This is a genomic window from Bradyrhizobium sp. WYCCWR 12699, assembly GCF_032144035.1.
GTDB lineage: Bacteria > Pseudomonadota > Alphaproteobacteria > Rhizobiales > Xanthobacteraceae > Bradyrhizobium.
Genome location: NZ_JAVTJN010000039.1, coordinates 441,351 through 553,500, shown reverse-complemented (window position 1 = coordinate 553,500; position 112,150 = coordinate 441,351). Strand labels below are relative to the sequence as shown.

The window sequence follows — 112,150 nt, the reverse complement described above, 5'->3', positions numbered from 1 at the left end:
GCCGGCCACTACGCCAACAACTACATGATGGCGCGCTACGACACCGCCAACCCGCTGGCACTGAAGAAGCTGCTGGCGGGCGGCACCAAGCTGCACCCGTTCTCGCCGTCCATCATGGATGCCTGCCACAAGGCCGCCAAGGAGCTGCACGCCGAGGTCGCTGCGACCAACCCCAACTTCAAGAAGGTGCACGACTCGCTCGCCAAGTTCACGAGCGACGGCTACGCCTGGTTCCAGGTCGCCGAGGTCGGCTACGACATCTTCATGGCGCGGCGCTCGCAGAGCTGATCACGCCACCTGTTGCAGGCAACGCCCCGGCGTGAAAGCTCCGGGGCGTTGTCGTGTCTGGAGGGCCAGACTCAAAAAGACGAAAAACAACCCCATGCACAGTAGCCAAGGGCTTGATAAGTCATCGGAAAAAATAGGCCGTTCGAGCGGCATTCGCGGAGTCGGAGCAGTGCTGCACTTGATCTGTCGGGCAAAACAATCGCACAAGACAAATATCGAATAATCCGAAATTTAATTCGTCGATGCCAAGCCGGAGACGACGATGAGCTTCGATCCCGACGACGTTCACAGAGCGCTGCGCAAGGCATGGTCGCCATCGACAGCGAGCCAATGGACTGCGAGCAATCCGGCGGCCGGACAGTGCAATGTCACCTCGCTGCTCATTCACGACATGTTCGGCGGCGAGCTTTTGAAGACGCCGCTGCCGGCCGGCGATCATTTCTACAACAGGATCGAAGGCAAGAGGTACGACTTCACAGCAAGCCAGTTCGACGCGTCGATCGATTATCTGGACTTGCCCGCGAGTCGGGCCGACGCTGAGCGGGGCGCAACGGGGCCTCAATTAGCCGAACTCAAGAGCGCTTTTCGGCTGCATTGTCCGAAGTCACGCTAGATCGAAACGCCGCCGCCGACGACGCGAACGGCTTCAGCTCGCATTGGGCTCGCCGAACCATCGCGCCGCGGCCCGAGATACGTCCTCGTTGTCGGCAGCCTGTTCGCTGGCCCAGCCCACGACGCCGTCGGGGCGCACGAGCAACGCGCTCAAGCCCAATCGATCCCTAGCCTCACTTGCAACATAGGCAATCCGGCCGCGCCAGCGGCTCGCGAGCGCTTGAAGCGATGGTTGCGCGCCGAAATCCAGCAACAGCCCTTTCCCTGTTCTGAGCAACTCGCTGAGTCTTGTCCCATCGCCGAGCTCGAAGTCGGGCGCACTTCGCCCCACCAGCGGATGGTCCCCGCCGAGGTCATAGCGGAGGGATAGGCCCCATACGCGCGCGGCGAAGTAGGTCGCGCCGTCGCGCGTGTCGATGAGATCACGGACAATGGCGTCGAGCGCGCGCGAGCTTCTGCTCGGGCGCATCAGCCCGACCTGGGCGCGCGACCAGTCGAGGATCTGTGCTCCCACCGGATGTCGCTCGGTTGAATAGCTGTCCAGCAGCCCGGCCGGCGCATCGCCACGAATGGTTGCCGCGAGCTTCCATCCGAGGTTCATGGCATCGCCGAGGCCGAGGTTCAGGCCTTGGCCGCCCAGCGGCGAATGGATGTGCGCGGCATCACCGGCCAGCAACACGCGGCCGGCGCGATAGTTCGTTGCCTGAGAGGCGCGGTCGGTCCAGGTGGTGGCGAGCAGCAGGGCGGTGACCGTCAGGTCGATGCCCGAAACCCTGCGCAACACCGCCTCGACATGGTCGCGCTCCAGTTCGCTGCGGTGCGCGGCGCCGCCGTCGAAATCGACCATCGCGATCGTCCCCGGCGCCGCATAGGTGTACATCCCCGAAGGCGTGTAATGGCGACCCGGCGCGAGCGCGGCCGGATCGGCCAGCTCGACCTGCACGGAATAGCCGGTGAATTCCGGATCGGTCCCGGTGAAGCCAATGCCAGCCGCCTTTCGCACGCTGCTGCGCCCGCCGTCGCAACCAACGAGCCAGCGGCCGTGGACGGCTCCGCCGGCCGACACCACCGTCACGCCATCCGTGGATTGCCTGAGAGCCTCGACGGCGCAGCCGCGCCGGATCTCCGCACCCAGCGTCTCGGCGCGGATCGCAAGCACGGCCTCGATGCTCGCCATCTCGGCCGCGATGGCTCCGATCGGGCCGGGCAGGCGGTATGGCCATTGCGTTGCGTCGATCTGATCGTGGAAGAATTGGATGCCGGCGAAATGACCGGCAGGGCGACGCTGCTGCTGCATCCAGTGCGCACCCGCTGGTGTTTCCCGGCTCGCCGTGCGAGCTGTCAGATGCTCCAGCAGGCCACGGCGCTCGAAGCTCTCGATCGTCGGCACCGAAAGACCACGCAACCCGAAAGGCAGGCTCTTGAGCGGCGCGTGCGGGTCTTCTGTCTTTTCCAGGACCAGCACCGAACAGCCGGCCATCCGCAACTCGCAAGCCAGAAACAGGCCGACGGGACCGGCGCCCGCAATGATGACGTCATACAGGGGAGTGTCGGGGATCTGCATAAACCGCTCCGTTGTCGATGTTCGACCGGAGCGTTTCCCAGACCTGAGACCTCACGGACGAACCCTTGATCGCCCAAACGGCGATCGTGTTCGTCGCGGGGATCTCAGGCACGAGGCCAAAGACCAGAGCTTTCGTTACCGAAAGGACTTGGGCTTACCAGACCAAGTCTGCCTTTTCCGACATGGCCAATTTAGCCGTCTGGTCGCAGCCTCGTCAATGGAATGACTATGACGACGGTCCTGCGAGCCGGCCAATCCTGTCACGAATGTAGGTCTCCGCCCGTTCCAGCAGATCGTCAAGCGAACCATCGGCGGTGTCGAGCACGAGGCGTTCACGATCCCACGGTTCATACGCTCTGCTCACGACATCACTCCAGGGTGGGAGTCGAAAACCTTCAATGTCGGGGGTGCGGCTTTCCACGCGTTGCCGGTGCAGCGCCGGCTCGCTGCAAAGCGTCTCGATCTCAACCAGGCGTGCCGAGGTCTTCACGGCACATCGCCGCCAGGCAGCGCGGCTTGCCAGTATCGGATTGACGCAGTCAGCGATAACGATGCGCCCGAGCTTGAGATTTTCGGCAGCCAGCGCATTGGCGATCGCATAACCCTCTGCGCCGGCGGCAAAGCCAGCGTCGCGCAACGCCTGCTCGATCGAATCGATACGAAGATATGTGGCCGAGAGCCGAACGGTCAGCTCGCGGGCAATCGTCGTCTTGCCGGTGCCGGGAAGGCCGCCGAACACAATGAGTACAGGTGAGAGGCTCATGATGTCGATGATGCGGCATCGGGCCGAGGCCCGCAACGGAGCCGGAGCCGGCGCTGCCGAGGGTTGCTGACGCGAACCTGACGACAGGCTGAGCTGCCTTCCGGTCACTTTTTCGCTGGCCGAGGCGGCCGGAATGGTGGAAGAGAGCAAAGATGCCGCGCGCGGGCCGTGCGGCGACTTTGAGTATCTTGCGGACATGCGATGCGTCTTCTGATCGTCGAGGACAATGCCGAGTTGTCGCGGCTCGTCGCGGGCGGGCTGGCGGCGGCCGGCTACCAGAGCGACATCGTGGGCAGCGCGGCCGAGGCACGCGAGGCGGTGAGCAGCGTCAGCTATGCCGCGATGATCCTCGACCTCGGGCTGCCCGATGGCGACGGTCTGTCGGTGCTGCGCGAGCTGCGCCTCAAGATGGAACCGCTCCCCGTGCTGGTGCTGACTGCCCGAGGCGGCCTGCAGGACCGCGTCAGCGGCCTGCGCAGCGGCGCCGACGATTATCTCGCAAAGCCGTTCGCGATGGAGGAGCTGGTGGCGCGGCTGGAGGCGATCCTGCGCCGGCCCGGCCAGCTGCTCGGCCGCTCGCTCAGTCTCGCCAACCTCGTCTACGACACCGAGAGCCGCCAGATCTTCGTCGACGACCAGCCGCGGATCATCTCTGCGCGCGAGACCTCGGTGCTCGAGATCCTGCTGCGCCGGCAAGGGCGGGTGGTGCCGAAGAAGAACGTCGAGGACCATATTTTCGGGCTGGACGGCGAGGTCGCCTCCAACGCGGTCGAGGTCTATGTCTCGCGGCTGCGCAAGCAGCTTGCCGAACACGGCGCCAAGGTCGTGATCCACACCATCCGCGGCGTCGGCTATCTCATGGACGTGGAGAAATAGCGTGGCCCGGATCGGGTCCCATTCCGGCTCCCTTGCCGGCTCCTATGGCAGGTCGCCGACGTTCAAATCGCTGATCTGGCGCATCGTCTTCCTGCACATCCTGGCGGTCGCGGTGGTCGCGGTCTTCCTGCCGCTGGTGCTGTTCTGGCTGCTCAATTCGGAGATCGACCAGCTGCATCGCGATGCCATGCGCGCCCAGGCCGAAGTGCTGGCGGAGCGCATCGTTGCCCAGCCGGGTGGCTCGTTGACGTTCAATCTGCCCGACAGTCTCAAGGGCCTCTATTCGGAAGCGTATGGCCGCTATCAGTACGACATTCGCGATGCCGAGGGCCGCTTGCTGTTCTCCTCGCACCGGCGTTCCGCCGCCGCAGTGCGCTCGTCGGAGAGCATTTCCGGCGCCACCGTCACCCGCGATATCGACGGCAAGACGGTGCGCATCCAGGTCGCCGAGGACCTCGCGCACCGCGACGTCATCATCGACGACATCGTCTCGAACTTCTTCCGGCGCGTGGGATGGATTACCATTCCGATCCTCCTGATCCTGCTCGCCACTGACATCATCATCTTTCGCCGGGCGATCGCGCCGCTGTGGAGGGCCTCCGAGAAGGCCAGCAATATCGGTCCGGCGCGCACCGACATTCGCCTGCCGACGGAGCAGATCCCGCGCGAGATCCTGCCGCTGGTCACCGCCGTCAACGAGGCGCTCGACCGGCTCGAAGGCGGCTTTCGGGTGCAACGGCAGTTCACGGCGGACGCCGCGCATCAATTGCGCACGCCGCTCGCGATCCTGCGCACGCGGATCGAGACGCTCGACGATCGCGCGGCGCGGCAGGCGCTGCATGCCGATATCGAAACCATGAGCCGCCTCGTTGCCCAGCTCCTGGAGATCGCCGAGCTCGACACCCTGGTGCTCGATCCCGCAGAGACCGCGGATCTGCGCGCGGTCAGCGCCGAGGTGGTGGCCTCGATCGCTCCGTTCGCGATCGCGCAGCACAAGGACATCGCGCTGAAGGGCGCCGACGGGCCGGTGCTGATCCACGGCAATGCGGAGATGTTGCAGCGCGCGATCTTCAACCTCGCCGAAAACGCCATCAAGTTCACGGCAAAGGACACCACCGTCGACGTCGAGGTGGGCGAGGACGGTTCGGTGCGCGTGCGCGATTCCGGCCCGGGGATCGCGGAGGCCGAGCGCGAGCTGATCTTCCAGCGCTTCTGGCGCGCCGACCGCCGGCGCAGCGACGGTGCGGGCCTCGGACTCTCGATCGTGCGCGCGGTGGCGGACGATCACGCGGCCACGGTCGCGGTGGAGAATCTTCCGGAAGGCGGAGCCGAGTTCACGCTGCGGTTTCGGCTGGCGGAAGAGGCGGAGATCGAGGCGGACGTCGCGCGGCACTGACACGAGACAGGGGAGCGGGAAGGGAGCCCTCCCGTTTCATGCAACCTGCGGATTCGCTCGCTTCACCGCTGACCCTCGAGCCCAGCTATGTTCGCCTTCACCTTCTTTGACAGATCCGGAAAAGGCAGGCACGCACCGACATAGGGATCGTTGGATTTTGGCTTGTCCGGTTGCTCGGCGATCAGCTCCTTGAGCTGACTGAGATTCTTTCCATCGATGCGATCCAGGCAAGCGGCGGCGTGAATCGCCCGGTCGCATTTCTCGACATCATCGGGCAATCGAAGCGATATATATATTTGATCCTCGATTGCTGGAATTTCCTGAGCGCTGTCTTGTAGTCATTGGCCCTGTAGGCGTCGTGCCCCTCGTCGAAGAGAACCCTGCCTTCGCGATGAACAACGCGCTCGGCCTCTGATTCCGAGCGGGCCGGCGAGGCGTGCTGAAGGACAAGGACAATGGTCAGGAAAAGCAATGATCTCATATCGCCTCCACTTATAATGCGACGATACTATTGGAAACGTGGCTGGAATGTCCACGGATCTGCCCGGAGTCGCGGTGATGGGGATCGAGCGATTTCCTGAAGGCGCTGCGGCCTTGACGGGAGTGTCCGCTGCCCTGAAGGGAGTGGACAAAAACCGTCCGCCAACCCCCTTTAGTCTACGATCAGGACGAGCGTATTTCGCTTGTCGTCAAGCTTGATGCTGAAGTCCAGATTGCGATAGCGTTGCGAGGCGTCTCCGTACATATTTTTTCTCGCCTGGACCAATGCATTCATGAGGGCGTTCAGCTCGGCATCCGGGACGTCGGGCACGAACGCCATTGCGAGAAGAGCGGTTGTCTTGAACAATTTCGAAGCCGCCTCCTTGCCGCCGGGAAGCTCGACATCAATGCTCTTGATCGGCCCTTTTTCCTCGCGCGCGAGCGCCTTGACCGACACGCCGTTCGACAGCTGATATGTGCAAATCGTGCGCGCAAGCTCGTCCTTCTTGCAGCCGGCCGGGGTCGTGCGGATGTCACCGTCAGCTGCGGCAACGGCGGCATTGATGGCAAGATGAAGTCCATCGACTGGAGGGGATTTCACGGCGGTCTGCTGGACCACAATGACCGATGTCGCCAGCGCCAGGGCCTTGATCAGCATTTGAGCGCGTTCTCCCCCAACCTACGCCCGCAAGGTATAGACTCGACGGGATTGGATCAACCGACCGTCCGGCTACGGCAAGGGGCCGCTATTTCAGCTTGCCGCTCGACAGGTCCATGATCATCCGCGTCGCCAGATACAGCCGCGGCACGATGCTGCCGAGCTGCACATATTCGGCGTCGTTGGAGTGTGCGCCGAAGCCTGACAGGCCCATGCCTTCGACCACGGCTCCGCTGGTCTTCAACGCGGCGAACGCGGCGTCGGTGCCGCCGCCGGTCGCCTTTTCGTCGACCTTGAGGGATAGTCCGATCTCGCCATAGATCGTCTTGCCGTGGGCTGCCACGCGGCGCGAGGCCTCGTTGGCCTCGAGCGGCGGGCGACGCACCTCGAACTTCAGGTCGACCTTGGAATCGGGCAGCAGGCGATTCTTGATCTTGTCCTGCAGCTCCTTTTGCAACGCGTCGAAATCCGACACCTTGAGCGCACGCGCATCGGCCTGCGCCGTGGCGTTCGCAGGGATCACGTTGCGGTTGGTGCCGGATTGGGCGACCGTCCAGTTCAGCTTCAGGCCCTGCTCGGGCTTGGACAGGTCCTTCATCTGCAGCAGCTGGTGCGAGAGCTCGTACAGCGCATTCACGCCGCCCTCGGGCCGTGCGCCCGCATGTGACGACTTGCCCTGCACGGTGAGATAGGCCGAGCCGATGCCGCTGGTGGCGAGGCGCAGCGTGCCGTCGGTGCCGCCGCCCTCGAACGAGAACACCGCGTCCTGATCCGCAGCGAATTTGGTGATGGTGCTGCGCCAGCCGGGCGAGGAGATCTCCTCGTCGCCGTTCGTGAGAACCGTGAGCGTGCCGTAATCCCTGAAATTCAACTTCTGCAGCAACGCCACGGTATGGAGAATGAGCGCGACGCCCTGCTTGTCGTCGGCGATGCCGAGGCCGTAGGCCTTGTCGCCGTCGATGCGGAACGGCTGGTCCTTCAGCATGCCCTTCAGGTACACGGTGTCCATATGGGCGATCAGCATGATCTTCCTGGTTCCCGTGCCCTTGAACACGGCGTGCACGGCCGGCCCGATTTTTTCAGGGCTGTCGTCGAGGCGATGGATGTCGGTGGGTTGCAGGATTTCCACCGTGCCGCCGAGCTGCTTGAGCTGACCGGCAACGCGCTCGGCGATCTGGTTCAGACCCTCGATGTCCTTGCTGCCGGATTCGATGTTGACGAGATCGCGCAGCGTGTCGAGCAGCGGTTGCTGCTCCTTTTGCGCCAGCACGTGGAGGTCGGCGGCCGGCTCGGCGTGCACCGTCGCTGCGGCACATGTCAGCCAGAGCGAGGTGAGCAACAGGCCGAGGGCGGAGGGAGCAGGGTGCGAGCGGGGCATGAGCGGCCATCCCTAGGGCTGAGGATGGCCCGGTATGCCCGCGTTTCCCGTGCTTGTCACGCGCGCCGTCGCGCGTCATGCGCCGCTTGCGCGGAACACGACGGCGGGTGTGGTTCCCACTATTTCGACGGCGGTCCGAGATCCAGCGGCGGCAGCTCGATCTGCGGCACCTCGATCTTGATCGTGGAGGGATCGATATTCGACTGCACGCCCTTGTAATGCATGACCATCGAGGGGAATGCGATCACCAGGCCGACCATGATCATCTGGATGACGACGAACGGCACCGCACCCCAATAGATCTGGCCCGTGGTGACCGGCTCCATCCGCTTGCCGGTGACGCGATCGGTGTAGCGATCCTTCGGCGCGACCGAGCGGAGATAGAACAGGGCGAAGCCGAATGGCGGATGCATGAACGAGGTCTGCATGTTGACGCCGAGGATGACGCCGAACCAGATCAGGTCGATGCCGAGATGCTCGGCCGCAGGTCCGAGCAACGGAATCACGATGAAGGCCAGCTCGAAGAAGTCGAGGAAGAAGGCCAGCACGAACACGAAGACGTTGACGAAGATCAGGAAGCCGACCTGGCCGCCGGGCAGCGAGGTCAAGAGGTGTTCGACCCAGACGTGGCCGTTGACGCCGTAGAAGGTGAGCGAGAACACGCGCGCGCCGACCAGGATGAACACCACGAAAGCCGACAGCTTCGCGGTCGATTCCGTGGCCTGCCGGATCAGGTCCCAGCTCAGCCGCCGCTTCGCGGCACCGAGGATGAGGGCGCCGGCGGCGCCCATCGCGCCGCCTTCGGTCGGCGTGGCGATGCCGATGAAGATCGTGCCGAGCACGAGGAAGATCAGGAACAGCGGCGGCACCATGACGAAGGTGGTCTGTTGCGCCATCTTAGACAGGAACCGGAAGCCGGTGAGCTTGTCGATGACCCAGTTCACCACGGCGACGACGAAGGCGAAGATGATGCCGTAGAACATGCTGAGCACGACGTAGTCGGCGCCATGTACGCTCGAATTGCGCATCATGAACCAGCCGAAGACGCAGCTCGCCAGGAACAGCATGCCGAGAGAGAGGAGGCCGCGGTCGCCATTGTCCTCGCGGAAGCCGATGGCTTCCTTCGGCAGGCCGGGCGTCGCCTTCGGGAAGATCATGCTGACGAGGAAGGCGTAGCCGGCGTAGAGGCCGGCGAGCACCAGGCCGGGAATGAAGGCGCCCTCGTACATGTCGCCGACGGACTTGCCGAGCTGGTCGGCCATCACGATCAGGACGAGCGAGGGCGGAATGATCTGCGCGAGCGTACCGGACGCGGCGATGACGCCGGCGGCAACGCGGCGGTCGTAGCCGTAGCGCAGCATGATCGGGAGCGAGATCAGGCCCATCGAGATCACGGACGCCGCGACCACGCCCGTCGTCGCCGCGAGCAGCGCGCCGACGAAGATCACGGCATAGGCAAGGCCGCCCCGGATGGTGCCAAACAATTGGCCGATGGTGTCGAGCAGGTCCTCAGCCATGCCGGACCGTTCCAGCACCAGTCCCATGAAGGTGAAGAACGGAATGGCCAGCAGCGTGTCGTTGTTCATCACGCCGTAGACCCGCTCCGGCAGCGCCTGGAGGAAGTCCGGGTGGAATTGGCCGAGCTCGACGCCGATGATGGCGTAGAACAGGCCAACGGCGCCGAGCGAGAATGCCGCGGGATAGCCGAGCAGCAGCACGACGACCAGCGACGCGAACATGATGGGCGCCATATTGGCGATAATAAAAGCGGTCATGATTTCCCCTACACCGTCGCCAACGGCTACTTCTTCTCGATCGCTTCGACGAGATGCTCGACTTCCGCTTCCAGCGCGGACACCTGGGATTCATGCGGGTCCGGAATCATTCCGCGCATCACCGCAATCCGCTTGATCAGCTCGGAGATGCCTTGAACGAGCAGGAAAGCGAACCCGATCATGATCAGGGCTTTGGCGGGCCATTGCGGCAGGCCGCCGGCATTGCCGGATTGCTCGTTGATGTGGAACGAGCGCTGGAAGAACGGCACGCCGGTGACGATCATCACGATGCAGAGCGGAATGAGGAAGAACAGGTGACCGATCACGTCGATGACGTTGCGGAGCGTCTTCGGCAGCGCGTTGTTCACGATGTCGATGCGGATGTGCTCGTTGTCGAGCAGCGTCCAGGGCGAGCACAGCAGGAATACGATGCTGAACAGCACCCATTGCAGCTCGAGCCACGAATTGGAGGATGTGTCGAAGGTCTTGCGGATGATCGCATTGACCGCCGAGATGATGACGGCGGCGACGATCAGCCACGCCAGGCGTTTGCCCGTCCAGCGTGTGAACGCGTCGATCCCCTGGCTCAGCTTTAGGAGCGCTTGCAACGATAGGTCCTCCCCCGATGGTATGCCCCGGCCGTCTTGACTGCGCCGAACGGGCGCGTGGCTTGTCTCGCCGCGCAGGCATGAGGCCGCCGCACCAAACCAGCGGGCGTGCCGTCAGTCAATTGGAAGTTTGTTGAAAGTTAAGGGGAATAAGGCCGTAGTCCGACGGTGTCAGCCGCCGGTGACGCTCATGTGCCTGGAGACGCTGGGCCGGTCGTGGCGGCGGTCGATGATGAAATCATGGCCCTTCGGCTTCAGGCCGATGGCGCGGTCGATCGCATCCGCAAGCAGCACGTCGTCGTCAGATGCACGCAAGGGTTTGCGCAGATCCGAGGCATCCTCGTGGCCGAGGCAGGTGTGCAGCGTTCCCGTGCAGGTAATCCGAACCCGGTTGCAGGATTCGCAGAAATTGTGCGTCATCGGCGTGATGAAGCCGAGCTTGCCGCCGGTCTCGGCGACGCTGACATAGCGGGCCGGCCCTCCAGTGCTCTCAGCGAGGTCCGTCAGCGTGAATTGCTGGGCGAGGCGTGCGCGCACCAGCGAGAGCGGCAGATACTGGTCGATGCGGCCGGAGCCGATCTCGCCCATCGGCATCACCTCGATCAGCGTCAGGCCCATGCCCTTGCCGTGGGCCCAGCGCATCAGCTCGGGAAGCTCGTCCTCGTTGAGGTTCTTCAGCGCCACCGCGTTGATCTTGATGGCAAGGCCTGCGGCGCGCGCGGCCTCGATACCTTCCAGCACCTTGTCGATCTCGCCCCAGCGGGTGATCTCTCGAAACTTCTTGGGATCGAGCGTGTCGAGCGAGACGTTGATACGGCGGACGCCACAATCGGCGAGCTCGCTTGCGTGTTTCGCCAGCTGGGTGCCGTTGGTGGTCAGCGTCAGCTCGTTGAGGGCGCCGCTGGAAAGATGCCGCGATAGCGAGCGCACCAGCGTCATCACGTTGCGCCGGACCAGCGGCTCGCCCCCAGTGAGCCGCAGCTTCTTGACGCCCTTGGCGATGAAGGCCGAGCAGAGCCTGTCGAGTTCCTCCAGCGTCAGCAGGTTCGCCTTGGGCAGGAACGTCATGTCTTCGGACATGCAGTAGAAGCAGCGCAGGTCGCAGCGGTCGGTGACGGACACGCGCAAATAGCTGATGGTCCGCCCGAACGGATCGGTCATCGGGGTCGACAGCGCGGCAGGTCCGTTCATGGAAAAGGCCTTGTCACTTACGGCGACGGGTGCACCTTTGCTTCAGCGGTGCTCTGGATGCAATCTAAGCATCGGACGCGACGAGGACAATCGGGTGGTATACGTAGGTTAGCGCCTGCCGGCGTTCGGATCAGGGAACGGCGAGGCGGCGGCCGGAGCCGCCTCAGCAGGGGCTGCAGCCGGCGCCGCTGCGGCGGATTTGGGCTTCCTGGGCCGGTGAGGCTTGCGAACCGGTTTCGGCGGGGTGGCGGGCTGGAGTTCCGCAAAGACCGGATTCGGGTCCGTGGTCACCGAAGCGGGCGTGGTGAAATCCCCGGGATTCTTGATCACGTTCACCGGCACGCTTGCCGGTTGGTACTTTGCAAGCGCGAAAGCCACCGTGAAGGGGGCGTCGGGCGCGGGAACCGAGACGGAGCAGGGCGTCTTGCAGCCCGGACCGAGCGAGGTCGTGGCGTCCGCACCCGGCGGATTGGATTCGAGCCGGACCTGGACGGTCGGCGGCGCCGATTTGAACATGTCCCAAGACATCGAAGAGCAGCCGCCGAGACCCGCCGCTCCCAACAGACCCGCTCCCGCTAACGCAACCGCGATGACACGACGCATGACCCATCCACTTCAACTGCGACAAACCGCCACATAACTCCGCGCGGACCTTAGGAGCGTCGTTTGGGGCAGGCAACCGGCGGGCGGCGCATGGTTGATGAATGGTTAATGCCGGATCTCGCAGAATAGCAATGTGATTTCAGTGGCTTGACGGCGCTAGGCGGTCATCAGGCTGCTGGCTGCTTCCGGCAGGTCGCGCATGTGATGGATCAGCCGGTCCGGCTTCAGCTCGGCGATCGGCACGTCCGTATAGCCGAAGCTGACCCCGATGACCGGCACTCCGGCCCGGCGGGCCACCCCGACATCGGTTCCGGCATCGCCGACCATGAGGCTGGCTTTGACCGCGCCGCCGGCGCGCGCCACCGTTTCCCGGAAGATGGTCGGGTCGGGCTTCTGGACGCCAAAGGTGTCCGCGCCGCAGATCGCGGCAAAGCGGCGGCTGAGGTCGAGCTGGTCCAGCAGCCGCTTCGACAGCCATTCCAGCTTGTTGGTGCAGACCGCGAGGCGATGGCCCTGGGCCGCAAAATGATCGAGCGCGGCCTCGAGCCCCTCGAAGGGGCGGGATTCGACCGCGATATGGTCGGCGTAATAGGCGATGAAATCCGCGGTCATCCGGTCCATGTCGGCCGGGGTGACGCTGCGGCCCTCCGCTTCCAGCCCCCGCTCGATCAGCTTGCGGGCGCCGGCGCCGATCATGTTGCGCGCCGAGGCCATCGGCACCGGCGGCAGGCCTTCGCGGTCGAGCACGTGGTTCAGCGCGGTGATCAGGTCGGGCGCCGTATCCACAAGCGTGCCGTCGAGATCGAAGACGATGGTGTGAGGGGTCATGACCCCAGCGCTACCGGCCCCCCCGTGTCCGCGCAAGGGGCGGGCCCATAAGATCACCTTATAGGCCTGTTCCCAGACCCTGTTCTCCGGGGGAAAACGAGGCTACATAGGCCGCCGAAAGCGGCCATGATCGGCGGCAGATCTCCCGGATTTCAGAAGGCGGGCCCAGACGTGAACATGGACCAGTTGAAGCGACAGGCTGCTGCCCGCGCGCTCGAAGAGGTGCGGGACGGCATGCAGCTCGGGCTCGGCACCGGCTCGACCGCCAAGCATTTCGTCGAGCTGCTCGGCGAGCGCGTCGCCGCCGGGCTGAAAGTGATCGGCGTGCCGACCTCCGAGGCGACGCGCCTCGACGCGACGCGCTGCGGCGTGCCGCTGACCACGCTCGACGAGATCGACCATCTCGACATCACGGTCGACGGCGCCGACGAGATCGATGCCGAGCTCAACCTGATCAAGGGCGGCGGCGGCGCGCTGCTGCGCGAGAAGATCGTGGCGGCCGCTTCGGATCGTATGATCGTGATTGCCGATGACACCAAATGGGTGTCGACGCTCGGCAAATTTCCGCTGCCGGTCGAAGTCATCCCGTTCGGCCTCGGCGCGACGCGGCGGGCGATCGAGAAGGCATTTGCGCAATGCGGCGTTTCCGGGCAAATGGCGGTCCGCAAGGGCAAGGACGGCCACGTTTTCGTCACTGACGGCGGCCACTGGATCGTCGATGCCCAGCTCGGACGTATTGTGGATCCACCCGGCCTCGCCAGGGCGTTGAGCACGATCCCCGGCGTGGTCGAGCATGGATTGTTCATCGGCTTGGCCAGCTCTGCCGTTCTGGCGGGTGGCGAGGGAATTCGCGTGATTGAACGGCGCAAGCCGAAAGGAGACCAGGAATGAAGAGCGTTTTGAAATTCTTGCCGGCCGCGACGCTCGTCGTGGGATTGGCCCTTACGGCCGCCCCGGCCGTGGCGCAGCAGCCCGCCCAGCCGAAGGCTGGCGCCGCACCTGCCCAGCCGAAGGCCTCGCCCGCGGCGATCGCGGCGGCCAAGGAGATTTTGCAGATCAAGAACGCCAATGCGATGTATGCCGGCGCCGTGCCCGGCCTCGTCGAGAAGACCAAGATCGCGCTGACCCAGCAGAATCTGAACTATCAGAAGGACCTCAACGAGGTCGCTCCGATCGTGGCGCAGCAGCTCCAGGGCCGCCAGAACGAGATCGGCGAGGGCATGGCGCAGATCTATGCCAGCGAGTTCACCGAGCAGGAGCTGAAGGATCTCGTCACCTTCTACAAGTCGCCGCTCGGCAAGAAGCTGATCGACGCCGAACCGCGCGCCATCGGGCTCAGCATGGCCTTCATGAATTCCTGGGCCCAGAACTTCTCCGAGACCGTGATGGGCGCCTTCCGCGCCGAGATGCGCAAGCGTGGCAAGGAGATCTGAGCGCACCTATCTGAAGGGTGATTGCTGAAAGAGGTCGGAGTGGACAATGGCTGAATTCGACGTCGACCTCTTCGTCATCGGTGGCGGTTCGGGCGGCGTGCGTGCCGCCCGCATCGCGGCCGGTTACGGTGCGCGCGTGATGATCGCGGAAGAGTACCGCATGGGCGGGACTTGCGTGATCCGCGGCTGCGTGCCGAAGAAGCTGTTCGTGATCGGCTCGCATTTCCGTCACGAGCTCGAGGACGCCGCGGGCTTCGGCTGGACCGTTCCGCCCGCCACCTTCGACTGGGCGACGCTGATCGCCAACAAGGACAAGGAGATCGCGCGGCTGGAGGCGGCCTACACCGCCAATGTCGAGAAGTCGGGCGCGCAGATCGTCAAGAGCCGCGCGGTGATCGAGGACAAGCACACGGTCCGCCTGCTCGAGAACGACCGCAAGATCACCGCAAGATACATCCTGATCGCCACCGGCGGCGCGCCCAACCACGGCGCCTCCATTCCCGGCATCGAGCACGTGATCTCCTCCAACGAGGCGTTTCATCTCAAGAAGCTGCCGAAGCGGATCGTGATCCAGGGCGGCGGCTACATCGCGCTGGAATTCGCCGGCATCTTCGCCGGCTTCGGCTCCGACGTCACCGTGATCTATCGCGGCGACAACATCCTGCGCGGCTTCGACGAGGACGTTCGCGCCCATGTCCGGAGCGAAATGGAGAAGCAGGGCATCACCATCCTCACCGGCTGCACGGTCGCCAAGGTCGATCGCCACGGCGAGGAGTTCACCACGCATCTGTCGAACGGATCGAGCCTCGCTTCCGACCAGGTGATGTTCGCGATCGGCCGCCATCCGGCGGTGGCCAATCTCGGCCTGGAGAAGGCCGGCGTGGCCATCAATCCTGCGAATGGCGGCATCGCGGTCGACCATTTCTCGAAGAGCTCGGTCGACAGCATCTACGCGATCGGCGATGTCACCCATCGATTCAACCTGACTCCCGTCGCGATCCGCGAGGGCCATGCCTTCGCCGACACCGTGTTCGGCAAGCGCGAGGTGCAGGTGGACCACGCCAACATCCCGACCGCGGTATTCTCGCAGCCGGAAGTCGGCACTGTCGGCCTGACAGAGACCGAGGCGCGCGCGCAGTTCAGCCACGTCGACATCTACAAGACGACGTTCCGCCCGATCAAGGCGACGATGTCGGGCCGCGATACCCGCGTGCTGATGAAGCTCGTGGTCGACGGTGCGACCGATCGCGTGCTCGGCTGCCACATCGTCGGCGATGCCGCAGCCGAGATTACGCAGGCCGTCGCGATCGCGGTGAAGATGAAGGCGACCAAGGCCGATTTCGACGCGACGATCGCACTGCATCCGACCGCGGCCGAGGAGCTCGTTACCATGCGCACGCCGAGTGCGCGCCACGTGCGACAGGCGGCGGAGTAGCCCCGGCGCTCAGCCGTAGAGATATCCGACCGGCTTGCCTTCCGTGCGCAGCGGACGAACGTCCCTTTGCGTGATGATCCGGCCGGCGAGGCCGTCGATCTCGTCGCGCTGCGTCGGCGTCCAGCTGCGCAGCTCGTTCATGCCCTTGAGCAGGCCGAGCCGGAGCACCTGCGTGTTCTCGCCGACGCCGACAAGGCTGATCGAAGCCTTGCCCGCCGTCACGACATCCCCGGCTGAGAGTTCAAGGCTCTCGCCAGACGCCTTCTTGAATTCCGCCCTGCCGCGAATGACGCGATAGATCACGACCTCGCCCCTGGCGAGCGAGGTGGCGTCCGCAGCGGCCGACGTGCTCTTCGGCAGCAGCGACTGGCCGCGCGGGTCGGTTGCGATGATGTGGCCGGTGACGAGATGACCGCTCGGCACCTCGATGCCGATATCGCGTATGTAAACCGGCAGCGCCGATTTGATCGCGCCGTCCGCGAGCGGCTTGAACAGCGCATCCAGCGCCAGGGGATCCTGCAGCCAGAAGCCGGCATCGGCCGGCCGGTTGTGCAGCTTGTGGCTCCAAGCCACGCGCGGTGTCTCGGCCTCGTCGATCTGGTCGGGACCGACGATGGTCGGATTCGGAAAGCTGGTGGGATCGGTGATGAAGGCTTCGAGGAATTTGCCGGAATAGCCCATCGAGATCGGGTCGGGCACGACCGTCTGGGGCGTCTTCAAATTCTGTTCGGTTGGCAAGCCCGACCAGGTGTAGAACAGTTGGCGATGCACGATCGCGCTTTGCAGCATCACCGCGCCAGGGCCGACATTGTAGAAGCGCCCGTCATAGTCGAATGTGAAAGCGCCCGAGGTGACCAGCACGAGCTGGAAGCCGCCGGGTGGAAGATGCAGATGAAAGTCGGTGGGGCCGGTGTCGGGACGGTAGATCGGCAGGTTGGTCGCGACTTCGTGCGGCAGGAAGGTCTCATTGTTGGCGTGAAAGCCTTCATTGGCGCGATTGTAGAGCGCTTGCGGGCGATAAGTCGCCTCGAACGTCGCATTCCGGTCGCGGTCGATCGCGACGAAGTCCTGCATGTTGAGGCGGAGCGGCGCGCCATTCGGACGGGTGAGGCCGGTCGTCTCGAGATCAACCACGGCATGCACGTTCATGACGTTCTCCGCTCCGCGCCGTTGCTTCGCTGACGACGTCATTGCGAATTCCGGGCCAGTTGATTTGCGGAGCGGCGAGCGCGCCTACGCCGTGATGCGCGCGTGCCGTTCGGGATAAAATCCGGTGGTTGCACGGGACGTTAGACGATGACCTGCTCTGATCGTTCGATGCCGTGCGAGCCGCGCCCGCTTTCGGGGCAGCGGCGGGACCTGTCTAATTTGTCAGCAAGCCTCATCAGGACGCGTGCAGCGGTGTTGCCGGAGATCGGCGCGATGCCGCCCTTGCGATCGGCGATAACATCGCGACCGCCAGGGCGGCGATTGACAAATTGTTCATGTTTTGTTCTTATGCTGAGACCGAGATGGAGGCAGCCATGGACAACCGCATCAGCGAGATTCGAAAGACCATCAGAGCACTCCGCGTCAGCATGCGCGAAGCTGAGGCGATCATGCACGAGCAGATCAACCGCGACGAGGACTGCAGCTTCGTGGCGCATGAGGTCATCAAGATGCGCCAGGTCATGGGCCTGCTCGCGAAGGAACGGATCGCGCTCGGCGATCACGACCCCATCCTCGTGAACAATTTCTTCATCCCGCGGCGCCGGCCGACGCGAAAGCCGGTCGCGGCGTTGTCCCTCACCGCCGAGTCCGTATTCCGTCCGCGCGTGGTGGCGCGGGTTTGACGCGGCAGGACGCTCACTCAAAAGCGCGAGGCGCGGCCCGATCCGGCTTGCCGGCCGGGCTGTCCGCCCACTTCGCCATCTCCATGGCCTGGGCGTCGACGCCCTCGCACCAGAAACAGCTTGGCCGCGCGCGGCCGTTCTCTGACAGGATCGGAACCAGGCTGTGGCCGCAACCGGCGCAGCAGGCGATGTCAGTCATGCGTTCCCCCAAGGCGTAAAAATTCAGAAATGACGTTCTCGTTCGCGAAGCTTGCGCGGGCGCTATGACGGCGCCGGCGTAGAGCGTCCGATGGGCGCGCTCGTCCCTGAGATCGTCGATGTAGCGATCCATCGTGACACGGCTGCGATGTCCTCGCCGTTCTCGCGATAGGCGCGAAGCTGGAATTCGGCCGAGCTGCCGCGGTCCACAATGACGCGGCAATGCTCGATCTCGGCGGCACAGCCCAATGCGTCCGCGTCCCCGGCGGTGTCGTCGATGATTCGCGACAGCATCTCCGAGATCGTGACCGGTCCGTCTCGGGAGGCGAAGATGCAATCGGTTCCGTAGCGCTGGGCGCGCCATTTGTTCTCCACCGCGATCGCGCGCTCGACCACCGTGACCTCCCTCGACAAATGAGGCCGCAGATAGAGGTGGCGCGTCAGGCAGCGATACAGCGAGGCGATGGCAACGGCATCGTCGACGAAGGTGCAGGTGTCGGGCGCACGAAGCTCGAGCGTCGGGTGCCGCATCGAAGGACGCATCGCCCACCAGATGTGGCTCTCGTCGGGTATCACGCCGGAGCGCTGCAGGGCGCCGACATATTCGTCGTAATCCCGCCTGGTCTCGAACAGCTCGGGCAGGCCGGTGCGCGGCAGCTCGGAATAGGCGGCGAGCCGGTAGCCCTTCAGTCCGGTCTTGTGCGAATTCCAGAACGGGGAGGAGGCCGACAGCGCGATGAACAGCGGCAGATGCGGCAGCATCGCCCGCATCACCGCCATGCGCTTCTCGGGATCCGGCAACTGGACGTGCACATGCATGCCGCACATCATGTTGCGATGGCCGATGCTGCGCAGATCCTCGATCATCTCCTCATAGCGCGGCTTCGGACTCGGCTGCGACATGCGCCAGACCGCCGTAGGATGCGTGCCGCAGGCCATGATCACGAAGCCATATTGCGCGGCGACGTTCGCGACTTCGCGCCGCAGGAAGCGGAGCTCTTCGCGGGCGTCGTTGACGTCGACGTGAACGTTGGTGGCGACCTCGAGCTGGGATTGCAGCATCTCGCGCATGGCCTGGCCACCGGTCGACCAGTTCGCCGATTCGAACAGCTCGTTGGGAGTCTGGATCGCGACCTCGAAGCTGCGCCGATCGGCGAGGAAGTATTCCTCCTCGATGCCGAATGAATATTCGGCCGCCTTGCCACCGGCGCCGGCCGAGCGAATGACGAGGTGCTGCTTGTCGTCAGAAGGATCCAGCCGAAGGAGTTTCAGAACGTCTGAAGCAAAAGTCATGTCCCACCCGGCAAAGGTCACCTGCCGGCACTAATCCTTCTAACAGGGACGGGTTCCCGCCCGCTGCCACTGCAAATTGTCGCGTCGAACGGAACAATCTTCACGCTTTCTGACTCGCGCGCGATCAACGCGTGATTGGGCGGCACTTCGGTCCAATTCTCTTCCTTATCGAACGGCTCGGACACGACGATGACCTGGCCGCCGTCCTCGCGGAAATAGAGTGTGTTCGCGGCGTCGTTGACCGCGACGCGGAAGGCGTAGAGATCCTTGCCGTTGGCGATCGCACTGGTGAAGCGCAGCCGTTCGCGCAAGTGGCCTTCGTTGACGAGGCCGACGAGGGCCTGCAGCACGCGCTGCGTCGCCTGAAGCGGATCGCTGTCGAGACCGGCGCCCATCATCGCCAGGAACACGGCTTCCGAATCGGTCGTGCCCAGTCGCGACGGATAATAGGCATCGGGAATCAGCGCCTCGACCTTGCGCCGCAGCCGATTCCAGCTTCCGACGAATCCGTTGTGCATGAACATCCAGTGGCCGCAGGCGAAAGGATGGCAATTCTGCCGCGTCACCGCCGTGCCGGTAGCGGCGCGCACATGGGCAAAGAACAGATGCGAGCGCAGATGCCGGCAGAGGTAGCGCAAATTTTCGTCCGACCAGGCCGGCCGCGTCTCGCGATACAGGCCGGGTTCCGGATGCTCGCCGTACCAGCCGAGACCAAAGCCGTCGCCATTCGAGCCCGCCGTCGATTGCAGAGAGCGGATGCTCTGCGCGATCAGCGAATGCTCGGGTTCGGTGACATAGGGCTCGAAAGAGGTCGTCTCGCCCCGGTATGCGATCCAGCGGCACATGGAAGTCCCTGTCGGTGGCGGATGGGTCGTGAGTTGCACTAACCGACGTGCCGGCACGGTGGTTCCCGGCGCGAAGCGGTTATCCCGACCGAAAGCCTTCGGTGTTAGGATGCAGGTGTCGAGATCGGAGACCGAAATGAACGATCAAGCCATATTGGCGGCGCTTCAGCGCCATTGGGAGGCTTCGGACGCCAATGATTTCGATGCCGAGCACGACATCTATCGCGACGACGCTGTGCTCGACTATCCGCAGTCGGGCGAGCGCATCAGCGGTCGCGGGAACATTCAGGAGAGCCGGTTCGTACAGCCGAACCGGAAACGCTTCACGGTTCGACGGATCGTTGGCGGTGGCAATCTTTGGGTGAGCGAATTCGTGCTGAGCTATGACGGGGTGCCGTCGTATGTCGTGAGCATCATGGAATTTCGCGACGGCTTGGTGGCGCACGAGACGCAATATTTCGGCGATCGCTTCGATCCTGCGCCGTCGCGGGCACATCTAGTCGAGCGTCGCACGAACGTTTGACCAAACCCGCCACACGGAACCCGATGCGGCGGCTGGTCGCAGTCATCTCGCCTTGATTCCGACAGGCCCACCTTTATCTCTGACACGAACAAGAATCCGGGCCCCTCTGGCGAGGACGCCGACGATGTCGGCAAACCTCGTGATGTCGGATGACCTGTCCCGCGCGAATGCGATGGATTGGCCGATCGTCGGGCCTTGGACGTTCCTTTCCGACCATTCGTCCCCATCGCAGCTCCGTGCGGTCATTTCGCAAGATAAGGGAGCAACGATGACTGACGCCAAGCATTCAAATCCTGTCGAGATCGAGATCGCCGAGCCGTCCAGCCTGAACGAGCAGGCTGCAGCCGCGCTGGTGATTGCCGGCGCGCTCGTCGCCGTGGCCGACCGGCAGGTTTCGCCGGTCGAGCGCGACGAGGTGATCCGGTTCATCAGGGATCGCGGATTGGCGCCGCATATCGACGACGAGCGGCTGTTTGCGATGTTCGACGCACTCGCCGAACGGCTGGAGGAGCCGGATTTTGCCAATGTCGTGATCGACACGCTTCGGCCGGTCTCGAACATGCCGTTGTCGTCACATCTGATGGAACTGTCGGAGCGAGTCGCGGCCGCCGACGAAGACGTCCATCCCCACGAAGTGCAGGCGATCAAATTGCTGCGCTTGCTGACGCTGGCGCTGCCGCGCGCCAAGCCGGTCAACTCGGGTGAGGGGCGCATCAAGCAGCAGATGGCCACAAAGGAGTAAGCATGAGCGCAGCATCGAACGAGCGTACAAATGAGGCCGCAGGCCCCGCCAGCGAATTGGCGGGCGGTGACCCGCGCTTTGAGAGGCTCGTCGATCGCCTGCCGCCGCGCATGGGTGACACGGTCACCTATCTGCTTAAACCGTCGAGCCGTTGGGTCAGAATCCCCTCCGGCGCGCTGCTCATTGTCGGCGGCGTGCTGTCCTTCCTGCCGATTCTCGGCGTCTGGATGCTGCCCCTCGGTCTCGCGCTGCTCGCCGAGGACGTGCCTGCGCTGCGCTCCTCACGTTCGAAGGTCCTGGATTGGGTCGAGCGGAAGAGGCCGCATTGGCTCGAGCCGTCTGCACCGAAAAATGACCAGACATGATTGAATTCATCACGCCCGATGCGCTGACCGCGCTCCTTCAAGTCGTCCTGATCGACCTCGTGCTCGCCGGCGACAATGCCGTCGTCATCGGCCTCGCTGCGGCGGGCCTGCCGGCCGAGCAGCGCCGCCGCGCCATCATCGTCGGCATTGCGGCCGCCACTGTGCTGCGCATCGTATTTGCCGGCGTCGCGACCCAGCTGTTGCAGGTCATCGGCCTGCTGCTTGCCGGCGGCGTGCTGCTGCTCTGGGTGTGCTGGAAGATGTGGCGCGAGCTGCGCGAGCAGTCGCATACGGGACAACTCGCGTTCAGCCATGGCGGCGGCGCGGAGGCCGCCCCGGCGCAGCGGAAGACCTTCGGCCAGGCCGCGGTCCAGATCGTTGCCGCCGACGTCTCGATGTCGCTCGACAACGTGCTCGCTGTTGCGGGGGCCGCGCGCGAGCATCCCTACATCCTCGCCTTCGGCCTGTTGCTGTCGGTCGCGATGATGGGCGTCGCCGCCGATCTGCTCGGCCGCGTGCTCCAGAAGCATCGCTGGGTCGCCTATGTCGGCCTCGCGATCATCATTTACGTCGCGTTCGAGATGATCTATCGGGGCTCGCTCGAGCTCGCCCCCGTCATCGCGAGTCTCTGAGGCGAGGCTTCCTGTCTGCATTCCGGAGTGATCAATGACGTCTGAACCCAAAGCACCTTCGGCGCAGGCCGTGCCGCCGCGCCTCGGCCTGTTCGCCCAGCTCATCTTCGGCTCGCGCTGGCTGCAATTCCCGCTCTATATCGGTCTCATCGTCGCGCAGGCCGTCTATGTGCTGCTGTTCCTGAAAGAGCTCTGGCATCTGGTTGCGCACTCGTTCGACGCCAGCGAGCAGCAGATCATGCTGGTCGTGCTCGGGCTGATCGACGTCGTCATGATCTCGAACCTCCTGATCATGGTGATCGTCGGCGGCTACGAGACTTTCGTCTCCCGGCTGAACCTGACCGGCCATCCCGACGAGCCCGAATGGCTCAGTCACGTCAATGCCAGTGTGCTGAAGATCAAGCTTGCGATGGCGATCATCGGCATTTCCTCGATCTCGTTGCTCAGGACCTTCATCGAAGCCGGCAATCTCGGCACCACGCGCAGCAATTTCACCGAGACCGGCGTGATGTGGCAGGTGCTGATCCACCTGACCTTCATCATCTCGGCGGTCGGCATCGCCTGGGTCGACCGGCTCAGCGAGAGCGCCCATCGCGAGAAGGCCGCCCACGACTGATCAACCTGGCCGCCTCAATTACCTCCCGAGCGGCCAATCCTGAGCCCGCCTGATCCTCAGATCCGGCGGGCTCCTTTTCGAGATAGATAAAATTGTCTGCAATCCGCTCAGCGGCGGCAAACCGTGCGGACAAGAAGCGTGGTGCCTTAAACCAGGTCTTTGGAACCGATCTGCATCCTGCTCGGAAAAGGGCAGGGCTATCGGCATGTCAATTCTCAGGGAGATCGTCGCAGCGGTTGCGGGAGTCTACGCACTCCTGCTGGTTTGCGACGCATTGTTCGGGGTCGGCGAGGTGCGCTTCGACGACAATTATTACCGCGCCAGCTTCTATGCGCCGCGGCCGAAGGAGTTTCGGTTTGCGACAGACACGCCGCCGGCGGTCCGCGTCAGCGAAGCGTTCGCTCTATTCTCGGCAGGCGAGGCCAAGCCGACCCGGCGCTACTCATCGCTGACGACCATCATTCGCTGACGCGGTCTCACTCGCCCTGGACCCATTCCGCCAACCCGCGCCACAGCGTGTCGCGGTGGTCGGGGCGGAAGAAGCCGAAATGGCCTATTCCCTTGGCGCCGATATCGGATGGCGTCACCGTCAGCACCTCGGGCTTGATCGCAGTGAATCCGCTCGCGAGCAGTTCGACCGCCGGCCGCGTCGCCCAGGGATCGTCGGAGAAGCACAGCGCGCGCAGCTCGCCCTTGAACTTTGCAAAGTTGTCCAGCGCTGGCAGCTTGGAATCGAAGAGATAGCGCGGGTTCGAAACCCACTTGGCCCATTGCAGGAAGACGCCCTTGGGCAGATCCTCGCCGACGCCGGCCCAGCCCGGCGCATAGCCGAGCGCGTAGGTGAGCGGCACACCGACAAAATTCATGAAGGCGAAGACGCGGTATTTTTCCGGCGACGTCATCAGCCGCCAGGTCGCGGCCTGCGAGGCCACGAACGCCGCGCGTGAGATGTCGGTGTTGTTCGCGATCAGCCCGAGCGCCTGGCCGCCGAAGGAATGACCGATATAGGCGAGCGGCAGCGTGTTGTAGCGCTCGCGCATCCAGCGCACCGCGGCGGTGACGTCGAGCGCGGCCCAGTCCGACATCGAGGCCTTGAAGCCGACCAGCGATTTCGGCTGGTTGTAGCCGACCATCGCCGGCAGGCGGGAATCGCCGATGCCGCGGTAGTCGTAAGTCAGCACCGCGCAGCCGCGATGGGCGAGGTAGGACGCAAAGCCGCGATAGATCTTGCGCGGGACGGCGGTCGCGGAGTTGATCAGCACGGCATGGCGCTTGGCGCCCCGCGGCAGGAACAGGGTGCCGGTCAGCCCATACCCGTCGGTCGCCGGGAAGCTGATCTCGTCGATGAAAACGTCGTCCAGTGCCACGTCCATGGGTGCAAGGTTATCCTGCCAGTTTCCTCGCCCGCCCAGCAAATGCGAATTTGGCTTTCCCTGCAAGGGTTTGCCATGCGAAACGGATTTACAACTGGCGGGGCGGAGCCAGCCTGTGTATAAGGCGGCCCTCGCAACCCCTAGATCAGGTTGCACTTTTTTGCTTCACGGAGAGATTGTGATGTCCGAGCGGTGGACGCCCGAGTCCTGGCGCAGCAAGCCGGTGCTACAGGTGCCCGACTATCCCGACGCCAAGGCCCTGGCCGACGTCGAGGCGCAGCTTGCGACCTTTCCGCCGCTGGTGTTCGCGGGCGAGGCGCGCAATCTGAAGAAGGCGCTGGGGCGCGTTGCGGCCGGCGAGGCCTTCCTGCTGCAGGGAGGCGACTGCGCCGAGAGCTTTGCCGAGCACGGCGCCAACAATATCCGCGATTTCTTCCGCGTGCTGCTCCAGATGGCGGTCGTGCTGACTTATGCCGGCGCGGTGCCTGTGGTGAAGGTCGGCCGCGTCGCCGGCCAGTTCGCCAAGCCCCGGTCATCGCCGACCGAGAAGATTGATGGCGTCGAGCTGCCGAGCTATCGCGGCGACATCGTCAACGACATCGCCTTCACCAAGGAAGCGCGCGTCCCCGATCCGCAGCGCCAGCTGATGGCCTATCGCCAGTCGGCCGCGACGCTGAACCTGCTCCGCGCGTTCGCGACCGGCGGCTATGCCAATCTCGGCAGCGTGCATCAATGGATGCTCGGCTTCCTAAAGGACTCTCCGCAGTCGCGCCGCTACAAGGAATTGGCCGACCGCATCTCGGACGCGCTGAATTTCATGCGCGCCTGCGGCCTCGATCTCGAGGCTCATCCGGAGCTGCGCGCCACCGATTTCTACACCAGCCACGAGGCCCTGCTGCTCGGCTACGAGCAGGCCATGACCCGCGTCGATTCCACCACCGGCGACTGGTACGCGACCTCGGGCCACATGATCTGGATCGGCGACCGCACCCGCCAGCTCGATCACGGCCATATCGAATATTTCCGCGGCATCAAGAATCCGATCGGGCTGAAATGCGGCCCGTCGCTGAAGCCTGACGAGCTCCTGAAGCTGATCGACGTGCTCAATCCCGACAACGAGCCGGGCCGGTTGACGCTGATCGGCCGCTTCGGCTCGGACAAGGTCGGCGAGCACCTGCCGAACATGATCCGCGCCGTGAAGCGCGAGGGCAAGGTGGTGGTCTGGTCCTGCGACCCCATGCACGGCAACACGATCACCTCGACGTCGGGCTACAAGACGCGCCCGTTCGACCGCATCCTGTCCGAGGTGAAGTCGTTCTTCGCCATCCATGCCGCCGAAGGCACCCATGCTGGCGGCGTGCATCTGGAGATGACGGGCCAGGACGTCACCGAGTGCCTCGGCGGCGCCCGCGCGATCACGGACGAGGACCTCAACGACCGCTATCACACGGTCTGCGATCCCCGCCTCAACGCCGAGCAATCCATCGACATGGCCTTCCTGGTCGCAGAGCTCCTCAAGCAGGAGCGCGCCGGCAAGGCTCAGCCGATGCCGGTCGCAGCGGGGCTCTAAAACCTTGTTGCGGATCTGGAAGGCCACGATCAATTCCCGTAACGGTCTGGCCTTTGCGATTGGATCGGAGCAGGCTGTCCGCGAGGAGATCTTTGCGCTCCTGCTGTCGGTGCCGCTCGCCTGGTTGATCGGCGCCACCGCGATGCGGGCCGTCGAACTGGTCTGTGCCGTTGCCTTCGTGCTGGTCGTCGAGCTGCTCAACACCGCGATCGAAAAGCTCGCCGACCGCCTGACCATGGACCACGACAAGCAGATCGGCCGGGTCAAGGACATGGGCTCGGCCGCGGTTGGCGTCGCGCTGCTGATGGCCGGCGCGTTCTGGATCTTCGCCGTCGTCGAGCGGTTGGGTTTCGTCTAACGCGGATCGAATAAGGGCGCCCGATGACCGAACGTCTCAACGCATTCGCGGTCACGCTCGCCCAGCTCAATCCGACCATGGGCGACATCGAGGGCAATGCTGCCAAGGCACGTTCGGCACGCGCGCGCGCGATCGGCGACGGCGCCGATCTCGTGCTGTTTCCGGAATTGTTCATCGCCGGCTATCCGCCGGAAGACCTCGTGCAGAAGCCGTCTTTCCAGGCGGCCTGCCGCGCCGCGGTCGAGGCTCTCGCCCGCGACACCGCCGATGGCGGGCCCGCCATGCTGGTCGGCACGCCCTGGGTCGAGGACGGCAAGCTGTACAATGCCTGTGCGCTGCTCGACGGCGGCCGCATCGCGAGCCTGCGTTTCAAATGCAATCTGCCGAATTACGGCGTGTTCGACGAGAAGCGGCTGTTTTCGCGCGGGCCCGCCGCGGGCCCGGTGACGGTGCGCGGCGTACGCATCGGCGTGCCGATCTGCGAGGACATCTGGCTGGAAGAGTCCGAGGACTACGAGAACGTCGTCGAGACGCTGGCCGAGACCGGCGCCGAGATCATCCTGGTGCCGAACGGTTCGCCTTACGCCCGCGACAAGAACGACGTGCGCCTGTCGGTCGCGGTGGCGCGCGTCACCGAGAGCGGGCTGCCGCTGGTCTATCTCAACCAGGTCGGCGGCCAGGACGAGCTGGTGTTCGACGGCGCGTCCTTTGCGCTCAACGGTGATCTCTCGCTCGCGGCGCAACTGCCGGCATTTGAAGAAGGCATCGTCACGCTGCGCTTCACCCGCAACGGCGACGACTGGCGCTGCGCAGGGCCGATCGCTACGCTGCTCGAGGGCGACAAGGCCGATTACGCCGCATGCGTGCTGGGTCTGCGCGACTATGTCGGCAAGAACGGTTTTCCCGGTGTACTGCTCGGCATCTCCGGCGGCATCGATTCAGCGCTGTGCGCCGCGATCGCGGTCGACGCGCTCGGTGCCGATCAGGTGCACGGCGTGATGCTGCCGTATCGCTACACGGCGGCACACTCGATTGCGGATGCCGGCGAGCTCGCCGGCCATCTCGGCATCCGCTACGAGGTCTTGCCGATCGCGGAAGCCGTCGGCGGGTTCGAGACGATCCTCTCGGGCCTCTTCAAGAATCTCCCGCCAGATATCACCGAGGAGAATCTCCAGGCCCGCACCCGCGGCACGCTCTTGATGGCGATCTCCAACAAGACCGGCCTGATGGTGGTGACGACAGGCAACAAGTCCGAGATGTCGGTCGGCTACGCCACGCTCTATGGCGACATGAACGGCGGCTTCAATCCGATCAAGGACATCTACAAGACGCAGGTGTTACGGCTGGCAAGCTTGCGCAATAGCTGGAAGCCGGACGACGCGCTCGGGCCTTCAGGCGAGGTGATCCCGCCCGACATCATCACGCGCCCGCCGAGCGCCGAGCTGCGCGAGAACCAGACCGATCAGGATTCTCTGCCGCCTTACGAGGTGCTCGATGCCATCCTGGAGCGTCTTGTCGAGCGCGAAGAGCCGCTGGATCAGATCATCGCCGCCGGCTTCGATCGCGAGATCGTCACCCGGATCGACCATCTGCTCAACGTCGCCGAATACAAGCGCCGCCAGGCCGCGCCCGGCGTGAAGGTCACACCCAGGAATTTCGGCCGCGATCGCCGCTATCCCATCACCAACCGCTTTCGCGACAAGGGCGAGAAGCTGCCGGCGGCGGACGAGACGCTGGTGTCACGCGGCAGCAAGGCCTCGATCGACGCGTTCGAGGGGTGAGTTGATCGGAGCAGGGTGGGAGGCGGCGGCTCGCCGCTACACCTATTTCTGCTGCTGCGGCAGGAAGGTCGGCCCGACCGAGCGGATCGGCTTGTTCTCGGAGTTTGCAGCGGTGCCCGTATCCGCGGGCGGCGTTGCGGCCGGTGCAGTTGCCGTCGTCGGCGCGGTAGCTGCGCCCTTTTTGGCATTCGCAGGCGTGCCCTTGTTGAGCCGCTGCTGCTGCATTTTCTTGGCGCTTTCCTCGGTGACGATGATGTCGCCCTGCTGCTCGGCTGTTGCCTTGTCGTCGGCCGATTTCAGCGCGTCCGCCCAGGTCTGGCCCGCGGCCTTGCAGGAGCAGGACGGGTTGAACTCGCTGCGGAATTTGAAGGCGGTCGGCAGTGCCGTGTAGGGCTGGCCGCTGATCGAGACCGCCGAGTTCATGTCTTCGCCGGGATTGCGATGGGTGTAGAGCACGGCTTCCGCGGCTGGGCAGAGCGCCTTGCAGGTCTTCTCGTCGTCGGGGAAGCGCGCCGGCACGGTCGCGAACGAGACCGGGAAATAGGCGCCGTCGCAGGTGCGCACGCACACGGTGCGGTAGGTGCCGGATTGCGATTGCGGTCCGAGATCGGAGGGCGGCACGCCTTGCGGATTGCCCGCGTTGTTGCCGCCGAACAGATTGCTCAGGAAGTTGCCGCCGCCTTGCTGCTGCGCCGCCGCGGCGTATTGCGGGCCGCAATTGTTCTGCGCCAGCGCCGCCAGCACCGAGCGGCGCTGGTTGTCGCGCTCCGGGCTGAAGCCGCCTTGGCCGCCGCCGCGCAGGCGCTCGAGATTGCCGGTGATCTGGTCCAGATTGGCGCGCATCTGCTGGATCTGGGTGTTGACCGGGCCGCATTGCGCCGACTGGCCGTTGAACAGCGAGAAGAAGCCGGAGGAATCGCAGCCCATGCGCTTGGCCTGCATGGTGACGCGGTCGAGCTCGGCCTGCTGCTTGGCCTGGGAATCCTGGTAACGGCGGATCTGCTCCTCACGCGCGGGGTCGCCCCCGCCGCCGCGGTCCAGTGCCGCGAGCTGGCCCTCCAGCCGCACACACATCGGATTCGGCCCAAGGCCGTTTTGCCCCGTCTGAGGCGGCGGGCCGGGCGGACCGGCTTGAGCGAAAGCGCCGGTGGCGAGCACGGCCGTGCTCAAGAGCACGGTGCAGGCAAGGAGGAAGCGGGCACGGGACAGGAGCAAAAATTCAGGCATATCCGCCATTCTAGCGAGGTCACGGCCCGGCATGACTTTGAAGGGCCGAAGCGCGCCCTCCCATAGCCGCTTCCTGCGGCATCGTCACGTCGTTTCGGGGCCGAAGCACCGGGCCTAAGCTACGCCAGCTCCGAGCGAATTCAGCGCTGGCAGGTGATTGCGACATATTCGTCGCAATGGCCATGGGAGCAATTTGTGCCGGATTTGGGGACAGAGCCGGTAATTTCGTCGGGATCGACCCGCCGATAGGCCGAAGCCTGGGCAAAATCTCGTGACTGGCAGTAGGTGCGGGCGGCGGAGGCGCCGCATTTGTCGCCTTTGGCCAGGCACGGGTCATAGCCGTTGGCCTGGTTGGCGATGATGAAGACGCGGCTCTCGGCGAGGGCGCTGGAGGCCGCAAAGACGAAGGCGCTGGAAATGAGCGCAGGCAAAAATCGCATGAAAAAGCACCGGGGGCAAAAAGGGGAACCGCCGGTTCCAAAATGGGCTCAAATGGTTAGGGGATTATGAACCATCGTGGCGGGCAGCGCGCCTTGCGGAGATAAAACGGCGTTTGGGGGCTCTCTTGACGCCGGGGCGTCTGATAGCCCATATGTTCCGCATGAACGGTCTCCTCGCCATTTGCGCCATTTGCCGCGAGATTACGAGCTAGCGATTCGCTGGCTGGAGCCGTCTTTTCTCAAAACATTGAGAGCCTCGGACGCCCGGCCGCAAGGGATGGGTTTGTCATGGAATTGCGCCTTCACGATACGCTGACCCGGGAAAAGCGCACCTTCGTGCCGCTCGATGCCAGCAATGTCCGCATGTATGTCTGCGGACCGACGGTCTATGATTTCGCCCATATCGGCAATGCCAGGCCGGTGATCGTGTTCGACGTGCTGTTTCGGTTGCTGCGCCATCTCTATGGCGAGGCGCATGTCAAATATGTCCGCAACATCACCGACGTCGACGACAAGATCAACGACCGCGCCGCGCGCGATTTCCCCGGCCTGCCGCTGAACGAAGCCATTCGCAAGGTGACCGAGCAGACCGGCAAGCAGTTTCACGCCGACGTCGACGCCCTTGGTGCGCTGCGGCCGAGCGTCGAGCCGCGCGCGACCGAGCACATCGCCGAGATGCGCGAGATCATCGAGCGGCTGGTCAAGGACGGCTTTGCCTATGTCGCCGAGGACCACGTGCTGTTCTCGCCGCAGGCGATGAACGCGGCCAACTCCTCGCTGCCGCGCTATGGCGCGCTATCCAACCGCTCGCTCGACGAGATGGTTGCCGGTGCCCGCGTCGATGTCGCGCCCTACAAAAAGGGCAACACCGACTTCGTGCTGTGGAAGCCGTCGAAGCCCGGCGAGCCGTCATGGCCGTCGCCGGCCGGCATCAAGGCCGAGGGGCGGCCGGGCTGGCACATCGAGTGCTCGGCCATGGCCTGGAAGCATCTCGGCGAGCATTTCGACATCCATGGCGGCGGCATCGATCTCGTGTTTCCGCATCACGAGAACGAGGTCGCACAGACCTGCTGCGCCTTCCATCAGGAGCGCATGGCGAACTATTGGATGCACAACGGCTTCCTGCAGGTCGAGAGCGAAAAGATGTCGAAGAGCCTCGGCAACTTCATCACGATCCATGAGCTGCTGAAGGATTGGCCGGGCGAGGTGCTGCGTCTGAACATGCTCAAGACGCATTACCGTTCGCCCATCGACTGGACCATGAAGTCCCTGGAGGAGAGCGCCAGGACGCTCGACGACTGGTATCGTGTCGCGGCGGACGTCGAACCCGGCAAGCCGGCCGCGTCCGTCGTCGAGCCGCTGCTCGACGATCTCAACACGTCGCTGGCGATCGCGGCGCTGCACAGCCTGCGCGGCAGCGATGTGCCCGCCCTGGCGGGGTCGTTGCGGCTACTCGGCTTCCTGTCCGAGAGCGCTGCGCAGTGGGAAGGCCGCAAGCAACAGGCGAGCGGCGTCGATGCCGGGGAGGTCGAGCGCCTGATCACGGAGCGGACGGCCGCGCGCGCTCGCAAGGACTTCAAAGAGTCCGACCGCATCCGTGATCTGCTCGCTGCGATGGGCGTCGCGATCAAGGATTCCAAGGAAGGAACGACGTGGGAGGTCGCGCGATGAAGCGTCCCGACACGCCTTTCCCGCGGCACTGGCTCTATTACATCGCGCTGAAGATCGCGCTGCTCGTGGGCGCCGTAGCGATCGTGCTCAAGCTGTATGGGATGTGGTGAGGACGATGGGACAGACTTTGCCAAAGCCCGGATTGCGGCCGTTCCTGCCGGATGACGTTCCCGTGCTCGCCGCGATCTTCACCGCCAGCATCGAAGAGCTGACCGGTGACGATTACAGCGAGGCGCAGCAGCAGGCCTGGATGGAGGCGGCGGAAACCGAAGAGTTCGGCAAGCGGCTTGCGGCTGACCTGACGCTGATCGCGACGCTGGAGGGCTCGCCGGTCGGCTTTGCGTCACTCCGCGGTGCCGATCACATCCGCATGCTCTATGTGCATCCGGCCGTCAGCGGGCAGGGCATCGCCGCCATGCTGGTCGATGCGCTGGAGAAGCTTGCCGGCGGCCGCGGCGCGCAAAGCCTCACCGTCGATGCCAGCGACACCGCGCAGGGCTTTTTCGCCAAGCGCGGCTACATCGCCCAGCAGCGCAACAGCGTCACCATCAACGACGAATGGCTCGCCAACACCACCATGAAGAAGACGCTCGGAGCCGCGGCATGAGCAAGGAGCGCCTTTTTCTGTTCGACACCACGCTGCGCGATGGCGCGCAGACCAATGGCGTCGATTTCACGCTTCAAGACAAGCAGGTCATCGCCGCGATGCTCGACGACCTCGGCATCGACTATGTGGAAGGCGGCTATCCCGGCGCCAATCCGACCGATACCGAATTTTTCGGCACAAAGCCGGAGTTCAAGCACGCGCGCTTCACCGCCTTCGGCATGACGCGCCGGGCAGGGCGCTCGGTCTCGAACGACCCAGGCGTCGCCGGGCTGTTGGAAGCGCAAGCGGATGCGATCTGCTTCGTGGCGAAAGCGTCGGCCTATCAGGTGCGTGTAGCGCTGGAAACGACGAAGGAAGAAAACCTTGCGTCCATCCGCGACAGCGTTGCGGCCGCGAAGGCCGTCGGTCGCGAGGTCATGCTCGACTGCGAGCATTTCTTCGACGGCTACAAGGAAGATTCGGGCTTCGCGCTCGCCTGCGCCAAGGCTGCCTATGATGCCGGCGCGCGTTGGGTGGTGCTGTGCGACACCAATGGCGGCACCATGCCAGATGAGGTCGAGGCCATCGTCACCGAGGTGACGAAGCACATCCCCGGCGATCACGTCGGCATCCACGCCCATAACGACACCGAGCAGGCGGTGGCCAATTCGCTCGCCGCCGTGCGGGCCGGCGCGCGCCAGATCCAGGGCACGTTGAACGGCCTTGGGGAGCGCTGCGGCAACGCCAATCTCTGTTCGCTGGTCCCGACGCTGAAGTTGAAGCAGGGGTTCGCCGATGCCTTCGAGATCGGCGTCACGACGGAGAAGCTGGCGACCCTTGTCAAGGTCTCGCGTACGCTCGACGACATGCTCAACCGCGTGCCGAACCGGCACGCGGCTTATGTCGGCGAGAGCGCTTTCGTCACCAAGACCGGCATCCATGCGTCCGCGGTGCTCAAGGATCCGCAGACCTATGAGCATGTGCTGCCTGAGCTGGTCGGCAATCACCGCAAGGTGCTGGTGTCCGATCAGGCCGGCCGGTCCAACGTCATCGCCGAACTCGACCGCGCCGGCATTCCCTACGAGAAGAGCGATCCGAAGCTGACGCGCCTCGTCGAGGAGCTGAAGGAGCGCGAGGCGCAAGGCTACGCCTACGAATCCGCCAACGCCTCGTTCGAGTTGCTGGCGCGCCGCACGCTCGGCAAGGTGCCGCATTATTTCGAGGTCGAGCAGTTCGACGTCAATGTCGAGCAGCGCTACAACGCGCTCGGCGAGCGCGTCACCGTGGCGCTCGCGGTGGTGAAGGTCGACGTGGCCGGCGAGCACCTGATCTCGGCCGCCGAAGGCAACGGCCCCGTCAACGCGCTCGACGTCGCCATGCGCAAGGACCTTGGCAAATACCAGAAATACATCGAGGGCTTGAAGCTGATTGACTACCGGGTCCGTATCCTCAACGGCGGCACCGGCGCGGTCACGCGCGTCCTGATCGAGAGCGAGGACGAGAACGGCGACAGCTGGACCACGGTCGGCGTGTCCCCGAACATCATCGACGCCTCGTTCCAGGCGCTGATGGATTCGGTGATCTACAAGCTCGTGAAGTCGGGGGCGCCGGCGTAGGACTTTGCTTCGCCCCGGGATGACAGCGGAGGGGAGAGTAACCAATGATCGACCACATTTCCGTCGGCGTCAGCGATCTCGACCGCGCCGCAAGATTTTACGAGGCGACGCTCGCAGCGCTCGGCCTCACGCGCCTCGTCACGCGGCCGCGGACGGTGGGCTTCGGCAAGGCCTATCCGGAGTTCTGGATCAATCTGCGCGAGACCATGCCGCCAGTAGTCCGGGAAAGCGGCGTACACATCTGCCTGCGGGCGAAGACGACGGACGAGGTCGATGCGTTTCATGCCGCAGCTCTCGCGGCGGGCGGGGCCTCCGACGGCGCGCCCGGCATCCGCCCGCACGATCGCGTGCGCTATTACGCAGCCTTCGTCACCGATCCCGACGGCAATCGGATCGAGGCGGTGACGTTTCCGAGCGCGTAGCGAAGCTCACCGTCGCGCGCGCTTTGCCTGCTTCACCAAATGCCGGCGCAGGAAATCAATCGTTCGACGCACCTTGACTGGCAGGAATGCCCGGTTTGGGTAGAGCACGTAGGCCGCGGTATCGAACGTCGTCGCCGTCACCTGCCAATCGGGAAACAGATCGACGAGCCGCTTGCCGACGATATCCTCGTCGATCAGCCAGTCCGGCAGGAGCGCCGGACCGAGCCCCGCCCGCGCGCAATCGCGCAGTGCGAGCGCGTTTGAAAGCAGAAGGTCTCCCTGGACGGCGACCTCGGTGATTTCGCCGCGTCGGTCGCGGAACAGCCAGCGGGATCGGAAATCGGGAAACGTGAACAGAAGGCAGGACATCGCGGACAGATCGGCGGGCCGTCTTGGCCGGGGTTTCCCGCGCAGAAAAGCCGAGCTTGCACAGACCCGGTAACGGGTATCGAACAGCTTGGCGCCGACGAGGTCGCCGCTGAATCCGGGACCGAGACGGATCGCGAGGTCGATTCCCTCGCTGACCAGATCGAGATTGCTGTCCGTCAGGATGAGTTCGAGCTGGAGCTGGGGAAATTCCGCCCTGAATTCGGGCAGCAGCGGCACCAGGCAGCGATTGCCGAATGCGACTGAAGCGGTCGCGCGAAGCCGGCCGCGGGGAATGGTGCCAAGGGCGGTCGCCTCCTCGGCGGCGGCATCGAGCTCCTGCAGAACGAGCTCGGCCCTGCGCACATAGCGTTCGCCAGCCTCGGTCAGCGACATGCTGCGTGTGGTGCGCTGGAAGATGCGAAAGCCAAGCTCCGCTTCGACCTGGGCGATCATCCTTGAGACCGAGGAGGGGTCGACGTCGCGTTGCCGCGCGGCGCCGGCAAAGCTCGCCTGGCGATCGACCTCGATCACCAATCGAATTGAATTGATGTCCATTCGTGCAAAATAAGCATGAGCGTGGTGCGACGCCAGCCGTTTTTGCCGTGCGGCCCCGCGAATAGCGTCCGGGTGTCAATTCGACATTCCGGAGAGCCCAATGCCTGTCTTGCTTCGTATCGATTCCAGTGCCCGCCTTCAGGGCTCCGTTTCCCGCGATCTCGGCGATGGATTCGAGGCGGCATGGCGTGCGCGCGGGTCGGACTTTCGGGTGACGCGGCGAGATCTCGCCGCCGATCCGGTCCCGCAGATCACGCAGACCACGATCGCCGGTTTCTACACCGCCGCACCGGAGATGACCGCCGAGCTGCGCGCCGCGACCGCTCTGTCGGACATGCTGATTGCCGAGCTCAAATCGGCCGATGAGGTCCTGATCACCGCGCCGATGTACAATTTCACGATTCCGGCGGCGCTGAAGGCCTGGATCGACCAGATCGTCCGCATCAACCAGACGTTCTCCTATGACGGCACGAACTTCAAGGGACTGCTGACTGCGCGCCGTGCGACCGTGGCCAGCGCTTACGGCGCCGGCGGCTATCTCGCGGGCGGGCCGTTGGGCGGCGCGGACTTCTGCTTCAACTATCTGAAGTTCGTGCTGGGCTTCCTGGGCGTCGCCGAGATCCAGCAGATCGGTGTCGAGGCCACGACGGGCGATCCTGCCGACCTTGCCCGGCAGGTCGAGCAGGCGAAAGCCGGTATTGCCGCCAAGGCGGCATGACACGCCAAAGCCCGGGCCGCGCGTGATGGACCGCGACGTCGGCGTGAGCCACGTCGCGGGCATCGTCCAGACCGGTCCGGATCGATAGGGTCGCAGCTCTCTAGAGCTTGCGCGCCACTTCCGGCGCGAGATCGCGCTGGCTGTCGGGAATCTGCGCGGCCGCGGCGCGCAGCCGTGGGACGATTTCCTCGACCTTGTCCGCCTTCAGGATATCGACCGAAAGACCGGCGCGGATGAACTCGGTTTGGCGCATGTGGGACACCAGGGAGAACAGCGGCTCCCAGAAATTGTCGATATTGGCGAGCAGCACCGGCTTGGCGTGACGGCCGAGCTGCTGCCAGGTCAGCTGCTCGACCAGCTCCTCCAGCGTGCCGAGCCCACCGGGCAGGGCGACGAAGGCATCAGAGCGCTCGAACATCAGCCGCTTGCGTTCGTGCATGTCTGGTGTGACGACCATCTCCTGCACGCGCGTCAGCGCGTTCTCGCGCATCCGCAGGAAGTCAGGGATGATGCCGGTGACCATGCCGCCGTGATCGAGCACTGAGGTTGCGACCGCCCCCATCAGTCCGAGCGAGCCGCCGCCATAAACGAGGCGGATCTTGTTGTCCGCCAACGATTTGCCGAGCGCCTTCGCCGCCTCGATGAAGTTGGGATTGGTTCCAGGGCCGGAGCCGCAATAGACACAGACGGTTTTGATCGTGCTCATTGATGCCATGATGCATTGCAGCGAAGAGACGTCAAGCCCTTCAGGTGATTCGGATCGCCCGGAAATCTACCGGTAAATGGCGACAAACAATCGAAGATTCGCCATCTGGCGGGGTGCGCTGACACGGGGAAGCCTCTATATGACAGGCGAAAATCGTAAATCGTGGTGACGCCCGCATCCGGCGGGCTTTCAGGCTTCTTGATGGACCAACCTCAATCGTTCGACGGCGCCGACGTTCCCAATCCTGTCGGCGGCCCGCCTGAGCGGGCCACGCTGATGGGCACGTTGGCCCATCTGTGGCCCTATATCTGGCCGGGCGACCGCTTCGACCTGAAAATGCGCGTAGTGTGGTCGCTGGTGCTGCTGCTCGCCGCCAAGCTGATCACGCTCTCGGTGCCGTTCAGCTTCAAATGGGCGACGGACGCGCTGACCGGGGCCAATTCGGCGCCGGTGCAGGCCGACAATTGGCAGCTCTGGGTGCTCGCCTCGCCGTTGTTGCTGACGGCGAGCTACGGGGTGATGCGCATCCTGATGGCGCTGCTGACGCAATGGCGCGACGGCATCTTCGCCCGCGTCGCCATGCACGCGGTGCGCAAGCTCGCCACCATCACTTTTGTTCATATGCACGAGCTGTCGTTGCGCTTTCATCTCGAACGCAAGACCGGCGGCCTGACGCGCGTGCTCGAGCGCGGCCGCGAGGGCATCGAGGTCATCGTGCGCATGGTGATTCTGCAGCTGATCCCGACCATCGTCGAGGTCTCGCTGCTGATGGCCGTGCTGCTCTGGCAGTTCGACTGGCGCTACGTGGTCGCAACGCTGATCACGGTCACGCTCTACATGTACTACACCTACATCGCGACCGAGTGGCGGATCGGCATCCGCCGCAAGATGAACGATTCCGACACCGAGGCGAACACCAAGGCGATCGACTCGCTGCTCAACTACGAGACCGTGAAATATTTCGGCGCCGAGGCCCGCGAGGCGCAACGCTACGACAAATCGGTCGCGCGCTACGAGGAAGCGAGCATCCAGACGTACACCTCGCTCGCGGTGCTCAACACGGGACAGGCCGTGATCTTCACGCTGGGCCTGACCGCGACCATGCTGATGTGCGCGATCGGCGTGCGCAACGGCACCAACACGGTCGGCGATTTCGTGCTGGTCAACGCCATGATGATCCAGCTCTACCAGCCGCTGAACTTCATGGGCATGGTCTATCGCGAGATCAAGCAGGCGATCATCGACATCGAGAAGATGTTCGGCGTGCTCGGCCGCGAGGCCGAGATCAAGGACGCGCCCGATGCCAGGCCGCTGGTCATCTCCGCCGGCACCGTGCGCTTCGAGGACGTGCGCTTTGCCTATGAGCCGACGCGTCCGATCCTGAAGGGTCTCAGCTTCGAGGTGCCGGCCGGCAAGACGGTCGCCATCGTCGGCCCTTCGGGTGCAGGCAAGTCGACCATCTCGCGCCTGCTGTTCCGCCTCTATGACGTCTCCGGCGGCAAGATCCTGATCGACGGGCAGGACATCCGCAGCGTGACGCAGGATTCGCTGCGCGCCTCGATCGGCATGGTGCCGCAGGACACCGTGCTGTTCAACGACACCATCCGCTACAACATCCGCTACGGCCGTTGGGACGCCAGCGATGCCGAAGTCGAGGAGGCCGCGAGCCTCGCGCAGATCGATCATTTCATCCGCATGTCGCCCAAGGGCTACGAGACCCAGGTGGGCGAGCGCGGCCTGAAACTGTCCGGCGGCGAGAAGCAGCGTGTCGCGATCGCGCGCACCGTCTTGAAGGCACCGCCGATCCTGGTGCTGGACGAAGCGACCTCGGCGCTCGACACCCATACCGAGCACGAGATCCAGGGCGCGCTTGAGCGCGTGGCGAAGAACCGCACCTCGCTGGTGATCGCGCACCGGCTCTCGACCATCGTCGGGGCCGACGAGATCATCGTGCTGGATCAGGGCCGCATTGCCGAGCGGGGCACCCACGCCAAGCTGCTCGCGCATGGCGGCCTCTATGCCAGCATGTGGAACAGGCAGCGCGAGGCCGAGGAGGCACGCGAGAAACTGGCCAAGATGGCGGATACCGGCGAGGCGCCCAACCGGGAGCCGCCGCCGGTCAACGATGCCCTGACGGCGCCCGCGGCGGCGGAGTGAGCTTGTCTCCGGTCCCAACTCTGGCCTAAACAGGCCCGCGCGACGATCCGCGCCATTAACCCCGAGCGGCAGATAACGATGTCCATTCTCGATTCGATCCAGCGTCAGATCCCGCCGATCCACAAGGAGGGCTACCCCTTCATCGGCGGCTTTGCGCTGGCAAGCCTGATCCTGTTCTGGCTGTGGTCGCCTCTGGGCTGGATCGGCACGATCCTGACCGTGTGGTGCGCGCTGTTCTTCCGCGATCCCGTGCGCGTGACGCCGGTGCGCGAGGGGCTGGTGGTGTCGCCGGCCGACGGCCGCGTCTCGATGATCACCATGGCGCTGCCGCCGGCCGAGCTGGGCCTCGGCGACCGGCCGCTGCCGCGCATCTCGGTGTTCATGAGCGTATTCAATTGCCACGTGAACCGCGCGCCCGTCGCGGGCAGGGTGGACCGCATCGCTTACCGGCCCGGCCTCTTCATCAATGCCGAGCTCGACAAGGCCAGCGAGGACAACGAGCGCAACTCGCTGGTCATCTCGACGCCGACGGCGCGGATCGGCGTGGTGCAGATCGCAGGTCTCGTCGCCAAGCGCATCGTCTGCTTCGTCAGGGAAGGCCAGGCGATCGGCGCCGGCGAGCGCTTCGGTCTGATCCGCTTCGGCTCGCGGCTTGACGTCTATCTGCCCGTGGGGACCAGGGCGCTGGTCTCGGAAGGGCAGACCGCCATCGCCGGCGAGACGATCTTGGCCGATCTCGCGGGCGAGGACCCCAACCGCGCCTTCCGCGCCAATTAACCAATAGTCGGTCCACGAGGGCCTTCCGCCGCAATGGCGGAGGGGGACGCGGCTTGCTATATCTCGCCTCAAGGTGAGGACGAGCCATGACGCCCTATGACTTCAAATATCCCGATACGCGCCGGCGGCGGTTCCGTCCGATTCCGGTGCGGATGCTGGTGCCGAACGTCATCACGCTGCTGGCGATCTGCGCCGGCCTGACCTCGATCCGCCTGTCGATCGAAGGGCGGATGTCGCTCGCCGTCTACGCCATCGTGTTCGCAGCCGCGCTCGACGGTATCGACGGGCGCATCGCGCGCATGATCAAGGGCCAGTCCAAGTTCGGCGCCGAGCTCGACAGCCTCGCCGACTTCGTCAATTTCGGCGTCGCCCCCGGCCTGATGCTGTATTTCTGGCAGCTGCACGAGCTCGGCAATGCCGGCTGGATCGCCGCCATGGTGTTCGCGATTTCCGGCGGCCTGCGCCTTGCGCGCTTCAACGCCACGATGGACGACCCGAACAAGCCGGCTTTCGCCGCCAATTTCTTCACCGGCGTGCCGGCGCCCGCCGGTGCGATCACCGTGCTGCTCCCCATCTATGTCGCCTTCCTCGATCTCGGGCGCTGGCCCGCCGGGTTGACCGCCGCCTACACGCTGCTGATCGCCTTCCTGATGGTGTCGCGCCTGCCGGTGTTCTCCGGCAAGACCAAGCGCATGCGCGTGCCGCCCGAGCTGGTGCTGCCGGCGTTCGTCGCGGTGATCGTCTTCATCGCGCTCTTGATCGCCTATCCCTGGCATGTGCTGTCGATCGGCACGGTGCTGTATCTTCTCGCATTGCCGCTCGGCTACAAATCCTATCGCGACCAGGCGCGTGCGTTGGAATCGGCCGGGCCGGCGGACGGCGAGGTCTCGTCACCGCCTTCGGCGCCGACGCTGGCGAATTTGTCGGAGCCGCCCCACGAGGACGACGACCGGCCCGGACGGCTGCACTGAGCGGTTCTCGGGGATATCTGCCATGAAGGCGTGCTGAGTTGGGTTGAGGCCCGATCTCGGCTATATCGCCCTGATGCCGGCGGCATCGCGCAATCAACCGCCGCCAATCTGGGAGAGAACGCCGTGACTGATAAAGCGACCGGGCCGCTGCCCGCTTCCGTGCTCGAAGCGCTGGGCCGCTACGACACGCCGACGATCTGCAACGCCATGGAGATCGTCGCGCCCGAGCGCCGGCTGATCGGCTACACCACCAAGCAACTGGTCTGCCCGTTCCCCGATCTGCCCCCGATCGTCGGCTATGCCCGCACGGTCGCAATCCGCTCGGTGCTGAAGTCGTCGCTTCCGCCCGAAGAGCAATCCAAGCGCCGCATCGACTATTACGAATATGTCGGCACCGGCCATGGGCCGCGCATCTCCGTGATCCAGGACATCGACGGCCCCGACGTCGGCTACGGCGCGTTCTGGGGCGAGGTGCAGAGCAACGTGCACAAGGCGCTCGGCTGCCTCGGCGTCATCACCGACGGCTCGATCCGCGACATTCCGCAATGGGCGCCGGGCTTCCAGGCGCTGGCCGGCTCGATCGGCCCCTCGCATGCCTGGGTGCATGCGGAAAGCTTTGGCGGCGAGGTTCGCGTTGCCGGCATGACCGTGAGGTCGGACGACCTGATCCATGCCGATCAGCACGGCGCCATCGTCATTCCGCACGACATCGCTGCCAAGCTGCCCGAGGCCGCCGATCTCTGCGGCCGCCGCGAGACGCCGATCCTGGAGATCGCCCGCAGCCCAGACTTCTCGCTGGAGAAGCTGAAGGCGGCGCTGAAGCGCTCGGCGGAAATTCACTGACGCGACTGAACGGCCTACGGCCGCGACGCCGGCCGTAGGCCGCCTTGTTCCGTCAGAAACAGCGCGGCCTGATCCGGCTCGCCAAACACCGCGGCGGCGCATCCGATCAGGGTGAAGCCGCCGGCGAGGTCCCACAGCGTGAGACCCTCCGCATTGTCGGGGAGATGAATGAGGCGCGCTGCGATCACCGCGAAGGCGGCCTCGGCAAACAGCGCAAGGCTGAAGGCGGGCAGCACGAGCTCCGGCTCGAGCAGGTGGAGCGCCAACACCGCAGGCAGCGCGGTGAGAAGACTGAACAGCGTCAACATGGCGATGGCTCCCGCGATCGGTATGCGGTGCTGCTACATGACACCAAAGGCTCCATGGCCTCGATGTGGCGCAGGGCCGCAGCGGCGGGGCGTCCGGTTGCCGCCGGTATGGTTAGCGAAGTGTTGAAATTCCTATCGCAGGACGGCAATCGGCACGCCTCCAGCGGCGCCTACTGCGCTGTCCGGACTTAACCTTTACGCGGCTTTAAGGGCGGCGCTCTAGGGTTTCCGATGCGGTTCGGGGTTGGGCCGCGCCAGCGGCCAGGACGGCCGTTGTTGCGTACGCGTTGGAGTATCCCATGGATATCATGACGAGCGTCGGGCTCACGGCGGGCATCATCGTCATCACCGCGATGATCTTCATGGGCGGCGACCTTCACATGTTCATCTCCGAACATGCGATGATCATCATCTTCGGCGGCTCGATCTCAGCCACCATGATCCGCTTTCCGCTCTCGGCGCTCCTGCACGGGCTTCCGCTCGGCGCCAAGTTCGCCTTCACCATGAGCCGGCTGTCCGCCCACGACCTCGTCGACGAGCTCGCCCGCATCGCCGAGATCGCCCGCAAGCAGGGCCCGGTCGGCCTTGAAAAGGTCGAGACCGACGAGCCGTTCCTCGCCAAGGGCATCCGCTACGTCGCCGACGGCTACGACCTCGACTTCATCCGCGACAATCTCGAGCGCGACCGCGACAACTTCCTCATGCACCTCGACGAAGGCAGCAAGATCTACCGCGCCATCGGCGACTGCGCCCCGGCGTTCGGCATGATCGGCACCCTGATCGGCATGGTGCAGATGTTCGCCAACATGACCGACCCTTCCAAGCTCGGCCCGTTCATGGCGACCGCGCTGCTCGCCACGCTTTACGGTGCGCTGGTCGCGAACCTGTTCTGTCTGCCGATCGCCGACAAGCTGCACGGCAAGCTGCTGGATGAAGAGACCAATCGCACGCTGATCATCGACGGCATCCTGATGATCCGCGACTCCAAGAGCCCGACGCTCGTGCGCGAAATGCTGCTGGCCTACCTGCCGGAGAAGCATCGTCACGCCGAGGGCGAGCCGGTGCCGGCGTAAGCCCGCCCGCCGGGATTTTCAGCCATGGCCAAGAAGAAACGCGGCGATGCGCATGGAGGCGGTCACGGCTGGTTCGTGACCTTCGCCGACCTCATGGGCCTGATGATGAGCTTCTTCGTGATGCTCGTCGCGTTCTCGACGCAGGACGCCAACAAGCTGAAGATCGTCGCCGGCTCGATGCGCGACGCCTTCGGCGTGCAGAGCGAAGCGCGCTATGCCGGCATCGTCGAATCCGACGGTCTGCCGACCCGCCCGCGGCTGAAGAACGTCGACCACATCCAGCCCGAGGACGCCTCCAACACGCCGACCCCGGACCAGGAAGACCGCGACAAGACGTCCGGCGCGAAGATCAAGGTCGACCGCAATTTCGCGCTCGCCGCGGCCTCGCTGCGCCAGGCGCTGCAGGACATGCCGGAGCTGACCGAGATGTCCAAGCACATCATGTTCGAGGAGACCAAGCAGGGGCTCAACCTGGAGATCGTCGACCAGGACGGCCGCTCGATGTTCGCCGACGGCTCCAAGGTGCCCTATGACCGCACCCGCCGCCTGGTCGAGAAGCTCGCGATCCCGCTCAAGGCCACGCCGCTCCGCGTCTCCATCGCCGGCCATACCGCGGCCGGCTTCGTGCCGACCCGCAGCGAATACGGTGCCTTCGACCTGTCGGCGGACCGCGCCAATGCCGTGCGCCAGATCCTCGAACGCGAGGGCCTGCCGCCGTCGCACATCTTCGCCGTCTCCGGCAAGGCGGACACCCAGCCTCTGTTTCCTGACGATCCTTCGCTCGCGGCCAACCGGCGGGTGACCATCACCCTGATGCGCGAGGATCCGCCGCTGCCGCCGAATCTGAAGCCGTGAGCACGATCCGGAGACGGTGAGCACTGGTTTTCCAACAGGCTCCCTTGCGCTACCATCTTACCTGAGGCATGTCGTCGCGCTGACGATAAGCGTGGCTGTGGTGTCACAGCTTCCGGCTCGGCGCCTGCTATGGTGGTGCGCCGATTGACACGCGCGCCGGAAGCGTCAAAAGGCGCCGGATCAATTCCAGGGAAGAAGCGTTTTCCACCTTCATGACGGCGAGCATCACACAGGCCGAGACCCAGGAAGGGCCGGTCACATCAGGTTTTTGGGCCCTTACGCTCGGGAGCATCGGCGTCGTCTTCGGCGATATCGGCACCTCGCCGCTCTACGCATTCCACGAGGCGGTCAAGGGCGCGGCCCATGGCGAGCCGGTCTCGCGGGTCATCGTGCTCGGCGTGCTCTCGCTGATCCTGTGGGCGCTTTTAATCGTCGTCACCGCCAAATACGTTCTGCTGCTGCTCCGCGCGGACAATAACGGGGAGGGTGGCACGCTCTCGCTGATGGCGCTCGGCCAGCGTGCGCTCGGGCGGCGAAGCTGGGTTCTGCTCGCCCTCGGCGTGGTCGGCGCTTCGATGTTCATCGGCGATTCCATGATCACGCCGGCGATCTCGGTGCTATCGGCAGTGGAAGGCCTCAAGCTCGCAACTCCTGCGTTCGAGCACTATGTCGTGCCGCTCACGGTCCTCATTCTGGCGTTGCTGTTCGCGGTCCAGAGCAAGGGGACCGCGCTGGTCGCCTCGGCCTTCGGACCGGTGATGGTGATCTGGTTCACCGTCATCGCCGTGATGGGGGCTGTCCACATCGTCGATGATCCTTCCGTGCTGGCGGCGATCAATCCCTATTACGCGGTGCAGTTCGTGCTGTCGCACGGCACGATCGGCCTCGTGACGCTCGGTGCCGTGTTCCTGGCGGTCACCGGAGGTGAGGCGCTTTACGCCGATCTCGGCCATTTCGGGCGGAAGCCGATCCAGCTCGCCTGGATGTTCTTCGTGTTGCCCGCGCTCTTGATCAACTATTTCGGGCAAGGTGCGCTGGTGCTGTCCGACCCCAGCGCGATCGAGCACTCGTTCTATCGCATGGTGCCCGAGAGTCTGGTGCTGCCGCTCGTCGGGCTTGCGACCGCGGCGACAGTCATCGCGAGCCAGGCGGTGATCACCGGGGCCTATTCGCTGGTCTATCAGGCGGTGCAGCTTGGTCTCCTGCCGCGCTTCGAGGTCCGCTATACCTCGGAGACCCATGCCGGCCAGATCTATCTGCCGCGCGTGAACCGGCTGCTGCTGATCGGCGTGATGCTGCTGGTGCTGCTGTTTCACACCCCGAGCAACCTGGCCTCGGCCTACGGCATCGCGGTCTCCACCACCATGGTTGCCGACGGCATCATGGGCTTCGTCGTGATCTGGAAACTGTGGAACTGGCGCGCCGCCACCGCAGCGGCCGTGATCGTGCCCTTCGTCGTGGTCGACATCAGCTTTTTTAGCGCCAATCTCCTGAAGCTGCTGGAGGGCGCCTGGGTGCCGCTGCTGTTCGGCGTGGCCATGGCGGGAACGATCTGGACCTGGCGGAAGGGATCCGGGATTCTGATCCAGAAGACGCGCCGGATCGAGGTGCCGCTCGACGACCTGATCCGGAGCCTCGAGAAGCGGCCGCCGCACATCGTCAAGGGGACCGCGGTGTTCCTGACCAGCGATCCCTCGTTCGTCCCCACCGCGCTGCTGCACAATCTCAAGCACAACAAGGTGCTGCACGAGCACAACGTGATCCTGACCATCGAGACCGCCCACACGCCGCGGGTTGATTTGGCGGAGCGCTTCCGCATGGAGAAGGTCAGCGACAAGTTCTCCAAGGTTCGCCTGCGCTTCGGCTTCATGGAGCAGCCGAACGTGCCCAAGGCGCTCGCGATCGCGCGCAAGCAGGGCTGGCAGTTCGACATCATGTCCACGTCATTCTTCGTGTCACGACGGTCGCTGAAGGCCTCGGCGCAGTCGGGCATGCCGCTGTGGCAGGATCATTTGTTCATTGCCCTCAGCCGGTCGGCGAACGATGCCACGGACTATTTCCAGATTCCCACCGGGCGCGTGGTTGAAGTCGGAACCCAAGTCACCATCTAGAACGCAACTGCTGCATCTATGCAAATTTGCATGGCTAGGGCCCGGAATCGGGCTAGGCTATGCCGGCAGCGCAGGACTATAAGCCGCGCGCTCTTCCGCCATTGTGCAGTGAAGCATTTTAGAGGCCACTGGGCTCTCCCATGACAAGTGACGTAGCGATTTCCGCCCCGGAAACGGCGGCGGCCAATGGGCATGGCGATGCCCACACGACCGCTGGTTTCGGTGCGCTGACCCTCGGCAGCATCGGGGTCGTCTATGGCGATATCGGCACCAGCCCACTCTACGCCTTTCGCGAGGCGGTGATGGCTGCCTCGGGCGCCGAGGGGCTGCCGACCCCGGCCGCGGTGCTCGGGGTGCTCTCGCTGATCCTGTGGGCGCTGATCGTCGTGGTGACGCTCAAATACGTCGTGATCCTGCTCCGGGCCGACAACAATGGCGAGGGCGGCACGCTGGCCCTGATGGCGCTGGCCCAGCGCGCGGTCGGCACTGGGGGCGCCACCATCGTCCTGCTCGGCATCATCTCGGGCGCGCTGTTCTACGGCGATGCCGTGATCACGCCGGCGCTCTCGGTGCTGTCGGCGATCGAGGGCATGAAGGACGTCACGCTGCGGTTCGAGCCTTATATCGTGCCGCTGACCGTGATCATCCTGGTGGGCCTGTTTGCCGTGCAGTCGCGTGGCACCGCCCGCGTTGCCGCCTTCTTCGGTCCGATCATGTGCGTCTGGTTCGCAGTCATCGCGGCGGCGGCTATCCATCCGATCATCCAGCAGCCCCAGGTGCTGCTGGCCCTGAACCCGCTCTACGCCGTGTCCTTCATGCTCCACCACGGCATCATCGGCTTCGTGACGCTGGGCGCCGTGTTCCTGGCGGTCACGGGTGCGGAGGCGCTCTATGCCGATCTCGGCCATTTCGGCAAACGGCCGATCCAGATCGCCTGGCTGTCGATCGTGCTGCCCTCGCTGGCCCTGAACTATCTGGGGCAGGGCGCGCTGGTGCTCAGCGATCCCGGCGCGATCGTGAGCCCGTTCTTCCAGCTCTTCCCGCAAGGCTTCTTCCGCGGCTGCATGGTCGTGCTCGCCACCATGGCGACGGTCATTGCCAGCCAGGCCGTGATCACCGGCGCCTATTCGCTGACGCGCCAGGCGATCCAGCTCGGCCTGCTGCCGCGGTTCGAAATTCGCCATACATCCGAAGCCCATTCCGGCCAGATCTTCATCCCCCGCATCAACCAGCTGCTGCTGGTCGCGGTGATGCTGCTGGTGCTGTTGTTCCGCTCATCCAGCGCGCTGGCCTCGGCCTACGGCATCTCCGTCACCGGGACCATGGTGGTCACGGCGATGATGGGCTTTGTCGTGATCTGGAAGGGCTGGCAATGGAAGCCGCTTGCGGCCGCGGCACTGATCGCCCCGTTCCTGTGCCTCGACCTGACCTTCCTCACCGCGAACCTGCTCAAGGTGTTCGAGGGCGGCTGGGTGCCGCTGGCGCTCGGCGCGCTCATGATCATCCTGATGTACACGTGGCGGCGCGGCAGCCGGCTGCTGTTCGAGAAGTCGCGCAAGCTCGAGTTCCCGCTCGCCGACCTCGTGGCGATGCTGGAGAAGCGGCCGCCGCAGCGCGTGCCCGGCACGGCCGTGTTCCTGACCTCGGACCCGCTCAGCGCGCCGACCGCGCTGATGCATAGTCTGAAACACTACAAGGTGCTGCACGAGAAGAACGTCATTCTCACCATCGAGACGGCGCAGACCCCGCGGATCGATCCGGCCGAGCGCGTCAGGCTGGAGCAGATCTCGCCGACCTTCTCCAAGGTGACGCTCAAGTTCGGCTTCATGGAATCGCCCAACGTGCCGAAGGCCCTCGCGATCGCCCGCAAGCTCGGCTGGCAGTTCGACATCATGTCGACTTCGTTCTTCCTGTCGCGGCGGGCGCTGAAGCCTGCCGCGCATTCGGGCATGCCGCGCTGGCAGGACCGGCTGTTCATCTCGCTCAGCCGCTCCGCCAATGACGCCACGGACTATTTCCAGATCCCGAGCGGTCGCGTGGTCGAGGTCGGTACCCAGGTCGCGATCTAGGCAGGCGACCAACGCCGCACTTCAAGTCGCTGCGATTTAGCTTTAACTTGCGCCGCGCGGCTCAAGCCTTTGTAGCGCTTGATTTTCGCCGCCCGAGAGGCGAGGTTGCCGCCGGCCGGGGCGCCCCGGCATGCGGCCCCGCGACGTTGGAGGATGATGTGGCAAACCAGGTACAGGATCTGACCCCGGACGAGGTCTCCAAAGGTGCCGCGGAAGGGCGCTATCTGCTGGTCGACGTGCGCGAGCCGAACGAGGTCCAGGCCGAGGCCTATCCTTACGGCGTCGTCGTGCCGCTCTCGACCTTCGATCCCAAGGCGATCCCCGATCCCCAAGGCAAAGAGGTCGTGTTCGCCTGCCGCTCGGGCAAGCGCTCGGTGACAGCTTCCCTTGCCGCCCAGGAGGCGGGCCTGCCTTACGACAAGCATTTGGCCGGCGGCATGCTCGGCTGGAAGGCGGCGGGTCTCCCCAGCAAGGTCGGCGGCTGATCGGGCCCAATGTCCAACTCGATGTCAAAGAGCTCCTCGCTGAACAAGGTCTTCGCCGACCTTCCCGTCACCATCTTCGAGGCGATGTCGCAGGCCGCGCGCGACAACAATGCGATCAATCTCGGCCAGGGTTTTCCTGACGATCCCGGCCCCGAGGACATCCGCCGCGCCGCGGCCGAGGCCTCGCTGAACGGCTACAACCAGTACCCCTCGATGATGGGCCTGCCCGAGCTGCGCCAGGCGATCGCGACCCATTACGGCCATTGGCACGGGCTCAAGCTCGATCCGATGAGCGAGGTGATGGTGACATCGGGCGGCACCGAGGCGCTGACCTCGGCCATCCTCGCGGTGGTCCAGCCCGGCGACGAGGTGGTCTGCTTCCAGCCGGTCTATGATTCCTACTTGCCGATCATCCGCCAGGCCGGCGGCATCCCGCGCCTGGTCCGGCTCGAGCCGCCGCATTGGCGGCTGAATGAGGACATGCTGAAAAGCGTCTTCAATTCAAAGACCAAGGCGGTGTTGTTCAACAATCCCTTGAATCCGTCCGCGGTGGTCTATCCGCGCGAAGACCTCGAGCTGCTGGCGCGCTATTGCCAGGAGTTCGACGTCATCGCGATCTGCGACGAGGTCTGGGAGCACGTCACCTTCGACGAGCACAAGCACATTCCGCTGATCACCCTCCCGGGCATGCGCGAGCGCACCATCAAGGTCGGCTCGGCGGGCAAGATCTTCTCACTGACGGGGTGGAAGATCGGCTTCGTCTGCGCCGCGCCGCCGCTGCTGCGCGTCGCAGCCAAGGTGCACCAGTTCCTGACCTTCACCACCGCGCCGAACCTGCAGGCCGCCGTCGCTTACGGCCTCGGCAAGTCCGACGACTACTTCCTGACCATGCGCAAGGACCTGACGCGGAGCAGGGACCGCCTGACCAAGGGGCTGGAGAGCCTCGGCTTCCCCGTGCTGAAGTCGCAAGGCACCTACTTCCTCACCGTCGACCTGTCGCCGCTCGGGCTCAACGAGAGCGACACCGAGTTCTGCTGGCGGATCGTGAAAGACTACAAGGTTGCGGCGATCCCGGTCTCGGCGTTTTACGAGCAGGACCCGGTGACCTCAGTGGTGCGTTTCTGCTTCGCCAAGAAGGACCAGACGCTGGACACCGCGCTGGAGCGGCTGTCGGACGCGGTGCGCGGACGCAAGAGGTAAGACAGCAATGACGAATGCCAGCCGCCCGGGGTTTCGCCTTGGTCTCGCGTTCGCCGCTGCGTTGACGTTGCTCTCTGCCCCCGTTCGCGCCGAGGAGCGGGTCGTCAACTTCTACAACTGGTCCAACTACATGGCCCCGGATGTCCTGGAGGCCTTCACCAAGGAGACCGGCATCAAGGTGGTCTACGACACCTTCGATGCCAACGAGACGCTGGAGACGCGCCTGATGGCCGGCAAGTCCGGCTACGACGTCGTGGTGCCCACCGCCTACTTCCTGCAACGCCAGATCAAGGCCAACATCTTCCAGAAGCTCGACAAGGCCAAGCTGCCGAACCTTGCCAACGCCTGGCCCATGGTGACCAAGAACCTTGCGACCTACGACCCCGGCAACGTCTACGCCGCGAACTACATGTGGGGCACCACGGGCATCGGCTACAACGTCGCCAAGGTGAAGCAGATCCTTGGGGCCGATGCCAAGATCGACAGCTGGGACATCGTCTTCAAGCCGGAGAACCTCGCCAAGTTCAAGGATTGCGGCGTCCACATGCTCGACTCCGCCGATGACATCTTCCCGGCGGCGCTGAACTATCTCGGGCTCGATCCGAACTCGACCAAGCAGGCGGACCTCGAGAAGGCTGCCGATGTCGTCGCCAAGGTCCGCCCGTCGGTGCGCAAGTTTCACTCGTCCGAATATCTCAGCGCGCTTGCCACCGGCGAAATCTGCTTCGTGGTCGGCTGGTCCGGCGACATCATGCAGGCCCGCGCGCGTGCGGCCGAGGCCAAGAAAGACGACAGCAGCGGGATCGAGATCGGTTATGCCATCCCGAAGGAGGGGGCGCAGATGTTCTTCGACAATCTCGCGATCCCCGCGGATGCCAAGAACGTCAGCGAAGCCTATGAGCTGATCAACTATCTCTACCGCCCGGATATTGCCGCCAAGAACTCGGACTTTTTGTCATATGCCAACGGCAACCTCACCAGCCAGAAGCTGGTCGATCCGAAGATCCTGAACGACAGGAACATCTATCCGGATGAGGCGACGCTTTCAAAACTGTTCGTCATCACCGCGCGCGAGCCCGCGACCCAGCGGATCATCAACCGGCTCTGGACCAGGGTGAAGACGGGAAGGTAGAGGGCTGCCACGGGCTCCTGCCGTGACGGCAGCTACCGCCACCTGCGATGCAGCCACAACCACTGCTCGGGATGCTCGCGCACCCAGCTTTCCACCACGTTCGTGACGGCCTGGGTCGTGCCCTGGATGTCGATCTTGCCCTCGGCATCGCGCACCGGCTGCACTTCTTCGGTCAGCTCTGCGGCGAAGCGGCCGCCGGGCTTGCGGATGATGCGCACGCCGTGGATCGGGCATTCGACCTGGCGCAGCAGGCGCGCCAGCATCGGATTGGCGCGGGTCTTGCGGCCGAAGAAGGTAACCTCGACGCCGCCGGTCAGATACTGGTCGATCAGCATCGCGACGTGCTTGCCGTCCCTCAGCGCCTGCGCGAGCCGCAATGGCGCGTCGCGGCCTGCGGGGATCAGGGTGCCCATGTTGACCTGGCGCATCTCCTGGATGATGCGGTCGGCGGAGGCGATGTTGGGGCGGCGGTAGAGGATTGCAGTGTCCAGCCCATGCGCGACCGCGGCGAGCGCCGGCAGTTCCCAATTGGCGAGGTGCGCCGCGAAGATCAGCGCCGGCTTGCCGTCGTCGCGGATGCGGTCGAACCGTTCGATGCTGGGCTGGGGCAGCTCGATCCGGCTGTTTTCCGGATGGGCGCGGTCGTAATCCCAGACGTGGTCCATGTGAGCGAATTCGGCGCCGACGCGGCCGAGATTGTCCCACACGCCCATCAGGATCTGTTCGATCTCCTCCGGCGATTTCTCGGGAAAGGCGGCAGTGAGGTTGGCACGGCCGATGCGGTGCTCGCGCAGGCGCGGGCCGATCGTTTTCACGACGCGTGCGAAAAAGTCCGAAGTCTTGACCGGATCGAAATAGCGCGTGGTGCGCAGCATGCCGACCGTGGCAGCTCCGATCAGGCTGCCGCTGAGCGATTTGGCTGCATTCCGCGCGCGAATCTTCGTGCTGATAGGAATCAGCGCCATGCTGCGTCCGGTCAGGCCGGTTCGCGGGTCAGGATCAGCGAGGCGTTCTGGCCGCCGAAGCCGAACGAGTTCGACATGACCGCGGTGACACGGGCGTCACGCGCCTTGTTGCCGACCACGTTGAACAGGATCGTGGGATCCGGGGTCTCGTAATTGATCGTCGGCGGGATGCGCTGATGCTCGAGCGTGAGCAGCGAGAAGATCGCCTCGACAGCGCCGGCCGCCGAGATGGTGTGGCCGACCATCGACTTGTTGGAGGTGACCGGAATCTTCTGCGCGAGCTCGCCGAACACGGCCGATGTCGTGTTGAACTCCATCTTGTCGTTCTCGGGCGTCGCGGTGCCGTGCGCGTTGATGTGGTCGATCTGGTCCGGCGTCATGCCGGCATCGGCCAGCGTCTTGTTCATGCAGCCGATGATCGGCTTGCCGTCGGGCGAGGAGCGGGTGCGATGGAAGGAATCGGTGAGCTCGCCGCAGCCGGCGATCACGCCGAGGATCTTTGCGCCGCGCGCGGTGGCCGCTTCATAGCTTTCCAGCACGAGCGCGCCGGCGCCTTCGGCCATGACGAAGCCGTCGCGGTTCTTGGAGAAGGGGCGGGAGGCCGCCTGCGGCGGATCGTTCTGGGTCGACAGCGCCGAGAGCAGCGAGAAGCGCACCAGCGCTTCCGGATTCACCGTGCCGTCGGTCGCGACGCACAGCGCCGCATCGGTCTCGCCGCGGCGGATCGCCTCGACGCCGAGCTGGATCGAGGTGGCTCCGGACGCGCAGGCCGTCGACAGCGAGATCGGCGAGCCCTTGGTGCCGAAGGTTTCGGCGAGGTGGGCGGCGACCGAGCCGAACATGAAACGGTGATGATAGGCGCTGTACTTGCCGCCGCCGGAGATGCGCAAGAGATCGTCATAGGTGAAGTCGGGCGCTCCGACCGCGCGGCCGAGCTCGCGGCGCTGCGGCCATTCCACCTCGACCGGCGCGACCGCCAGGAACAGGGGACCCGGGAAATCGGCCTTGGCGCCGATGCCGGCCTGCTCGAGCGCTTCCTCCGTTACCAATTCAGCCATCCGCTCGGACAGGCCGGTGGAGGAGAACGGATCGACGCTGACGAAATCGACCGTGCCGGCCATCGTGGTCTTCAGGCCGTCGACCGGGAAGCGGGTGATGGTGCGGATGCCGGATTCGCCGGCGACGAGCTTGGCCCAATTGTCGGCCTTGCCGGCACCGAGCGAGGTCATGATGCCCATGCCGGTAACGACGACGACGGGACGCCCGAGTTTGTCGCGTGGTGCAGTCATGTCGATCCCCCGGGTGAGCTAGCCAACTGCCTCGACCAGCGCCATGCCTTCGCCGCGCCAGTGTCCGGCTCCCACCACCACAATCTGGGTGGGCGCTCCCTGCATTTCAATCTCGGTGCCCGTGGAATCGTTCGGCGGGAACAGCGCACCACGCGAGATTGACAGCGCAGCGAGCGCGATGCCGAGCGGGAATTGCGTCTCCATGGTGTGGCCGAACATGGTACCGGTCGAACGCACCGGGAAGTCGGCGTGAGCCTTCAGGAAGCCGCGCTCTTCGCTCGTCGCGGGCTCCGCGCCGGTCGCGCCTGATATGATCGCGCCCTTGCCTTCGCGCCTGGGCAGCTTGGTCCACAACTGCTCCAGCGTGGCGGCCATGTCGCCGGGCTGCTTGCGCCGGGCGAGATCGGCAACGACGCTCGACAGCCTTGCGAACGGCTTGGCACCGCGCGCCTCTGCATGCGCTTTCGATTCCAGCACCAGGAACGCGCCGGCCGAGCCGAGCGCGAAGCCGGGATGGTCCTTGCGCGCCCACACCGGCGCAAACTTGTCCTTCAGGTTGAAGTCGCCGAATTCGTAGAGGACCATGAGGTCCTTGCGCTCGCCGTTGTGCGAGCCGCCGACGAGGGCAATGTCGCTCTCGCCCGAGGCGATGCGCGCGAGCGCAATGCGGGCGGCATCCGCGCCCGCAACCTCTTCGCCCATGAAGGTGCGCGAGGTGCCGCCGAGGCCGTGCACGATGGCGATGTTGCCCGCGAGCAGGTTGGAAAGCTGCGCCAGGAACAAGGTGGGGCGCAAATCGCTCATCAGCCGTTCGTTGAGAAAGCCGGGCGCGTTCGCGCCCTTGGCCTCGGCCGTCAGGACGCCGGTGTCGACATTGAGGTCGCGCTCGCCGCCGCCCGCGGCCACCACCATGTCGATCTTCGACAGGATATCCTTGTTGCCCTTGATCCCGGCGGAGTCGAGCGCAAGGCCGGCGGCATAGGTGCCGATGCGCTGCCAGGCTTCCATCTGGCGCTGGTCGCCCTTCTTCGGGATCTGGCTGTCGAAGGTCACGGGCATCAAGGGATGCACGATGTAGGGCGCAAAGCCCTTCTCGTCGACGTTGATGCGTTTCTCGGAAAGCGCAGCCCAGTTGGCGTCGAGGCCCTCGCCGAGCGAGGTTGCGAGTCCAATGCCGGTGATCCAGACTTCCGTCTGGCCGGGCTTCGAAGCAGTGTCAGTCATGGCGATACGGCCTGTTGCGGAAAGCCGACACGCTCGGCGACTTTCGCCATGTATCCGCGCATATCCGCATTGGGGAAGGGGATCAGCGTGAAGGTCAACGCCGAATTCGCGCGCAGCTTGCCGCCGACCTTGATCTTGGCCTCGGTCATGGCATAGCCGGAGCCTTCATAGGTGAGGCTCGCCTCGATGCTCATGAGATCGCCGGGGAAGACCGAGCCGCGGACCTTGGCCTCCTTCACGGCGGCAAGGATCGGCATGCGCTCGAACTTGAACACGCCGAGCTGAAGCCAGCCCGAAGCCTGCGCCATCGATTCGATCAGGAGCACGCCGGGCATCAAGGGGTAACCCGGGAAGTGCCCTTCGAAGATGGTGCTTTCCTTCGGGACCTGGGCTTCGACGACGATCGTCTTCTCGTCGACCTTGAGGTCGACGATGCGATCGATCAAGTGGAAATATTCGAGTTGCATGGCCGCGCGCTTACGCGCTCGCGCCCTTGGCCGCAACCAGTTCGTCGATGCGGGCGCACAGGTTCTTCAGTACGAAATACTGCTCGGTGGTCGCCTTGCCGTCGTTGACCTCCTGGGTCCACTTTTCCAGCGGCAGCTTGATGCCGAACTGCTTGTCGATCGCGAACGCGATGTCGAGGAAATCGAGGCTGTCGATGCCGAGATCGTCGATGGCATGGCTATCCGGCGTGATCGTGTCGCGCGGGATGTCGCAGGTTTCAGCGATGATCGTGGCGACCTGATCGAATGTGGAAGACATCACTAAGCCTTTGATATATTGCGGATATTTGTCAGATTGTCCAGAGTGGCACGGTGGGTGGGCATCGCGCCCCTGATGACGCCCTCAAACCCCCCTCTGGCCGGGTCGAAAGCCCGTATATCGGAGCGCCGCCCTGAGTTCAATGGAGCCGGGCAGGCGAGGAGACGGGGGCTGGGGATGCCCGCCGGAGCCCCTTCGGCCGGGCCGGCCGGCGGATCGGGCCTAGATATGCGGTGTCGTGATCTTGACGCAGTCGCGACGGCCCATCAGCACGCAATCCTGGGTCCGGCGCAGGTCCGCAATGCTGACCGCGAGCCAGATTCCGATGGCGGTCAGCGCGATGGTGAAGGCCAGCGCCGCGATATTGGCGAGCATGCGGTGACGGAAATCGTCCGGCTCGGTGCGGGGCTGCTCGTAGCGTGACAGGTCGAGCGGTTCGGGCGCGACGCGCAACGGCTGTACGGTACCGCTACCGTGGCGGACCGATGGGGAAGGCGAGGTGCGCGGCCTGAACTGGAGCACCCGGTGCTCGTCGTCAGAGCTTATGGGCCGCTGGGTTGTCATGGGGCGGGGATCACTCCGAAGCAGCGGTTTTTGATAGCACACGGGATGAACGCGTTGCAGAAAATCTTCTCAATTCCCGCGTGTAATGGAGAGCTCGCACTATTTGTGCATGGATCGGCGCGGAGCGTTCGCGGTCGCGTCCCCCGCGCGACGCGAGGGTTGCGTTGCAACAACGGGCACAGCGACAGCCAGGGACTTCGCGCCTTCGTGTCCGTCTACATCGGCTTGTGATCCCGGCGTCCTTCCGAGCACGTTTTGCCGCTGCATGGCCCGTGGCATAGTTGGGAACCTGAACGTCAGTTGCATCCATGCGAGGGGCTTCGACTATGACCACGACCAACGCGCGCGAGCCGAGAGTGCATCCGGTTCCGATCCTGTCGCTCCGGCCGACGCAGATGACGGTCGGCATGCGGGAGGTCAAGGAGAAGCGCAAGCGCTGGCGCGAGCATGACAAGAAGAAACAGGCCGATCTGCTCGGCAAGCACATGATCCCCGTCGTCTACGGCCCCGACGCGCGCTACTACGTGATCGACCATCATCATCTCGGCCGCGCGCTGCACGACGAAGGCGTCAAGGAGGTGCTGGTGACCATCGTCGGCGACCTCCGCATGGTCGAGCGCGAGGCGTTCTGGGGCGTGATGGACAACAAGCGCTGGGTCTATCCTTACGACGCCAAGGGGGAGCGGCAGCGCTTCCGCGACCTGCCGAAATCGATCGCCGATCTCAAGGACGATCCGTTCCGCAGCCTTGCCGGCGAATTGCGCCGCATGGGCGGCTTCGCCAAGGACACGACGCCGTTCTCAGAGTTCCTGTGGGCCGACTTCCTGCGCCGAAAAGTCTCGCGCAAGGTGGTGGAGGGCGATTTCGACAAGGCCTTCGAGAAGGCGATGTCGGCAGCCAAGAGCAAGGATGCGATCTATCTGCCCGGCTGGTGCGGTCCGGAGGACGATGATTAGAGGCGACCGTTCGTCAGTCGCGCTGGAATATCCTGGCGCCTGGGTAGGCGCGGCGGGCGTAGGTGATCACCAGGGCGCGGTCCTGGGTGTCCAGGAAGGGCGTTCGGATCTGGCACGACCCGACGATGAGGTGCCACAGGCCATTGAGCTTCTGGATCACGATCTTCATTTGAATAGTCCTTGATAACTCCCATTCCAGCGTATGCTGCTTGTCGCTGCAGTGCTTAGGATCGTGGCCGCGGGTGTGGAATTCCCGACAATGCTCGCGCTCCGCTACAAAAACACGTCGATCATTATTAGGTAGTTGCGGCACGCACCCAGATAAGCCGAATCTCATCACAGCCGCTTGAGCGAAATCAATTTCCTCACCCACGAAACCGTCCTGAAACAGAGCCGTCCCATCCTTTGGAGGAGTCGAGCTCACACGGGAGGCGAACATGCGCCGTCTGGTTTTCGTAGTTGCCTTGCTCGCGGTTGCTTCGGCAGGAATCTCGGCATCCTTTGCCGCGGTTCATCACGCCAAGACATTGACGTTCGCCGAGCGCTTTGCTCCGGCGCTCGAGTTGATGGCGAAGCAATAGCGGCATCGCGCCTTGCGCGGGCAAGCGGATGGCTTTAACCGGCCAGTGCGCGATCGATGTTGCGCAGCCGCACGAAGGCTGCCCAGGCCTGTGGATAGTCCTTGTCCGCGGGATCGATCGCAAGCAGCGCACAGCGTGTTGTTCTGATCTCTTCCGACGACACCCGTTTCGTCGGGGGCTGCAATGTTCTCGACTGATCCCAGCGCGCCTCGATCTCCTTCGCAAGAGCCAGGGCTTCAGCGGCCGTCCGCGGTTGCATCGATTTCGCCGGGCATTGGCCTGTGGGGAGCGCCGGCCATGCGACCGGCGGCCGATCTGCCTGCCAGGTGAGTTCGATGTCCGTGACAGCCTTCGGCGAAGCTGAAGGCTGTCCTGCCGGCGCCAGTGCCGCCCCAGCCATTCCCGACCCAGCCATTCCCGTCCCGGTCAGTCCCGTCCCTGTCAGTCCCGTCCCTGTCAGTCCCGTTGCGGCCGGTCTTGTCCCCGCCGGACCCGACGAGCCTCCCGCAGCCGGTGCGACGGCTGTTGTCTGCGCGGCCAGTTGGCCAAGCTGTTGCTCCATCGTCCCGCCGCTGGATTGGGGAATGACCTTGCCGATGACCTTGGCCGCCGCCAGCGCGCCGGGGGATATCGGCATTTGCTGTTCGGCAGTCCTGACGTCGGTTGCCGTTGGGCACGATTTGTATGGAAAGTGTTGGGAGGTGATCCGGCCTTCGTCGTCGACCCGGGCGAAGTCGCTGGCCACGGTGTAGACGAACGCGGCATCGACCGCGTGGCCCGCCTTGTTCTTCGCGTTCACGGCGCCGCATACGTATCTCGCCGTGTCTGCCTCGACCGTTCGCAGACCGCTGAAGTGAGCTGAATGCGGCTCGATGAGCATGCGAGAGACCGCCGCTCGGGCCATGCGATGCTCGGATTGAAACATGCTCCATATTTCATCGGGATTGACGATGTCGGGCTGGTAGTTCCAGACGTAGCCGACCCCGAGGAATGCCGCGCCGACGCATGTCGCGATGATCGATGCTCGCAGGTTCATGAGAGGGCGCCCTTTTCGTTTTGCAGGCACGACTCGTCGGCGTCTCCGTCCGCGGTGGTGACGGAAACTGCGCAGGTTGTGCCGAAGTGTTTGCGCTAGTAACGGGCGAGACCTCTTAATAAAACGTGTTCGATTGTGAAATCGTTGCGGTTCCCGTCGGGCGCGAATTTTAGTTCCCGCTGGCGGCGTCATTTCGCATGCGAGTTACACGCCGATCATCCGGCCGTGCTGGTCGTGGACATGTCATAAAGCAAGCGGTTCACCGGACCAGCGGCATCGCGTCCCAGGTGCGGCTTGACATGCCGCAAATGTCCCTCGGTGCTGACCGGTACTGTCTGCCTGCATGAATGCCGACGAGCATTGCGCCCCGATGTCGAGGGCGACAGGTCATGCTGATCGGAGACATGGCCATGAGCATCATCTTTCGCATCCTCTTTGTCATCGCCGGCGCGATCACCGCGCTGTTCGTCGCGCGCGATGCCCTGAATTTCACCATCTTCCAGACGTTCGTCGCCGTGCTGCTTGCGACGGCCATCGTGGGGGCCGGAAGTCTCTGGAGCGTGCGGCGGAAGACGTGAGCAAGGAAGAACGCGCAGGTTCAGCGGGGCTGAGCGAAGCCGAGGCCCGGCTGCGACTGCAACAGGACGGTTACAACGAACTGCCTCGGCCGGAACGGCGCACGCCGCTGCGCATCGTGCTCGAGGTCGTGCGCGAGCCGATGCTCGCACTCCTTCTTTGCGGCGGGCTGGTCTACCTCCTGCTCGGCGACCTCCGCGAGGCGCTGCTGCTGCTGGCCTTCGGCGCCATCTCCGTCGTCATCACCATCGTGCAGGAGACCCGCACCGAACGCGTGCTGGAGGCGTTGCGCGAGCTGACCAGTCCGCGGGCGCTCGTGGTCAGGGATGGGCAGCGGCGGCGGATCGCGGGCCGGGACGTCGTCCGTGGGGATCTTCTCGTTCTGGCCGAAGGCGACCGTATTCCGGCGGACGCTATGCTGGTCAGCGCGCGCGATCTGGCGGTCGACGAGTCGCTGCTGACTGGAGAGTCGGTCCCGGTGCGCAAGCAGGCCATCAAGACGCCGGCCCCTGACGGCGCCTTGGCCGAGCATCGTCCGGGCGGCGATGATCAGCCCTTCGTGTATTCGGCCTCGCTGGTCGTGCGAGGCGAGGGCCTAGCCGAGGTCGAGGCCACCGGCCTCCGCAGCGAGATCGGGAAGATCGGATTGTCGCTGCATGGCTTGCAGTCAGAGCCGCCGCGGCTGCAGCAACAGACCGCACGGCTCGTGCGGCTTTGCTTTCTCGGCGGCGCGGTGATCAGCCTGGCCGCAGTCCTGCTTTACGGAACATTGCGCGGGGATTGGCTGCAGGCGCTGCTCGGGGGCATCGCCATCGGCATGTCCATGTTGCCCGAGGAGTTTGCCGTCGTCCTCACGGTGTTCATGGCCATGGGCGCCTGGCGCATCTCGAAGGCGCGCGTGCTGACGCGGCGCGCCGCCGCAATCGAGGTGCTTGGCTCGGCCACGGTGCTGTGTACCGACAAGACCGGCACGCTGACGCAGAACAGGATGTCGGTCGCGGAGCTGAGGCTGCCTGGCGGGACGAGCCTGCGCCTTGCCGCGTCGCAGGCTGCAGCTGTAGGCGCGGAGTTCTTCACGCTGGCGCGTTGCAGCGTTCTGGCGAGCTCGCCGGAGCCGTTCGACCCGATGGAGAAGGCCCTGCATACGTTCGTGCAGGCGAGCCTGCCGAAGGATGAGGATGCCGAGGGCGCCCGGACCTTGATACGCACCTACGGCCTGCGGCCCGAACTGCTGGCGATGACCCAAGTCTGGCGCTTGCCGCATCACGAGGAGCTCTTCGTCTCGGCGAAAGGCGCCCCCGAAGCGATTGCGCGTCTCTGCAAGCTGGATGACGCGGAGCAGGCGGCGATGCGCGAGTCGGTCGCGGACATGGCGAAGAATGGTCTTCGCGTGCTGGGCGTTGCCGCTGCGACCTGCCACAGTGAGTCGCTGCCGGCCTCGCAGGACGGCTTTTCATTTCGCTTCCTCGGTCTCGTCGGACTGGCCGATCCGCTTCGTCCGCACGTCTCCGAAGCGGTGGCCGAATGTCGCTCGGCTGGCATCCGCGTCGTCATGATCACGGGCGACTATCCGGCGACCGCCATGGCGATTGCCGGGCAGGCCGGACTCGACGTCAACGAGGTCGTGACCGGCGAGCAGATCAAGCTTGCGGACGACAACGAGCTGGAGGCTCTCGTTGGCAACGTGAACGTCTTCGCGCGGGTCCTGCCGGAGCAGAAGCTGCGGATCGTTCAGGCGATGAAGCGCAACGGCGAGATCGTCGCGATGACCGGCGACGGCGTCAACGACGCGCCGTCCCTGAAGGCTGCCCATATCGGGATCGCGATGGGCGGCCGCGGCACGGATGTCGCTCGCGAGGCCTCCTCGATCGTCCTGCTCGACGACGATTTCGCATCCATCGTTGCATCCATCCGCCTCGGGCGCCGGATCTACGACAATCTTCGCAAGGCAATGGCCTTCATCTTCGCCGTCCACGTTCCGATCGCAGGGCTGGCCCTGCTTCCCCTGGTGTTCGGGCTGCCCCTGATTCTCGGTCCCGTGCACATTGCGTTTCTGGAACTGATCATCGACCCCGTCTGCTCGCTCGTATTCGAAGCCGAGCGGGAGGAGCGCGATGTCATGACGCGCCCGCCGCGGCGCGCCGATGCGGAGTTGTTTTCGTGGGCCTTGGTCGGCTGGAGCATTCTGCAGGGCGTGATGGCATTCGCGTTGATTGCCGCGATCTTCGTCGTCGCGCTTCGTTCCGGCATGCCGCCCGACGAGGTGCGCGCACTGGCTTTCGTTGCGCTGGTCATCTGTATCGTCGCGCTGGTGCTGGTCAACCGGTCCTTCAGCGCGTCGTTCCTGTCCGCCTTCTTCCGTCCGAACCTGGCATTGCTCTGGATCTTCCTGTCGATCGCGCTCGTTCTCGCCGCGGCCTTGTTCTGGCCGCCGGCGTCCAGCCTGTTTCGTTTCGGTCAGCTGCACCCGGACGATCTGATGTTCACGCTCGGCGCAGGACTATTGGTGCTCACGGTGCTCGAATTGCTGAAGCCGATCTGGGCGCGGCGGTTGCGGTTCTAGCGACTCTCGACATGATCGCGAGATGCCGCGGTTTCAGCGTGGTGTGGATCGTCTTTACCGCCCAGTGCGCGATGCAGCCAGCGCTCGCCGCGGCGGCCGATCGTGAGCAGCACGAATGCAAAGGCCAGCGCGACCAGGACGATTCTCCACTGCCCGGCGCCGCAGGCAATGCCGAGACAGGCGGCGAGGAAGGTGCAGGCCGCGCTGGTCAGGCCGCGCACGCGAAACCGTTCGCTCTCGTGGACGATGACGCCGGCTCCGAGGAAACCGATGCCGGTCAGGATGCCCTGGATCACCCGGCTCGCCGCGTCGGTAATCTTGCCGGGCTCGCCGAACTGGACCGCGAGCAGCACGACGGTCGCGGTGGAGAGCCCGACAATGCCGAGCGTCTTCAGCCCGATCGGCTTGCCGTGCAGGTCGCGGTTCAGGCCGATCGCGCTGCCGGCGAGCGTCGCAGCTCCGAGGCGCAGCAGAATTTCGGGCCAGTCCAGTTCGGTCATGTCTTTTCCGTCACGTCGTCGGCATACGCGCGCAGGCTTGCCACGGTCAGGAAAGCCGGCTTCGAGGGGACAAACCATAGTCCACGCGGGCGCGACGCTCCAGAGGCGTCGGAACGTCTCGTGCCCCGGACGCAGTGCAGCGCTCCCCCGGGCGATGCGCAGCATCGTCCGGTTCAGCGCTTCGCTGCAGAGCCGGGTCCCATCTCACTGACATGTGCGGTGTTGCGGTTTGGATCCCGGCTCTGCGCAGCAGCGTTTCACGCTGCAGCGCGTCCGGGACACGAGAGTCTCTACCGCAGCGGCTTCTTCAGGAGCGAGAAGCGGTCGGGATCGAGCCCCATCGAGGGCTGCAGCATCGGGGCCTCGACGTTGGAGAGCGTCTTGGCGGGCGGGGCCGAGAACACCGGATCGTTCGGCACGTCGCGTTGCGAGGTGGCACCGCGCCAGCGCTCGAGCACGGCGCCGACGAAATGCATGTCGTGGCCGGAGGTGACGGACGGGACGCTCGAGATGGTGGCTTCGCCGCGCGGCAATTGATGCGGCGGTACCTCCTTGAAGCGCAGCCGCGTGGGCAGCGCAACGCCCTCGCCGAAGGCCAGCACTTCGCGGGTGCCGAGCGACGGCACGAAGGACAACAGGTTCGCGGCGGCGTCCGACACCGCGGCACGCAGCAACGCCTGGTCGCGCTCGTTGGCAAGACGCATCGTGAACAGCGTGTTGCACTGGGAGATGATGGTGGCGTCGAGCTCGGCCGGACGCTGGGTGATGAGACCGAGATAGACGCCGTATTTGCGGCCTTCCTTGGCGATGCGCGACACCGCCTTGCGGGTCGGCCCGAAACCGATGTTGCGGTCGGCGGAGGCGTATCGATGCGCTTCCTCGCACACGAATAGCAGCGGCGAGACGCCGTCGCTCCACAGGCCGAAATCGAAGGCCATGCGGCACAGCACCGAGACGACGGAATCGATGACTTCGGCCGGGAAGCCCGCGAGCTGCATCACCGTCATCGGCTTGCCGTTCGCGGGCAGGCGGAACAGATGGCTGATGACCTCGGCCATGGTGTCGCCGCCGACATTAGCGTTGTCGAACATGAAGGCGTAGCGGGGGTCGTTGCGCACCGCCTCGATGCGCGAGATCAGCTTGTGATAGATGATGCGCGAGGAGCGGTTCTCGAGCTTGCCCATGCGCTCGTCGATCAGCGACATCAAATCGACCAGGCGATAGGGCACAGGCGTGTCGACAGTGTAGCCGATCTGTTTGGGATCGATGCGCTTGAGACCGATACGGTCGGCGTTCTGGTACTGGGTGTAGACGCCCTTGGCGAGCGGGATCACCTCGGCGAGGATGTCGAGCTCCTCGGGCACGCCGGCGCGGCCGCCGAACAGCACGTCGACGATTTCCTCGAAATTGAACAGCCAGAACGGCAGCTTCAGGTTTCGCGGGTTGAGCACCAGCGCGCGGTCGCCGAAGCAGCGGCCATATTCGTTGTGCACGTCGAGCAGGAAGATGCGCAGGTTCGGACGCGCCTTCAGGATCTCGTTGAGCAGCAGCGACACGCCGGTCGATTTGCCGACGCCGGTCGATCCCAGCACGGCAAAATGCTTGGACAGCATTTCCTCGACGTCGACATAGGCGACGACCGAGCGGTCCTGCTGGAGGAAACCGACATTGATCTGGTCCGAGCCGGTCGGCGCATAGATCGTGCGCAGCTCCTGGCTGGTGATCAGATCGACGGAATCACCGATGGTCGGATAGTTGGTGACGCCACGCTGGAATTTCGGCTTGTCGCTGGCGTTGAGGATCTCGCCGAGCAGGTCGACCGAGGCGACCGCGATGTAATTGTCGCTGCACGACAAATTCTCGCAGGACACCTCGGTGATCATCGCGACGATGACCGAGCTGGCGCTGCGAATGCTGACGAAGCGGCCGACGGTTGCCCGAACTTCCGAGATGGGCATCTGGCTTTCCGCCAGCAGCCCGACCCGGGCGAGCGATCCGCGAACCGAAATCACGCGTCCAAAGGATGTCACGATCGATGAACCTGGCAAGAGCAAGCGATTTGCACCGGACTATGCGCGGCCGTCGCTGCACAAACGGTTAAGCGGCAGGCGCGGCCGCTTCGTTAAATCCGCGACAATTCGGCAGCGAGGTTTGTTCCGATTGCCCTTTTACGGGTGGAAACGGCGGGAAAATGCTGCAATTCCAGGCCGTTGAAGGCCAGAAGCAATTAAGGAATATTTTACCATCCGGCCAGTCGGGTCCGCCGTTTGGAGGGTGCCTTCGAGCAGCGAACTTTCGTCCGGGCCAGGGAATGTCGCTTGCTTTGTTGACGAGACCTAATCATTTGTACATTAGTACAAATGAACCGGCGGCTTAGATGCCGCCTTCGGGCGGGTGAGCGTGTTGCAACCCTGCGCCCGATCGCGCGATCCGGTCCGGCGGATCGCTAGCTGTGCTGGAGAACAACATGCAGCCCGAACCGATCCTCGATCTCGCGCATCTCGGCCACATGGAGCTGCTGACGCCGAAGCCCGATGAGAGCCTGAAATTCTTCGTCGACGTCATGGGCATGACGATCAGCGGCCGGAAGGGCGAGTCCGTGTACTTGCGCGGCTGGGACGATTACGAGCGGTATTCGCTCAAGCTCACCGCGTCGAAGACCTCGGGCATGGAGCACATGGCGCTGCGCGCGCGCAGCCAGCAAGCGCTGGAGCGGCGCGTCGCCGCGCTGAAAGGATCCGGCTTCGACATCGGATGGATCGACGGCGACATGGGGCAGGGCCCGACCTTCCGTTGCCGAGATCCCGATGGTCACATCGTCGAGCTGTATTACGAGACCGAATGGTACGAGGCGCCGCCGGAGCTGAAGCCCGCGCTGAAGAACCAGGCGCAGCGCTTTCCGGCGCGCGGCGTCAATGTCCGCCGGCTCGATCACCTCAACTGCCTCGCCGTCGACATCAAGGCCAATCGCGAGTTCTTCGAAAACTATCTCGGCTTGCGCCTCACGGAGCAGATCGTGCTCAACGACGGCCGGGAAGCTGCGATGTGGCTGACGATGTCGAACAAGAGTTACGACTTTGCCTATTCGCTCGACCATTCCGGCGTGCCGGGCCGCTTCCATCACGTCACCTACGCGCTCGACAGCCGCGAGGAGATCCTTCGCGCGGCCGATATTTTTCTCGAGAACGGCGTGCACATCGAGACCGGACCGCACAAGCACGCGATCCAGCAGACCTTCTTCCTCTACGTCTACGAGCCCGGCGGCAACCGCGTCGAAGTCGCCAACGCCGGCGCCCGCCTCATCCTCGCGCCGGATTGGAAGCCGATCGTGTGGACGGAAGAGGAGCGCAAGAAGGGGCAGGCGTGGGGATTGAAGACGATCGAGTCCTTCCACACCCACGGCACGCCGCCGGTGGAGCCGAAGAAGCACGCTTGATTGCAGGCTTGTCTAACGCACTGACGATCGCGCCCGTGCGATCGTTTCGCGGATACCGGTCCACGCCGGCTTGTCTGGCGCAAACTGCTTGCGCAGGAAGGTGGCGAGCTCCTCGATCTGCGCGTCGCTCATGCTGTTTCTGAAGGCCGGCATGTACCCGAGATCGCTGGAGACTGGCTCGGTGATGCCGTGCAGGATCACCTGCACGAGGTTGTCCGCCTTCGTGCTGTGAATGTTGCTGTTGAGTGCGAGCGACGGGCGGCTGCCGAACAGCGGTAGGCCGCCGACCTCGTGGCAGACGGCGCAGGCGCCCTGATAGAGGCGCGCGCCGGCGGTCGAGGCGACGGTGACTTGCGTCGCGCGCTCCAGCTTCGCGGCGAGCGTATCCGGTGCCTGCGTCCCGGTGTCGTTGAACGAGTTGAGATAGACCGCCATCGCACGGATGTCCTGATCCGGCAGGGCCTTGAGGTCCCTGACCACAGGCGCCATCGGGCCGGCGGCGACGCCGTGATAGCGCGAATGGCCGGTCCGCAGATAGGCGAAGAGGTCGTCCTCGCTCCATGGGATCGGCGCGTGGGACAGCGCGGTCAGCGGCGGCGCCTCCCAGCCTTCGGCAAAGCCCCCGGCGAGATAGGCATTGCGCTGCTCGGCGCCGAGCGCATTGCGCGGCGAATGGCAGCCGCTGCAATGGCCGAGGCTCTCGATCAGGTACGCGCCGCGGTTCCAAGCTTCCGATTTGGTAGGGTCGGGTTCAAATACTTTGCTCTGATGGAAGAGCGCATTCCACCCCGCGAGTAGCGGGCGGAGATTGAACGGGAAGGCGAGCTCATTCGCCGGCGGCGTCGCGCGCACCGCAGGCTGTGCCATCAGATAGGCGTAGAGCGCCTGCATGTCGGCATCGGCAGTCTTGGCGAAATGCGTGTAGGGAAAGGCGGGATAGAGCTGTCGTCCGTCGCGATGCAGCCCCTCGCGCATCGCGCGCTCGAAGGCGGGATAGGACCATGCGCCGATGCCGGTCTCGAGGTCGGGCGTGATGTTGGTGCTGTAGATCGTGCCAAACGGCGTCTCCAGGGCGCGGCCGCCGGCGTTGAGCGCGCCCTTGAGGCTGGTGTGGCACTCCGCGCAATTGCCGAGCGCGGCAAGCTGCTCGCCGCGGGCGATCGTCGCTGTGGAATAGACTGAGGCATCTGGCCGTGTGATCGGCGCGATGGCGCGGCCGGGCAGCAGGGCTGCGCCGATCCCGATCGCTGCTGTGCAGACGGCCGCGATCGTCGCGAAGACGCCGGCGCGTCTGGCGAAGGGATTCTCCCAGATCCGCGACGGTTTTGCCGCGGCGGGTGCGGGCAGGGCCTGCGCCACCGGCGCTGCTTCACCATGCAATCCCTTTAAGATGCGCTCCGGCGTGAACGGCGGCTCGCGAAAGCGCACGCCGGTGGCGTCGAAGATCGCGTTCGCAATCGCCGCCGCACTCGGCACCGAGGCGGACTCGCCGACGCCGAGCGGCGGTTGGTCCTGACGCGGCAGCATCAGCACGTCGATCTTGGGCACGTCGGGGAAGGGAATGATCGGATAAGCGCCCCATTCCCGCGCTGCCACGGCGCCGCGCTCGAACGAGACCTCTTCCATCAGCGCGCGGCTGGTGGACTGGATGACGTTGCCGTGGATCTGGTGGCGCACGCCTTCCGGGTTGATCATCAGGCCGGAATCCTGTCCCGCGACAACGCGGGTGACGCTCACGTCGCCAGTCGTCTTGTTCACGGCAACGTCCGTGACCCAGGCCGACCACGCCGCGCCATAGCCGGGAAATTTGCTGTGGACATAGAGCGCATAGGCAAAGCCGCGCCCGTGCACGATTTCGCCGTCCTTTTCCTCGCGCACCGGTCGCGGTTTCCAGCCGGCGCGCTCGGCGACCGCGTTGACGAGATCGACAGCGCGCGAGTCCTTCAGATAGCGCAGGCGATATTCGATGGGGTCAACGCCGGCCTCGGTGGCGGCCTCGTCGATGTAGGATTCGTGCGCAAAGGTGTTCGGCAGCGCCGAGACGCCGCGAAACCAGGACGCGCGCACGATCGGCGCCATGTCGTGGGCGACGACGCGCATGTGGTCGTAATCATAAGGCGGGATCGCGGTGCGGTCGCCCATCTGCAGCACCGCGGGATCCGGAGAGATCCGTCCCGTCAGCAGCAATGCCAGCGTCGGCGCGGCATTCGAGGGGTAGCGCGTGGCAAGGTCGTAACCGGCGATGCCGCCTTCGGCGTCCAGTCCACCATTGACGTCGATAAGCTGCGCGGTGCCCTTGGGCTCCCAGGCGTGCTCTTGCTCGCGCGTCAGCTGCACGCGCACGGGGCGTCCCACCGCACGAGACAGCAGCAGCGCGTCGGCCGTGACGTCGTCGGCACAGTTGCGGCCGTAGCAGCCGGCGGCCTCCAGGCGGATGACGTCGATCTCGCTCTCGGGCCGCTCGATCAGCAGCGCAAGGTCGCTGCGCAGCACGTGCGGATTCTGCGTGCCCGACCAGACCCGGATATTGCCATCCCTGAAATCGGCGACCGCGCAGGACGGGCCGATCGAGGCGTGCATCTGGTATGGCCAGACATAGGTGCGCTGCATCGGCTTGGCCGCACCCGAGATCGCGGCATCGACATCGCCTTTGTCGATCAGCGTGCGCGGCGTCGATGGATTGGCGCGCAGCGCGGTCTCGACGTCGGACAGATCGGTGAGGGCGGGCGTCGGCTTCCAGCTCACCTTGAGCTGCTCCGCCGCGCGGATCGCATTCTCCTCGCGCTCGGCGACGACGCCGACGAAATCGCCGATGCTCACCACGGCGACGATGCCGGGGATGTCGCGGACCGATGCTTCGTCGACCGCGATCAGGCTGGTGCCGACGAACGGCCCGGCATCGACGCCGGAATACGGCGGTCGCACCACGCGGCCGTGCAGCATGCCCGGCACGCGGATGTCGTGCACGAAGGTCAACTCGCCTGTGGCCTTGGCCGGCAGATCGACGCGCGGCGTCGACTGCCCGACGATCGTGTAGTCGCCGACGGGTTTGACCGTGACGTCGTCGGCAAGCTCGAGCCTGATCTCTTCGCCACCGATCAGCTCGCCATAGCTGACGCTGCGGTTGTCGTGCCCGCGCACGAGGCCGTCTTCGATCCTGAGGTCAGTCGCGGGAAGTTCGAGCCGCTCGGCCGCGCGCGCGATCAAAAACTGACGCGCCTGCGCTGCGGCCTTGCGCAGGGGCACGGCGGTGATCTGGATGGTCTCGCTCGCGATCGTCGCGCCCTGGTTCGGCACCAGCGCGGTGTCGCCGAGCACCACGACGACGCGCGCAAAGGAGACGTCGAGCTCTTCGGCGACGATCTGGCCGAGCGCGGTGCGTATGCCGGTGCCGAAATCGACATGACCGTTATAGGCCGTGACCGATCCGTCCGCGGTGATGCGGACGAAGGTCTCGGAGGTGACCTCGTCCACGGTGCGGACGACGACGAGCGAACCGGGGGACTGCTCGGTCCCGTTCGAAACAGGGGAGGCCATCAATCCGCGGCCTCGGTGAGCTCGCCCGATGCGCGCATCACGGCGCGCAGGATTTCGACATGGGTGCCGCAGCGGCAGAGATTGTAGCGCAACGCCGCCAGCGCCTCCTGTTCGGTCGGCCGCGGGTTGATCGCGAGCAGCGCCTTGGTGGTCATGATCATGCCGTTGAGACAGTAGCCGCATTGCGCGGCCTGCTCGTCGATGAAGGCCTGCTGCACGACGTCGGGCTTGTCGCGCGTGCCCAGCCCTTCGAGCGTCACGATGTCGCGGCCCGCGCAGCCGCTGACGGGAATCACGCAGGAGCGCGCCGCCGCGCCGTCGATCAGGACGGTGCAGGTGCCGCATTCGCCGAGGCCGCATCCGTATTTCGGGCCGTTGAGTGCGAGATCGTTGCGCAGCACGTAGAGCAGCGGCGTCTCCGGCGCCGCGGCGATCTCGTGGATCCCACCGTTCACGGTGAGGCGGATCGGTGTCTGCGTCATCCTCATTCTCAGGCTCGCGGCAAATTGCTGCCAAATCTCGACCGCGACGATACCGTTTGTACACAAACGTGCAAGCCATGCATGCCGCACTGCAGCGCGCTGCCTTCTTTGTGGACAGGTCGGATAGGCAAATGAGGTTTTATGCGGCAGCCGTATCTTTTGCACTGCACCGCCGCTTGACAGCTCCGGGGGACCGCGCGCAACATTGTTCGTATACGAATGATAACCGCCTCGATCCGCTGGCTCGCACATGCTGACTGAACCGACGAGCGTTGTTGCCGACAAGATCCGCTGCGATGCGTGTCCGGTGATGTGCTACATCAAGCCGGGCGCAGCGGGTGCCTGCGACCGCTATGCCAATCACGAGGGCAAGCTCGTCCGGGTGGATCCGCACGTGATCCTGGAGCGCACCGTCTCGCATGGCGGCAAGCTGGTCCCGTTCAGCCGCACGGAAGATTGGGATGGTAAGATCGTCCACGAACCTTCAACCTTTGTGACGGCGATCGGGGCAGGCACGACCTATCCCGACTACAAGCCGGCGCCGTTCATCGTCTCTGCGGAGGTCGACGGCGTCGACATGGTGACCGTCGTCACCGAGGGCATCTTCTCCTATTGCGGCATCAAGGTGAAGATCGACACCGACCGCTATCTCGGCCCGGAAACCGCGACGGTGCGCGCGCAGGGCGAGGCGGTCGGTCACGTCACCACCAGCGAATACGGCTCGCAGATGCTGTCGCTCGGCGGTGTGCATCACCTCACCGGCGGCTCCAAGAAGGAGGGCCGCGTCACCTGCGACACGCTGATGGACCTCGCCAATTGCAAGGCGGTGGAGCTTACCATCGACGGCGGCGCGAGCGTGGTGGTGCAGGCCGGCCAGGCGCCGGTCGTCAACGGCGTGAAGGAAGAGCGCATGCGCGTCGGATGCGGCTCGGCGACGATCGGCATGTTCGCAAAACAATGGCACGGCAAGGTCGACGAGGTCGTCGTGGTCGACGACCACATCACGGGCGTGCTGAGCGAGCACCAGGCCGGCAAGCTGCTCGATATCGCCGATACCGGCATCAAGATGAAGGGCCGCCGCTCGACGCCCGGCCGCTATTTCCAGGTCGCCGATCCCGGCACGGGCTGGGGCGGCACCAACATTTCCGATCCGCTGGCGATCCTCGGGCCGTTCGATGCCAAGGAGGCAAGACCCGGCCTCTCCATGCTGATGGTCTCGACCACCGGCGAGCACTCGTCCTATTACGTGCTCGACGAGACCTTGAAGCCGGTCGAAACCGAAATGCCTGATGATCTGAAGTTCTCGGTCGAGCGCATCCAGGAGAATTGCGAACCGGCGTTGTGCACGGTGCTCTTCATGGCGGGCGCCGGTGGATCCTTGCGCGCCGGCGTCACCGACAATCCGGTGCGGCTGACGCGCTCGGTGAAGGACGCGCTGACCCGCGTCACCAGCGGCGGCGCACCTGTCTATGTCTGGCCCGGCGGCGGCATCACCTACATGGTCGACGTGATGCAGATGCCCGCCGGCGCGTTCGGCTACGTGCCGACGCCGGCGCTGGTCGCGCCGATCGAGTTCACGATGAAGCTGTCCGACTATGCCGCGCTCGGCGGTCACATGGATTACGTCAAGCCGCTGTCCGAGGTGCAGAACGGCGACGACGTCCGCCAGCTGCCTTGGCAGAACCCGATTCCGGGGCCGCGCGCATGACGCGGGTCCCGCAAATCGCATTGCTGTCTGATGGCCGGCGGCTGCATTTGCAGGATGGACCGATCGATCTGATCATTGAGGCGAGGGGGCGTGCGGAGGCGGTGCGCGCGTCTTACGAGGCTGCGGCGCAGCGGTTCACGGGACTGCTCGACGAGCTATGCGCGGAGCTGCCGCAGCTGCGTGCTGCGGCCGAGGCGCGGACCTCGCTGAGGGGCGTGGTGGCGCGCCGGATGCATGCTGCGGTCGCGCCGTTTGCCGTTGATGGCTTCATCACGCCGATGGCCGCCGTTGCCGGCAGTGTGGCGGAGGAGATCCTCCGCGCCATGCTGGGCGCGGCGACGCTCCATCAAGCCTATGTCAACAATGGCGGCGATATCGCCCTTCACTTGGGCGTCGGCGAGGATTTTTCGATTGGGCTGATGGATCGTCCCGATCGTGATGGCGTGATGCGGGCCATGAGGGTGGATGCGGACGACCCGGTTCGGGGCGTCGCGACCAGCGGGCGCCACGGCCGCAGCTTTTCGCTTGGCATTGCCGACGCGGTGACGGTGCTGGCGGCGACGGCATCGCAAGCCGATGCGGCGGCGACCGTCATCGCCAATGCCGTGGATCTGCCGGGACATCCTGCCATTGTCAGGCAACCGGCCTGCGAGCTTCAGCCCGACAGTGATCTCGGTGCTCGCCTCGTCACCCGAGATGTCGGTGAACTGTCACAGAATGAGATCGCCGCTGCCCTCGACTCTGGCGCGGAATGTGCACGGCAATTGTTCGATCGCGGATTGATCGAGGGTGCCGTGTTGCAGCTTTGTGGTGATATGCTTGTCATCGGACCTAAGGATATAGAACAGCGACGATCGCGCCCGCTGGTGCTGGAGAACGCGGTCTGTGCCTGAGCAGGGAAGCGAAACATGAGCGCGATCATCCGCAAGATCGTCACCGTCGTCGAAGAGACGCAGATGGAGATGGGCCGCCAGGTCTCACCGCCGACCCGGCGGGCCGCGGCGATCGCCGTGATCGAAAATCCCTTCGCCGGACAATATGTCGAGGATCTCTCGCCGCTGATCGCGATCGGCGAGGAGTTGGGGGAACTGCTGTCGAAGCGCGCGGTGGCTGCGCTCGGCATCGATGGCGCGAAAGCGCAGAGCTATGGCAAGGCGGCCGCCGTCGGCGAGAACGGCGAGCTTGAGCACGCCGCCGCGATCCTTCATCCGAAAATGGGTGCGCCAGTGCGCAAGGTTCTGAGCAAGGGCGCGGCGCTGATCCCCTCGTCGAAGAAGCGCAGCGGGCCCGGCACGACGCTCGACATTCCGCTCGGGCACAAGGATGCTGCCTTCGTGCGCAGCCATTTCGATGGCATGGAGGTTCAGATCAACGATGCGCCGCGCGCCAACGAGATCATGGTCGCCGTCGCCGTCACCGACAGCGGGCGTCCATTGCCGCGCGTCGGTGGGCTCACGGTTGCGGAAGTGAAGGGCGAGGACGGTCTGAGATAGGATTTGAACCGGGGAGGTGGCACGGCTTTCCCGACAAGACACGCTGAAGACGTAGAGTTCAAAACTGGAGGTTGGGATGCGAGCGAGAAACATTTTTGTAGGCGCGGCCTTCGCGCTTCTGGCTGCAGGCGTGGCCCATTCGGCCATGGCGCAGGACATCAAGATCGGCGAGATCAACAGCTATTCGCTGCTGCCGGCCTTCACCGAGCCCTATCGCAAGGGATGGCAGCTCGCGGTCGAGGAGGTCAACGCGGCCGGCGGCATCAACGGCAAGAAGCTCGTCGTCATCTCCAAGGACGACGGCGGCAAGCCCGCGGATGCGCAGACTGCGGCGAACGAGCTGGTGTCGAGCGAGGGTGTCGCGATGCTCGCCGGCACGTTCCTGTCGAACATTGGTCTTGCCGTCAGCGACTTCGCGAACCAGAAGAAGGTGTTCTTCCTGGCGGCCGAGCCGCTGACTGACGCCATCACATGGTCGAAGGGCAACAAATACACCTTCCGCCTGCGCCCATCCAACTACATGCAGGCGGCGATGCTGGTCGAGGCCGCCGCCAAGCTGCCCGCCAAGCGCTGGGCGACGATCGCGCCGAACTATGAATATGGCCAGTCGGCGGTCGCGGTGTTCAAGAAGCTGATGTCGGAGAAGCGCCCCGATATCCAGTGGGTCGACGAGCAGTGGCCGCCGCAGGGCAAGATCGATGCGGGCCCGGTGGTGCAGGCCGTTGCCGCCGCCAATCCCGAGGCGATCCTCAACGTCACCTTCGGTGCCGACCTCGTCAAGCTCGTGCGTGAAGGCAACACCCGTGGTCTGTTCAAGGGGCGCGAGGTCGTCTCGTTCCTGACCGGCGAGCCCGAATATCTCGACCCGCTCAAGGACGAGACGCCGGAGGGCTGGATCGTGACCGGCTATCCCTGGTACTCGATCAAGACCCCCGAGCATGATGCGTTCCTGAAGGCGTACCAGGCCAAGTACAACGACTATCCGCGCCTCGGTTCGATCGTCGGCTACCAGACCATCAAGTCGGCGGCTGCGATCCTCGCCAAGGCCGGCTCGAGCGATCCGGAGAAGCTGATTGCCGCGGCGGAAGGCCTCTCCGTGCCGTCGCCGTTCGGCGAGATCACCTTCCGCAAGATCGACCATCAGTCGACGCTCGGTGCCTATGTCGGCAAGACCGCGCTGAAGGACGGCAAGGGCGTGATGGTGGACTCCTCCTACAAGAAGGGCTCGGACTACCTGCCTGGCGATGCTGAAGTCGCGAAGCTGCGCCCGAAGGACTGAGGAGTTGTTTCGAGCTCCGCTGCCGTAGGGTGGGTTAGCCAAAGGCTAACCCACCGCCTTCGGCGCCACACGAGAAAAGAGGGCGGGTTACGCGTCGCTAACCCGCCCTACAAGGTCCGCGCTTGTCGCGGCATCGCACGAACCAACCCGGACCGCCGATGGCCTTTTACGTCGTACAGTTTCTGACCGGTCTCGCCAGCGCAGCGTCGCTGTTCCTGGTGGCCTCGGGTCTGTCGATCATCTTCGGCGTGACGCGGATCGTGAATTTCGCGCATGGCGCCTTTTACATGATCGGCGCCTACATCGCCTTCACGCTGACCGAGCGCCTGTCGGGCGCGTTCGGCTTCTGGGGCAGCATCGTGCTGGCCGCGCTGGCCGTGGCGCTGATCGGCGTGCTGGTCGAGATGGTGCTGCTGCGCCGCATCTATCATGCCCCCGAACTGTTCCAGCTGCTCGCGACCTTCGGCCTGACCTTGATGGTCGAGGACCTCGTCGTCCTGATCTGGGGGCCGGACGATCTCGTCGGCCGCCGCGCACCGGGCTTGAAGGGCGCGGTGGATTTCTTCGGCCAGAACATCCCGAGCTACGATCTGTTCCTGATCGTGCTCGGGCCGGTCGTACTCGGCATCCTCTGGCTCTTGTTCCAGCGCACGCGCTGGGGCGTGCTGGTGCGCGCGGCGACGCAGGACCGCGACATGGTCGCGGCGCTCGGCGTCAACCAGAAATGGCTGTTCACGTCGGTGTTTGCGGTCGGCGTCTTCCTCGCCGCGCTCGGCGGTGCGTTGCAGATCCCGCGCGATGCCGTCCATCACGCCATGGATCTGCGTATCATCGTCGAGGTCTTCGTCGTTGTCGTGATCGGCGGCCTCGGCAGCATTATCGGGGCTTTCGTCGCAGCGGTGCTGGTCTCCGAGCTCAACGCTTTCGGCATCCTGATCTTTCCGAAGATCTCCATCATCCTGGTCTTCCTGGTGATGGCGGTGGTGTTGATCGTGCGGCCCTGGGGACTGTTCGGCAAGCCGGAGGCTGCCGCGCGCAAGACGCCGGGCCTCACCGTCAATCCGTGGCGGCCGTTGACGTCGAATGAGCGGCTCGCGGCGCTGGCAGCTCTCGTCGTCGCGGCGATGTTGCCGCTCTTCGCCGGCAATTATGCGCTGACCGTCGGCTCGGAGATCGCGATCTTCGTCATCTTTGCCGTCTCCTTGCACTTCCTGATGTCGGTCGGCGGGCTCGCGTCGTTCGGTCATGCCGCTTATTTCGGCCTCGGCGCCTATGGAATCGCCTTCCTCGCCAAGATGGCGGGGCTGCCGATGATCGTCTGCCTGCTGCTCGGGCCGCTGCTCGGCTGCATGGGCGCGGCCGTGTTCGGCTTCTTCGCCGTGCAGCTTTCCGGTGTCTATTTCGCGATGCTGACGCTGGCCTTCGCACAGATCGTCTGGTCGATCGCGTTCCAGTGGGTCAGCGTCACCGGCGGTGACAACGGCATATTGGGCGTCTGGCCCTCGAGCTGGGCCGCGAGCCCGTCGCATTTCTATTGGCTTTCGCTCGGCGTCGCCGCGCTCGTCACCATCGCGCTGCGGGCCATGGTGTTCTCGCCATTCGGCTACGCGCTTCGCGCCACGCGCGACTCGCTTCTGCGCAGCGAAGCGGTCGGCATCAACGCCAAACGCATTCAGTGGACGGCCTTCGTGATCGCGGGCACCACCGCCGGTATCGGCGGCGCGCTGTTCGCGTATCTCAAGGGCAGCGTCTTTCCCGACAATCTCGGCATCTCGCTCTCGGTCGATGCGCTCGTCATGGTGCTGCTCGGCGGCGTCGAGACGGTGTCGGGCGCGGTGATCGGCGCCATCGTCTACAAGGCGCTCAACATCTGGCTGGTCAGCCAGACCGATCTGTCAAAACTCGTGCTCGGCGGCTTCATCGTATTGATCGTCGTCGTCTTCCCCAAGGGCATCGTCGGCATGCTGGAGATGCTGGCGCAGCGCCGCCGGAAGTCCTCGCCGCCGGGATCGTCCCTGCTTGCCAAGCCGATCGAGTCCGCCGAATGAGCGTTGCACCCACACTTCTTGCGGTCGAAGGCCTGACCAAATCCTATGGCGGCATCCACGCCGTGCGCGGCGTCTCGTTCTCGCTGCGCGCCGGCGAGATCCTGGCGCTGATCGGGCCGAACGGCGCGGGCAAGAGCACCTGCTTCGACATGCTCAACGGCCAGAACAAGCCCGATACCGGCCATGTCCGCCTGCTCGGCGAGGAGATCACGGGCAGGAAGCCGCGTGAGGTCTGGCGGCTCGGCGTCGGGCGCACCTTCCAGATCACCGCGACCTTCGCCACCATGACCGTGCGCGAGAACGTGCAGGTCGCGCTGATCTCGCACGGCAAGCAGCTGTTCAATCCGTTCGGCTCGGCACCGAAGTTCGATCGCGCCGAGGCCGGCCGTCTGCTCGAACTGGTCGGCATGGGCGGTTACGCAGATCGCCCCTGCGGCGAGCTTGCCTATGGCGATCTCAAGCGGCTCGAGCTTGCGGTGGCGCTCGCCAACCAGCCGAAGCTCCTGTTGATGGACGAGCCGACCGCCGGCATGGCGCCGCGCGAGCGCGTCGATTTGATGCGGCTCACGGCGCAGATCGCGCGCGAAAAATCCATCGGCGTGCTCTTCACCGAGCACGATATGGACGTGGTGTTCGAGCATGCCGACCGCATTCTCGTGCTCAACCGCGGCACGCTGATCGCGGAGGGCTCGCCGGCCGAGGTGCGCGGCAATCCGCAGGTGCAGGCGGTCTATCTCGGCGAGGGCCTCGTCTACGATGCCCGCCATCGCGAGGGGGCCTCGGCATGAAGCTCACGGTGCAGGACCTCAACAGCCATTACGGCCCGGCGCATATCCTGTTCGACATCGGCTTCGAGGTCGGGGAGGGCGAGGTGGTGGCGCTGCTGGGACGGAATGGCGCCGGCAAGTCGACGACGTTCCGCTCGATCGTCGGCCTCGTCGCGCAGCGCTCCGGTCGCATCACGTTCGAGGGCAAGGACGTCTCGTCAAAGCCGACCCACGAGATCGTGCGCGAGGGGCTCGGCTATGTGCCGGAGGAGCGGCGCATCTTCACCGACCTGACGGTGGAGGAGAATCTCGAGGTCGGCAAGCAGCCGAAGCGTCCGAACGCTCCGCACTGGACCCGCGAAAAGCTGTTTGCGTTGTTTCCCAATCTCGGCGAGATGAAGAACCGTCCGGGCGGCCGCATGAGCGGCGGCGAGCAGCAGATGCTCACCATTGCGCGCACGCTGATGGGCAATCCGTCGCTGGTGCTGCTCGACGAGCCCTCGGAAGGCCTGTCGCCGAAGATCGTGGAGCAGATGGTCGATGCCATCCTGACCATGAAGAAGGAGGGCGTCAGCATCGTCGTCTCCGAGCAGAATCTGCATTTCGCGCGGCTGATCTCCGATCGCGCCTACATTATCGAGCGCGGTCGCATCTGCTTCGGCGGCACCATGGCCGAGCTCGACGCGCGTCCGGACATCCGCGACGCGCATCTGTCGTTGTGAAGGCAAAGGGAAGAGGCAGCGGACGGATGGCCAGAAGCGTTGCGGCGAAGAAGAGCATCAAACCGGCAAAACCGCCTTACGTGCTCGACGAGCAGGTCGGCTTCATCCTGCGCCAGGTCTGGCAGCGTCACAGTGCGATCTTCTCTCGCGACATCGGCACCAATCTGACCCCGACGCAATGGGCGGCGCTATCGAAGCTCGCCGAGACCGGTGCGTGCTCGCAGAACCAGCTCGGCCGTCTCACGGCCATGGATGTCGCGACCATCAAGGGTGTGATCGACCGACTGACGGCACGCGGCCTGACCGAGACCAGTCAGGATCCCGAGGACGGCCGGCGCCTGCTGGTGAGCCTGACGCGGGCCGGTCAGCAGCTTGCGGAGAAGGTTGCGCCGAATGCGCTTGCCATCACCCGCGAAACGCTGGCGCCGCTGGACGCCAAAGAGCGCGAGACGCTGATGGCGCTGTTGAACAAGCTGCGGTAGCGACGGTGATTTGAACGTTCATGTCTTGCCCGGCCACTTTGCGCGGTACCTGATTTCGCTGCCATCCGCGAGCCGGCGCCAGGTTCCGAACTCCGGCGTATGCGGCGCGCGGGCGCTCAAGTCGATCGGATAGATCGGGCTCGGTTGGCCCTGGATGTCGACTGCGAGTTGCCGATGCGAGGTTCGAAACGCGAGCTCGACCTCGCCCGCGATGACAGCCTGGTCGCCATCGCGATAAAACGCGGCCTGGTTCACTTTGCCCGGCATGGTGTTGAGGTCGGTCTGCAGTTCGATGGCTATGCCCTGCGCTGATGTCGGGACCTTTGCCCCTGCAGGGAAACGGACTTCGAACACAAGCAGGGGATTGGCGCCGTTCCGGTTGAGCCAGGGCGTCGCCGTCGCATACGCATAGGCAACGTAGATGCCGATCCCGGCGATGCAGAGCAGGGCGAGGACGCCGAGCGACTTCAGGCTATTGCTGGCAATGCTGCCACTGCTGGTTTGCTTGCCCGCACTCCCCATCAGCCAGTTGGCGAGCACGGCGCCGGCGATCGCTCCCATGGGGGAGTAGACGAGCAGTCCCAGCAGCCCCGATGTGATCGGGTCTGCCCGGTTGCCGAAATCGACCAGGGAGAGCAGCACGAAAGTCGCAACATAGCCCGCCATTGCGGCGACAACGCCGATAGCTACGCGTGATGAGCTCTTCATGTTTCCTCGATGGTCCAGCAATGAACTGCCGCCGCCGAGGGCTGCCTGCGTTAGACACAGCAGGCCGCAGACTTGTTCAACGCCTTCGAGAGACGATGCTGAGCGGTGCGCCGCCCCGGCTGCGTCACTTCGCCACCACCTCCGGCACTTTGCCCGCCGGCGGGGTGTTGCGGCTGCGCTGGGTGCGCACGATGCCGTCGATGATGGTCATGCCGATGCCGGGGAGGTCGCCGAGCTGCACGCTCTCCAGGATGTTCTTGCCCGGCGAGTGCTGCGCCTTGTCCATGATGACGAAGTCGGCGGAGCGGCCGACCTCGATCAGGCCGCAATCGAGTTCGCGCATCCGGGCGGTGTTGCCTGTGGCGAGGCAGAAGGCGAGTTCGGCCGGCAGCTCCCCGAGCGAGGACAGCATCGAGACCATGCGCAGGATGCCGAGCGGCTGCACGCCGGAGCCGGCGGGCGCGTCGGTGCCGAGGATGACGCGGTGCAGATCGCCCATCTCGCGCGCGGTGCGCAGCGTGAACAGCGCCGAGCGTTCATTGCCGTTGTGCACGAGCTCGAGCCCGCGCTTGCAGCCCTCGCAGATGCAGCGGATCTGGTCGTCGGGCAACGCAGTGTGGCCGCCATTGATGTGGCCGACCACGTCGGTGTCGGCCTCCAGCACCACATCCTTGTCGATCAGGCCGGAGCCGGGGATCGAGGGGCCGCCGGTGTGGATCGTGCTCTGGATGCCGTATTTGCGCGCCCAGCCCACCATCTTTCGTGCGGTCGGGCCGTCCTTGACGCCGCCGAGGCCGACCTCGCCGAGCAGCTTGACGCCGTTGGCGGCCATCTCCTTGAAGTCTTCTTCCACCATCTCGCATTCGATGACAGGTGCGCCAGCGTGAACCTTCACGCCGCCGGGGCGCAAGGTCCAGAACGCGCGCTGGGCGAACACGGCCATGGCCTTCAAGCCGACGACATCGCGCGGGCGGCCGGGCATGTGCACCTCGCCGGCGGAGATCATGGTGGTGACGCCGCCGTGGAGGTAGCTGTCGATCCAGTTGATCTGGTTCTGCCGCGGCGTCCAGTCGCCGGCGACGGGGTGGACGTGGCTGTCGATCAGGCCCGGCGCCACCGTGGTGCCCTGGGCGTCGACGATGGTGGTCGCGCCTTCGATGTCGACGTCCTTGAAGCGGCCGATCGCGGTGATCTTGCCGTTCTCTGCGACGATGGTGTCGCCGTCCAGGATCGGCTTTTCCAGGGCGCCGGACAGGATCAGGCCGATATTGCGGATCACGAGCTTCGAGGGTCCGGTGGCCTGGGGTACGTCATGCGCCATGGAAGGGGCTCCTTATTCCTAACTGCAACGCTTTCGATCTTGGGCAGCCTTGACCGCGGGATCAAGCAGGATTATTCATTAGTATACGAATGATCGTGTACAAACGACGCATAGCTGGACCGCCTCGACACCCGCAATTGACGCGACAGGGAAGGTGAGATGAGCAATTTCAATCAGGAAAGCGTTTTGAGCGTCCACCATTGGACCGACACGCTGTTCTCCTTCAAGACCACCCGCAGCCCGACCTTCCGCTTCCGTAACGGCGAGTTCACCATGATCGGGCTCAAGGTCGGCGAGAAGCCCTTGCTGCGGGCCTACAGCGTCGCCAGCGCCAACTACGAGGACACGCTGGAGTTCTTCTCGATCAAGGTGCCGGATGGACCGCTGACCTCGCGCCTCCAGCACCTGAAGGAAGGCGACGAGATCATCGTCAGCCGCAAGGCCACCGGCACGCTCGTCATCGACAATCTGGAGGAGGGGCGGAACCTCTACCTCATCGGCACCGGCACCGGCCTTGCGCCGTTCCTGAGCGTGATCAAGGACCCCGAGACCTACGAGCGGTTCGAGAAGGTGGTGCTGCTGCACGGCTGCCGGCACGTGAAGGAGCTCGCCTATGGCGAGATGATCACGCAGACGCTGCCGAAGGACGAGCTGATCGGCGAGTACATTCGCGAGCAGCTGATCTACTACCCGACCGTGACCCGCGATCCCTTCCGCAACCGCGGCCGCATCACCGATCTCATCACCTCGGGCAAGCTGTTCACCGATATCGGCCTGCCGGCTCTGGAAGCCGCCCACGATCGCGTCATGATCTGCGGCAGCCCGGCGCTCGTGACCGATACCCGCGTGCTCCTGGGCGAGCGCGGCTTCGCCGAGGGCAATCATGGCGAACCGGCCCAATTCGTGGTCGAAAAGGCCTTCGCCGAGCGCTGAGCCCGCAATAAGACCGTATTTTCGCCGTCGGGCATGCGTTGCGGCGCCGATTCGGCGCTTGATACACTGTGGGAACGAATCAGCGGAGTTCCCACATGGTTGCGGACAGCGACAGCAACATCGCCTGGCACCGGGTCCAGTTGAAGAAGAACCGCGCCGAGTTGAAGGCGGTGGAGACCGCACGCTTCACGATGGGCGAGATCGCCTCATCGAAGCGCAACGGTCAGACCCAGAAGACCATCGCGGAACTCAAGCGCAAGATTGCGCAGTCGGAACGCGTGATCGCCGACCATGACAAGCGCACGCGCCGACCGCTCGGCACCGACATGCAGAGCCTCAGCAATGGCAGCTGGAGCCACTGGGACTCCTACACCAACCAGCAGCAGCGCAAGACCGGCCAGCGCTCGCCGGGGCGCGGATAGCCGCACTTCGTTCGCAGCCCCTTGCACCGGCCGCGCCGCGCACCATCTGGGTGACACGCAATCAGTCCGGTGATCCCATGACAGTGCGCCTCGATTTCACCAGCGAGGCCTTCTTTCGCGATCCGCCCAAGGTCATTGCGAGCTTGCGCATGTCCGGGCCCGTGGTCGCGACACGATTCCCTCTCATCGGCGACGTCTGGATCACCACGACCCATGACGCGACCGCGCAGGTCCTGAAGGACGGCGCGACCTTCACGCTACGCAAGGAAGACGGCGACGTCGCTGGTCTGCGCTGGTGGATGCCGCGATACGTCAGGACCATCGCCAACAACATGCTGACGATGGACGAGCCTGACCATACCAGGCTGCGCAGCATCGTGGATGAAGCCTTTCGCCGCCGCGCGATCGTCGCCATGGAGCCGCGCATCCGTGCCATCGCCGACGGTCTCGCCGACGAGCTGTTCTCGGCGGGACGTTCGGCCGATCTCGTCCAGCGCTACGCCCGTATCCTTCCGCTCGCGGTGATCTCCGAACTCCTGGGCTTGCCGCCGGCGGACCGGCCGAGGTTCATCGCCTGGGCCAACGAGATGTCCTCGCTGACCAATGTCGTCAGCTTCTTCCGCCTGCTATGGGCGTTCCGCAAGATGCGCGCCTATCTCGAACGGCAATTGCAGATCGCCCGTGTGCAGGGCGGCGAAGGCCTGATTGCCGAACTGATCCAGGTCGAGCGCGAAGGCGGCGAGATCTCGCCGGACGAGATGGTCTCGATGGTGTTCCTGCTGCTTGCGGCGGGTTCCGAAACGACCACGCACCTCATCAGCGGTTCCGCTTACGAGCTCCTCAGAAGTCCGGGCTTGCGCGATTGGCTGGAGCAGGATTGGAGCCGTATCGGGCTTGCGGTGGAGGAGTTCCTGCGCTTCGTCTCGCCAGTGCAGTTCTCCAAGCCGCGCTATGTGCGGCGGGATGTCGAGGTCGAAGGCGTCCGTCTGAAGAAGGGCGATCGCGTCATGGTGATGCTCGCCGCCGCGAACATGGATCCGGCGATGCATGACCGCCCCGAAAGCCTCGATCTCGAACGCAAGCCGAACCGTCACATGTCGTTCGGGACTGGAATCCATTTCTGCCTCGGACACCAGCTCGCGCGCATCGAGGCGGCTTGCGCGCTGGAAGCGCTGTTCGTGCGATGGCCCAAGCTTGGCTTGGCTGTCGACCCCGTCGATGTCCACTGGCGCAAGCGGCCAGGGCTTCGTGCCATCGCAAAGCTTCCTGTCACGCCAGAGGGGCGCGGAACACATGCCGCGGCGTCTGAGGGCGCGATCGTTCATCGCTCCCTCGCGCGGGCGGACTGAGACGTTCTGGATTCGGCAAATCGTCGCTGGTTGTGATCTGCCAGGAACGGTCCTCAGCGCTTGCTGTTGTCATCGGGACTGCGGGCACGCCATGGAACAGGCTCCGCATCCGAGGTTTCCACATCTCCCGGAGGTCAAATCATGACCAGCAAGATGCCACCTATTCCGCCGGAAAATCAGAGTCGCAAGGGAACCGGCGACAGCAAACAAATGTCCGCTGATCAGACGCCGCGCGGCCAACAGCGCGCGGAAAATCCGGACCAGCAGGGACAGCAGGGCAACATCAAGCAGAACACGACCAATCAGGGATATCAGCAAGATCGCTGAGGAGGCGACATTCCATGTCGACATCCACCAAGACACCAAGCAGCATTCGCCAGGGTGGCCCCGGCGCTTCGCACGAGAGCGCGAAAGCGCCGCTGGAGGTCAAGAAGCCGCCGGCTGACAATGCTCAGCGCAGCCATAGCCGCGTCTCGGGTGGCGGAGGCGAGCAGGACTCGCATCACGCGCACGACGAGGCGGGCAAGGGCGGCGGCAGATAAAGAGTGAATCCGATGCGAGGCCCGCAACGGAAGCTCTAACGAGGATCACGGCAAGAGGAGAGACCGATGCCATCTGGGCACGGCAGCAAGGCGCATTTCAGATCCGGCATGCATGGCAAGGGCGACGGCACCGGCGGCATGACCGAAATCCCCAAGGAGATGATCGGCGACAACATGGTCCTGTCCAACCGCGACAAGAAGCAGCATTCGGACATCCGCGGCATGGACGGCAAGACGATCCAGACCGAACAATATCAGGATCCTTCAGCCAACCGGCTCGACGGGAAGCCGGAGGCCGACGAGACCTGAGAGCGTTCCTCCCCGACCAACTCGCGGACCGGTGTTCAGCCGGTCCGCTTTTTTGTCGGCGCGAGATCGCGCTCCCAGCCGAACACGGAGCGGCCGTCGAGATCGGGCGAAGCCGCGCGCTCGCCGGCGATGTAGGCCTCAACGGAAGGCCCGCGCGCGGACCGCTCCAGCCGCCGTGCCTGATCGTCGAGCCGTTTCATCGCCTGCATCTCCTCGTCGCGTCCGAGCTTGGCGTTCTGGATCGCGCCCTTCAGCACGCGAATGGTCTCGTCATAGACCTTGATCGGGACGGGATAGGGATGCCGGTCCTTGCCGCCATGGGCGAGCGAGAAGCGCGCGGGGTCCTTGAAGCGATAGGGCGCGCCGTGCACGACCTCCGCGACCATCGCGAGTGAGCGAACGGTGCGCGCGCCGACGCCGGGCGTCAGCAGCAATTCCGGGAAGTCGACCGGGCCGCGCTCGGCTGCGGCGGCGAGCGTGCCGTGCAGGCGGCGCGCGAACACGTCCTTGGGCCTGACATCGTGATGCGCGGTCATGATCAGATGCGGCAGCATGGCCTGCGCCGGCTCGGGCGCGGTCCCGGCCAGCCGTTCGAATTCGGACACGATGCGATCGGGGCCGAGATCCCCCAAGAGATCGAGCTGCGCGCTGCGCGAGACGTCGGCGCGATGGTCGGTGAGATTGACGATCTCGCCCTGTTGCGGCCCGTCGATCGCGCTATGCGGCGTATCGACGAAGCTCTTGAGCGCCTCGGAATGCCAGTGATAGCGGCGAGCCTGGCGCTTGTCGCCGTTCATGCCCTGCTGCACCACGGTCCATTTGCCGTCGGCGGTGACGAAGAAGCCGTGGAGATAGAGGTCGAAGCCGTCCTGCACGGCCGCGCTGTCGACCTTCGCCACCAGCCGGCTGGCGCGGGTCAGCTTCGCGCCGTCGAATCCGACGCGCTCGCCGAGTTGCATCAGCTCGTCCGGCGTCTTGCGCGAATGCTGGCCGCGGCCGCCGCAGACATAAATCCCGAGCTCGTCCTGAAGCGGCCCCAGCCCGCGCTTCAACGCGCCGATCACCGAGGTCGTGATCCCCGAGGAGTGCCAGTCCATTCCCATCACGGCGCCGAACGACTGGAACCAGAACGGATGGGACAGCCGCTGCAGAAATGCATCACGACCGTAATGATGCACGATGGCCTTTGTGACGATCGACCCGAGCGAAGCCATGCGGCTCGCCAGCCAGGGTGGAACCCGTCCGGTGTGCAAGGGAAGATCGGCGCTGCCGCTACGTCGAGTCATGGGTGTCGCAAATTAGCCCAGTTCGGCAACGCTTGCACCTGGGGAATGCTGCGTTGCACAGGGCGGGGGAGCGAAGCCGGCCGAGATGCGTTGAGCCGGCTACGCGAAGACAAGGACGGGGACAGCAATGAATTGGCAGGCTCTCATGGCCGACATCGACAGGATGTTCGGCTGGATACCGTCGTGGTTCATCGGCCTCGGTCTCGTTGTGGGAGCAATGCTCCTGGCGCTCTCGCTGTACCGGATCGCCACATGGCTGCTGAACCGCGCCTTTGGCACCCGCCTTCCGCTTCTCGGCGTGTTCATCGAACGCACGTCCGGTCCGGCCCAGCTGGCGCTATGCCTGGCCGCCGTGGCATTGGTTCTGCCGCTCGCGCCGCTCGACGACAACATCCGTACGCCCTTGATGCGCCTGTTCGTCGTCGCCGTCATCGCCCTGATCGGTTGGATCTCGATCAGGGTCGTCGACATGAGCGCGGCGCGGTACCTGCAGAATTTTCGCGATGTCACTGAGAATTTCGTCGCGCGCAAGCACGTCACGCAGGTCCGCGTGTTCAAGCGCGTCACCGACACCATCATCGTCGTCATCACCGTGTCCACCGCGCTGATGACGTTCGACTCCGTAAGGCAATACGGCGTCAGCCTGTTCGCTTCGGCCGGTGCCGCCGGTATCATCGTCGGTCTTGCCGCGCGGCCGCTCTTGAGCAATCTGATCGCCGGCTTGCAGATCGCGATCACCCAGCCGATCCGCATCGAGGATGCGGTGATCATCGAGAACGAGTGGGGCTGGGTCGAGGACATCGCCTCGACCTATGTCGTGATCCGGCTGTGGGACTGGCGCCGCATGGTGGTGCCGCTGTCCTATTTCATCGAAAAGCCGTTCCAGAACTGGACCCGCGACACCGCGTCCCTGATCGGCGTGATCGCGCTCCATGTCGATTATCGCGCCGACGTTCCGCGCATCCGGCGCTGGCTGGAGGATGCGGTGAAGCAGTCCAAGCTCTGGGACGGGGCGGTGGTCAATCTCCAGGTGATCGACGCGGACTCGCGCACCATCGAGCTGCGGGCGCTGGTCAGCGCGCGGAACGCGCCGCAATCCTGGGACCTGCGCTGCGAGATCAGGGAAAAGCTGGTGGCCTTCATTCGCGACGAGATGCCGGAGGCGTTGCCGCGCGATCGCGCGATCCTGATCCCGTCGGCCGACGACGATGGCGATCTCCTCCAGCGCGTCGCACCGCAGAAAATGCGGGCGAGCGCGCGCAATTGACCCTTCGCGCGATCAGCCGGCGGTGACCACGGCGGCGTCGGCCGGCCCCTGTGCGCGCGGTCGCCGCTTGCGCAATGTCCGTCGCGCCCAGATCAGGAGGCCGGTCGACAGCAGCGTCAACAGCGCGATTGACGTCACGACATTGAGCGGCGAGGCGATCAGGGCCGACCAGTTTCCTTCATGGATCAGGCGCGGCCAGTTGCGCGGCAGCGGTGTGACCTCAGACGATGTGACGGCGTAGGCGCGCAGCTCTCCGCCATCATAGAGTCTCGCCATCATGCTGCCCCCGCGGATGCGGATCGAGATCACGTGCGACAGCTCATGCGAGCCTGCGACCATGCGTATCGCATCTGGCAGGGCGAGCGGGCGGCCAGCCGCGGCCGGCGCAGGCGAAGTCTGAAACGTCAGGCCCAACGCCATGCAAAGGCCGGTCAGCGGACTGAGCAGGATCAGCGGCAGCGTGAACCACGCTGTTCCCTTGTGCCATCCGGAAAGCGTGTTGCGCAGCCGCGGCAGTCCCATGACGAGACCGAGCAGCAGGATGATCACCATCGCCAGCGTGGATGCCGTCACCAGCCAGGCCTGCCCCATGAGACGTTCATGCGTGAAGCGCGCCCAGAGGAAGACATTCGACAGGGTTGAACCCGTCGAGGCGGCTTCGCCGGTTGCAAGATCGATTGCGGGAAGATTGGTACCCAGCAGCGTCATGCGCCGGCTGGCTGCATTGATCGAGAGTCCGCGCGCCTTGCCGTCGGGGTCATACCGCTTCACCAGCTCGACGACACGGCCGGCGTCGATCGCGGGACCGCCAATGCCAATCGTTTGCACGAGCGGCTCGATGGACAGGATGAGGCCGGTGACGATGATCGCGAACAGGGGAAGAGCAAAGACCAGAGTGATCCAGCGATGGAGTCGCAACAATAATGGTTTGCTCATTCGTCGTCCTCGGTGTTCTCAAGACCGTGCTCGCGCAGAGCCGTGCAAAACACAAATGACGCTTTGTCCATGTTGTTGCGTTGATTTGCAGCAACGGAATTAAAGTTCGCTGATGCATATTTCAGTCGCGCGCAGCCTCACTGCGCGCGGATGTTGGCAGCCTTCAGCACCGGCTCCCATTTGGTCGCCTCGGCGTGCATATAGGCGTCGAACTCCTTGGCGGAGGAGCCGACTGGAGTCGCGCCGATCTTGCCGAGCGTCGACAGGACGTTTGCATCCTGCAGCGCAGCCTTGAGATCGGTCTCGAGCTTCGCGACGATCTCGGGCGGCATCTTGGCCGGACCAAGCACGCCCCACCAGACCGAGACGTCATAGCCGGGGACGCCGGATTCCGCGACGGTCGGTACGCTGGGCAGCGCCTTGGAGCGTTCGGCCGAGGTCACTGCGAGCGCCCGCACCGGGCCGCCTTCGAGCTGGCCGATCGCTTCGGCGAGCGGGTTGATGCTGAGCGGGATCTCGCCCGCGATCACGGCCGTCAGCGCCGGCGCGCCGCCCTTGTAGGGAATCGCGACCATCTTGGTGCCGGACATGTGCTTGAGCAGCTCGCCGGCGAGATGCGCCGAGGTGCCGTTGCCGGACATGCCGTAGGAGAGCTTGTCCGGCTCTTTTTTCGCCGCAGCGAGCAGATCGCCGAGCGTCTTGTAGGGACTGTCCTTGGCCACGACGATCGCGAGCGGCGAGGAGGCGACTTCCGTGATGGCCGTAAAGTCCTTGAAGGTGTCGTAAGGCACGCTCGGATAGATGAACTGGTTGAGCGGATGGCCGCTCGCCACCAGGATCAGCGTGTAGCCGTCGGGCGCGGCCTGCGTCAGCGCCTGCGAGGCGACGATGCCGCCGGCGCCGGGCCGATTGTCGACCACCGGCTGCTGGCCCCAGGTCTTGGCCAGCGCCTGGGCGAGCGTGCGCGCGAGCACGTCGACCGCGCCGCCGGCCGCGTAAGGCACCAGGATGTGGACCGGCTTGCTCGGATAATTGTCTGCCTGCGCGGCGTTGCCTGCCAGCAACAAACCGGCCCCGAGCATCAGACGGCCGATCTTCTTGTTCAAACCCAGCATTTCCCAGCACTCCTGAGGGCATCCGCGCACGATCGCACGCTGCCCGTGGTTTTTGTTGACGAGACCTGATCTTTTGTACGATAGTACAAATCACATGGTACGCAAGCCCACCAGCAAGGAAACGGCCCGGAAGCCGAATATGCGCGAGGCAATCCTCGCCGCGGCCGAGGAGCTCTTCGCCACCAACGGCTTCAATGCCGTCTCGGTGCGCGACATCGCCCAGGCCGCCGGGGCCAATCCCGGCAGCGTGACCTATCATTTCAAGACCAAGGACGGCCTGCTGCTGGAGATCTATCGGCGGCATTGCGGGCCGATGAACCTGCGCCGTTCCGAGCTGCTCGCGGCGGCGAGGCGCGTGCGCGATCTCCAGGACCGGCTGGAAGCGATCGTGCGGGCCTATGTGGTGCCGGCCTTCACCTCGGGCAGCGATCTCGCCGGCGGCGGGGCGCGCTTCACGCGGCTGCGCGCGGTGATGTCTGCGGAAGGCAACGAGGTCGCGCGAAAGATCATCGCGCAGACATTCGACGACACCAGCCACGCCTTCATCGATGCGATCCACGAGAGCCTGCCGCACATTCCGCGCACCGACATCGTCTGGCGCAGCCACTTCCTGCTCGGCGCGCTCTATTATTCGCTGGTGACGCCGGACCGCGTTTCGCGCCTGTCGCGCGGCGAAGCCGACGGCGGCGATCCCGCAGGGGCGATCGAGCAGCTGGTGCAGGCGACGGTTGCCTCGTTCCAGGCGCCGCCGCTCGATCAGGCCGCGCCGGCACGGCGCCGGCCGGTCGTCAGCAGCAAGACCTGAAAGAAGCCACCGAGGGGAGGCGCGTAGCGCTTCCGCTCGCAAGCGGACGATGTGACGGGGTGTTGGAGACATGAATAGGCGGGAGTGCTTGCATCTTTTGACCGGGCTGGCAGGCGCCGCGCTCGCGAACGAAGCGCGCGCGCAAGGCGTGGAGCCGAAAGTCATGCCGACGATCACGCCACCGGATCCAAATCCCAAGATTCCGTCGTTCAAGCTGCCGGCAAAATCCTGCGATAGCCACACCCACATCTTCGGCCCGGCGTCCCGTTATCCCTTCGCGGAGAAGCGTCCCTACAACACGGCCGATGCGCCGCTGGAGGCGTTCCGTAGCGTGCATGAGACGATCGGCGTCGAGCGCTGCGTCATCGTGAATGCGACCGTGCACGGCATCGACAATCGCGTCGTCACCGATGCCATCGCCCAGAGCGAGGGCGCCTATAAGGGCATTGCCAACGTCAATGACGAGATGAGCGAGAAGGAGCTGGCGGCGCTCGACAAGGCCGGCATCTGCGGTTGCCGTTTCGCTTTCCTCAAGCGCCTCGGCGGCGTCGGCGACATGAGCAAGTTCCAGCGCATCGTGCACCGCGTCGCCGAGTTCGGCTGGCATATCGACGTCTATTTCGAGCCGGGCACGATCGCCGAATTTGCGCCGATCCTGACCGCGCTGCCGACGCCCTACGTGATCGACCACATGGGCACGGTGCAGGCCGCGAAGGGGCTCGACGATCCCGGCTTCACGGCGCTGCTCGAGCTTCAGAAGAAGGACGAAAAGTGCTGGGTGAAGATCACCGGCCTCGAACGGGCCTCGAGCGCCGGCAAGCCGTTCCACGACGCCGTGCCGTTCGCGAAGGCGCTGATCGACAATGCGCCCGACCGTGTCCTCTGGGGTACCGACTGGCCGCATCCCAATGTCAAGGTCATGCCGAATGACGGCGACCTCGTCGACCTGATCCCGCTCTACGCGCCCGACGCAAAGATCCAGCACAAGCTGCTGGTCGACAATCCCGCGCGCCTGTTCAAATTCAGCTGATGAATATGATGTACACGCCGACCATTCCGCCGCCCGATCCGAACACGCGCACGCCGAAGTTCAAGCTGCCGAGGCTGTCTTGCGACGCGCATTGTCACATCTTCGGACCTGGCGCGAAATACCCCTACGCGCCCGACCGTTCCTACACGCCGCCGGATGCGCCGCTCGAGGATTTCAGGGCATTGCACGCCAAGCTTGGTGTCGAGCGCGCGGTCATCGTCAATGCCAGCGTGCACGGCACCGACAACACGGTCGCGCTCGATGCCATCGCGCAGAGCAACGGCGCCTACCGCGCGGTCGCCAATATCGACGACACCATCACCGAAAGCGGGCTTCGCGTGCTGCACGAGGGCGGCTTCCGCGGCTGCCGGTTCAATTTCGTCCGGCATCTCGGCGGTGTTCCCGACAAGCGCGCGTTCGACCGCATTGTCGCGATGGTCACCCCGCTCGGCTGGCACATCGACCTGCATTTCGACGCGATCGACCTGCCTGACTATGCCGACATGCTGACGAAGCTGCCGCTGAGTTACACCATCGACCACATGGGGCGCGTGAAGGGCTCCGAAGGGCTCGACCAGCTGCCGTTCAAGATCCTGATCGAGCTGATGCAGCGCGACGAGAAATGCTGGGTCAAGATCTGTGGCTCGGAACGGGTGTCGTCGGCCGGCCCGCCATTCACCGACGCGGTGCCTTTTGCGCGAAAAATCGTCGAGACCGCGCCGGACCGCATCATCTGGGGCACCGACTGGCCGCACCCCAACGTCAAGGCGATGCCGAATGACGGCGACCTCGTCGATCTCATTCCGCTGTTCGCACCGGAGCCGGAGCTTCAGCAGAAGATCCTCGTCGACAATCCTGCGCGCCTGTTCGAGTTCGACCGATGACGGCGCTCTCGATCGACAAGCCGCGCGGCCGCGCCTGGTGGAAGGAGCTCTGGATCCAGGTGCTCATCGCCATGGCGGCAGGCATCGCGCTTGGGATCGTCAGTCCGGAAGCGGGCGCCAAGATGCAGCCGCTTGGGGACGCCTTCATCAAGGCGATCCGGATGCTGATCGCGCCGATCATCTTCTGCACCGTCGTGCACGGCATCGCCCATATGGCCGACATGGCGCGCGTCGGGCGCGTCGCGGTCAAGGCGATCGTCTATTTCGAGATCATGACCACGATTGCGCTGATCATCGGCCTCGTCGCGGTCAATCTGCTCAAGCCCGGCGTCGGCATGAACATCGATCCTGCCAGCATCAATGCCAGCGCGATCGAGCCATACGTCAAGCAGACCGGTGCGATCGGCTTCGTGCCGTTCCTGATGAACATCGTGCCTGGGACCTTCATCGGCGCCTTCGCCGACGGCAACATTCTGCAGGTTCTGTTCATTTCCGTGTTGTGCGGCTTTGCACTGGTGCAGCTCGGCGAGCGCGGCGCGCCGCTGGTTCATCTGATCGACGTCGCCGCCAAGATGGTGTTCGCGGTGGTCGGCATCGTGATGTGGGCGGCGCCGATCGGCGCGTTCGGCGCCATCGCGTTCACGGTCGGCAAGTTCGGCGTCGGCTCGCTGGCCTCGCTCGGAAAGCTGCTGGGCGGCTTCTATCTGACGTGCCTGGTGTTCATCGTCGTGGCGCTCGGCCCCGTCGCGCGGCTCTGCGGCTTTTCGCTGCTCAAGCTGATCCGCTATATCTGGGAGGAACTGCTGATCTGCGTCGCCACGACCTCGTCCGAGACGGTGTTGCCGCGGATGCTGATCAAGCTGGAGAAAGCCGGCTGCGAGAAGAGCGTGGTGGGGCTGGTGATCCCGACCGGCTATTCCTTCAATCTGGACGGCACGTGTCTTTATCTCGCCGCGGCCTCGGTGTTCCTGGCGCAGGCGACCAACACGCCGTTCGGGCTCGCCGAGCAGATCGAGTTGCTGCTGATCCTGCTGGTGACCTCCAAGGGTGCGGCGGGAATCGCCGGGGCGGCCTTCGTCGTGCTGGCGGCGACGCTCTCGGCCACCGGCACGATTCCTGTCACGAGCGTCGCGCTGGTGCTCGGCATCCATCGCCTGATGTCGCAAGGGCTGACCCCGACCAATCTGATCGGGAACGCGGTTGCGACCATCGCGATTGCCAAATGGGAGGGCGCGCTCGATGGCGAGCGCCTGAGGCGCGTGCTCGACGGTGAGGAACAGGCGGCCGTCGCAGCTTGAGGAACTTGCTCCCCGCATGAAGCAGGGAGCCTATGATGCTTACGAATGAAATAGGGGAGTTCGTCCCATGAAGACAGGTCTCGTGGTCACCGCCCATCCCGGCGATTTCGTCTGGCGCGCCGGCGGCGCCATCGCGCTGCATGCGAAGAAGGGCTATCGCATGAAGATCGTTTGCATGTCCTTCGGCGAACGCGGCGAGAGCCAGTTCGCCTGGAAGGAGAAGGGCGCGACGCTGGAATCGGTCAAGGCCGGCCGCAAGGACGAGGCGGAGCGGGCGGCCAAGCTTTTGGGCGCCGAGATCGAGTTCTTCGACTGCGGCGACTATCCGCTGAAGCTCACGGAAGCGCATTTCGACCGCATGGTCGACATCTACCGCGAGCTCAACCCCAGCTTCGTGCTGACGCACGCGCTGGAAGATCCCTATAATTTCGATCATCCCAATGCGGCGCATTTCGCGCAGGAGACGCGTGTGGTCGCGCAGGCGATGGGCCACAAGCCCGGCGCGCAATACAAATACTCCGCGCCGCCGGTGTTTCTGTTCGAGCCGCACCAGCCGGAGCAATGCAATTACAAGTCGGACACGATCCTCAAGATCGACGAGGTTTGGAAGGAGAAATACGAAGCGTTCCAGATCCTCGCCGCGCAAAAGCACCTCTGGGGCTATTACGAGCGTGTCGCGCTCAACCGCGGCATCCAGGGCAGCCGCAACACCGGCGTGCCCATGACCTATGGCGAGGCCTATCAGCGCCTGTTCCCGACGGTTGCGGAGGAGCTGGCATGAAGCCGGTCGTCGTTCGCAACATCAAGCGTGCCGATCCCGCCGGCATGGCGGAATACGGCGTCTCGACCGTGCACGAAGCCTATGGCCGCATCGGTCTGATGAAGCCCTATTTGCGGCCCGTCTGGCCGGGTGCTGCGATTGCCGGTCCCGCCGTCACCGTGCTGGCGCAGCCTGGCGACAACTGGATGATCCATGTCGCCGTGGAGCAGTGCAGGAAGGGCGACATTCTCGTCGTCGGCTGCACCACCGACAATACCGACGGCATGTTCGGCGAGCTGCTGGCGACCTCGCTGCAGGCGCGCGGCGTGCAAGGGTTGATCATCGATGCCGGCTGCCGCGACGTCAAAGCGCTGCACGAGATGAAATTTCCGGTGTGGTCGCGTGCCGTCTCGGCCAAGGGCACGGTCAAGGCCACACTCGGCTCGGTCAACGTCCCCGTTGTCTGCGCCGGCGTCAACGTCGATCCCGGCGACATCGTCGTCGCTGATGACGATGGCGTCGTCGTGGTGCCGAATCGCTATGCGGCCGAGGTCGCCGAGAAGGCGAAGAAGCGTAGCGCGGACGAGGGCGGCAAGCGCAAGCGGCTCGGCTCCGGCGAACTCGGCCTCGACATGTACAGCATGCGCGAGGCGCTGGCGAAGGCGGGCCTCGTCTATGTCGACAATCCCGAGGATGTCTGAAGGTTAGCGGAGCGGGCGGATGGATCGTCTCAAGCTGAAGGCCGTGCTCGGCAGTCACCCCCATGTCAAGGCGGTGAAGAGCGGCGAGCTCCGCTCCGACCTCTTCGATCTCGACTTCATCGACTACACGCCGACCAACACAGCATTCAAGCCGATGGTGCGCGAGCAGGCGTTTGATGTCTGCGAGATGGCGATCGTCACCTATCTGATGGCGAAGGCGCATGGCAAGCCGCTGGTGCTGCTGCCGGCGACCATGCTCGGCCGCTTCCAGCACTCCTACGCGCTTTATAATCCTGCGAAGGGACCGCTCAGCCCATCCGGTCTCGAAGGCAAGCGCGTCGGCATCCGCTCGTTCACGACCACGACCGGCGCCTGGATCAGGGGCATCCTCGCCAACGACTATGGCGTCAACCTCGACAGGATCAATTGGGTCACCTTCGAGGATCCGCACGTCGCCGAATATGTCGACACCACCGAGCGCGCCCCGAAGGACAAGAAGATCCTGCAGATGCTGCTCGACGGCGAGCTCGATGCCGTGCTTGGCGAAACCTCTGATAACCCCAAGCTCAAGTCTCTCTTCCCTGATCCGGTCGCGGAAGCCGCCAGATGGTACGCCCGGCGCGGCGTGGTGCCGGTCAATCATCTCGTCGTCGTGACCGAGCAGCTCGCGAAATCGCGCCCCGATGTGGTCGCTGATGTCTATGATCTGCTCAAGCGCAACAAGGAGCAGATGGGGCCTGCGGCAGCACCCGATCTCCTTCCATTCGGGATCGCGGCCAACAGGAAGCCGCTCGAGCTGATCGTCGACTACGCCTTCCAGCAGGCGTTGATCCCGCGCCGCTATGCGGTCGAGGAGCTGTTCGACGCGACGACAGGAGGATTGAACTGATGGCGGATCCGAAGCGCTGGCAGATCGGGCTGGTCGGATATGGCGAGGTCGGCCGGATCCTGGCCGAGGATCTGCGCCAGCAGGACATCATGGTCGCCGCCTACGACATCAAGCTCGGAGGCGAGCAAGGTGCACCGCTGAAAGAGCATGCGGCGAAGTTCGGCGTGACGCTCGCGACTTCGCACGCCGAACTGACGGCGAAATGCGACTTCATCATCTCCGCCGTCACCGCCAGTCAAGCTGTGCCGGTGGCAAAGGCCTGCGCCGCCGCGCTCAACCAGGGCACCTGGTTCCTCGATTTCAATTCGGCCTCTCCCGGTGCCAAGCAGCGCGCGGCGGACCTGATCGATGGCGGGGGTGGTCGCTATGTCGAGGGCGCGGTGATGACCTCGGTGCCGCCTTATCGCATCAAGGTGCCGCTGCTGCTCGGCGGGCCCGGCGCGAAGGAGCTGGAGCCGCTGCTGAATGCGATCGGTTTTGCGGCGAAGGTCGCCAGCGACAAGCTTGGCGTGTCCTCAGCGGTGAAGATGTGCCGCAGCATCATGATCAAGGGCCTCGAGGCCATGGTCATTGAAAGCTTCACCACCGCGCGCGCCTATGGCGTCGAGGATGCCGTGCTGGCCTCGCTCGCGGAGACGTTTCCCGCGATCAATTGGGAGAAGCAGGGCGCCTATTTCTTCCAGCGCGTGATCGAGCACGGCCGCCGCCGCGCCGAGGAGGTGCGGGAGGTCGCCGAGACCGTGCGCGAGGCGGGCCTGACACCATGGTCCGCACAAGGCACGGCCGAGCGTCAGGCCTGGGTGGCCGATCTCGCCGATGAAGGGCTGTTCGGGGCCAGGGGCACCAAGGAGTTCGCCCGCAGCGCGGATTGGCGGACCGAGGCAGACCGGATACTTGCAAGAATCAAGCGCTGACGCCGAACCCATGCGTTCGGCTCAAGACCCTGCCGTCGTCGCGATAGTTCGAGATTTCGTCGCGGGCGAGCTCGATCAGATCGACCAGGCTCTTGGCCTTGCGCGCGACCTGCTCCTTGGCGGGCGCCGTGCGGAACTCGGCGACGATCATGCGGATGCACTTGTCCGCGGTATCGAGCGTCCAGAGTGCGCGGGTCATATCGTCCTGCGTGTGGATCGCCGAGATATCCAGGTCAGATAGAACTTCGCCGATTCCATTCAGTCGCTTGACGGCCGTTTCGGCAGGCGTGTTGGCCCGAATGGAGCGATAATCGATGCTACTGAATGCGCTGAACATGTACAGACTTCCCCACTGAACCCACCTGGTTCAGAGCGCCCCTTTCGTATGATCCGGGCGGCTCTTGCGCAATGCGCAGGGCTACGGTCCGGGATTCTACCGGACTCACATTTTGGACAAAATCGGTTGTGAAATCAGAGCGCAGGATTGGACAATCGGCTGCGTTCCCGACCATTTTACCGCTAAGAGTTCGACCGGAAAACGGGTTCAGCGCCCGGGGCGGAACAGGGCAGGCCGCTGCCGCTGAAATGTCTGTCGGCCGCGCTTGAAGCCCATCAGGACATCAGGCAGCTCGGCCACGGCAAAGCGGCTATCCCTGGTATCGAGCACGATGAGATCGGCGGGATTTCCGGTCCTGATGCCGTAGTCGTCGAGGTTCATCAGCCGTGCCGGCTGTTCGGTCACGAGATCGAGGCAGGTGTCGAAATCGTTCACCGAGGCGTGCGCGACATTGGCGTAGAAGTTCGCCATCCGCAGCAGCGAGGCGTCGCCGAACGGCGTGAAGGGATTGAGCACATTGTTGGTCGCGACCGAGCACACGACGCCATCGCCCGCGAGCCTGTGGGCGAGGGTCAGCCCGCGCGGCGCATTGTGGGTGGCCTCGCGCCCCATCAGATAGAGATCGGTCGCGGGCAGCACGGTGACGGCGACGCCGGCTCTTGCCAGTTGCGCGGAGGCAGCCTTCATCCGCTCCGGCGGTAGGGCCGAGAGTTTTGTCGCGTGGCCGATCGCGACCCGCCCGTGATAGTTGCGCCGCTCGGTCTGCCGGCAGACTTCGTCGAGGTGGCACCAGGAGGGATCGAGGTCGAAATCCAGGTGAAGGTCGACGTCGACGTCGAATTCCTGCGCGAGATAGAAGATGCGCTCCAGATGCGCGTCCGGATCGGTGTCGGTATAAGGACAGCCGCCGATCACCTCGCCGCCGTCGCGCAACGCCTGGATCAGCAAGTCCTCAGCCCCGGGGTCGTTGGTCAGGCCTTCCTGCGGGAAGACGCAGAGCGACAGGTCTATCGCCCAGGCGTAATCGCGCCTCAGCGCCTTCACGGCCTCGAAGCTGCGCAGGCCGATCCGTGGATCGATCTCCACATGCGTGCGCATGCGCGTCGTGCCGTGCACGATCGCGCGCTCCAGCACCTTGGCACCGCGGGCGTAGACGTCCTCGACGGTGAAGTCGCGTTTCATCGCCGACACTGCCCGGATGGCATCACCGAGGCTGCCGTGATCATGCCCGCAGCGGTCGAGCAGGCAGGCCTTGTCGAGGTGGATATGGGTATCGACGAAGCCGGGCAGGGCGAGATGCCCGCCGAGATCGACCTCGACCGCTTCGCAGGCGAGCCGTGGCTCGATCGCGGCGATCCGGCCGTCCTTCACGCCGATGTCGACGGGCGCGGCGGATGATCGCAGCAGTGCGTTACGGAAGATCAGGTCGAAGGCAGGCTTGGTGATCATGGGCTCTTGCGGACGGAGTTTAGAGCAATCAGCCGGGATCGGCGGCTCCAGATTGTCGGCAGTGTAGCGAGGCAAATGTTCAAAATATATGCATGGATCTTGCGCAGGTGGCGGTAGTATTCCATCAATCCCGGGAGAACCAGCCATGTCCGTTGCCGTCAGAACCGAAGCTGCTCATTTGTCCGACGCCGCGATCGTGGAGGCCTATCTCACGGCATCGATGATCCCCGATCCGGACGCTGCCGCAGCCTATATGGCACCGGGCACGGTGATCACCTTCACCGGCGGAAACACGTTCGATCATCCACGCGGCCCGACCGCCTTCAACGCCAAGCGCTACCGCTGGGTCAAGAAGAAGATGGACCGGTTCGACGTCTGCCCCGGCGACGGCGAGACCGTGGTCTACAGCATCGGCACGCTCTACGGCGAGTGGAAGGACGGCACCCCGTTCGAGGGCAACCGTTATGTCGACCGCTTCGTGGTCCGTAATGGCAAGATCACCAAGATGGATGTCTGGAACGACAGCGCCGAGCGCATCCTGGTCCAGCGCGGCATCGACGCGTAAGCGCGTCTCGTCGTATCGAAAGCTGCGATAGCTGCTAGGCACGGGCACGTCTGGCGACTTGAGCGATGCTGCGCTATCAAATCCCGCTTGCGCCCGGCATGGAGGCGCGAGACCCCTTGAGGAGCAGCCGATGCGTCTACCTATCGTTATCCTGGCCCTGACATGTCTTGCCGGTGCGGCCTCGGCCGAAGATCTGTCGGGCACGCTCCAGAAGATCAAGGAGACCAAGAAGATCACCCTCGGCTATCAGGAGGCCTCGGTCCCGTTCAGCTATCTGGACGGCAACCAGAGGCCGGTCGGTTTTGCCATCGATATCTGCCTTAAGATCGTCGACGCCGTGAAGAAGCAGTTGGGCATGCCCGACATCGCCGTCGACACGCTCGCCGTGACCTCGTCGAACCGGATCCCGTTGATGGTCAACGGCACGCTCGATCTGCACTGCTCGGCGACCACCAACAACGCCGATCGCCAGAAGCAGGTCGCCTTCACCAACACGCATTTCCTCAGTGCGACGCGGTTCGCCGCCAAGAAGGCCGCGAAGATCAACACTATCGACGATCTCAAGGGCAAGGCGGTCACGGCCGTCGCCGGCTCGGTCAACCTGACGCAGCTCGCCAAGGTCAATACCGAACGCAATCTCGGCATCAATCTGATGCCCGCGAAGGACCAGGCCGAGGCTTTCCTGTTGCTGGAAACCGACCGGGCCCAGGCCTACGCACTCGATGACGTGCAGCTCGCGGTCGCGATCGCGCGCTCCAAGGAGCCGCAAGCCTTCATGATCAGCGAGGAAGCGTTCTCCAAGCCGGAGCCTTACGGCATCATGCTGCGGCGGGAGGATGCGCCGTTCAAGGCGCTCGCCGATCGCGCCACGGCGGAGCTCTATGCGAGCCCCGAGATCGAGGCGCTCTACAAGAAATGGCTGCAATCGCCGACGCCGCCGAACGGCCTCAACTACAACGTCCCGATGTCGTCCGCCTTGCGCAACGCCTTCAAGAAGCCGAGCTCCAGCGCAGATCCGGATGTGTATACGGTGAACTGAGGCGAGGGCGGAGAGTTACTGCGCCCTCTCCCCTTGTGGGAGGGGGCATCTCCGCCTTATCGCGGCAAGATGCGCGCCCTTGCTTCACCCGTTCGAATACTTCTTCAGCTCGAACCGCGCGATCTGGTTCCGATGCACTTCATCCGGACCGTCGGCGAGACGCAGCAGCCGCGCGGTGGCGTAGGCCTGGGTCAGGCCGAAATCGTTCGAGGTGCCACCGCCGCCATGGGCCTGGATCGCCCAATCGATGATCTGGCAGGCCATGTTGGGCACGGCGACCTTGATCATGGCGATCTCGGCTTTCGCGACCTTGTTGCCGACTGTGTCCATGGCAGAGGCGGCGTTGAGCGTCAGCAGCCGGGCCTGCTCGATCATGATGCGGGCTTCCGCAATACGCTCCTGAGTCACCGTCTGCTCGGAGACCGGCTTGCCGAAGGCGACGCGGCTGCGCACCCGCCGGCACATCTTCTCCAGCGTGCGCTCGGCAAGGCCGATCAGCCGCATGCAGTGGTGGATGCGGCCCGGCCCGAGGCGGCCCTGCGCGATTTCGAAACCGCGGCCTTCGCCGAGCAGCATGTTTTCCTTCGGGACGCGGACATTGGTGAAGACGACCTCGGAGGCCCGATCAGGCACGCCGTAGAACCCGAACACCGGCAGCGGGCGTTTCACCTCGATGCCAGGCGTCTCCATCGGCACCAGGATCATGGATTGCTGCTTGTAGCGGTCGGGATTGTCAGGGTCGGTCTTGCCCATGAAGATGCAGATCTTGCAGCGGGGATCGGTTGCGTTGGTCGTGTACCATTTGCGCCCGTTGATGGCGTAATGGTCGCCGTCCCGCACGATCGAGCTCTCGATGTTGGTCGCATCGGATGATGCGACCGCGGGCTCGGTCATGGCGAAGCAGGAGCGGATTTCGCCGGCGAGCAATGGCTTCAGCCAGCGTTCCTTGTCCTTCTCGGTGCCGTAGCGCTCCAGCACCTCCATGTTGCCGGTGTCGGGCGCTGAGCAGTTGAACACCTCGGGCGCGAGATGCGAGCGGCCCATCACCTCGCAGAGCGGGGCATATTCGAAATTGGTGAGACCCGCGCCATGGCTGCTCTCGGGCAGGAACAGATTCCAGAGGCCTTCCGCGCGTGCCAGCGGCTTCAGCTCCTCGACGACAGGATAGACCTTCCAGGGTCCGAGCTCCTCCGCCTCGCGATAGAAGCGCTCCTCGTTCGGGTAGATGTTCCGGTCCATGAAGCTCTCGAGCTTGCGCTTGAGCTCGACGACCTTCGGCGACATCGGGTAAAGCATCTTTCGTTCCTTAATCGATGGTCGGAATCTTCTTGGGCGCACCGGCTTAAGCGACGCGATACTCTTTAAATTTCTCGCGCAGCGCCGACTTCAGCACCTTGCCGGTCCCCGTCATCGGAAACTCGTCGAGGAACTCGACGGCGTCCGGCATCCACCAGTTCGCGATTTTCGGGCGCATATGGTCGAGCAGCGTCTTGCCATCAACCGTCGCGCCCTTCTTGCGGACGACGAGGAGGAGGGGGCGTTCTTGCCATTTCTCGTGGTGGATCGCGACGACGGCAGCCTGCAGCACATCGGGATGCGACAGTGCGACGTCCTCGAGCTGGATCGAGGAGATCCACTCGCCGCCGGACTTGATCACGTCCTTGGAGCGGTCGGTCAGTGTGACGTGGCCTTGAGGATCGATCACTGCCATGTCGCCGGTGATCAGCCAGCCGTCGCGGTCGAGACCTTCGTCCAGCTTCATATAGCCGGAGGCGACCCAAGGGCCGCGGGCTCGGAGATGGCCGACGGTCTTGCCGTCGCGCGGCAGCTCGTTGCCGGCGTCGTCGACGATGCGCAAGGCGGTGCCGAAACAGGCGCGGCCCGACACCTGGCGCCGATCGAATTTCTCCTTCTCGCCGAGGTGCTCGGAGCCGGGCCGCAGGCCCGGCATGGAGCAGCCCAGGGCCTCGGTCATGCCCCAGGCCTGGATGTAGTCGATGCCATAGTCGCGCTTGAGCTTCTCGACCATCGCGCGCGGCGGGGCCGAGCCCGACGACAGCGTCGCGCGCAGGGTGGAGAACCTATTGCCGGTGCGGCCGAGCCAGTCGAGCAGGATCAGCCAGAAGCTCGGCACGCCGGCCGAGAGCGTCACCTTTTCGCCTTCGAGCAGTTCATAGAGTTTATCGGGCTCGTAGTTGCGGCCGGGCAGCACCAGCTTCGAACCGGTGTAGGGCGCGGTGAACGGCATGTTCCACCCATTGCCGTGAAACAGCGGCGCCATCGGCATCATCACTTCGCGCACGCCTTCGACATGGCCCGGCAGGAAGTCGAAATTGCAGCAGGTCATGGTCTGCAGGATCGCGGCGCGATGCGAATAGATCACGCCCTTCGGATTGCCCGTCGTGCCCGATGTGTAGCAGATCGTGGACGCCGATTTCTCGTCGAACTCCGGCCAGGCGAAGCCGGCCTCCTTCTCCTTGTCGAGCAGGTCCTCATAACAATGCACGTTGGCAAGCTTGGTCTCGGGCATCCGCTCGCGCGAGGACATCACGACGAAAGCCTCGATCGTCTCGAGCTGCGGGGCGATCGCCTCCACGATCGGCAGCGTGGCGCGGTCGATGAACAGCAGGCGGTCTTCGGCGTGGTTGATGATGTAGACGAGTTGCTCGGGAAACAGCCGCGGGTTGATGGTGTGCAGCACATAGCCCATGCCCGGCGCGGCATAGAACATCTCGAAATGACGGTGCGTGTTCCACGCCAGCGTCCCGACGCGGTCGCCTTGCTTCATGCCGAGCCGCTTCAATGCCAACGCCATCCGCTTGATGCGCGGGTGGGCGTCCGCATAGGTATAGCGATGAATGTCGCCCTCGATCTCGCGCGCGACGATCTCGGCTTCGCCGTGATAGTCCGCGGCATACTGGATCAGGCCACTGATCAGAAGCGGCATGTCCATCATCAATCCCTGCATGGTCTCCTCCGGAAGCCACGTCGTTGCGTGGCACACGCGTGTGATTTGCGCGCGAGGTTAGCGGAACGTCCGGCGGCGTTCACGCAAAAAACAGCGGACGCGATTGCATGCGTCACTTTTTCAGGGCTAACGTGAGATGAGCAGCCGGCGAAGCAGCGCTCGTCATGGAGGAGATGCATGTCAGCGGAAAGACACAAGACCGGTGCAGCCGGCGAACCTACCGTCGATATCGCAGGTCTCCGTGCGCGCTATCGCGACGAGCGTGACCGCCGCTTGCGTGCCGAGGGCAAGGCCCAGTATGTCGAGGCAGCGGGCGATTTCGGTCGCTACCTCGACGACCCCTGGGCCGATCCCGGATTTGCGCGCGCACCTGTCAGTGAAGAGACCGAGGTGCTTGTCGTCGGCGGCGGCTTCGGCGGGCTGCTTTGCGGCGCGCGTTTGCGCGAGGCCGGCATCGATGATTTCCGCATCGTGGAAAAGGCTGCCGATTTCGGCGGCACCTGGTATTGGAATCGTTATCCCGGCGCTGCCTGCGATACCGAGAGCTACATCTATCTGCCGCTGCTGGAAGAGACCGGCTACATGCCGGTGCGCAAATACGCGAGGGCGCCGGAGATCTACGAGCACTCGCGCCGCATCGGCCGTCATTTCAGGCTTTACGAGCGCGCGCTGTTTCAGACCGTCATCTCGCGGATGGTGTGGCAGGAGCGCGAGGCGCGCTGGCTGGTCGAGACCGATCGGGGCGACCGGATCCTTGCCCGCTTCGTCATTCTCGCGGGAGGTCCGCTCAGCCGGCCGAAGCTGCCGGGCATTCCCGGCATCGAGACCTTCAAAGGTCACAGCTTTCATACCAGCCGGTGGGACTACGGCTACACCGGCGGCAACGCCGATGGCGGCCTGACCGGACTTGCCGACAAGCGCGTCGGCATCATCGGCACCGGTGCCACCGCCGTGCAATGCGTGCCGCATCTCGGCCGTTCGGCAAAGGAGCTCTATGTCTTCCAGCGCACGCCGTCGGCGATTGGCGTGCGCGATGATCGCGCGACCGATCAAGGCTGGGCGGACAGCCTGACGGCGGGCTGGCAGCGCGAGCGCATGGACAATTTCACCGCCGTGATCTCGGGCGAGCCGTTCGAGCGGGACCTGGTGCAGGACGGCTGGACCGGCCTGCTCGGCGAGATCCTGCTGGCGCCGCGTCGTCAGCCGCAGCCGGTGACCTCGATGGAGGAGGCGCTGAAGGTGATCGAGCAGGCCGACTACCGCAAGATGGAGGAGATCCGCGCCCGCGTCGACGCCGTCGTCAAGGACAAGGCGACCGCGGACGCGCTCAAGCCCTGGTACAAGGCGTTCTGCAAGCGGCCATGCTTCCACGACGAATATCTCGACATCTTCAATCGCCCGAACGTGCATCTTATCGACACCAACGGGCAGGGTGTCGAACGCATCACCGAGAATGCGGTGATCGTCGACGGCAAGGCCTACGAGCTCGACTGCCTGATCTATGCCAGCGGTTTCGAGGTCGGCACCGACTACGCCCGCCGCATGGGCTTCGAGGTCTATGGCCGCGATGGCATGAGCCTGTCCGAGCGCTGGCGGGACGGAGTCAAGACCATGCATGGCTTCTACAGCCGCGGCTTCCCGAACTGCTTCCTGATCGTCACGGTGCAGGCCGGCCAGAGCGCCAACTTCCCGCACATCATCGACGAGCAGTCGCGACACATTGCCTATGTCATCGATCAGGCGCGCAAGCGCGGCGCCAGAACGCTGGAGCCGACGCTCGCCGCCGAGAACGCCTGGGTCGAGGAGGTCGTCAAGGCCGCGATCGGCCGGCAGACCTATCTCGCGGAGTGCACGCCCGGCTACTACAACAACGAAGGCGTGTTCGACCCGATCGCGGCGAGAAACAGCCAGTATTGGCGCGGGCCGGTGGCATTCCTGCGCTTGCTCGACAAATGGCGCAAGGACGGCAATCTGGAGGGACTCGAACTGACCTCGGAGGACGGCTTCGCGGTTCCGGCCCGAACGGCATGATCCCGGCCCCGACAGGCGCGACCCGGCTCTACGTCATCGTCGGCGATCCCATCGCCCAAGTGCGCTCTCCGGCAGGCGTGAGTGCCGCCTTCGCCGCGCGGGGGCACGACGGCATTCTCATGCCGGTTCAGGTCGCGCCGGCGGATTTGCCCGATTTCCTTGCGGTCGCGGCGCGGCTGAAGAACCTCGACGGCATCGTCGTGACCATCCCTCACAAATTCGCCTGCTACCTGGCTTGCGCAAGTGCGACCGACCGTGCGCATTTCCTGGGCGCCGTCAATCTGATGCGCCGGCGCGCCGATGGCGCGTGGCATGGCGACATGGTGGATGGTCTCGGCTTCGTCGGTGCGGCGCGGGCGAAGGGGATCGATCCGCAGGGAATGCGGGCGCTGCTTGTCGGCGCCGGCGGTGCCGGTTCGGCGATTGCACGCGAACTGGTCGAGGCCGGCGTCAGCGAGCTTGCCGTCCATGACAGCTCAGCTGAGCGCCGCGACGCCTTGATCGGCCGGCTCAACGCCCTCGGCAAGGCGCCGGTGCGGGCCGGCATCAGGGATCCCCAAGGCTTCGATTTTGTCGCCAATGCGACGCCCGCTGGGATGAAACGAGGCGACCCGCTCCCGGTCGATGTCGCGCGGCTCGCGCCCTCGGCCTATTGCGGCTGCGTCATCACCAGGCCCGAGGTCTCGCCGTTCATCGCAGCGGCCCGAAAGCTCGGCTGTGTCACGGCCACCGGCACGGACATGTACCAGCAGCACCAGGGCATCATGGTGGATTTCCTGCTGGGAACGGATGAGGCGTGACTGCTGGTGTCAAGCGCTTTCACTGGATCGATTGGTGCCGTCGGGACTTGAGCGATTGCGATTGACGTAGGATCATGGGCTCGCGCGAGCCGGTCGCGCAGCAGCAAAAGGAACGCGCAATGATCAAGGGCAGGTTAGTCGCAACGGCGGTGATCGGCGCGACCGCGCTGCTGCTCGCTCTGCCCCTGGCCGAGGCCGCCACTTGCGGCAACGGGCCCGGCGGCTTCGAGGCCTGGAAGCGCGAGTTCGGCGCGGAGGCGCAAGGCAAGGGCATCGGTCAGACTGCGCTCTCGGCCCTGATGCAGACCAACTATGCCAGTGCCACCATCGCGGCCGACCGCGGCCAGCGCAGCTTCCAGCTGACGCTCGACCAGTTCCTCGCCAAGCGCGGCGCCACCACCATCGTCGCCAAGGGGCGCCAGCTCAAGCAGTCGCAGGCGGCCTTGTTCGCCTCCATCCAGCAGCGCTACGGCGTCCCGCCCGGTCCCCTGATCGCGATCTGGGGCATGGAGACCGGTTTCGGCAGTCAGCGCGGCAACCAGAACATGCTGTCGTCGATCGCAACTCTTGCCTATGACTGCCGCCGCCCCGAATTCTTCACCGACCAGCTCTACGCCGCCTTGAAGCTGATCGACCGCGGCACGCTGTCGGGGGCGACCCGCGGCTCCATGCACGGGGAGGTCGGCCAGACCCAGTTCATGCCCAAGAACATCCTGGCCTATGGCACCGGCAATCTCGAGGTGGCCGCCAACGCGCTGAACTCGACGGCGAATTTCCTGAAAGCGCATGGCTGGCGCGCCGGCGCCGGCTATCAGCCTGGTGAGCCGAATTTCGCCGCCATCGAGGCCTGGAATGCCGCCGGCGTCTATCAGAAGGCGATCGCCTTGATGGGCCGTCAAATCGACGAGGGCGGAGGGGCGGCGGCCTCCCGCTGACGACTTGGCTCGATGACGGTCATGTTCAGCAAGGCGTGATGCGCGGGCACGAGAAAGTTGTTGCTATCGGGAACCGACGGCACGAGGTTTGCTTTGATCAGATTCAGGGGTGGGCATGAGGAGACTCAACATGGCAACCCAGATCGTGATGGACCAGACTGGCGACACGCGCCACGAGTTTGATCCTGGCAATGCCGAAGCGCTGGCGCGAGCCGAACGACGCTTTCGGGAGCTGACCGGCGCCGGCTTCACCGCCGCCCTTCGCAACGGACCCGGCGAAGTCACCCGCATCAGATCGTTCGACCCGACCGCGCAGGAAACGTTGTTCTATCCCCGCCTGGTCGGCGGTTGATCTGAGCTGCACATGATTGCGGCAGTTTGGCTCCGCGCGCCGGCGCGTGCGCGTCTGCATGCGCTGCGTGAACTCTATCGGCGGTTCTTCGGCGAGAACACGCCGGATGCGCGTGGCCGCCGGCTTCTGGCCGAATGGCTGTCGCCGGCGCAGCGCGCCCAGTTCGAGCAGTACCGGTATTTCGACGTCGTCGGTTGCGATACCGGCAAGACCTATCGCATTCACTACGGCACGGCTGCCAATGTCCACGAGATCGACGAGGCCGGGCATCCGACGATGGGATGGTGCTTCGTCCCGTCAGGCTTTCTGGTGCCGGGCGACGTGATGCTGGCGCAGAAGATCGCGCTCGAAACGGACGAGAAGGGAGCGTTGGCGCTTGCCAATCGGTTTCCGCCGGCAACGCATTCGGAGCATTTCTACCGGCGGCCGTTCTAGCGCCGGAGCAGCGAAGCGGTCAGTAGTGCGTGGTGCGGTAGGCATCCACCGCATGCGCCGCAAAAACGCCGACGCTGCAAAGGGCGAGAAGGGCGGAGATCATCTCGATCATAGCTCGTCCTCCTGTGGCGGCTGGGCGACGAGGTTTTGACAGCAGGCATAGTCGTAGATCAGGTCGAGAAGGAATTGCATGGTGGCCGTCCCTGTATTTATTTTGACAACCACTTAGACGGCCTTCTGTTTCAGGCGTGTTTCGTCGCATCGGGAAAGGGGTTTCGCGGGGGAACCCGGAGGTGGGTTTGTGCGCTGCGGCCGCGCGAATGTCGGGGCCGGACAGGGGATTCAAGCACGCTTGCGGCTGGCGCGCCCTTATGGCTCTCCCCTTGCGGCTCTCCCGCGGAGGTGGTCATCTCGGCCCGGGGAACGCGCTGGAGGCTGACATGAAACGATTCCTTCTCGCCGCTTTGCTGACCGCGGGCGTCTTGGACAGCGCGCCGGCGCTTGCGCAACAATCCAAGGTCGGCGACTGGACCATCGAAAAGCGGACGCAGGACACGCATTGCAATGCGAGCCGTGGTTACAAGGACAAGGATGACGAGAACCGCGACTATGTCATCGTGATCACCTATTCCGAAAAGGCGATCGTGATCGTGATGATCTACGACGGCTGGGAATGGGAGACGGTCGGCGAGATCCTGCGGGCCGATGTCGGCACGGACGATGCGGACATCATGAAGAGGGCGAAGTGGGAGGTCATGGACAAGACCACCGTGCGCGGCATCTTCGAATACGACCAGTCGATGATGGACCGCCTGTCGAAGGCGAGGCGCCTCACGCTCGACTTCGAGGACGATGACGACGACAGTATCGAGATGCAGATACCGCGCGCCGGCGAAGCGCTGGCCGCGTTGAAGTTCTGTGAGGAGAACCGGAAATAGATTGCCGATGCGGGCCGTGAAAACTGGCTGAACGCAGCCCTGAAGTCGTCGGCAGCGAGCAGGCGCGTGACTCATCGCACACAGTCCGCGCGGTGTTCGCATTTATCCTAGTCTTTGGCGAAACAGTCCAAGCCGCACCCTGCGGTTGACGTTACGCAAGGACGATGTTCGATATTCCAGCATCCGGCTGCAACGTATTTTCCTCGTCGAAGGCGGCAATTGACCGGCCCGTCTTCTCCGTCAGTTTCCCGATCGCGAACTCTCCGTCTCGCGCGGGCCGCGCGCCGATTGCGTTGTCCGCCCGATGACGACCCACCAGGCAAATCGGTTCTCGTCCCTCATCGGCGAGATCTACGATGCGGCGGTCGATCCAGCGCTACGTAGCCGCGCACTGGAGCAGGTTTCGCATTTCGTCGGCGGTTGTGCCGCGATGATCGTGTCCAGGGATTCAGCGCGGCTTTCGATCGAGATTCACCAGCATTTTGGCACCGACGCCCGTTTCCGTCAGCTCTATCGGGACCGCTACGTGGAGCTCGATCCTCTGCTCGATCGTCATCTCACCCTCGGGTCCGAACAGGCGGTCGGCGTGACCGACATCATGCCCCATGCGGAGTTTCGTGAGACCAGCTTCTATCGCGAGTGGGTGGAACCGCAAGGGGCGATCGACCTTGCGACTGTCGAACTCGAGAAGACCGTCGTCCGCACCACGATTCTGCAGGTGTTGCGCCATCGCTCCCGCGGAACCGTCGACGACGCCATGCGCGAGCGCATGCGGTTGCTCGCTCCGCACATCCAGCGATCGCAGACCATGGGCCGGCAGATCCGCGCTCGCTCTCACACGGTGGACGATCTTGCCGACGTGCTCGACGGATTGAACATTGCGATCTGCCTGCTCGATGCGGATGGCCGGGTCGTCCACGCCAACGCGGCATGCCGGCAATTGTTCGTCGATGCCAATCTGCTTGCGCTGGTTGGCGACCGGATCGTGGCCCGCAACACCCAGACCGACAAAATATTCCGCGGCCTGTGCGAAATCGATTCAGGCGTACATTCTGCAGCTCCTCGTCAGATCGAGCTTGCGACGTCGGCCGATGGGCAGCATTATCTGCTTCATGCCTTTCCGTTGAAGCGGGAACGCAACCTGCCGCGCGATATTGCGGCCACGATGCTCTTCGTTCAAAGAGCTTCCATGCTGCCCTTGCTCGCCGCCGACGCGATTGCGGCGGCCTTCAGGCTGACGCCATCCGAATTGCGCGTGCTGATGGCAATCATCGAGATCGGCGGCGTTCCCGACATCGCTGCAAAACTCGGCGTCGCGGAGACGACCGTGAAAACGCATCTTGGGCGTCTGTTCGAAAAAACGGGCGCGGGCAGGCAGGCCGATCTGGTGAAGATCGCTGCCGGCTTTGCCGTGCCGTTCGCGCGGCGAGCGAGCGGCGACGACAAGGCGACCTAATACGTTTCCGCGCGCCTCGATGTTACGCGCCGCGCTCTCAATCCATTGTGATGGGTCGATCTCGCGGGTCCTCCGAACGCAGGACGCGAGTCATTCGAGACTTTCGTATATCGCGCTTCCGAGAAGAAGAGCAGCGTGCGCCGCACGGACATGCCGCGACGGCATCGGATGCGCGTGTGGGGGACGACAGCAAATGGCCGGCCTGCTCGTCGGTTGGAGAGATTGCAGTGAGCAGCATGATTGATTTTTCCGTTCTCAATGTTTCAACGAACGAAGTTCCAGAAGGTGAGCGCATTTCGATGCTTCGCGATTTCTATTGTCGTGGAGTGTTGAAGGCGGAGGTCGAGGCAAGAGAAGGAAAGCCGGCCGCGGCGAGCTTCACGTCGCACGTCCTGCCGGAAGCCCAGTTGTTGTTCGGCGGACTGTACGGAGCGCGGGTCATTCGCACCAAGCAGCTCGTGGCCGATGGCGACGACAGCCTCGCCCTGATCGTGAACAGGTCGGGCGTTCTCGGGATATCCGAGCGGGGACACGATTTGAGGCTCCATGCCGGGGAGGCGGTCCTGACGAGCGCGGAGGACGTCACGACGTTCGAGCGTCTGTCGCTGGGGAGCTGCTTCTCGCTGCGCGTCCCGAGGCGCGTTCTGGCGCCGATGATCGTGGACGTCGATGATGCCGTGATGCGCGTCATGCCGGGAAGTTCCGCCGGGCTCAGATTGCTGGTCGACTACGCGGTGACGCTGGTGCGGGAGAAAGCGTTCGCGACGCCCGAGCTCCGGCAGCTCGGGGTCGGGCATCTGCACGATCTTCTGGCGCTCGTCCTCGGCGCGACCGGGGAGACGCGTGAGCTGGCCGGACGGCGCGGCGTCAAGGCGGCTCGGCTCCAGAAGGCGAAAGTCTCCATTGCCAACAATTGCTGGCGGCAGGATCTGTCGGTCGCTTCGGTCGCCCAGGAGCTCGGCGTCACGCCGCGCTATCTCCAGCGCCTGTTCGAGGCGGACGGCAAGACGTTCTCTTCCTTTCTGATCGAGCAGCGCGTCAAGCGCGCGCATCGCATGCTGCGAGAACCCGGATTCGCCGAGCGAACGGTGAGCTCGATCGCCTACGACGTCGGATTCGGCGATCTTTCTTATTTCAACCGCTGCTTCCGGCGGACCTATAACGCGACGCCGAGCGACGTCAGGAGCGGCGAGATGCCCTGACCGGGCGCGACTGAATTCAGTCATCTGCAATTTCGATCGGCGGACGGAGATTGCCCCGTTCCGTGATCGCCAAGAAATGACCACGGCATTGCGTGCGGCATCGGCAGCCGGAGTATCGAATGCGCCGTTTCTTTTTCGACCTTCTGGTCGGCAACATCGTCAAGATCGATCCGGGCGGCATGGTCTTTGAGCAGGCCGACGCGACGTTCGTCGTTGCCGACGAGATGGCGAGGCATCTGTTCGTCTGGCGAGACGATTTGCGCGATCGCGACGCCTTCATCCGCGTCAGGGATGCCGGCGGGACCGAGATCTATCGCGCCGCGGTCTGGTCGGAATGTGCTGAGAAGCATGGCTGGGACCAAGCGTGAGCGGCGCAGCGGTGTAGCAACTCTGCACCAGTGCGGCGCGAAGCGCATTCGGTTCGTTTTGAGCCGAGCGGCGGTCGTGTTCGTCCAAGTCGAACTTTTCTGGGAGTTCTACCTTAGGGGCCGCGAATCCAGTTCGCGGCGACCGGCCTTATCCGAGCGGAGGAGGTCGGTGGCGAACGCCTGCACGCCCCCGGCGGTGAAGGCATCGACCGGGGAATTGCTATGCAACGTAAGCGTCTTACGACCGTCAATGATCGGCTTTTGCGAATTTCAGCAGCGGCGCTGCTGCTGGCGCCCTGCTTCGTGATCAAGCGGGTGGAAGCCGCCTGTTCGCCGGCTTCCCCCGTCAACAACGCGACGGTGAGCTGCACTGGGACGACGACGGATTCAAATGGCACCAACGGCTATGGCACGCTTATCGACGTCGGCAACACCTACGTGATCGGACCCGGCGCGACGCTGACCGGAACGGACGTCGGTCTGGTATTCGAGACCGGTACAGTCAACAATTCCGGCGCCGTCACCGGTGGATCCTTTGCGGTCGAAGCCAATCGCAATGCCATCATCAATAACATCGGGACGTCCTCGATCATCTCTGCCACCGGAAACAATGCCAGTGCCGTCTTGGGATCTGAGCTGCATGTCCGGAATGACGGCTCCATTACGGCATCAGGTACCAACGGAATTGCGGTCGATGCGGGAAACACCGAGCAGAACGAGGTCTTCAACTCGGGCGCCATAGAAGGAACCGCAGCTGGCATCCGCAGTGTCGGAACGATCGCCGTGACGAATTCCGGAAGGATAGAAGCCGCTCCGGGCGGAACGGCGATCTTCGGCAGCACCAATGTGAACCTCCTGAGCAACACGGGCATAATTACCGGTGGTCGCTTTGCGATCACGGCCGACATAATCAATCTGGTGAACGACCGAACGGGGCGGATCAATCAAATTGATCCGAACGGCAGCGTGATATCCGTCAGGGCGCTCACCGGTTCGAATGCCGGGCAGATCGTCGGACTTGCAAGCAACAGCCGCGCGATCGATGCCGACATCGTCAACCTGACCAATACTGGACTGATCCAGGCGGACCTGGGAGGCGTCAAGGGCCGAACCGTGACGGTCACAAACGAGGGAAAGATCGCGTCCTTCGCCGCGAACAGCATTGCAATTCAGGGTCTCCAGACAACGATCGTCAACACCGGCTCCATCTCGGGATCGTGGGGTGTCTCAGGTACCAATGTCTCGGTTTCGAACTCGGGCACAATCGCCGGAGACGTTATCGGAATTTCTGCGGCCGATGCCAAGATCAGGAACTCCGGTTTGATCTCGGGAGCGAATGCCGGGTACGCGATAGGAACGGTGCGATCGATCGATCTGGATAATTCCGGAGTGATCAGGGGCAGCGGCGCAGCAGAGGCCCTTCATATCGGAGGTGGCGGAACGATCGTCAACACGGGAAGCGTAGTCGCAGACCGGGCGGCTATCCTCCATTTTGCCAACCCGGATGTGCCTTTGACGATAACGAATGCGGCTTCTGGCACTATCATCGGCGCGGACGGAATATTGTCGGCGGGCACGGTGAACTTCGTGAACGCCGGGACGATTCGCGGGACAAATTCGATCGACGGAACTGCGCTGCTCGCCAACGTCGTCAACGTGAATAACAGCGGCTCCATTGCTGGCATCGTCGGTATCCTCTCGCTTGGCGCTGCCAACGTCACGAACTCCGGCGCTGTCACCGGCACCGGGGGCACCGCGATCAAGCTGTCGAACGCGGCTGATACGTTGACGTTGCTGCCAGGCTCCAAGATCAACGGCGTGGTCGATTTCGGCTTCGGGGCCGACGTCGTCAATGTCAACCTCACTGCGCCGACGACGCGGGTGTCGTCGTTGACCACGATTCAGCTCCCGACCTTCGTCAATTTCGAGGGCACCATCAAGACGAACATCTCGAAGGGCAACTTCAACGGCCCCTCGGTCGTGTCCGGTACTTCCGTCGCAACGCTCGACCCGACCGCGCTGGCGCAGACCGATCGCACGCTGATGGATTTCACCGGCGGGGTGTCCTCGCTGGTGCAGGGCCGCCTCAGCGGCGGCGCCGGGCCGGCCGGGAGCAACATGATGGCGATGGCCTATGCGCCCGAGACGGCGCAGGCCGGGCCCTTCACCAAGGCGTCGCGCAGCCTGTGGACCGACCCGGCGCCGATCACGGTCTGGGCCAACAGCTTTGGCGGCCAGCGCATCCAGGACGAGACGGCATCGACGCTGCGTGCGACCTCGACGGCGTGGGGCGGGGCGATCGGCCTCGACCGCAAGGTGCGGCCGGACTGGCTGGTCGGCGCCTTCCTCGGTGGCGGGCAGGGCGGCCTCTCGGTCGATCTGAATTCGCAGAATGTCGACACCAATTACGTGTTCGTCGGCGTCTACAGCCGGTTCGAGTGGGCCTCGCAGTTTTTTGACTTCTCGCTGCAGGGCGGCAATGCGGACAACAGATCGCGCCGGCTGGTGCTGAACAATGCCGTCGTG

The 112,150-nt window shown here is 64.5% G+C and carries 114 protein-coding genes (1 of these 114 running past the window's edge); 73 read left to right on the top strand and 41 right to left on the bottom strand.

Annotated elements, in window-relative coordinates; translation table 11 throughout:
• Both RPS27_RS33495 and RPS27_RS33490 read left to right on the top strand, forming a co-directional pair.
• Positions 1-288, top strand: the end of a protein-coding gene (locus RPS27_RS33495; RefSeq protein WP_212066831.1) for a TRAP transporter substrate-binding protein. 801 nt of this gene lie to the left of the window's left edge; 288 of the gene's 1,089 nt are visible here — the last part of the coding sequence; its start codon lies beyond the left edge, outside the window; its stop codon occupies positions 286-288.
• Between the two features lie 262 nt (positions 289-550).
• Positions 551-901: a hypothetical protein gene (locus RPS27_RS33490; RefSeq protein WP_212066829.1), complete on the top strand. Its 351-nt coding sequence runs from the start codon at positions 551-553 to the stop codon at positions 899-901.
• Positions 902-934: 33 nt separating this feature from the next.
• On the opposite strand, the gene RPS27_RS33485 is transcribed toward RPS27_RS33490, so the two are convergent.
• Together RPS27_RS33485 and RPS27_RS33480 are read right to left on the bottom strand one after the other, a co-directional pair.
• Positions 935-2,464, bottom strand: a complete 1,530-nt coding sequence (locus RPS27_RS33485; RefSeq protein ID WP_249131786.1) for an FAD-dependent monooxygenase — start codon at positions 2,462-2,464, stop codon at positions 935-937.
• Positions 2,465-2,690: 226 nt separating this feature from the next.
• Positions 2,691-3,425, bottom strand: a complete 735-nt coding sequence (locus RPS27_RS33480) for an AAA family ATPase (protein WP_249131784.1) — start codon at positions 3,423-3,425, stop codon at positions 2,691-2,693.
• Positions 3,426-3,428: 3 nt separating this feature from the next.
• Between RPS27_RS33480 and RPS27_RS33475 the strand changes: the two genes are divergently transcribed.
• Together RPS27_RS33475 and RPS27_RS33470 are read left to right on the top strand one after the other, a co-directional pair.
• Positions 3,429-4,103, top strand: coding sequence for a response regulator transcription factor (locus RPS27_RS33475; protein WP_038946264.1), 675 nt, complete (start codon positions 3,429-3,431; stop codon positions 4,101-4,103).
• A 1-nt stretch (position 4,104) separates the two neighbouring features.
• Entirely contained in the window at positions 4,105-5,499 is a 1,395-nt protein-coding gene (locus RPS27_RS33470) for an ATP-binding protein (protein ID WP_212066827.1), read from the top strand.
• A gap of 62 nt (positions 5,500-5,561) precedes the next feature.
• Here RPS27_RS33470 and RPS27_RS33465 read toward each other — a convergent pair whose 3' ends face one another.
• The 8 genes from RPS27_RS33465 to RPS27_RS33430 form a co-directional block, all read right to left on the bottom strand.
• Complete coding sequence (locus tag RPS27_RS33465) at positions 5,562-5,777, bottom strand: hypothetical protein (RefSeq protein WP_313754967.1); 216 nt, start codon at positions 5,775-5,777, stop codon at positions 5,562-5,564.
• A 374-nt stretch (positions 5,778-6,151) separates the two neighbouring features.
• A complete protein-coding gene (locus tag RPS27_RS33460) occupies positions 6,152-6,637 on the bottom strand; it encodes a hypothetical protein (RefSeq protein WP_212066823.1) in 486 nt (161 codons plus the stop codon).
• Between the two features lie 88 nt (positions 6,638-6,725).
• Positions 6,726-8,015, bottom strand: a complete 1,290-nt coding sequence (locus RPS27_RS33455; RefSeq protein ID WP_211418204.1) for a M20/M25/M40 family metallo-hydrolase — start codon at positions 8,013-8,015, stop codon at positions 6,726-6,728.
• Between the two features lie 119 nt (positions 8,016-8,134).
• Positions 8,135-9,790, bottom strand: coding sequence for a TRAP transporter large permease subunit (locus RPS27_RS33450; protein WP_212066821.1), 1,656 nt, complete (start codon positions 9,788-9,790; stop codon positions 8,135-8,137).
• Between the two features lie 26 nt (positions 9,791-9,816).
• Entirely contained in the window at positions 9,817-10,398 is a 582-nt protein-coding gene (locus RPS27_RS33445; protein ID WP_211418202.1) for a TRAP transporter small permease subunit, read from the bottom strand.
• A 171-nt stretch (positions 10,399-10,569) separates the two neighbouring features.
• Positions 10,570-11,589, bottom strand: coding sequence for a GTP 3',8-cyclase MoaA (gene moaA, locus RPS27_RS33440; protein ID WP_211418201.1), 1,020 nt, complete (start codon positions 11,587-11,589; stop codon positions 10,570-10,572).
• 108 nt (positions 11,590-11,697) lie between these two features.
• Positions 11,698-12,192: a hypothetical protein gene (locus RPS27_RS33435; RefSeq protein WP_313754966.1), complete on the bottom strand. Its 495-nt coding sequence runs from the start codon at positions 12,190-12,192 to the stop codon at positions 11,698-11,700.
• 156 nt (positions 12,193-12,348) lie between these two features.
• Complete coding sequence (locus tag RPS27_RS33430; protein WP_194407436.1) at positions 12,349-13,020, bottom strand: HAD family hydrolase; 672 nt, start codon at positions 13,018-13,020, stop codon at positions 12,349-12,351.
• 171 nt (positions 13,021-13,191) lie between these two features.
• On the opposite strand from RPS27_RS33430, the gene rpiA reads away from it, so the two are divergent.
• From rpiA to gor, 3 genes are read left to right on the top strand one after another with little or no spacing between them, the layout of a single operon-like run.
• Positions 13,192-13,911: a ribose-5-phosphate isomerase RpiA gene (rpiA, locus tag RPS27_RS33425; protein WP_212066817.1), complete on the top strand. Its 720-nt coding sequence runs from the start codon at positions 13,192-13,194 to the stop codon at positions 13,909-13,911.
• Positions 13,908-14,453 (top strand): DUF2059 domain-containing protein, encoded by a 546-nt coding sequence (locus RPS27_RS33420; protein WP_194407438.1) that lies wholly within the window; start codon positions 13,908-13,910, stop codon positions 14,451-14,453. The genes rpiA and RPS27_RS33420 overlap by 4 nt, the downstream gene beginning before the upstream one ends.
• A gap of 46 nt (positions 14,454-14,499) precedes the next feature.
• Positions 14,500-15,888: a glutathione-disulfide reductase gene (gene gor / locus RPS27_RS33415; protein WP_212066815.1), complete on the top strand. Its 1,389-nt coding sequence runs from the start codon at positions 14,500-14,502 to the stop codon at positions 15,886-15,888.
• A 9-nt stretch (positions 15,889-15,897) separates the two neighbouring features.
• On the opposite strand, the gene RPS27_RS33410 is transcribed toward gor, so the two are convergent.
• Complete coding sequence (locus RPS27_RS33410; RefSeq protein WP_212066813.1) at positions 15,898-17,037, bottom strand: hypothetical protein; 1,140 nt, start codon at positions 17,035-17,037, stop codon at positions 15,898-15,900.
• Positions 17,038-17,411: 374 nt separating this feature from the next.
• On the opposite strand from RPS27_RS33410, the gene RPS27_RS33405 reads away from it, so the two are divergent.
• Positions 17,412-17,720 (top strand): hypothetical protein, encoded by a 309-nt coding sequence (locus RPS27_RS33405; RefSeq protein WP_246776461.1) that lies wholly within the window; start codon positions 17,412-17,414, stop codon positions 17,718-17,720.
• 13 nt (positions 17,721-17,733) lie between these two features.
• Here the strand turns inward: RPS27_RS33405 and RPS27_RS33400 are convergent, their stop codons facing one another.
• The 3 genes from RPS27_RS33400 to RPS27_RS33390 form a co-directional block, all read right to left on the bottom strand.
• A complete protein-coding gene (locus RPS27_RS33400; protein ID WP_194407441.1) occupies positions 17,734-17,919 on the bottom strand; it encodes a hypothetical protein in 186 nt (61 codons plus the stop codon).
• A gap of 62 nt (positions 17,920-17,981) precedes the next feature.
• Positions 17,982-19,211 carry a carboxylate-amine ligase gene (locus RPS27_RS33395; RefSeq protein ID WP_212066811.1) on the bottom strand — a complete coding sequence of 410 codons (1,230 nt, stop codon included), beginning with the start codon at positions 19,209-19,211 and terminating at the stop codon, positions 17,982-17,984.
• 17 nt (positions 19,212-19,228) lie between these two features.
• Positions 19,229-20,056, bottom strand: a complete 828-nt coding sequence (locus RPS27_RS33390) for a class II glutamine amidotransferase (protein ID WP_212066809.1) — start codon at positions 20,054-20,056, stop codon at positions 19,229-19,231.
• A 136-nt stretch (positions 20,057-20,192) separates the two neighbouring features.
• Between RPS27_RS33390 and RPS27_RS33385 the strand changes: the two genes are divergently transcribed.
• From RPS27_RS33385 to RPS27_RS33360, 6 genes are all read left to right on the top strand, one after another.
• Positions 20,193-20,579, top strand: coding sequence for a nuclear transport factor 2 family protein (locus tag RPS27_RS33385; protein ID WP_212066807.1), 387 nt, complete (start codon positions 20,193-20,195; stop codon positions 20,577-20,579).
• A gap of 268 nt (positions 20,580-20,847) precedes the next feature.
• Positions 20,848-21,321: a TerB family tellurite resistance protein gene (locus RPS27_RS33380; RefSeq protein WP_211418192.1), complete on the top strand. Its 474-nt coding sequence runs from the start codon at positions 20,848-20,850 to the stop codon at positions 21,319-21,321.
• Between the two features lie 2 nt (positions 21,322-21,323).
• A complete protein-coding gene (locus RPS27_RS33375) occupies positions 21,324-21,686 on the top strand; it encodes a hypothetical protein (protein WP_211418191.1) in 363 nt (120 codons plus the stop codon).
• Positions 21,683-22,318, top strand: a complete 636-nt coding sequence (locus RPS27_RS33370; RefSeq protein ID WP_211418190.1) for a TerC family protein — start codon at positions 21,683-21,685, stop codon at positions 22,316-22,318. Before RPS27_RS33375 ends, RPS27_RS33370 begins: the two co-directional genes overlap by 4 nt.
• Positions 22,319-22,352: 34 nt before the next feature.
• A complete protein-coding gene (locus RPS27_RS33365) occupies positions 22,353-22,934 on the top strand; it encodes a TIGR00645 family protein (protein WP_194407448.1) in 582 nt (193 codons plus the stop codon).
• 205 nt (positions 22,935-23,139) lie between these two features.
• The gene (locus tag RPS27_RS33360) at positions 23,140-23,403 is read left to right on the top strand and encodes a hypothetical protein (protein ID WP_194407449.1); all 264 of its coding nucleotides are present in this window, start codon (positions 23,140-23,142) and stop codon (positions 23,401-23,403) included.
• Between the two features lie 7 nt (positions 23,404-23,410).
• Here RPS27_RS33360 and RPS27_RS33355 read toward each other — a convergent pair whose 3' ends face one another.
• The gene (locus RPS27_RS33355) at positions 23,411-24,307 is read right to left on the bottom strand and encodes an alpha/beta fold hydrolase (RefSeq protein ID WP_212066805.1); all 897 of its coding nucleotides are present in this window, start codon (positions 24,305-24,307) and stop codon (positions 23,411-23,413) included.
• Positions 24,308-24,488: 181 nt separating this feature from the next.
• Between RPS27_RS33355 and RPS27_RS33350 the strand changes: the two genes are divergently transcribed.
• Genes RPS27_RS33350 through RPS27_RS33340 form a run of 3 tightly spaced genes read left to right on the top strand, consistent with a single transcriptional unit; the run spans position 24,489 to position 28,016 of the window.
• On the top strand, positions 24,489-25,877 hold the full coding sequence (locus RPS27_RS33350) for a class II 3-deoxy-7-phosphoheptulonate synthase (RefSeq protein WP_194407451.1): 1,389 nt from the start codon (positions 24,489-24,491) through the stop codon (positions 25,875-25,877).
• Positions 25,878-25,881: 4 nt separating this feature from the next.
• The gene (locus tag RPS27_RS33345; protein WP_194407452.1) at positions 25,882-26,235 is read left to right on the top strand and encodes a diacylglycerol kinase; all 354 of its coding nucleotides are present in this window, start codon (positions 25,882-25,884) and stop codon (positions 26,233-26,235) included.
• A gap of 23 nt (positions 26,236-26,258) precedes the next feature.
• A complete protein-coding gene (locus RPS27_RS33340; RefSeq protein ID WP_313754965.1) occupies positions 26,259-28,016 on the top strand; it encodes an NAD+ synthase in 1,758 nt (585 codons plus the stop codon).
• Positions 28,017-28,058: 42 nt separating this feature from the next.
• Here RPS27_RS33340 and RPS27_RS33335 read toward each other — a convergent pair whose 3' ends face one another.
• Positions 28,059-29,252: a DUF2865 domain-containing protein gene (locus RPS27_RS33335; protein WP_212066801.1), complete on the bottom strand. Its 1,194-nt coding sequence runs from the start codon at positions 29,250-29,252 to the stop codon at positions 28,059-28,061.
• A 131-nt stretch (positions 29,253-29,383) separates the two neighbouring features.
• Entirely contained in the window at positions 29,384-29,683 is a 300-nt protein-coding gene (locus tag RPS27_RS33330) for a hypothetical protein (RefSeq protein WP_212066799.1), read from the bottom strand.
• A gap of 288 nt (positions 29,684-29,971) precedes the next feature.
• Here RPS27_RS33330 and cysS point away from each other — a divergent pair, with 288 nt between their 5' ends.
• The 4 genes from cysS to RPS27_RS33310 all read left to right on the top strand — a co-directional run bounded on the left by cysS (position 29,972) and on the right by RPS27_RS33310 (position 33,978).
• The gene (cysS, locus tag RPS27_RS33325; protein WP_212066797.1) at positions 29,972-31,354 is read left to right on the top strand and encodes a cysteine--tRNA ligase; all 1,383 of its coding nucleotides are present in this window, start codon (positions 29,972-29,974) and stop codon (positions 31,352-31,354) included.
• A gap of 115 nt (positions 31,355-31,469) precedes the next feature.
• The gene (locus RPS27_RS33320; protein ID WP_211418183.1) at positions 31,470-31,961 is read left to right on the top strand and encodes a GNAT family N-acetyltransferase; all 492 of its coding nucleotides are present in this window, start codon (positions 31,470-31,472) and stop codon (positions 31,959-31,961) included.
• Positions 31,958-33,556: a citramalate synthase gene (gene cimA / locus RPS27_RS33315; protein ID WP_212066795.1), complete on the top strand. Its 1,599-nt coding sequence runs from the start codon at positions 31,958-31,960 to the stop codon at positions 33,554-33,556. The genes RPS27_RS33320 and cimA overlap by 4 nt, the downstream gene beginning before the upstream one ends.
• 44 nt (positions 33,557-33,600) lie before the next feature.
• Positions 33,601-33,978 carry a VOC family protein gene (locus tag RPS27_RS33310; RefSeq protein ID WP_211418181.1) on the top strand — a complete coding sequence of 126 codons (378 nt, stop codon included), beginning with the start codon at positions 33,601-33,603 and terminating at the stop codon, positions 33,976-33,978.
• 6 nt (positions 33,979-33,984) lie between these two features.
• On the opposite strand, the gene RPS27_RS33305 is transcribed toward RPS27_RS33310, so the two are convergent.
• A complete protein-coding gene (locus tag RPS27_RS33305) occupies positions 33,985-34,902 on the bottom strand; it encodes a LysR substrate-binding domain-containing protein (protein ID WP_313754964.1) in 918 nt (305 codons plus the stop codon).
• A gap of 100 nt (positions 34,903-35,002) precedes the next feature.
• Here RPS27_RS33305 and RPS27_RS33300 point away from each other — a divergent pair, with 100 nt between their 5' ends.
• The gene (locus RPS27_RS33300) at positions 35,003-35,620 is read left to right on the top strand and encodes an FMN-dependent NADH-azoreductase (RefSeq protein ID WP_212066791.1); all 618 of its coding nucleotides are present in this window, start codon (positions 35,003-35,005) and stop codon (positions 35,618-35,620) included.
• Positions 35,621-35,720: 100 nt separating this feature from the next.
• On the opposite strand, the gene RPS27_RS33295 is transcribed toward RPS27_RS33300, so the two are convergent.
• Positions 35,721-36,326 carry a TIGR00730 family Rossman fold protein gene (locus RPS27_RS33295; RefSeq protein WP_194407462.1) on the bottom strand — a complete coding sequence of 202 codons (606 nt, stop codon included), beginning with the start codon at positions 36,324-36,326 and terminating at the stop codon, positions 35,721-35,723.
• 201 nt (positions 36,327-36,527) lie between these two features.
• Between RPS27_RS33295 and RPS27_RS33290 the strand changes: the two genes are divergently transcribed.
• The 4 genes from RPS27_RS33290 to RPS27_RS33275 all read left to right on the top strand — a co-directional run bounded on the left by RPS27_RS33290 (position 36,528) and on the right by RPS27_RS33275 (position 41,074).
• The gene (locus RPS27_RS33290; RefSeq protein WP_212066789.1) at positions 36,528-38,483 is read left to right on the top strand and encodes an ABCB family ABC transporter ATP-binding protein/permease; all 1,956 of its coding nucleotides are present in this window, start codon (positions 36,528-36,530) and stop codon (positions 38,481-38,483) included.
• 72 nt (positions 38,484-38,555) lie between these two features.
• Positions 38,556-39,260 carry a phosphatidylserine decarboxylase gene (locus RPS27_RS33285; RefSeq protein ID WP_259214865.1) on the top strand — a complete coding sequence of 235 codons (705 nt, stop codon included), beginning with the start codon at positions 38,556-38,558 and terminating at the stop codon, positions 39,258-39,260.
• 86 nt (positions 39,261-39,346) lie between these two features.
• Positions 39,347-40,231 carry a CDP-alcohol phosphatidyltransferase family protein gene (locus RPS27_RS33280; RefSeq protein ID WP_211418178.1) on the top strand — a complete coding sequence of 295 codons (885 nt, stop codon included), beginning with the start codon at positions 39,347-39,349 and terminating at the stop codon, positions 40,229-40,231.
• A 123-nt stretch (positions 40,232-40,354) separates the two neighbouring features.
• Positions 40,355-41,074: an RraA family protein gene (locus tag RPS27_RS33275; RefSeq protein ID WP_313754963.1), complete on the top strand. Its 720-nt coding sequence runs from the start codon at positions 40,355-40,357 to the stop codon at positions 41,072-41,074.
• A 14-nt stretch (positions 41,075-41,088) separates the two neighbouring features.
• Here the strand turns inward: RPS27_RS33275 and RPS27_RS33270 are convergent, their stop codons facing one another.
• Positions 41,089-41,382 (bottom strand): hypothetical protein, encoded by a 294-nt coding sequence (locus RPS27_RS33270; RefSeq protein WP_194407467.1) that lies wholly within the window; start codon positions 41,380-41,382, stop codon positions 41,089-41,091.
• Between the two features lie 299 nt (positions 41,383-41,681).
• On the opposite strand from RPS27_RS33270, the gene RPS27_RS33265 reads away from it, so the two are divergent.
• From RPS27_RS33265 to RPS27_RS33235, 7 genes are all read left to right on the top strand, one after another.
• Positions 41,682-42,455, top strand: a complete 774-nt coding sequence (locus RPS27_RS33265) for a motility protein A (protein ID WP_063195489.1) — start codon at positions 41,682-41,684, stop codon at positions 42,453-42,455.
• Between the two features lie 24 nt (positions 42,456-42,479).
• Positions 42,480-43,310, top strand: coding sequence for a flagellar motor protein MotB (locus tag RPS27_RS33260; protein ID WP_194407468.1), 831 nt, complete (start codon positions 42,480-42,482; stop codon positions 43,308-43,310).
• A 212-nt stretch (positions 43,311-43,522) separates the two neighbouring features.
• A complete protein-coding gene (locus RPS27_RS33255; RefSeq protein ID WP_194407469.1) occupies positions 43,523-45,421 on the top strand; it encodes a potassium transporter Kup in 1,899 nt (632 codons plus the stop codon).
• Between the two features lie 140 nt (positions 45,422-45,561).
• On the top strand, positions 45,562-47,490 hold the full coding sequence (locus tag RPS27_RS33250) for a potassium transporter Kup (RefSeq protein ID WP_313754962.1): 1,929 nt from the start codon (positions 45,562-45,564) through the stop codon (positions 47,488-47,490).
• 158 nt (positions 47,491-47,648) lie between these two features.
• Positions 47,649-47,975 (top strand): rhodanese-like domain-containing protein, encoded by a 327-nt coding sequence (locus tag RPS27_RS33245; RefSeq protein ID WP_212066781.1) that lies wholly within the window; start codon positions 47,649-47,651, stop codon positions 47,973-47,975.
• Positions 47,976-47,996: 21 nt separating this feature from the next.
• Entirely contained in the window at positions 47,997-49,175 is a 1,179-nt protein-coding gene (locus RPS27_RS33240; protein WP_212067188.1) for an aminotransferase, read from the top strand.
• Positions 49,176-49,182: 7 nt separating this feature from the next.
• The gene (locus RPS27_RS33235; protein WP_212066779.1) at positions 49,183-50,307 is read left to right on the top strand and encodes a polyamine ABC transporter substrate-binding protein; all 1,125 of its coding nucleotides are present in this window, start codon (positions 49,183-49,185) and stop codon (positions 50,305-50,307) included.
• Positions 50,308-50,339: 32 nt separating this feature from the next.
• On the opposite strand, the gene RPS27_RS33230 is transcribed toward RPS27_RS33235, so the two are convergent.
• The 6 genes from RPS27_RS33230 to RPS27_RS33205 form a co-directional block, all read right to left on the bottom strand.
• Complete coding sequence (locus RPS27_RS33230; RefSeq protein ID WP_212066777.1) at positions 50,340-51,272, bottom strand: lipid A biosynthesis lauroyl acyltransferase; 933 nt, start codon at positions 51,270-51,272, stop codon at positions 50,340-50,342.
• Between the two features lie 11 nt (positions 51,273-51,283).
• Positions 51,284-52,561, bottom strand: a complete 1,278-nt coding sequence (locus tag RPS27_RS33225) for a beta-ketoacyl-ACP synthase (protein WP_194407474.1) — start codon at positions 52,559-52,561, stop codon at positions 51,284-51,286.
• Positions 52,562-52,579: 18 nt separating this feature from the next.
• On the bottom strand, positions 52,580-53,785 hold the full coding sequence (locus RPS27_RS33220) for a beta-ketoacyl-ACP synthase (RefSeq protein ID WP_212066775.1): 1,206 nt from the start codon (positions 53,783-53,785) through the stop codon (positions 52,580-52,582).
• Positions 53,782-54,252 carry a 3-hydroxyacyl-ACP dehydratase FabZ family protein gene (locus RPS27_RS33215; protein ID WP_212066773.1) on the bottom strand — a complete coding sequence of 157 codons (471 nt, stop codon included), beginning with the start codon at positions 54,250-54,252 and terminating at the stop codon, positions 53,782-53,784. The genes RPS27_RS33220 and RPS27_RS33215 overlap by 4 nt, the downstream gene beginning before the upstream one ends.
• Positions 54,253-54,262: 10 nt before the next feature.
• Complete coding sequence (locus RPS27_RS33210) at positions 54,263-54,550, bottom strand: acyl carrier protein (RefSeq protein ID WP_007592476.1); 288 nt, start codon at positions 54,548-54,550, stop codon at positions 54,263-54,265.
• Positions 54,551-54,772: 222 nt separating this feature from the next.
• Positions 54,773-55,114, bottom strand: a complete 342-nt coding sequence (locus tag RPS27_RS33205; protein ID WP_211418171.1) for a hypothetical protein — start codon at positions 55,112-55,114, stop codon at positions 54,773-54,775.
• Between the two features lie 326 nt (positions 55,115-55,440).
• Here RPS27_RS33205 and RPS27_RS33200 point away from each other — a divergent pair, with 326 nt between their 5' ends.
• Complete coding sequence (locus RPS27_RS33200) at positions 55,441-56,070, top strand: ParB-like protein (RefSeq protein ID WP_212066771.1); 630 nt, start codon at positions 55,441-55,443, stop codon at positions 56,068-56,070.
• A gap of 13 nt (positions 56,071-56,083) precedes the next feature.
• Here RPS27_RS33200 and RPS27_RS33195 read toward each other — a convergent pair whose 3' ends face one another.
• Positions 56,084-56,239 (bottom strand): hypothetical protein, encoded by a 156-nt coding sequence (locus RPS27_RS33195; RefSeq protein ID WP_192859585.1) that lies wholly within the window; start codon positions 56,237-56,239, stop codon positions 56,084-56,086.
• Positions 56,240-56,507: 268 nt separating this feature from the next.
• On the opposite strand from RPS27_RS33195, the gene RPS27_RS33190 reads away from it, so the two are divergent.
• Positions 56,508-56,651 (top strand): hypothetical protein, encoded by a 144-nt coding sequence (locus tag RPS27_RS33190; RefSeq protein ID WP_194407481.1) that lies wholly within the window; start codon positions 56,508-56,510, stop codon positions 56,649-56,651.
• Between the two features lie 34 nt (positions 56,652-56,685).
• Here the strand turns inward: RPS27_RS33190 and RPS27_RS33185 are convergent, their stop codons facing one another.
• Complete coding sequence (locus tag RPS27_RS33185; RefSeq protein WP_212066769.1) at positions 56,686-57,687, bottom strand: hypothetical protein; 1,002 nt, start codon at positions 57,685-57,687, stop codon at positions 56,686-56,688.
• Between the two features lie 410 nt (positions 57,688-58,097).
• On the opposite strand from RPS27_RS33185, the gene RPS27_RS33180 reads away from it, so the two are divergent.
• Positions 58,098-58,265: a hypothetical protein gene (locus RPS27_RS33180; RefSeq protein ID WP_194407483.1), complete on the top strand. Its 168-nt coding sequence runs from the start codon at positions 58,098-58,100 to the stop codon at positions 58,263-58,265.
• Positions 58,262-60,826 carry an HAD-IC family P-type ATPase gene (locus RPS27_RS33175; protein WP_212067187.1) on the top strand — a complete coding sequence of 855 codons (2,565 nt, stop codon included), beginning with the start codon at positions 58,262-58,264 and terminating at the stop codon, positions 60,824-60,826. Before RPS27_RS33180 ends, RPS27_RS33175 begins: the two co-directional genes overlap by 4 nt.
• On the opposite strand, the gene RPS27_RS33170 is transcribed toward RPS27_RS33175, so the two are convergent.
• Positions 60,823-61,326: an MgtC/SapB family protein gene (locus RPS27_RS33170; protein WP_211418166.1), complete on the bottom strand. Its 504-nt coding sequence runs from the start codon at positions 61,324-61,326 to the stop codon at positions 60,823-60,825. The genes RPS27_RS33175 and RPS27_RS33170 overlap by 4 nt on opposite strands.
• A gap of 290 nt (positions 61,327-61,616) precedes the next feature.
• Positions 61,617-63,356 (bottom strand): helicase HerA domain-containing protein, encoded by a 1,740-nt coding sequence (locus RPS27_RS33165; protein ID WP_313754961.1) that lies wholly within the window; start codon positions 63,354-63,356, stop codon positions 61,617-61,619.
• Between the two features lie 437 nt (positions 63,357-63,793).
• Between RPS27_RS33165 and RPS27_RS33160 the strand changes: the two genes are divergently transcribed.
• Entirely contained in the window at positions 63,794-64,762 is a 969-nt protein-coding gene (locus RPS27_RS33160; RefSeq protein WP_211418165.1) for a catechol 2,3-dioxygenase, read from the top strand.
• 12 nt (positions 64,763-64,774) lie between these two features.
• Here RPS27_RS33160 and RPS27_RS33155 read toward each other — a convergent pair whose 3' ends face one another.
• Entirely contained in the window at positions 64,775-68,299 is a 3,525-nt protein-coding gene (locus RPS27_RS33155) for a molybdopterin cofactor-binding domain-containing protein (RefSeq protein ID WP_313754960.1), read from the bottom strand.
• Positions 68,299-68,781 (bottom strand): (2Fe-2S)-binding protein, encoded by a 483-nt coding sequence (locus tag RPS27_RS33150; RefSeq protein WP_194407489.1) that lies wholly within the window; start codon positions 68,779-68,781, stop codon positions 68,299-68,301. The genes RPS27_RS33155 and RPS27_RS33150 overlap by 1 nt, the downstream gene beginning before the upstream one ends.
• A gap of 250 nt (positions 68,782-69,031) precedes the next feature.
• Here RPS27_RS33150 and RPS27_RS33145 point away from each other — a divergent pair, with 250 nt between their 5' ends.
• The 8 genes from RPS27_RS33145 (at position 69,032) to RPS27_RS33110 (ending at position 77,280) form a co-directional block, all read left to right on the top strand.
• Entirely contained in the window at positions 69,032-70,489 is a 1,458-nt protein-coding gene (locus tag RPS27_RS33145; RefSeq protein ID WP_212066756.1) for a 6-hydroxynicotinate reductase, read from the top strand.
• Positions 70,486-71,382 carry a UPF0280 family protein gene (locus RPS27_RS33140; RefSeq protein WP_212066754.1) on the top strand — a complete coding sequence of 299 codons (897 nt, stop codon included), beginning with the start codon at positions 70,486-70,488 and terminating at the stop codon, positions 71,380-71,382. The genes RPS27_RS33145 and RPS27_RS33140 overlap by 4 nt, the downstream gene beginning before the upstream one ends.
• A gap of 15 nt (positions 71,383-71,397) precedes the next feature.
• On the top strand, positions 71,398-71,982 hold the full coding sequence (locus RPS27_RS33135; RefSeq protein ID WP_018320970.1) for an amino acid synthesis family protein: 585 nt from the start codon (positions 71,398-71,400) through the stop codon (positions 71,980-71,982).
• A 76-nt stretch (positions 71,983-72,058) separates the two neighbouring features.
• Positions 72,059-73,261, top strand: coding sequence for an ABC transporter substrate-binding protein (locus tag RPS27_RS33130; protein WP_313754959.1), 1,203 nt, complete (start codon positions 72,059-72,061; stop codon positions 73,259-73,261).
• 158 nt (positions 73,262-73,419) lie between these two features.
• A complete protein-coding gene (locus RPS27_RS33125) occupies positions 73,420-75,309 on the top strand; it encodes an ABC transporter permease (protein ID WP_212066744.1) in 1,890 nt (629 codons plus the stop codon).
• Positions 75,306-76,097, top strand: a complete 792-nt coding sequence (locus tag RPS27_RS33120) for an ABC transporter ATP-binding protein (protein WP_194407494.1) — start codon at positions 75,306-75,308, stop codon at positions 76,095-76,097. The genes RPS27_RS33125 and RPS27_RS33120 overlap by 4 nt, the downstream gene beginning before the upstream one ends.
• Positions 76,094-76,798 carry an ABC transporter ATP-binding protein gene (locus RPS27_RS33115; protein WP_212066739.1) on the top strand — a complete coding sequence of 235 codons (705 nt, stop codon included), beginning with the start codon at positions 76,094-76,096 and terminating at the stop codon, positions 76,796-76,798. Before RPS27_RS33120 ends, RPS27_RS33115 begins: the two co-directional genes overlap by 4 nt.
• A 26-nt stretch (positions 76,799-76,824) precedes the next feature.
• Positions 76,825-77,280, top strand: a complete 456-nt coding sequence (locus RPS27_RS33110; protein WP_194407495.1) for a MarR family winged helix-turn-helix transcriptional regulator — start codon at positions 76,825-76,827, stop codon at positions 77,278-77,280.
• An 18-nt stretch (positions 77,281-77,298) separates the two neighbouring features.
• On the opposite strand, the gene RPS27_RS33105 is transcribed toward RPS27_RS33110, so the two are convergent.
• A complete protein-coding gene (locus RPS27_RS33105; RefSeq protein ID WP_212067186.1) occupies positions 77,299-77,988 on the bottom strand; it encodes a hypothetical protein in 690 nt (229 codons plus the stop codon).
• 124 nt (positions 77,989-78,112) lie between these two features.
• Positions 78,113-79,309 carry an amidohydrolase family protein gene (locus RPS27_RS33100; RefSeq protein WP_313754958.1) on the bottom strand — a complete coding sequence of 399 codons (1,197 nt, stop codon included), beginning with the start codon at positions 79,307-79,309 and terminating at the stop codon, positions 78,113-78,115.
• Positions 79,310-79,468: 159 nt separating this feature from the next.
• On the opposite strand from RPS27_RS33100, the gene RPS27_RS33095 reads away from it, so the two are divergent.
• From RPS27_RS33095 to RPS27_RS33070, 6 genes are all read left to right on the top strand, one after another.
• The gene (locus RPS27_RS33095) at positions 79,469-80,242 is read left to right on the top strand and encodes a ferredoxin--NADP reductase (RefSeq protein ID WP_212066735.1); all 774 of its coding nucleotides are present in this window, start codon (positions 79,469-79,471) and stop codon (positions 80,240-80,242) included.
• Between the two features lie 95 nt (positions 80,243-80,337).
• Positions 80,338-80,664: a hypothetical protein gene (locus RPS27_RS33090; RefSeq protein ID WP_194407499.1), complete on the top strand. Its 327-nt coding sequence runs from the start codon at positions 80,338-80,340 to the stop codon at positions 80,662-80,664.
• 77 nt (positions 80,665-80,741) lie between these two features.
• Positions 80,742-82,013 (top strand): cytochrome P450, encoded by a 1,272-nt coding sequence (locus RPS27_RS33085; RefSeq protein ID WP_313754957.1) that lies wholly within the window; start codon positions 80,742-80,744, stop codon positions 82,011-82,013.
• A 141-nt stretch (positions 82,014-82,154) separates the two neighbouring features.
• Positions 82,155-82,340, top strand: coding sequence for a hypothetical protein (locus RPS27_RS33080; protein WP_194407501.1), 186 nt, complete (start codon positions 82,155-82,157; stop codon positions 82,338-82,340).
• 14 nt (positions 82,341-82,354) lie between these two features.
• Complete coding sequence (locus RPS27_RS33075; RefSeq protein WP_212066731.1) at positions 82,355-82,555, top strand: hypothetical protein; 201 nt, start codon at positions 82,355-82,357, stop codon at positions 82,553-82,555.
• Positions 82,556-82,621: 66 nt separating this feature from the next.
• Entirely contained in the window at positions 82,622-82,864 is a 243-nt protein-coding gene (locus tag RPS27_RS33070; protein WP_212066729.1) for a hypothetical protein, read from the top strand.
• A 35-nt stretch (positions 82,865-82,899) separates the two neighbouring features.
• Here the strand turns inward: RPS27_RS33070 and RPS27_RS33065 are convergent, their stop codons facing one another.
• Positions 82,900-84,150 carry a DUF763 domain-containing protein gene (locus RPS27_RS33065; RefSeq protein ID WP_212066728.1) on the bottom strand — a complete coding sequence of 417 codons (1,251 nt, stop codon included), beginning with the start codon at positions 84,148-84,150 and terminating at the stop codon, positions 82,900-82,902.
• A gap of 127 nt (positions 84,151-84,277) precedes the next feature.
• Here RPS27_RS33065 and RPS27_RS33060 point away from each other — a divergent pair, with 127 nt between their 5' ends.
• Positions 84,278-85,417 carry a mechanosensitive ion channel family protein gene (locus RPS27_RS33060; RefSeq protein WP_211418153.1) on the top strand — a complete coding sequence of 380 codons (1,140 nt, stop codon included), beginning with the start codon at positions 84,278-84,280 and terminating at the stop codon, positions 85,415-85,417.
• Between the two features lie 12 nt (positions 85,418-85,429).
• Here RPS27_RS33060 and RPS27_RS33055 read toward each other — a convergent pair whose 3' ends face one another.
• A complete protein-coding gene (locus RPS27_RS33055; protein WP_212066720.1) occupies positions 85,430-86,353 on the bottom strand; it encodes a PepSY-associated TM helix domain-containing protein in 924 nt (307 codons plus the stop codon).
• 137 nt (positions 86,354-86,490) lie between these two features.
• Complete coding sequence (locus RPS27_RS33050) at positions 86,491-87,468, bottom strand: tripartite tricarboxylate transporter substrate binding protein (RefSeq protein WP_313754956.1); 978 nt, start codon at positions 87,466-87,468, stop codon at positions 86,491-86,493.
• A 94-nt stretch (positions 87,469-87,562) separates the two neighbouring features.
• On the opposite strand from RPS27_RS33050, the gene RPS27_RS33045 reads away from it, so the two are divergent.
• From RPS27_RS33045 to RPS27_RS33010, 8 genes are all read left to right on the top strand, one after another.
• Positions 87,563-88,273 carry a TetR/AcrR family transcriptional regulator gene (locus RPS27_RS33045; RefSeq protein WP_194407507.1) on the top strand — a complete coding sequence of 237 codons (711 nt, stop codon included), beginning with the start codon at positions 87,563-87,565 and terminating at the stop codon, positions 88,271-88,273.
• Positions 88,274-88,343: 70 nt separating this feature from the next.
• Positions 88,344-89,303, top strand: a complete 960-nt coding sequence (locus tag RPS27_RS33040; RefSeq protein WP_212066718.1) for an amidohydrolase family protein — start codon at positions 88,344-88,346, stop codon at positions 89,301-89,303.
• Entirely contained in the window at positions 89,303-90,187 is an 885-nt protein-coding gene (locus tag RPS27_RS33035) for an amidohydrolase (protein WP_212066716.1), read from the top strand. Before RPS27_RS33040 ends, RPS27_RS33035 begins: the two co-directional genes overlap by 1 nt.
• Complete coding sequence (gene dctA, locus RPS27_RS33030) at positions 90,184-91,485, top strand: C4-dicarboxylate transporter DctA (protein ID WP_212066714.1); 1,302 nt, start codon at positions 90,184-90,186, stop codon at positions 91,483-91,485. Before RPS27_RS33035 ends, dctA begins: the two co-directional genes overlap by 4 nt.
• A gap of 67 nt (positions 91,486-91,552) precedes the next feature.
• The gene (locus tag RPS27_RS33025; protein WP_212066706.1) at positions 91,553-92,266 is read left to right on the top strand and encodes a PIG-L deacetylase family protein; all 714 of its coding nucleotides are present in this window, start codon (positions 91,553-91,555) and stop codon (positions 92,264-92,266) included.
• Positions 92,263-92,946, top strand: coding sequence for a 4-carboxy-4-hydroxy-2-oxoadipate aldolase/oxaloacetate decarboxylase (locus RPS27_RS33020; RefSeq protein ID WP_212066704.1), 684 nt, complete (start codon positions 92,263-92,265; stop codon positions 92,944-92,946). Before RPS27_RS33025 ends, RPS27_RS33020 begins: the two co-directional genes overlap by 4 nt.
• A 19-nt stretch (positions 92,947-92,965) precedes the next feature.
• Complete coding sequence (locus tag RPS27_RS33015) at positions 92,966-93,835, top strand: hypothetical protein (RefSeq protein WP_285812210.1); 870 nt, start codon at positions 92,966-92,968, stop codon at positions 93,833-93,835.
• The gene (locus RPS27_RS33010; RefSeq protein ID WP_212067185.1) at positions 93,832-94,749 is read left to right on the top strand and encodes a DUF1932 domain-containing protein; all 918 of its coding nucleotides are present in this window, start codon (positions 93,832-93,834) and stop codon (positions 94,747-94,749) included. The genes RPS27_RS33015 and RPS27_RS33010 overlap by 4 nt, the downstream gene beginning before the upstream one ends.
• Here RPS27_RS33010 and RPS27_RS33005 read toward each other — a convergent pair.
• Together RPS27_RS33005 and RPS27_RS33000 are read right to left on the bottom strand one after the other, a co-directional pair.
• Positions 94,739-95,086, bottom strand: coding sequence for a hypothetical protein (locus RPS27_RS33005; RefSeq protein WP_212066700.1), 348 nt, complete (start codon positions 95,084-95,086; stop codon positions 94,739-94,741). The two genes, RPS27_RS33010 and RPS27_RS33005, sit on opposite strands and share 11 nt — an antisense overlap.
• Positions 95,087-95,293: 207 nt before the next feature.
• A complete protein-coding gene (locus RPS27_RS33000; RefSeq protein WP_313754955.1) occupies positions 95,294-96,535 on the bottom strand; it encodes an amidohydrolase family protein in 1,242 nt (413 codons plus the stop codon).
• A gap of 145 nt (positions 96,536-96,680) precedes the next feature.
• Here RPS27_RS33000 and RPS27_RS32995 point away from each other — a divergent pair, with 145 nt between their 5' ends.
• Both RPS27_RS32995 and RPS27_RS32990 read left to right on the top strand, forming a co-directional pair.
• Entirely contained in the window at positions 96,681-97,100 is a 420-nt protein-coding gene (locus tag RPS27_RS32995) for a nuclear transport factor 2 family protein (RefSeq protein ID WP_194407516.1), read from the top strand.
• A gap of 130 nt (positions 97,101-97,230) precedes the next feature.
• Positions 97,231-98,139 (top strand): amino acid ABC transporter substrate-binding protein, encoded by a 909-nt coding sequence (locus RPS27_RS32990; RefSeq protein WP_212066695.1) that lies wholly within the window; start codon positions 97,231-97,233, stop codon positions 98,137-98,139.
• 84 nt (positions 98,140-98,223) lie between these two features.
• Here RPS27_RS32990 and RPS27_RS32985 read toward each other — a convergent pair whose 3' ends face one another.
• Positions 98,224-99,435, bottom strand: a complete 1,212-nt coding sequence (locus tag RPS27_RS32985; RefSeq protein WP_212066693.1) for an acyl-CoA dehydrogenase family protein — start codon at positions 99,433-99,435, stop codon at positions 98,224-98,226.
• A 46-nt stretch (positions 99,436-99,481) separates the two neighbouring features.
• Positions 99,482-101,107: a long-chain fatty acid--CoA ligase gene (locus RPS27_RS32980; RefSeq protein ID WP_212066691.1), complete on the bottom strand. Its 1,626-nt coding sequence runs from the start codon at positions 101,105-101,107 to the stop codon at positions 99,482-99,484.
• Positions 101,108-101,284: 177 nt separating this feature from the next.
• Here RPS27_RS32980 and RPS27_RS32975 point away from each other — a divergent pair, with 177 nt between their 5' ends.
• The 10 genes from RPS27_RS32975 to RPS27_RS32930 all read left to right on the top strand — a co-directional run.
• The gene (locus tag RPS27_RS32975) at positions 101,285-103,138 is read left to right on the top strand and encodes a flavin-containing monooxygenase (protein ID WP_212066689.1); all 1,854 of its coding nucleotides are present in this window, start codon (positions 101,285-101,287) and stop codon (positions 103,136-103,138) included.
• The gene (locus RPS27_RS32970) at positions 103,135-103,938 is read left to right on the top strand and encodes a shikimate dehydrogenase (protein ID WP_212066687.1); all 804 of its coding nucleotides are present in this window, start codon (positions 103,135-103,137) and stop codon (positions 103,936-103,938) included. The genes RPS27_RS32975 and RPS27_RS32970 overlap by 4 nt, the downstream gene beginning before the upstream one ends.
• A 119-nt stretch (positions 103,939-104,057) precedes the next feature.
• On the top strand, positions 104,058-104,873 hold the full coding sequence (locus RPS27_RS32965; protein ID WP_212066685.1) for a lytic murein transglycosylase: 816 nt from the start codon (positions 104,058-104,060) through the stop codon (positions 104,871-104,873).
• 130 nt (positions 104,874-105,003) lie between these two features.
• On the top strand, positions 105,004-105,225 hold the full coding sequence (locus RPS27_RS32960; RefSeq protein WP_018319783.1) for a hypothetical protein: 222 nt from the start codon (positions 105,004-105,006) through the stop codon (positions 105,223-105,225).
• 12 nt (positions 105,226-105,237) lie between these two features.
• Positions 105,238-105,660 (top strand): hypothetical protein, encoded by a 423-nt coding sequence (locus RPS27_RS32955; protein WP_194407523.1) that lies wholly within the window; start codon positions 105,238-105,240, stop codon positions 105,658-105,660.
• 440 nt (positions 105,661-106,100) lie between these two features.
• Complete coding sequence (locus tag RPS27_RS32950; RefSeq protein ID WP_194407524.1) at positions 106,101-106,598, top strand: hypothetical protein; 498 nt, start codon at positions 106,101-106,103, stop codon at positions 106,596-106,598.
• Positions 106,599-106,902: 304 nt separating this feature from the next.
• Positions 106,903-108,054 (top strand): LuxR C-terminal-related transcriptional regulator, encoded by a 1,152-nt coding sequence (locus RPS27_RS32945; RefSeq protein ID WP_212066684.1) that lies wholly within the window; start codon positions 106,903-106,905, stop codon positions 108,052-108,054.
• Positions 108,055-108,290: 236 nt separating this feature from the next.
• On the top strand, positions 108,291-109,256 hold the full coding sequence (locus RPS27_RS32940; protein ID WP_211418326.1) for an AraC family transcriptional regulator: 966 nt from the start codon (positions 108,291-108,293) through the stop codon (positions 109,254-109,256).
• Positions 109,257-109,375: 119 nt separating this feature from the next.
• Positions 109,376-109,624 (top strand): DUF6894 family protein, encoded by a 249-nt coding sequence (locus RPS27_RS32935; protein ID WP_194407526.1) that lies wholly within the window; start codon positions 109,376-109,378, stop codon positions 109,622-109,624.
• Between the two features lie 261 nt (positions 109,625-109,885).
• The coding region (locus tag RPS27_RS32930; RefSeq protein ID WP_313754954.1) for an autotransporter outer membrane beta-barrel domain-containing protein at positions 109,886-112,150 on the top strand (2,265 nt) is incomplete at its 3' end.

Coding starts and splice junctions, on each gene's coding strand:
- RPS27_RS33205 (WP_211418171.1), bottom strand. CDS start 55,114: ATGACAACCCAGCGGCCCATAAGCTCTGACGACGAGCACCGGGTGCTC.
- moaA (WP_211418201.1), bottom strand. CDS start 11,589: ATGAACGGACCTGCCGCGCTGTCGACCCCGATGACCGATCCGTTCGGG.
- RPS27_RS32955 (WP_194407523.1), top strand. CDS start 105,238: ATGATTGCGGCAGTTTGGCTCCGCGCGCCGGCGCGTGCGCGTCTGCAT.
- RPS27_RS32960 (WP_018319783.1), top strand. CDS start 105,004: ATGGCAACCCAGATCGTGATGGACCAGACTGGCGACACGCGCCACGAG.
- RPS27_RS32945 (WP_212066684.1), top strand. CDS start 106,903: ATGACGACCCACCAGGCAAATCGGTTCTCGTCCCTCATCGGCGAGATC.
- RPS27_RS33110 (WP_194407495.1), top strand. CDS start 76,825: ATGGCCAGAAGCGTTGCGGCGAAGAAGAGCATCAAACCGGCAAAACCG.
- RPS27_RS33085 (WP_313754957.1), top strand. CDS start 80,742: ATGACAGTGCGCCTCGATTTCACCAGCGAGGCCTTCTTTCGCGATCCG.
- RPS27_RS33490 (WP_212066829.1), top strand. CDS start 551: ATGAGCTTCGATCCCGACGACGTTCACAGAGCGCTGCGCAAGGCATGG.
- RPS27_RS33255 (WP_194407469.1), top strand. CDS start 43,523: ATGACGGCGAGCATCACACAGGCCGAGACCCAGGAAGGGCCGGTCACA.
- RPS27_RS33235 (WP_212066779.1), top strand. CDS start 49,183: ATGACGAATGCCAGCCGCCCGGGGTTTCGCCTTGGTCTCGCGTTCGCC.
- RPS27_RS33065 (WP_212066728.1), bottom strand. CDS start 84,150: ATGACTCGACGTAGCGGCAGCGCCGATCTTCCCTTGCACACCGGACGG.
- RPS27_RS33025 (WP_212066706.1), top strand. CDS start 91,553: ATGAAGACAGGTCTCGTGGTCACCGCCCATCCCGGCGATTTCGTCTGG.
- RPS27_RS33055 (WP_212066720.1), bottom strand. CDS start 86,353: ATGAGCAAACCATTATTGTTGCGACTCCATCGCTGGATCACTCTGGTC.
- cimA (WP_212066795.1), top strand. CDS start 31,958: ATGAGCAAGGAGCGCCTTTTTCTGTTCGACACCACGCTGCGCGATGGC.
- RPS27_RS32965 (WP_212066685.1), top strand. CDS start 104,058: ATGATCAAGGGCAGGTTAGTCGCAACGGCGGTGATCGGCGCGACCGCG.
- RPS27_RS33300 (WP_212066791.1), top strand. CDS start 35,003: ATGCCTGTCTTGCTTCGTATCGATTCCAGTGCCCGCCTTCAGGGCTCC.
- RPS27_RS33240 (WP_212067188.1), top strand. CDS start 47,997: ATGTCAAAGAGCTCCTCGCTGAACAAGGTCTTCGCCGACCTTCCCGTC.
- RPS27_RS33080 (WP_194407501.1), top strand. CDS start 82,155: ATGACCAGCAAGATGCCACCTATTCCGCCGGAAAATCAGAGTCGCAAG.
- cysS (WP_212066797.1), top strand. CDS start 29,972: ATGGAATTGCGCCTTCACGATACGCTGACCCGGGAAAAGCGCACCTTC.
- RPS27_RS33225 (WP_194407474.1), bottom strand. CDS start 52,561: ATGACTGCACCACGCGACAAACTCGGGCGTCCCGTCGTCGTCGTTACC.
- RPS27_RS33075 (WP_212066731.1), top strand. CDS start 82,355: ATGTCGACATCCACCAAGACACCAAGCAGCATTCGCCAGGGTGGCCCC.
- RPS27_RS33100 (WP_313754958.1), bottom strand. CDS start 79,309: ATGGCGCATGACGTACCCCAGGCCACCGGACCCTCGAAGCTCGTGATC.
- RPS27_RS33450 (WP_212066821.1), bottom strand. CDS start 9,790: ATGACCGCTTTTATTATCGCCAATATGGCGCCCATCATGTTCGCGTCG.
- RPS27_RS33040 (WP_212066718.1), top strand. CDS start 88,344: ATGAATAGGCGGGAGTGCTTGCATCTTTTGACCGGGCTGGCAGGCGCC.
- RPS27_RS32970 (WP_212066687.1), top strand. CDS start 103,135: ATGATCCCGGCCCCGACAGGCGCGACCCGGCTCTACGTCATCGTCGGC.
- RPS27_RS33095 (WP_212066735.1), top strand. CDS start 79,469: ATGAGCAATTTCAATCAGGAAAGCGTTTTGAGCGTCCACCATTGGACC.
- RPS27_RS33015 (WP_285812210.1), top strand. CDS start 92,966: ATGGATCGTCTCAAGCTGAAGGCCGTGCTCGGCAGTCACCCCCATGTC.
- RPS27_RS33420 (WP_194407438.1), top strand. CDS start 13,908: ATGAAGAGCGTTTTGAAATTCTTGCCGGCCGCGACGCTCGTCGTGGGA.
- RPS27_RS33305 (WP_313754964.1), bottom strand. CDS start 34,902: ATGGACATCAATTCAATTCGATTGGTGATCGAGGTCGATCGCCAGGCG.
- RPS27_RS33020 (WP_212066704.1), top strand. CDS start 92,263: ATGAAGCCGGTCGTCGTTCGCAACATCAAGCGTGCCGATCCCGCCGGC.
- RPS27_RS33335 (WP_212066801.1), bottom strand. CDS start 29,252: ATGGCGGATATGCCTGAATTTTTGCTCCTGTCCCGTGCCCGCTTCCTC.
- RPS27_RS33195 (WP_192859585.1), bottom strand. CDS start 56,239: ATGAAGATCGTGATCCAGAAGCTCAATGGCCTGTGGCACCTCATCGTC.
- RPS27_RS33480 (WP_249131784.1), bottom strand. CDS start 3,425: ATGTCCGCAAGATACTCAAAGTCGCCGCACGGCCCGCGCGCGGCATCT.
- RPS27_RS33260 (WP_194407468.1), top strand. CDS start 42,480: ATGGCCAAGAAGAAACGCGGCGATGCGCATGGAGGCGGTCACGGCTGG.
- RPS27_RS32985 (WP_212066693.1), bottom strand. CDS start 99,435: ATGCTTTACCCGATGTCGCCGAAGGTCGTCGAGCTCAAGCGCAAGCTC.
- RPS27_RS33250 (WP_313754962.1), top strand. CDS start 45,562: ATGACAAGTGACGTAGCGATTTCCGCCCCGGAAACGGCGGCGGCCAAT.
- RPS27_RS33375 (WP_211418191.1), top strand. CDS start 21,324: ATGAGCGCAGCATCGAACGAGCGTACAAATGAGGCCGCAGGCCCCGCC.
- RPS27_RS33320 (WP_211418183.1), top strand. CDS start 31,470: ATGGGACAGACTTTGCCAAAGCCCGGATTGCGGCCGTTCCTGCCGGAT.
- RPS27_RS33215 (WP_212066773.1), bottom strand. CDS start 54,252: ATGCAACTCGAATATTTCCACTTGATCGATCGCATCGTCGACCTCAAG.
- RPS27_RS33340 (WP_313754965.1), top strand. CDS start 26,259: ATGACCGAACGTCTCAACGCATTCGCGGTCACGCTCGCCCAGCTCAAT.
- RPS27_RS33045 (WP_194407507.1), top strand. CDS start 87,563: ATGGTACGCAAGCCCACCAGCAAGGAAACGGCCCGGAAGCCGAATATG.
- RPS27_RS33360 (WP_194407449.1), top strand. CDS start 23,140: ATGTCAATTCTCAGGGAGATCGTCGCAGCGGTTGCGGGAGTCTACGCA.
- RPS27_RS33200 (WP_212066771.1), top strand. CDS start 55,441: ATGACCACGACCAACGCGCGCGAGCCGAGAGTGCATCCGGTTCCGATC.
- RPS27_RS32940 (WP_211418326.1), top strand. CDS start 108,291: ATGATTGATTTTTCCGTTCTCAATGTTTCAACGAACGAAGTTCCAGAA.
- RPS27_RS33170 (WP_211418166.1), bottom strand. CDS start 61,326: ATGACCGAACTGGACTGGCCCGAAATTCTGCTGCGCCTCGGAGCTGCG.
- RPS27_RS33145 (WP_212066756.1), top strand. CDS start 69,032: ATGCTGACTGAACCGACGAGCGTTGTTGCCGACAAGATCCGCTGCGAT.
- RPS27_RS33115 (WP_212066739.1), top strand. CDS start 76,094: ATGAAGCTCACGGTGCAGGACCTCAACAGCCATTACGGCCCGGCGCAT.
- RPS27_RS33090 (WP_194407499.1), top strand. CDS start 80,338: ATGGTTGCGGACAGCGACAGCAACATCGCCTGGCACCGGGTCCAGTTG.
- gor (WP_212066815.1), top strand. CDS start 14,500: ATGGCTGAATTCGACGTCGACCTCTTCGTCATCGGTGGCGGTTCGGGC.
- RPS27_RS33135 (WP_018320970.1), top strand. CDS start 71,398: ATGAGCGCGATCATCCGCAAGATCGTCACCGTCGTCGAAGAGACGCAG.
- RPS27_RS33265 (WP_063195489.1), top strand. CDS start 41,682: ATGGATATCATGACGAGCGTCGGGCTCACGGCGGGCATCATCGTCATC.
- RPS27_RS32980 (WP_212066691.1), bottom strand. CDS start 101,107: ATGCAGGGATTGATGATGGACATGCCGCTTCTGATCAGTGGCCTGATC.
- RPS27_RS33280 (WP_211418178.1), top strand. CDS start 39,347: ATGACGCCCTATGACTTCAAATATCCCGATACGCGCCGGCGGCGGTTC.
- RPS27_RS33150 (WP_194407489.1), bottom strand. CDS start 68,781: ATGACGCAGACACCGATCCGCCTCACCGTGAACGGTGGGATCCACGAG.
- dctA (WP_212066714.1), top strand. CDS start 90,184: ATGACGGCGCTCTCGATCGACAAGCCGCGCGGCCGCGCCTGGTGGAAG.
- RPS27_RS33060 (WP_211418153.1), top strand. CDS start 84,278: ATGAATTGGCAGGCTCTCATGGCCGACATCGACAGGATGTTCGGCTGG.
- RPS27_RS33350 (WP_194407451.1), top strand. CDS start 24,489: ATGTCCGAGCGGTGGACGCCCGAGTCCTGGCGCAGCAAGCCGGTGCTA.
- RPS27_RS33380 (WP_211418192.1), top strand. CDS start 20,848: ATGACTGACGCCAAGCATTCAAATCCTGTCGAGATCGAGATCGCCGAG.
- RPS27_RS33390 (WP_212066809.1), bottom strand. CDS start 20,056: ATGTGCCGCTGGATCGCATACCGGGGCGAGACGACCTCTTTCGAGCCC.
- RPS27_RS33190 (WP_194407481.1), top strand. CDS start 56,508: ATGCGCCGTCTGGTTTTCGTAGTTGCCTTGCTCGCGGTTGCTTCGGCA.
- RPS27_RS33430 (WP_194407436.1), bottom strand. CDS start 13,020: ATGACCCCTCACACCATCGTCTTCGATCTCGACGGCACGCTTGTGGAT.
- RPS27_RS32950 (WP_194407524.1), top strand. CDS start 106,101: ATGAAACGATTCCTTCTCGCCGCTTTGCTGACCGCGGGCGTCTTGGAC.
- RPS27_RS33230 (WP_212066777.1), bottom strand. CDS start 51,272: ATGGCGCTGATTCCTATCAGCACGAAGATTCGCGCGCGGAATGCAGCC.
- RPS27_RS33395 (WP_212066811.1), bottom strand. CDS start 19,211: ATGACTTTTGCTTCAGACGTTCTGAAACTCCTTCGGCTGGATCCTTCT.
- RPS27_RS33035 (WP_212066716.1), top strand. CDS start 89,303: ATGAATATGATGTACACGCCGACCATTCCGCCGCCCGATCCGAACACG.
- RPS27_RS33050 (WP_313754956.1), bottom strand. CDS start 87,468: ATGCTGGGTTTGAACAAGAAGATCGGCCGTCTGATGCTCGGGGCCGGT.
- RPS27_RS33220 (WP_212066775.1), bottom strand. CDS start 53,785: ATGACTGACACTGCTTCGAAGCCCGGCCAGACGGAAGTCTGGATCACC.
- RPS27_RS33185 (WP_212066769.1), bottom strand. CDS start 57,687: ATGAACCTGCGAGCATCGATCATCGCGACATGCGTCGGCGCGGCATTC.
- RPS27_RS33475 (WP_038946264.1), top strand. CDS start 3,429: ATGCGTCTTCTGATCGTCGAGGACAATGCCGAGTTGTCGCGGCTCGTC.
- RPS27_RS33435 (WP_313754966.1), bottom strand. CDS start 12,192: ATGCGTCGTGTCATCGCGGTTGCGTTAGCGGGAGCGGGTCTGTTGGGA.
- RPS27_RS33130 (WP_313754959.1), top strand. CDS start 72,059: ATGCGAGCGAGAAACATTTTTGTAGGCGCGGCCTTCGCGCTTCTGGCT.
- RPS27_RS32990 (WP_212066695.1), top strand. CDS start 97,231: ATGCGTCTACCTATCGTTATCCTGGCCCTGACATGTCTTGCCGGTGCG.
- RPS27_RS33270 (WP_194407467.1), bottom strand. CDS start 41,382: ATGTTGACGCTGTTCAGTCTTCTCACCGCGCTGCCTGCGGTGTTGGCG.
- RPS27_RS33160 (WP_211418165.1), top strand. CDS start 63,794: ATGCAGCCCGAACCGATCCTCGATCTCGCGCATCTCGGCCACATGGAG.
- RPS27_RS32975 (WP_212066689.1), top strand. CDS start 101,285: ATGTCAGCGGAAAGACACAAGACCGGTGCAGCCGGCGAACCTACCGTC.
- RPS27_RS33410 (WP_212066813.1), bottom strand. CDS start 17,037: ATGAACGTGCATGCCGTGGTTGATCTCGAGACGACCGGCCTCACCCGT.
- RPS27_RS33005 (WP_212066700.1), bottom strand. CDS start 95,086: ATGTTCAGCGCATTCAGTAGCATCGATTATCGCTCCATTCGGGCCAAC.
- RPS27_RS33455 (WP_211418204.1), bottom strand. CDS start 8,015: ATGCCCCGCTCGCACCCTGCTCCCTCCGCCCTCGGCCTGTTGCTCACC.
- RPS27_RS33140 (WP_212066754.1), top strand. CDS start 70,486: ATGACGCGGGTCCCGCAAATCGCATTGCTGTCTGATGGCCGGCGGCTG.
- RPS27_RS33405 (WP_246776461.1), top strand. CDS start 17,412: ATGGACAACCGCATCAGCGAGATTCGAAAGACCATCAGAGCACTCCGC.
- RPS27_RS33105 (WP_212067186.1), bottom strand. CDS start 77,988: ATGAAGAGCTCATCACGCGTAGCTATCGGCGTTGTCGCCGCAATGGCG.
- RPS27_RS33385 (WP_212066807.1), top strand. CDS start 20,193: ATGAACGATCAAGCCATATTGGCGGCGCTTCAGCGCCATTGGGAGGCT.
- RPS27_RS33290 (WP_212066789.1), top strand. CDS start 36,528: ATGGACCAACCTCAATCGTTCGACGGCGCCGACGTTCCCAATCCTGTC.
- RPS27_RS32995 (WP_194407516.1), top strand. CDS start 96,681: ATGTCCGTTGCCGTCAGAACCGAAGCTGCTCATTTGTCCGACGCCGCG.
- RPS27_RS33310 (WP_211418181.1), top strand. CDS start 33,601: ATGATCGACCACATTTCCGTCGGCGTCAGCGATCTCGACCGCGCCGCA.
- RPS27_RS33330 (WP_212066799.1), bottom strand. CDS start 29,683: ATGCGATTTTTGCCTGCGCTCATTTCCAGCGCCTTCGTCTTTGCGGCC.
- RPS27_RS33210 (WP_007592476.1), bottom strand. CDS start 54,550: ATGTCTTCCACATTCGATCAGGTCGCCACGATCATCGCTGAAACCTGC.
- RPS27_RS32935 (WP_194407526.1), top strand. CDS start 109,376: ATGCGCCGTTTCTTTTTCGACCTTCTGGTCGGCAACATCGTCAAGATC.
- RPS27_RS33120 (WP_194407494.1), top strand. CDS start 75,306: ATGAGCGTTGCACCCACACTTCTTGCGGTCGAAGGCCTGACCAAATCC.
- RPS27_RS33070 (WP_212066729.1), top strand. CDS start 82,622: ATGCCATCTGGGCACGGCAGCAAGGCGCATTTCAGATCCGGCATGCAT.
- RPS27_RS33125 (WP_212066744.1), top strand. CDS start 73,420: ATGGCCTTTTACGTCGTACAGTTTCTGACCGGTCTCGCCAGCGCAGCG.
- RPS27_RS33355 (WP_212066805.1), bottom strand. CDS start 24,307: ATGGACGTGGCACTGGACGACGTTTTCATCGACGAGATCAGCTTCCCG.
- RPS27_RS33180 (WP_194407483.1), top strand. CDS start 58,098: ATGAGCATCATCTTTCGCATCCTCTTTGTCATCGCCGGCGCGATCACC.
- RPS27_RS33155 (WP_313754960.1), bottom strand. CDS start 68,299: ATGGCCTCCCCTGTTTCGAACGGGACCGAGCAGTCCCCCGGTTCGCTC.
- RPS27_RS33370 (WP_211418190.1), top strand. CDS start 21,683: ATGATTGAATTCATCACGCCCGATGCGCTGACCGCGCTCCTTCAAGTC.
- RPS27_RS33400 (WP_194407441.1), bottom strand. CDS start 17,919: ATGACTGACATCGCCTGCTGCGCCGGTTGCGGCCACAGCCTGGTTCCG.
- RPS27_RS33365 (WP_194407448.1), top strand. CDS start 22,353: ATGACGTCTGAACCCAAAGCACCTTCGGCGCAGGCCGTGCCGCCGCGC.
- RPS27_RS33000 (WP_313754955.1), bottom strand. CDS start 96,535: ATGATCACCAAGCCTGCCTTCGACCTGATCTTCCGTAACGCACTGCTG.
- RPS27_RS33460 (WP_212066823.1), bottom strand. CDS start 6,637: ATGCTGATCAAGGCCCTGGCGCTGGCGACATCGGTCATTGTGGTCCAG.
- RPS27_RS33485 (WP_249131786.1), bottom strand. CDS start 2,464: ATGCAGATCCCCGACACTCCCCTGTATGACGTCATCATTGCGGGCGCC.
- RPS27_RS33295 (WP_194407462.1), bottom strand. CDS start 36,326: ATGAGCACGATCAAAACCGTCTGTGTCTATTGCGGCTCCGGCCCTGGA.